General features: G+C 41.2%; 102 protein-coding genes and 3 pseudogenes (1 of these 105 only partly in view). 37 read left to right on the top strand and 68 right to left on the bottom strand.

The window, feature by feature from the left end; genetic code table 11:
* The 14 genes and pseudogenes from ACRWQN_RS06555 to ACRWQN_RS06490 all read right to left on the bottom strand — a co-directional run.
* Positions 1-600 carry the 5' portion of an RluA family pseudouridine synthase gene (locus ACRWQN_RS06555; RefSeq protein WP_434940248.1) on the bottom strand. Its footprint begins 63 nt before the window's first position, so the window shows 600 of its 663 coding nt (coding positions 1-600); the start codon lies at positions 598-600; its stop codon lies beyond the left edge, outside the window.
* Positions 601-682: 82 nt separating this feature from the next.
* Positions 683-2,800 (bottom strand): methyl-accepting chemotaxis protein, encoded by a 2,118-nt coding sequence (locus ACRWQN_RS06550; RefSeq protein WP_434940247.1) that lies wholly within the window; start codon positions 2,798-2,800, stop codon positions 683-685.
* A 186-nt stretch (positions 2,801-2,986) separates the two neighbouring features.
* Positions 2,987-4,264, bottom strand: coding sequence for a 4-aminobutyrate--2-oxoglutarate transaminase (gene gabT / locus ACRWQN_RS06545; RefSeq protein WP_434930304.1), 1,278 nt, complete (start codon positions 4,262-4,264; stop codon positions 2,987-2,989).
* Between the two features lie 11 nt (positions 4,265-4,275).
* A pseudogene (gabD, locus tag ACRWQN_RS06540) lies at positions 4,276-5,725 on the bottom strand (NADP-dependent succinate-semialdehyde dehydrogenase).
* 29 nt (positions 5,726-5,754) lie between these two features.
* Positions 5,755-7,041 carry an NAD(P)/FAD-dependent oxidoreductase gene (locus tag ACRWQN_RS06535; protein ID WP_434928524.1) on the bottom strand — a complete coding sequence of 429 codons (1,287 nt, stop codon included), beginning with the start codon at positions 7,039-7,041 and terminating at the stop codon, positions 5,755-5,757.
* Positions 7,042-7,458: 417 nt separating this feature from the next.
* Positions 7,459-8,278, bottom strand: a pseudogene (locus ACRWQN_RS06530) (ABC transporter permease subunit).
* Positions 8,275-9,171: an ABC transporter permease subunit gene (locus tag ACRWQN_RS06525; protein ID WP_404830062.1), complete on the bottom strand. Its 897-nt coding sequence runs from the start codon at positions 9,169-9,171 to the stop codon at positions 8,275-8,277. The pseudogene ACRWQN_RS06530 and the gene ACRWQN_RS06525 overlap by 4 nt, the downstream one beginning before the upstream one ends.
* Positions 9,171-10,307, bottom strand: a complete 1,137-nt coding sequence (gene potA, locus ACRWQN_RS06520) for a polyamine ABC transporter ATP-binding protein (protein ID WP_434928521.1) — start codon at positions 10,305-10,307, stop codon at positions 9,171-9,173. Before potA ends, ACRWQN_RS06525 begins: the two co-directional genes overlap by 1 nt.
* A gap of 136 nt (positions 10,308-10,443) precedes the next feature.
* Positions 10,444-11,544, bottom strand: coding sequence for a polyamine ABC transporter substrate-binding protein (locus ACRWQN_RS06515; RefSeq protein WP_434928520.1), 1,101 nt, complete (start codon positions 11,542-11,544; stop codon positions 10,444-10,446).
* Between the two features lie 291 nt (positions 11,545-11,835).
* Positions 11,836-12,654, bottom strand: coding sequence for an aminotransferase class III-fold pyridoxal phosphate-dependent enzyme (locus ACRWQN_RS06510; RefSeq protein WP_434940246.1), 819 nt, complete (start codon positions 12,652-12,654; stop codon positions 11,836-11,838).
* Positions 12,630-13,205, bottom strand: a complete 576-nt coding sequence (locus ACRWQN_RS06505; RefSeq protein WP_434930307.1) for an aminotransferase class III-fold pyridoxal phosphate-dependent enzyme — start codon at positions 13,203-13,205, stop codon at positions 12,630-12,632. The genes ACRWQN_RS06510 and ACRWQN_RS06505 overlap by 25 nt, the downstream gene beginning before the upstream one ends.
* A gap of 187 nt (positions 13,206-13,392) precedes the next feature.
* Positions 13,393-14,748: a glutamine synthetase family protein gene (locus tag ACRWQN_RS06500; RefSeq protein WP_226410773.1), complete on the bottom strand. Its 1,356-nt coding sequence runs from the start codon at positions 14,746-14,748 to the stop codon at positions 13,393-13,395.
* A 3-nt stretch (positions 14,749-14,751) separates the two neighbouring features.
* Positions 14,752-15,516 carry a gamma-glutamyl-gamma-aminobutyrate hydrolase family protein gene (locus ACRWQN_RS06495; RefSeq protein WP_434940245.1) on the bottom strand — a complete coding sequence of 255 codons (765 nt, stop codon included), beginning with the start codon at positions 15,514-15,516 and terminating at the stop codon, positions 14,752-14,754.
* Positions 15,517-15,976: 460 nt separating this feature from the next.
* Positions 15,977-16,525 (bottom strand): cupin domain-containing protein, encoded by a 549-nt coding sequence (locus ACRWQN_RS06490; protein WP_434928516.1) that lies wholly within the window; start codon positions 16,523-16,525, stop codon positions 15,977-15,979.
* 209 nt (positions 16,526-16,734) lie between these two features.
* Here ACRWQN_RS06490 and ACRWQN_RS06485 point away from each other — a divergent pair, with 209 nt between their 5' ends.
* Positions 16,735-18,042, top strand: a complete 1,308-nt coding sequence (locus ACRWQN_RS06485; protein ID WP_434940244.1) for an NAD(P)/FAD-dependent oxidoreductase — start codon at positions 16,735-16,737, stop codon at positions 18,040-18,042.
* A 57-nt stretch (positions 18,043-18,099) separates the two neighbouring features.
* On the opposite strand, the gene ACRWQN_RS06480 is transcribed toward ACRWQN_RS06485, so the two are convergent.
* The 4 genes from ACRWQN_RS06480 to ACRWQN_RS06465 all read right to left on the bottom strand — a co-directional run bounded on the left by ACRWQN_RS06480 (position 18,100) and on the right by ACRWQN_RS06465 (position 21,787).
* Complete coding sequence (locus tag ACRWQN_RS06480; RefSeq protein WP_434940243.1) at positions 18,100-18,813, bottom strand: ZIP family metal transporter; 714 nt, start codon at positions 18,811-18,813, stop codon at positions 18,100-18,102.
* A gap of 56 nt (positions 18,814-18,869) precedes the next feature.
* Positions 18,870-19,718 (bottom strand): sulfurtransferase, encoded by an 849-nt coding sequence (locus ACRWQN_RS06475; RefSeq protein ID WP_434940242.1) that lies wholly within the window; start codon positions 19,716-19,718, stop codon positions 18,870-18,872.
* Positions 19,711-20,160 carry a VanZ family protein gene (locus ACRWQN_RS06470; RefSeq protein WP_434928512.1) on the bottom strand — a complete coding sequence of 150 codons (450 nt, stop codon included), beginning with the start codon at positions 20,158-20,160 and terminating at the stop codon, positions 19,711-19,713. The genes ACRWQN_RS06475 and ACRWQN_RS06470 overlap by 8 nt, the downstream gene beginning before the upstream one ends.
* Before the next feature lie 130 nt (positions 20,161-20,290).
* Positions 20,291-21,787, bottom strand: coding sequence for an aldehyde dehydrogenase (locus ACRWQN_RS06465; protein WP_434940241.1), 1,497 nt, complete (start codon positions 21,785-21,787; stop codon positions 20,291-20,293).
* 292 nt (positions 21,788-22,079) lie between these two features.
* Between ACRWQN_RS06465 and ACRWQN_RS06460 the strand changes: the two genes are divergently transcribed.
* The 4 genes from ACRWQN_RS06460 (at position 22,080) to ACRWQN_RS06445 (ending at position 26,368) form a co-directional block, all read left to right on the top strand.
* Positions 22,080-23,429, top strand: coding sequence for an aspartate aminotransferase family protein (locus ACRWQN_RS06460; RefSeq protein WP_434930310.1), 1,350 nt, complete (start codon positions 22,080-22,082; stop codon positions 23,427-23,429).
* A gap of 105 nt (positions 23,430-23,534) precedes the next feature.
* Positions 23,535-25,031: a CoA-acylating methylmalonate-semialdehyde dehydrogenase gene (locus tag ACRWQN_RS06455; protein WP_434940240.1), complete on the top strand. Its 1,497-nt coding sequence runs from the start codon at positions 23,535-23,537 to the stop codon at positions 25,029-25,031.
* A 16-nt stretch (positions 25,032-25,047) separates the two neighbouring features.
* On the top strand, positions 25,048-25,413 hold the full coding sequence (locus ACRWQN_RS06450; protein ID WP_434940239.1) for a cupin domain-containing protein: 366 nt from the start codon (positions 25,048-25,050) through the stop codon (positions 25,411-25,413).
* 232 nt (positions 25,414-25,645) lie between these two features.
* On the top strand, positions 25,646-26,368 hold the full coding sequence (locus ACRWQN_RS06445; RefSeq protein ID WP_434930311.1) for a TorF family putative porin: 723 nt from the start codon (positions 25,646-25,648) through the stop codon (positions 26,366-26,368).
* Positions 26,369-26,450: 82 nt separating this feature from the next.
* Here the strand turns inward: ACRWQN_RS06445 and ACRWQN_RS06440 are convergent, their stop codons facing one another.
* The 3 genes from ACRWQN_RS06440 to ACRWQN_RS06430 form a co-directional block, all read right to left on the bottom strand.
* Positions 26,451-27,749 carry a glutamate-5-semialdehyde dehydrogenase gene (locus ACRWQN_RS06440; protein ID WP_434940238.1) on the bottom strand — a complete coding sequence of 433 codons (1,299 nt, stop codon included), beginning with the start codon at positions 27,747-27,749 and terminating at the stop codon, positions 26,451-26,453.
* Entirely contained in the window at positions 27,739-28,869 is a 1,131-nt protein-coding gene (gene proB, locus ACRWQN_RS06435; protein ID WP_434940237.1) for a glutamate 5-kinase, read from the bottom strand. The genes ACRWQN_RS06440 and proB overlap by 11 nt, the downstream gene beginning before the upstream one ends.
* 180 nt (positions 28,870-29,049) lie before the next feature.
* Entirely contained in the window at positions 29,050-30,339 is a 1,290-nt protein-coding gene (locus ACRWQN_RS06430) for an NCS2 family permease (RefSeq protein WP_226410788.1), read from the bottom strand.
* A gap of 1,087 nt (positions 30,340-31,426) precedes the next feature.
* On the opposite strand from ACRWQN_RS06430, the gene ACRWQN_RS06425 reads away from it, so the two are divergent.
* Entirely contained in the window at positions 31,427-31,576 is a 150-nt protein-coding gene (locus ACRWQN_RS06425) for a hypothetical protein (protein WP_434940236.1), read from the top strand.
* A gap of 94 nt (positions 31,577-31,670) precedes the next feature.
* Here the strand turns inward: ACRWQN_RS06425 and ACRWQN_RS06420 are convergent, their stop codons facing one another.
* The 4 genes from ACRWQN_RS06420 to ACRWQN_RS06405 form a co-directional block, all read right to left on the bottom strand.
* Entirely contained in the window at positions 31,671-32,582 is a 912-nt protein-coding gene (locus ACRWQN_RS06420; protein ID WP_434940235.1) for an AbiJ-NTD4 domain-containing protein, read from the bottom strand.
* A 113-nt stretch (positions 32,583-32,695) separates the two neighbouring features.
* Positions 32,696-33,217 carry a hypothetical protein gene (locus tag ACRWQN_RS06415; RefSeq protein ID WP_434940233.1) on the bottom strand — a complete coding sequence of 174 codons (522 nt, stop codon included), beginning with the start codon at positions 33,215-33,217 and terminating at the stop codon, positions 32,696-32,698.
* Between the two features lie 221 nt (positions 33,218-33,438).
* A complete protein-coding gene (locus ACRWQN_RS06410) occupies positions 33,439-34,413 on the bottom strand; it encodes a TIR domain-containing protein (protein WP_434940231.1) in 975 nt (324 codons plus the stop codon).
* Between the two features lie 1,406 nt (positions 34,414-35,819).
* Complete coding sequence (locus ACRWQN_RS06405; RefSeq protein WP_434940229.1) at positions 35,820-37,349, bottom strand: M17 family metallopeptidase; 1,530 nt, start codon at positions 37,347-37,349, stop codon at positions 35,820-35,822.
* 206 nt (positions 37,350-37,555) lie between these two features.
* Here ACRWQN_RS06405 and ACRWQN_RS06400 point away from each other — a divergent pair, with 206 nt between their 5' ends.
* Positions 37,556-39,016, top strand: coding sequence for an aminoacyl-histidine dipeptidase (locus tag ACRWQN_RS06400; RefSeq protein ID WP_434940227.1), 1,461 nt, complete (start codon positions 37,556-37,558; stop codon positions 39,014-39,016).
* Positions 39,017-39,074: 58 nt separating this feature from the next.
* Here ACRWQN_RS06400 and dinB read toward each other — a convergent pair whose 3' ends face one another.
* The gene (gene dinB, locus ACRWQN_RS06395; protein WP_434940225.1) at positions 39,075-40,148 is read right to left on the bottom strand and encodes a DNA polymerase IV; all 1,074 of its coding nucleotides are present in this window, start codon (positions 40,146-40,148) and stop codon (positions 39,075-39,077) included.
* 190 nt (positions 40,149-40,338) lie between these two features.
* Between dinB and ACRWQN_RS06390 the strand changes: the two genes are divergently transcribed.
* The gene (locus ACRWQN_RS06390) at positions 40,339-40,965 is read left to right on the top strand and encodes an FMN-binding negative transcriptional regulator (RefSeq protein ID WP_434940223.1); all 627 of its coding nucleotides are present in this window, start codon (positions 40,339-40,341) and stop codon (positions 40,963-40,965) included.
* Positions 40,966-41,022: 57 nt separating this feature from the next.
* On the opposite strand, the gene ACRWQN_RS06385 is transcribed toward ACRWQN_RS06390, so the two are convergent.
* The 12 genes from ACRWQN_RS06385 to dnaK form a co-directional block, all read right to left on the bottom strand.
* Positions 41,023-41,427: a GFA family protein gene (locus tag ACRWQN_RS06385; protein WP_434940221.1), complete on the bottom strand. Its 405-nt coding sequence runs from the start codon at positions 41,425-41,427 to the stop codon at positions 41,023-41,025.
* Between the two features lie 134 nt (positions 41,428-41,561).
* Positions 41,562-41,873: a Fis family transcriptional regulator gene (locus ACRWQN_RS06380; RefSeq protein ID WP_434940219.1), complete on the bottom strand. Its 312-nt coding sequence runs from the start codon at positions 41,871-41,873 to the stop codon at positions 41,562-41,564.
* A 176-nt stretch (positions 41,874-42,049) separates the two neighbouring features.
* Positions 42,050-42,517, bottom strand: coding sequence for a bacterioferritin (gene bfr / locus ACRWQN_RS06375; RefSeq protein WP_434940217.1), 468 nt, complete (start codon positions 42,515-42,517; stop codon positions 42,050-42,052).
* A 12-nt stretch (positions 42,518-42,529) separates the two neighbouring features.
* Positions 42,530-43,000, bottom strand: a complete 471-nt coding sequence (bfr, locus tag ACRWQN_RS06370; RefSeq protein WP_434940215.1) for a bacterioferritin — start codon at positions 42,998-43,000, stop codon at positions 42,530-42,532.
* A 209-nt stretch (positions 43,001-43,209) separates the two neighbouring features.
* On the bottom strand, positions 43,210-46,431 hold the full coding sequence (gene carB, locus ACRWQN_RS06365) for a carbamoyl-phosphate synthase large subunit (protein WP_434930324.1): 3,222 nt from the start codon (positions 46,429-46,431) through the stop codon (positions 43,210-43,212).
* A 23-nt stretch (positions 46,432-46,454) separates the two neighbouring features.
* Positions 46,455-47,612 (bottom strand): glutamine-hydrolyzing carbamoyl-phosphate synthase small subunit, encoded by a 1,158-nt coding sequence (gene carA, locus ACRWQN_RS06360; RefSeq protein ID WP_434940605.1) that lies wholly within the window; start codon positions 47,610-47,612, stop codon positions 46,455-46,457.
* A gap of 174 nt (positions 47,613-47,786) precedes the next feature.
* Entirely contained in the window at positions 47,787-48,602 is an 816-nt protein-coding gene (gene dapB, locus ACRWQN_RS06355) for a 4-hydroxy-tetrahydrodipicolinate reductase (RefSeq protein ID WP_434928491.1), read from the bottom strand.
* A gap of 112 nt (positions 48,603-48,714) precedes the next feature.
* On the bottom strand, positions 48,715-49,332 hold the full coding sequence (locus ACRWQN_RS06350; protein WP_226410806.1) for an FKBP-type peptidyl-prolyl cis-trans isomerase: 618 nt from the start codon (positions 49,330-49,332) through the stop codon (positions 48,715-48,717).
* Positions 49,333-49,421: 89 nt separating this feature from the next.
* Entirely contained in the window at positions 49,422-50,228 is an 807-nt protein-coding gene (locus tag ACRWQN_RS06345) for a M48 family metallopeptidase (protein ID WP_434930326.1), read from the bottom strand.
* Between the two features lie 184 nt (positions 50,229-50,412).
* Complete coding sequence (locus ACRWQN_RS06340) at positions 50,413-51,672, bottom strand: DEAD/DEAH box helicase (protein ID WP_434940214.1); 1,260 nt, start codon at positions 51,670-51,672, stop codon at positions 50,413-50,415.
* A 179-nt stretch (positions 51,673-51,851) separates the two neighbouring features.
* Positions 51,852-52,982, bottom strand: coding sequence for a molecular chaperone DnaJ (gene dnaJ / locus ACRWQN_RS06335; RefSeq protein WP_434928489.1), 1,131 nt, complete (start codon positions 52,980-52,982; stop codon positions 51,852-51,854).
* Positions 52,983-53,106: 124 nt separating this feature from the next.
* Complete coding sequence (gene dnaK, locus ACRWQN_RS06330; RefSeq protein ID WP_434928488.1) at positions 53,107-55,026, bottom strand: molecular chaperone DnaK; 1,920 nt, start codon at positions 55,024-55,026, stop codon at positions 53,107-53,109.
* A 594-nt stretch (positions 55,027-55,620) separates the two neighbouring features.
* Here dnaK and ACRWQN_RS06325 point away from each other — a divergent pair.
* Positions 55,621-55,935: a hypothetical protein gene (locus tag ACRWQN_RS06325; RefSeq protein ID WP_434928487.1), complete on the top strand. Its 315-nt coding sequence runs from the start codon at positions 55,621-55,623 to the stop codon at positions 55,933-55,935.
* An 84-nt stretch (positions 55,936-56,019) separates the two neighbouring features.
* Here the strand turns inward: ACRWQN_RS06325 and ACRWQN_RS06320 are convergent, their stop codons facing one another.
* On the bottom strand, positions 56,020-56,190 hold the full coding sequence (locus tag ACRWQN_RS06320; protein ID WP_434928486.1) for a hypothetical protein: 171 nt from the start codon (positions 56,188-56,190) through the stop codon (positions 56,020-56,022).
* A 259-nt stretch (positions 56,191-56,449) separates the two neighbouring features.
* Here ACRWQN_RS06320 and ACRWQN_RS06315 point away from each other — a divergent pair, with 259 nt between their 5' ends.
* Positions 56,450-56,794 (top strand): DUF3634 family protein, encoded by a 345-nt coding sequence (locus tag ACRWQN_RS06315; RefSeq protein ID WP_226410813.1) that lies wholly within the window; start codon positions 56,450-56,452, stop codon positions 56,792-56,794.
* 147 nt (positions 56,795-56,941) lie between these two features.
* Here ACRWQN_RS06315 and ACRWQN_RS06310 read toward each other — a convergent pair whose 3' ends face one another.
* The 10 genes from ACRWQN_RS06310 to ACRWQN_RS06265 all read right to left on the bottom strand — a co-directional run bounded on the left by ACRWQN_RS06310 (position 56,942) and on the right by ACRWQN_RS06265 (position 66,402).
* A complete protein-coding gene (locus ACRWQN_RS06310) occupies positions 56,942-57,526 on the bottom strand; it encodes a DUF3833 domain-containing protein (protein WP_434940212.1) in 585 nt (194 codons plus the stop codon).
* Positions 57,523-58,173, bottom strand: a complete 651-nt coding sequence (locus tag ACRWQN_RS06305) for a chalcone isomerase family protein (RefSeq protein ID WP_434928484.1) — start codon at positions 58,171-58,173, stop codon at positions 57,523-57,525. Before ACRWQN_RS06305 ends, ACRWQN_RS06310 begins: the two co-directional genes overlap by 4 nt.
* A 32-nt stretch (positions 58,174-58,205) precedes the next feature.
* The gene (locus tag ACRWQN_RS06300) at positions 58,206-58,757 is read right to left on the bottom strand and encodes a DUF2878 domain-containing protein (protein ID WP_434940210.1); all 552 of its coding nucleotides are present in this window, start codon (positions 58,755-58,757) and stop codon (positions 58,206-58,208) included.
* Positions 58,758-58,812: 55 nt separating this feature from the next.
* Entirely contained in the window at positions 58,813-60,051 is a 1,239-nt protein-coding gene (locus tag ACRWQN_RS06295) for a class I SAM-dependent methyltransferase (protein WP_434930333.1), read from the bottom strand.
* Positions 60,052-60,153: 102 nt separating this feature from the next.
* Complete coding sequence (locus ACRWQN_RS06290) at positions 60,154-60,972, bottom strand: DUF1365 domain-containing protein (RefSeq protein WP_434940209.1); 819 nt, start codon at positions 60,970-60,972, stop codon at positions 60,154-60,156.
* Entirely contained in the window at positions 60,969-62,237 is a 1,269-nt protein-coding gene (locus ACRWQN_RS06285; RefSeq protein WP_434928480.1) for an NAD(P)/FAD-dependent oxidoreductase, read from the bottom strand. Before ACRWQN_RS06285 ends, ACRWQN_RS06290 begins: the two co-directional genes overlap by 4 nt.
* A gap of 66 nt (positions 62,238-62,303) precedes the next feature.
* A complete protein-coding gene (locus ACRWQN_RS06280; protein WP_434928479.1) occupies positions 62,304-63,071 on the bottom strand; it encodes an SDR family NAD(P)-dependent oxidoreductase in 768 nt (255 codons plus the stop codon).
* 4 nt (positions 63,072-63,075) lie between these two features.
* Entirely contained in the window at positions 63,076-63,549 is a 474-nt protein-coding gene (locus ACRWQN_RS06275) for a nuclear transport factor 2 family protein (RefSeq protein WP_226410821.1), read from the bottom strand.
* Between the two features lie 235 nt (positions 63,550-63,784).
* Complete coding sequence (locus ACRWQN_RS06270) at positions 63,785-65,167, bottom strand: ammonia-forming cytochrome c nitrite reductase subunit c552 (protein ID WP_434940207.1); 1,383 nt, start codon at positions 65,165-65,167, stop codon at positions 63,785-63,787.
* Between the two features lie 23 nt (positions 65,168-65,190).
* Complete coding sequence (locus ACRWQN_RS06265; RefSeq protein ID WP_434928477.1) at positions 65,191-66,402, bottom strand: NnrS family protein; 1,212 nt, start codon at positions 66,400-66,402, stop codon at positions 65,191-65,193.
* A 469-nt stretch (positions 66,403-66,871) separates the two neighbouring features.
* Between ACRWQN_RS06265 and ACRWQN_RS06260 the strand changes: the two genes are divergently transcribed.
* Positions 66,872-67,573 (top strand): haloacid dehalogenase type II, encoded by a 702-nt coding sequence (locus ACRWQN_RS06260; RefSeq protein WP_434928476.1) that lies wholly within the window; start codon positions 66,872-66,874, stop codon positions 67,571-67,573.
* A 314-nt stretch (positions 67,574-67,887) separates the two neighbouring features.
* Here ACRWQN_RS06260 and phrB read toward each other — a convergent pair whose 3' ends face one another.
* The 3 genes and pseudogenes from phrB to ACRWQN_RS06245 all read right to left on the bottom strand — a co-directional run bounded on the left by phrB (position 67,888) and on the right by ACRWQN_RS06245 (position 71,465).
* A complete protein-coding gene (phrB, locus tag ACRWQN_RS06255) occupies positions 67,888-69,357 on the bottom strand; it encodes a deoxyribodipyrimidine photo-lyase (RefSeq protein ID WP_434940205.1) in 1,470 nt (489 codons plus the stop codon).
* A 42-nt stretch (positions 69,358-69,399) separates the two neighbouring features.
* Positions 69,400-70,362, bottom strand: a complete 963-nt coding sequence (locus tag ACRWQN_RS06250) for a YbgA family protein (RefSeq protein ID WP_434928474.1) — start codon at positions 70,360-70,362, stop codon at positions 69,400-69,402.
* Between the two features lie 178 nt (positions 70,363-70,540).
* Positions 70,541-71,465 (bottom strand): annotated as a pseudogene (locus tag ACRWQN_RS06245) (DUF368 domain-containing protein).
* Positions 71,466-71,603: 138 nt separating this feature from the next.
* On the opposite strand from ACRWQN_RS06245, the gene ACRWQN_RS06240 reads away from it, so the two are divergent.
* The 6 genes from ACRWQN_RS06240 (at position 71,604) to ACRWQN_RS06215 (ending at position 76,351) form a co-directional block, all read left to right on the top strand.
* Positions 71,604-72,083 carry a hotdog fold domain-containing protein gene (locus tag ACRWQN_RS06240; RefSeq protein ID WP_434928472.1) on the top strand — a complete coding sequence of 160 codons (480 nt, stop codon included), beginning with the start codon at positions 71,604-71,606 and terminating at the stop codon, positions 72,081-72,083.
* Between the two features lie 85 nt (positions 72,084-72,168).
* Positions 72,169-73,380: a DUF418 domain-containing protein gene (locus ACRWQN_RS06235; RefSeq protein ID WP_434940203.1), complete on the top strand. Its 1,212-nt coding sequence runs from the start codon at positions 72,169-72,171 to the stop codon at positions 73,378-73,380.
* Positions 73,381-73,437: 57 nt separating this feature from the next.
* Positions 73,438-74,094 (top strand): YceI family protein, encoded by a 657-nt coding sequence (locus ACRWQN_RS06230; protein WP_434940202.1) that lies wholly within the window; start codon positions 73,438-73,440, stop codon positions 74,092-74,094.
* Positions 74,091-74,474, top strand: coding sequence for a DUF1294 domain-containing protein (locus tag ACRWQN_RS06225; RefSeq protein WP_434940200.1), 384 nt, complete (start codon positions 74,091-74,093; stop codon positions 74,472-74,474). Before ACRWQN_RS06230 ends, ACRWQN_RS06225 begins: the two co-directional genes overlap by 4 nt.
* A 110-nt stretch (positions 74,475-74,584) precedes the next feature.
* Complete coding sequence (locus tag ACRWQN_RS06220; RefSeq protein WP_434930345.1) at positions 74,585-75,055, top strand: FKBP-type peptidyl-prolyl cis-trans isomerase; 471 nt, start codon at positions 74,585-74,587, stop codon at positions 75,053-75,055.
* A gap of 303 nt (positions 75,056-75,358) precedes the next feature.
* A complete protein-coding gene (locus ACRWQN_RS06215; protein ID WP_434940199.1) occupies positions 75,359-76,351 on the top strand; it encodes a catalase family peroxidase in 993 nt (330 codons plus the stop codon).
* A 118-nt stretch (positions 76,352-76,469) separates the two neighbouring features.
* Here the strand turns inward: ACRWQN_RS06215 and ACRWQN_RS06210 are convergent, their stop codons facing one another.
* Positions 76,470-77,690, bottom strand: a complete 1,221-nt coding sequence (locus tag ACRWQN_RS06210) for a M24 family metallopeptidase (protein WP_434940197.1) — start codon at positions 77,688-77,690, stop codon at positions 76,470-76,472.
* Positions 77,691-77,892: 202 nt separating this feature from the next.
* Between ACRWQN_RS06210 and ACRWQN_RS06205 the strand changes: the two genes are divergently transcribed.
* Both ACRWQN_RS06205 and ACRWQN_RS06200 read left to right on the top strand, forming a co-directional pair.
* Positions 77,893-79,686, top strand: coding sequence for an aminopeptidase P family protein (locus ACRWQN_RS06205; protein ID WP_434940196.1), 1,794 nt, complete (start codon positions 77,893-77,895; stop codon positions 79,684-79,686).
* A gap of 274 nt (positions 79,687-79,960) precedes the next feature.
* A complete protein-coding gene (locus tag ACRWQN_RS06200; protein ID WP_434940194.1) occupies positions 79,961-81,262 on the top strand; it encodes a DEAD/DEAH box helicase in 1,302 nt (433 codons plus the stop codon).
* A 120-nt stretch (positions 81,263-81,382) separates the two neighbouring features.
* On the opposite strand, the gene ACRWQN_RS06195 is transcribed toward ACRWQN_RS06200, so the two are convergent.
* The gene (locus ACRWQN_RS06195; RefSeq protein WP_434940193.1) at positions 81,383-81,772 is read right to left on the bottom strand and encodes a nuclear transport factor 2 family protein; all 390 of its coding nucleotides are present in this window, start codon (positions 81,770-81,772) and stop codon (positions 81,383-81,385) included.
* Between the two features lie 36 nt (positions 81,773-81,808).
* Complete coding sequence (locus tag ACRWQN_RS06190) at positions 81,809-82,027, bottom strand: DUF6500 family protein (RefSeq protein ID WP_434940191.1); 219 nt, start codon at positions 82,025-82,027, stop codon at positions 81,809-81,811.
* A 101-nt stretch (positions 82,028-82,128) separates the two neighbouring features.
* Between ACRWQN_RS06190 and ACRWQN_RS06185 the strand changes: the two genes are divergently transcribed.
* The 5 genes from ACRWQN_RS06185 (at position 82,129) to ACRWQN_RS06165 (ending at position 88,812) form a co-directional block, all read left to right on the top strand.
* Complete coding sequence (locus ACRWQN_RS06185; RefSeq protein WP_434940189.1) at positions 82,129-82,758, top strand: peroxiredoxin-like family protein; 630 nt, start codon at positions 82,129-82,131, stop codon at positions 82,756-82,758.
* Positions 82,759-82,900: 142 nt separating this feature from the next.
* Positions 82,901-84,946 carry a sensor histidine kinase gene (locus ACRWQN_RS06180; protein WP_434940187.1) on the top strand — a complete coding sequence of 682 codons (2,046 nt, stop codon included), beginning with the start codon at positions 82,901-82,903 and terminating at the stop codon, positions 84,944-84,946.
* Positions 84,946-87,255 (top strand): bifunctional diguanylate cyclase/phosphodiesterase, encoded by a 2,310-nt coding sequence (locus ACRWQN_RS06175; RefSeq protein ID WP_434940186.1) that lies wholly within the window; start codon positions 84,946-84,948, stop codon positions 87,253-87,255. Before ACRWQN_RS06180 ends, ACRWQN_RS06175 begins: the two co-directional genes overlap by 1 nt.
* Positions 87,256-87,352: 97 nt before the next feature.
* Entirely contained in the window at positions 87,353-87,985 is a 633-nt protein-coding gene (locus ACRWQN_RS06170; RefSeq protein ID WP_434940183.1) for a DUF2913 family protein, read from the top strand.
* A gap of 143 nt (positions 87,986-88,128) precedes the next feature.
* Complete coding sequence (locus tag ACRWQN_RS06165; RefSeq protein WP_434940604.1) at positions 88,129-88,812, top strand: substrate-binding periplasmic protein; 684 nt, start codon at positions 88,129-88,131, stop codon at positions 88,810-88,812.
* A 16-nt stretch (positions 88,813-88,828) separates the two neighbouring features.
* On the opposite strand, the gene ACRWQN_RS06160 is transcribed toward ACRWQN_RS06165, so the two are convergent.
* Positions 88,829-89,401, bottom strand: coding sequence for a DsrE family protein (locus ACRWQN_RS06160; protein ID WP_434940182.1), 573 nt, complete (start codon positions 89,399-89,401; stop codon positions 88,829-88,831).
* 84 nt (positions 89,402-89,485) lie between these two features.
* Here ACRWQN_RS06160 and ACRWQN_RS06155 point away from each other — a divergent pair, with 84 nt between their 5' ends.
* The 5 genes from ACRWQN_RS06155 to ACRWQN_RS06135 all read left to right on the top strand — a co-directional run bounded on the left by ACRWQN_RS06155 (position 89,486) and on the right by ACRWQN_RS06135 (position 91,955).
* Positions 89,486-89,986: a GNAT family N-acetyltransferase gene (locus ACRWQN_RS06155; RefSeq protein ID WP_434928460.1), complete on the top strand. Its 501-nt coding sequence runs from the start codon at positions 89,486-89,488 to the stop codon at positions 89,984-89,986.
* Complete coding sequence (locus tag ACRWQN_RS06150; protein ID WP_434928459.1) at positions 89,987-90,334, top strand: DMT family protein; 348 nt, start codon at positions 89,987-89,989, stop codon at positions 90,332-90,334.
* Positions 90,335-90,351: 17 nt separating this feature from the next.
* Entirely contained in the window at positions 90,352-90,603 is a 252-nt protein-coding gene (locus tag ACRWQN_RS06145) for a DUF2960 domain-containing protein (RefSeq protein ID WP_434940180.1), read from the top strand.
* Between the two features lie 14 nt (positions 90,604-90,617).
* Positions 90,618-91,127, top strand: coding sequence for an RDD family protein (locus ACRWQN_RS06140; RefSeq protein ID WP_434928458.1), 510 nt, complete (start codon positions 90,618-90,620; stop codon positions 91,125-91,127).
* Between the two features lie 132 nt (positions 91,128-91,259).
* Positions 91,260-91,955 carry an aspartate/glutamate racemase family protein gene (locus tag ACRWQN_RS06135; RefSeq protein WP_434940179.1) on the top strand — a complete coding sequence of 232 codons (696 nt, stop codon included), beginning with the start codon at positions 91,260-91,262 and terminating at the stop codon, positions 91,953-91,955.
* A gap of 114 nt (positions 91,956-92,069) precedes the next feature.
* On the opposite strand, the gene lptG is transcribed toward ACRWQN_RS06135, so the two are convergent.
* Together lptG and lptF are read right to left on the bottom strand one after the other, a co-directional pair.
* On the bottom strand, positions 92,070-93,128 hold the full coding sequence (gene lptG, locus ACRWQN_RS06130; protein WP_434930356.1) for an LPS export ABC transporter permease LptG: 1,059 nt from the start codon (positions 93,126-93,128) through the stop codon (positions 92,070-92,072).
* A complete protein-coding gene (lptF, locus tag ACRWQN_RS06125; protein WP_434928455.1) occupies positions 93,125-94,240 on the bottom strand; it encodes an LPS export ABC transporter permease LptF in 1,116 nt (371 codons plus the stop codon). The genes lptG and lptF overlap by 4 nt, the downstream gene beginning before the upstream one ends.
* Before the next feature lie 274 nt (positions 94,241-94,514).
* Between lptF and pepA the strand changes: the two genes are divergently transcribed.
* The 5 genes from pepA to ACRWQN_RS06100 all read left to right on the top strand — a co-directional run bounded on the left by pepA (position 94,515) and on the right by ACRWQN_RS06100 (position 101,942).
* A complete protein-coding gene (gene pepA / locus ACRWQN_RS06120) occupies positions 94,515-96,023 on the top strand; it encodes a leucyl aminopeptidase (RefSeq protein ID WP_434940177.1) in 1,509 nt (502 codons plus the stop codon).
* Positions 96,024-96,172: 149 nt separating this feature from the next.
* Positions 96,173-96,622, top strand: a complete 450-nt coding sequence (locus ACRWQN_RS06115) for a DNA polymerase III subunit chi (protein WP_434930358.1) — start codon at positions 96,173-96,175, stop codon at positions 96,620-96,622.
* Positions 96,623-96,654: 32 nt separating this feature from the next.
* Positions 96,655-99,567: a valine--tRNA ligase gene (locus ACRWQN_RS06110; protein ID WP_434940175.1), complete on the top strand. Its 2,913-nt coding sequence runs from the start codon at positions 96,655-96,657 to the stop codon at positions 99,565-99,567.
* Between the two features lie 353 nt (positions 99,568-99,920).
* Entirely contained in the window at positions 99,921-100,259 is a 339-nt protein-coding gene (locus ACRWQN_RS06105) for a PBPRA1643 family SWIM/SEC-C metal-binding motif protein (RefSeq protein ID WP_226410853.1), read from the top strand.
* Between the two features lie 150 nt (positions 100,260-100,409).
* The gene (locus ACRWQN_RS06100; RefSeq protein WP_434928451.1) at positions 100,410-101,942 is read left to right on the top strand and encodes an MFS transporter; all 1,533 of its coding nucleotides are present in this window, start codon (positions 100,410-100,412) and stop codon (positions 101,940-101,942) included.
* 221 nt (positions 101,943-102,163) lie between these two features.
* On the opposite strand, the gene ACRWQN_RS06095 is transcribed toward ACRWQN_RS06100, so the two are convergent.
* The 3 genes from ACRWQN_RS06095 to ACRWQN_RS06085 form a co-directional block, all read right to left on the bottom strand.
* Positions 102,164-104,476 carry an OmcA/MtrC family decaheme c-type cytochrome gene (locus tag ACRWQN_RS06095; RefSeq protein WP_434940174.1) on the bottom strand — a complete coding sequence of 771 codons (2,313 nt, stop codon included), beginning with the start codon at positions 104,474-104,476 and terminating at the stop codon, positions 102,164-102,166.
* A gap of 331 nt (positions 104,477-104,807) precedes the next feature.
* Entirely contained in the window at positions 104,808-105,785 is a 978-nt protein-coding gene (locus ACRWQN_RS06090; protein ID WP_434940173.1) for a LysR family transcriptional regulator, read from the bottom strand.
* A gap of 96 nt (positions 105,786-105,881) precedes the next feature.
* Positions 105,882-106,589: a 16S rRNA pseudouridine(516) synthase gene (locus tag ACRWQN_RS06085; protein WP_434940171.1), complete on the bottom strand. Its 708-nt coding sequence runs from the start codon at positions 106,587-106,589 to the stop codon at positions 105,882-105,884.
* 77 nt (positions 106,590-106,666) lie between these two features.
* Here ACRWQN_RS06085 and glnD point away from each other — a divergent pair, with 77 nt between their 5' ends.
* The 3 genes from glnD (at position 106,667) to ACRWQN_RS06070 (ending at position 110,415) form a co-directional block, all read left to right on the top strand.
* Entirely contained in the window at positions 106,667-109,315 is a 2,649-nt protein-coding gene (gene glnD / locus ACRWQN_RS06080) for a [protein-PII] uridylyltransferase (protein ID WP_434940170.1), read from the top strand.
* A 172-nt stretch (positions 109,316-109,487) separates the two neighbouring features.
* On the top strand, positions 109,488-109,988 hold the full coding sequence (locus ACRWQN_RS06075; protein ID WP_226410859.1) for a YcxB family protein: 501 nt from the start codon (positions 109,488-109,490) through the stop codon (positions 109,986-109,988).
* 103 nt (positions 109,989-110,091) lie between these two features.
* Positions 110,092-110,415 carry a hypothetical protein gene (locus ACRWQN_RS06070; RefSeq protein WP_434940168.1) on the top strand — a complete coding sequence of 108 codons (324 nt, stop codon included), beginning with the start codon at positions 110,092-110,094 and terminating at the stop codon, positions 110,413-110,415.
* Positions 110,416-110,483: 68 nt separating this feature from the next.
* Here ACRWQN_RS06070 and ACRWQN_RS06065 read toward each other — a convergent pair whose 3' ends face one another.
* From ACRWQN_RS06065 to ACRWQN_RS06035, 7 genes are all read right to left on the bottom strand, one after another.
* A complete protein-coding gene (locus ACRWQN_RS06065) occupies positions 110,484-111,293 on the bottom strand; it encodes a CsgG/HfaB family protein (RefSeq protein WP_434940167.1) in 810 nt (269 codons plus the stop codon).
* A 4-nt stretch (positions 111,294-111,297) separates the two neighbouring features.
* Positions 111,298-111,687: a curli assembly protein CsgF gene (locus ACRWQN_RS06060; protein ID WP_434940603.1), complete on the bottom strand. Its 390-nt coding sequence runs from the start codon at positions 111,685-111,687 to the stop codon at positions 111,298-111,300.
* A gap of 20 nt (positions 111,688-111,707) precedes the next feature.
* Positions 111,708-112,058 (bottom strand): curli production assembly/transport protein CsgE, encoded by a 351-nt coding sequence (locus tag ACRWQN_RS06055; protein WP_434940166.1) that lies wholly within the window; start codon positions 112,056-112,058, stop codon positions 111,708-111,710.
* A 336-nt stretch (positions 112,059-112,394) separates the two neighbouring features.
* Positions 112,395-112,778, bottom strand: a complete 384-nt coding sequence (locus tag ACRWQN_RS06050) for an MAPEG family protein (protein WP_434940165.1) — start codon at positions 112,776-112,778, stop codon at positions 112,395-112,397.
* Between the two features lie 683 nt (positions 112,779-113,461).
* Positions 113,462-113,836: a hypothetical protein gene (locus ACRWQN_RS06045; RefSeq protein ID WP_434940164.1), complete on the bottom strand. Its 375-nt coding sequence runs from the start codon at positions 113,834-113,836 to the stop codon at positions 113,462-113,464.
* Entirely contained in the window at positions 113,833-114,444 is a 612-nt protein-coding gene (locus ACRWQN_RS06040) for a hypothetical protein (RefSeq protein WP_434940162.1), read from the bottom strand. Before ACRWQN_RS06040 ends, ACRWQN_RS06045 begins: the two co-directional genes overlap by 4 nt.
* A 163-nt stretch (positions 114,445-114,607) precedes the next feature.
* Positions 114,608-115,219: a hypothetical protein gene (locus ACRWQN_RS06035; protein WP_434940161.1), complete on the bottom strand. Its 612-nt coding sequence runs from the start codon at positions 115,217-115,219 to the stop codon at positions 114,608-114,610.
* Between the last annotated feature and the right edge of the window lie 124 nt (positions 115,220-115,343).

Here is a 115,343-nt window from a genome sequence, read left to right as displayed (position 1 = left end):
CGAGGTAGCATGTAACATTAGCCTACTAGCCAAAGATTGTGATTGACCAATAGGGTAGAGATCGCAGCCAATAATTGGATGCCCTATTTGCTGACTGTGTATGCGCAGTTGATGGGTTCGACCTGTTATTGGTGTAAAAGTCACTTTTGTCACTTGCAGACCACCAGTTATGTGCTCAGAGTCAATAACTTGATAGCGACTATGGGCCGCTTTACCCTTCGCACTGCAAATTTTCATTAATGGAAAATCATCTTTGGCGATCGGTAGTTTAATTTCCCCTTGATGACTTGGCATCTCACCCAATAATATCGCTGTATAGGTTTTCTCGACTAAACCGTTTTGAAATTGCTGAGTTAACAGTCCATTTATCTGCTTATTTAATGCCACCAGCATGACACCTGAGGTACCAAAATCCAAACGATGCACCAAAGTACAACCTGGATAGTCTTTCACTAAACGATAGTGAACCGAGTCGATATTAAGCGGATTTTTACCTGATAAACTTAATAGGCCAGAGGGTTTATTAATGATCAATAAGTGCTCATCTTGAAACAATATATCAATATGACCAAGGCAAGGTGGAGCGATAAATTCTATCATTAGATAACCATAAAAAAATAACAACGCAGCATAAACAAAAGGTGGCCATTGGGCCACCTTTTAACTGCAATAGCCTAGAATATTAGGTTCTTAACTTACCTAACTCACTATGCTGCTTTTGAACTAACTCAGCAAGCGAATGACTGCTTTGCTGCGCCTCATCTGCTAGCTGTGATAATTCTGCAGCTGAATCAGATATACCTGTAATATTGCGGCTCACTTCTTCTGTGACCATACTTTGCTCTTCTGCTGCAGTGGCAATATGAGTCACCTGTGAAGACACCTCATTAATTTGAACCACTATGGCATTAAGCGATGATAATGCCATTTCAGTTTGCTCAACGGCTAACTGAGCGCCTTTAGCCCCCTTATCGATAATTTTTGAAGCGTTGACCACTTCTGATTGAAGTGCATCAATCAATTTAGTGATTTGATTAGTTGAGTTTTGAGTTTTAGATGCTAATGCTCTGACCTCATCGGCTACAACGGCAAAACCTCGCCCTTGCTCACCCGCCCTTGCTGCCTCAATAGCCGCATTTAACGCCAGTAAATTGGTTTGATCTGCAATAGAGCTAATCACCTCTAAAATCCCGCTAATGTTGCCACTGCTTTGAGAAACTAACTCTACGGCCTTTTGTGCTTGAGCAGATTCTATAGACATGTCATTTACATAACCCATGGCTTGAGTTAAACGCTTCTCGCCTTCTTTGACATTTTTGGTCATCGATTCTGTTTCATGCGCAGTTTGTTCAGAGGCTTTGGCCACTTCTAATGCTGCGGCACTCATCTGGTTTACTGCCGTTACAACACTGTCAATTTCCGCATATTGGCGATTTACACTCTCACGGGTTAACTGAGCAATCTTGGCTGATTTTTGACTTTCTGATTGCGAACGATCGGCCAAACCTTTAAGACCAATAATCAAATCCCTCAATTTGGTAATAAATAAGTTAAAACCTTTGGCTAGTGCAATCAGCTCAGCATGGGAATCTACATGAATAGATTGAGTTAAATCTCCTTCTGCACTGCCTAAATTCTCTACCCTTTGCTGGATCATATTCAGTGGTGAAATAATGCTGCGGATAACAATACTAATCACACCGATTGCGACTACTGACACAATTACGCCTAAAACTAACAATAAACTGCCTAATGAAGTCGCCATGTCATCCATGGCTGTATCCATTTTAGTGATAGCAGCAAAGGCTTGTTCTTTTGGCACTTCAATAACCAATGACCAGGTGGCATTGGCGAGTGGAATTAAAATGGGGAATGCCACTGCTATGATGTCATCATCACTATAAATTTTATTATTTTTATGCAGTTCCATTAATTCAGACGCTTTTTGAGGAGAGACTGATTCAGCAAAAGGCCGAGCCATTTTATTATAATGACTTGCTGCAACCACAAGTCCTCGCTCACTTAATAAGGTGACTTTTGCAGTACCTTGATAAAGGCTTTGAGATAATTTATCAATAAGCTTTTGAAATATAGGTAAATTAACATCTACTCCAACCATACCTTTAAATTGATTATTCACTACAACAGGAACGGTAAGTGAAGTCATTAACGCATTATTACCTGGAGATATCTCATACAGGTAAGGTTCCATCAAACAAGGCTTTTTAGTATCTTTAACACACAGATACCATTCTGCTTCCCTGATCCCAAATTCATTTAATGTCGCGACATACTTTTCGGCAGCATCTTCAACTTGCTGATGCTCAACCGTGCCATCATCATTGCGAGTGTAATAAAGTTCTAAGCTACCATTGTCAGGAACGCTATGACTAAAGCCATTTAAATATTCACTATCACGTCCATCATAACCATTGGATTCAAATTGAGCATACATAGATGATATTTGAGCATTTTTGCGTAAATTAGCTATCAGCAAGTCTGCCAACTTTGAACGGGCAAGGGGATCCTGAACAGACGTATATTCAACCATTCCAGAAAAAGAATAAGGGATACGGTAAGCCTCATTTATAAACCCAGCAATTTGTTGACCATATTCAGCGGCCCTAGCGGATAGCTTTTGATTTATTTCTTGTTGTAACGTGGTATCCATCTCTTGCGCTAAAATTTTATTTTTGTCGCTTAATCCCCACCATAAGCTTAGTGATAATGTCAGCACGATAAGCAAAAACAACCCTGATGTGATCCAAAGTAATTTCGTTTTGACAGGCAATGCCTTCATATTGTTACTCCACTTTCTTATTATGTCTTTATAGGTATGTCAAAAATTTCACATACGACTTTAAGTTTAGTCGAGATTCAAATAATAGGACGAAAAAATAGTAAAAATACCGATAAAAGCTAATAAAAAGCCCTATTTCTCAATAGGGCTCACTTTGTACTTAAACTATTGGGACGTTAATTATATTTAGCCATTAAAAACAACGTTAAAGACTTCATCCATAATCGCTAAACCCGCATCAACTTGTGCATCAGGCGCCGTTAAAGGCACTAATACTCGCAGGACATTTCCGTAGGTGCCGCAAGATAGTAAAATTAATCCGCGGTTACGCGCTTCCAATAGCACTTTGGGACAGTATTGTGGTGCGGGCTGACCATTTTCCATCAATTCAATGGCAATCATCGCACCTAAGCCACGCACTTCAGCAATTTGGTTGTACTTACTTTGCATAGTGGTTATTGAGGCTTTAATGTGTTTGCCTAAAGTGTTGGCTCGCTCAAGTAGCTTTTCTTGCTCAAATACTTCAATCACCGCCAAAGCTGCTGCACAAGCCAGTGGACTGCCACCATAAGTACCGCCTAAGCCACCGGCAGTAATAGCGTCCATCACTTCAGCGCGGCCAGTGATACCTGATAGCGGGAAACCACCCGCTATCGATTTAGCAAAAGTGGTAATGTCAGCGGCTACGCCCATTTGCTCCATGGCAAAAAAGGTTCCGGTACGACCAGCACCAGTTTGCACTTCATCAGCAATAAGCATTATGCCGTGGGTATCGCACAATTCACGTAAACGCTTCATAAAGCTTGGCGTGGCGGCATAAAAGCCACCCTCACCTTGTACAGGCTCTAAAATAATGGCGGCAATGTCACTCGGCTCAGCATCATTTTTAAAAATACGCTCAATTGAAGCCATTGCGGCATCTTCAGACACACCATGTAACTCACACGGAAACTCAGCCCTAAACACGTTAGCAGACATCAGTCCCATGCCTTTGCTGTAAGGGGCTACTTTACCGGTCAATGCCAATGCCGCGATGGTACGGCCATGATAACCTGAGGTAAAAGCAATAACGCCTGCACGCTTTGTGTAAGCGCGGGCAACTTTAACCGCGTTTTCGACCGCTTCAGAGCCGCTAGTAAACAACGCTGTTTTTTTAGCAAAGTCACCTGGTACTAACTGATTTAATTTCTCACACACTTCTACGTAGCTTTCATACGCTAGCACCATAAAACAAGTATGGGAAAAATCATCTAACTGCGCTTGAACCGCAGCTTTTACTTTTGGATGTAAGTGGCCAGTGTTAAGCACCGCAATACCGCCTGCAAAATCGATATATTCACGCCCTTCAACATCCCAAACGGTAGCATTTTCAGCGCGCTCTATGAAAAGCGGATGAATTTGACTTACGCCTTGCGCAACAGCTGCCTGGCGGCGAGCCATTAATTGTTCATTTGTTTTATTCATTGCCTATACCCTTACACAGACATACAGATATATTTCATTTCGAGGTATTCCTCGATGCCAAATTTTGACCCTTCACGGCCTAAACCTGAAGATTTTATTCCGCCAAATGGCGCAACTTCTGTCGAAATAAGTCCAGTATTAACACCAACCATGCCGTACTCTAGTGCTTCTGCCACTTTATAAACCAATGAAATATCACGGCCATAAAAATAGGCTGCTAAACCAAACTCAGTATCGTTGGCCTGATTAATTACATCGTCTACACTATCAAACTTGAAGATTGGCGCTAAAGGACCAAAGGTTTCTTCGCGGGCAACTAACATGGTTTTATTGACATCACGCACTATGGTGGGCTCAAAAAAAGAAACCGCCTAATGCGTGGGGGTTGCCACCAGTAACCACACGGGCACCTTTTGCTAACGCATCATCTAAATGACTTTGCACTTTTGCTACAGAATTGGCATTAATCAGTGGTCCAATGGTGACACCTTGTTCAGTGCCATGACCTACTTTCAATTTGGCGACAGCATCGGCAAACTTTTGGATGAAAGTGTCATACACTCCCGCTTGCACATAGATACGGTTAGCACACACACAGGTTTGGCCAGCATTGCGATATTTAGCAATCATTGCACCTTCGACTGCGGCATCTATGTCGGCATCATCAAACACAATAAATGGCGCATTACCGCCTAATTCTAATGATAACTTTTTAAGCGTAGGCGCACATTGCGCCATAAGCTTGATGCCAACCCCAGTTGAACCTGTAAATGATAATTTTCGCACAATAGGGCTTTCACACAGGGTATTGCCAATTTCAATAGCATTGCCTGTCACCACACTAAATACCCCAGCAGGAATACAGGCACGGCGGCTTAGTTCAGCTAATGCTAATGCCGTAAAGGGAGTTTGCTCCGCAGGTTTAACTACCATAGTACAACCAGCAGCTAATGCCGGTGCTGCCTTTCGGGTAATCATAGCAGCGGGGAAATTCCAAGGCGTAATTGCCGCAGTTACACCCACAGGTTGCTTGATAACTGTCAGTCTTTTATCAGCTTGATGGCCAGGAATAGTATCACCATAAATGCGCTTAGCTTCTTCAGCAAACCATTCAATAAATGACGCTGCATAAGTAACTTCGCCTTTTGCTTCGGCTAACGGCTTGCCCTGCTCGGTTGTCATCAGCAACGCAAGATCATCAGCGTTCTCAATTAATAACTCAAACCAACGACGCAATTTGCTGCTGCGCTCTTTAGCCGTTAGTGCACGCCAGGCAGGTAATGCTTTATTTGCCGCATCGATGGCAGCCGATGTCTCGGCCGCGCCCATTACAGGTACATGGCCGATAATGTCTTGATTGGCCGGGTTTGCTATCGCAATGGTATCACCAGAGTTTGCACTGACCCATTGGCCATCGATATAGCATTGCTGTTGTAATAAACTTGGGTCATTCAATACCATGATGTTCTCCTTAATCTAAATAGCAAAACTTATACGCCAAACTTATCGCGCATAGTGTAATACCACGCACCAATAGCACTAAAAGGCACTCTTAAGGCGTGTCCACCAGGGAACGGATAATGAGGTAATGCCGCAAATGCATCAAAGCGAGTAGCTTGGCCATTTAGCATTTCTGCGATCAATTTTCCCGCAAGATGTGTGTATGTAACACCATGGCCGCTACAACCTTGAGAGTAATAAATATTGTGGCCAATACGGCCAACTTGTGGCAAACGCGACAAGGTCATTAAGAAATTACCTGTCCAAGCATAATCAATTTTAATCCCTTTAAGTTGTGGGAATGTTTTCAGCAGCTTAGGTTCTATAAGCGCTTTGATATTGGCGGGATCACGCGCGCCATATACCACACCACCACCGAATATTAGACGTTTATCTCCGGTTAAACGGTAGTAGTCGAGTAAATAGTTACAATCTTCGACACAATAATCCTGCGGTAAAATACTGGCAGCCATCTCATCAGATAAAGGCGCTGTAGTCACTACTTGAGTACCACATGGCATAGACTTAGCGTGTAATTCAGGCAGCAACTTACCTAAATAGGCATTACCAGCAACAACTACGAACTTACATTTAACTTGACCTTGCGCTGTATGCACAACCGGTGATGCACCATCGTCAATATTAATAACAGCAGAGTCTTCAAAAATTAATCCACCTAAAGATTCAACCGCACGGGCTTCACCTAATGCTAAATTCAAAGGGTGAATATGGCCGCCACTTTTATCTAATAAGCCGCCAACGTATAGGTCCGAATCAACCACTTTACGAATAGCATCATGATCTAAAATTTCAAGTTGTTGATTATGTCCATGGGCTTCCCACAAGTCTTTTTGTGACCGTAAATGGCCCATTTGTTTTTTATTCATAGCCGCGAAAACGCCACCATTCTTTAAATCACAATCAATATTATATTTGGCAATGCGTTCACGAATGATACGCCCGCCTTCAAATGCCATTTCACCAAAAAGTTTGCCTTGCTCTTTGCCTACTACTTTTTCAATACTGTCTATGTCACGGCTAAAAGAGTTAACAATTTGACCGCCGTTTCGGCCAGATGCACCCCAGCCAATTCTGGCGGCCTCAAGGATAACTACCCTCATGCCACTTTCTAAAAGATGAAGCCCCGCTGATAAGCCTGTATAACCTGCGCCAACAATACAAACATCTGTTTCTATAACAGATTCTAGACGAGGGCGTTCAACTTTATCGTTGGCCGATGCGGCGTAATATGAACTAGTATGAGGTGTAGCAGACATAGCACTTCCTTTATATGTACATTGCAAAATATAACTGTCTCATCCTACACCTAGGTCATCATAAAAACTAGCCGAAAAGGTATAATTATTTACAGTTTGTTGAAAATATTAAACACTCTAAAACCATAATCCTGCACTATTATTAGCATGACTAATAGGTATGAATACAGCTTATTTTGAAGAGTTTGGGTTATCTAAATTTGGGTTATTTACATTTTGGTATCTCAGCCATGGTGGTCTAGTTAAACCGACAAGTGATCCACAAAAAAGCCCATCAAAGATCAATTACTCGAGAGCCAATTAAAGACGTTTAATCCAGATTAAGACTCGAGTGATGACTTATTATAGATAATAAAAAAGCGCGTTGATGAATCGAAATATCATCATGACGCGCTTCTGTTATTTCAAGGTAATACCCTATGACTCCATCGCTTTTTGCGCTTTCTTTTCTGCCCGTCGAGTAAAGTACCAGGACAAGAATGCAACAAGAGACACAGCAAAAATAATGATGGTCGCTAACGCATTAATCTTAGGCGACACCCCTAAGCGCACTGATGAAAACACCACCATAGGCAAGGTTGTAGAACCCGGACCAGAAGCAAAGCTGGCTATCACTAAGTCATCTAATGACAAACTAAATGATAATAACCAACCAGCAATTAACGCTGGCGATATCATAGGAACCGTAATCAAGAAGAAGGTTTTTAGTGGCGTAGCCCCTAAATCCATCGCGGCTTCTTCAATTGATCTGTCTAGCTCGCGCAATCTTGACGACACCACAACGGCTACGTAAGCGGCACAAAATGTTGAGTGTGCAATCCACACTGTTAGCATTCCGCGTTCAGTTGGCCAACCAAAAGTATCAGCCATTTGCACAAACAGTAGCAGTAAAGATAAACCGGTAATGACTTCAGGCATAACCAATGGTGCGGTGATCATGTTAGATAAGGTTAATTTAGCCCATGAGCAGACGAAAACGTGTCATGACAAACGCCGCCATAGTGCCAATAATGACCGCCATAGTTGCACTGTAAAATGCGATACGTAAACTCACCCACACGGCACTTAAAATCTGCTCATCTTGAAACAGTTCACCGTACCATTTTGGTGAAAACCCACTCCAGACTGTGACCAGTTTTGATTCATTAAAAGAATAAATAACCAAAATAAGCATCGGGGCATACAAAAAAAGTAAACCGAACCACAACATGATTTTAGAGAAACTTAAGTTTTTCATGCATCGTTCTCCATATCACGTGACTGATAGCGATGGAACAAGGTAATTGGCACAATTAACAGTGCTAACATGACAATAGCCAAAGATGAAGCCACAGGCCAATCACGGTTATTAAAGAACTCTTGCCACAATACTTTACCAATCATCAATGAATCAGGGCCACCGAGTAGCTCAGGAATAACAAACTCACCGACAGCAGGAATGAACACTAGCATTGAGCCAGCTACCACTCCCCCCATTGATAAAGGCAGCGTAATTTTCCAGAAGGTATTGAGACTACTAGAACCTAAATCAGATGCGGCTTCAATTAAGCTCATATCCAGTTTCACTAAAGTGGCATATAAGGGCAAAATCATAAATGGCAGGTAGCCATAAATAATACCAATATACACGGCAAAGTTAGTATTGAGCATTTGAATAGGCTCAGAAATGACCCCAAGCCAGATTAAGAAGTTATTCACTAAGCCAGTGTTACTTAAAATACCCATCCAGGCATAAATACGGATCAAAAATGATGTCCATGATGGCAGCATCACTAACAGTAATAACACAGGTTGAAATCGTGTTGGCGCTCTAGCAATGGCATAAGCCATAGGGAAGCCTAATAACAAACAACCTAAGGTGGCAATGAGTGCCATTTTAAGTGAGGTTAAATAGGCAACGTAGTACATTGAATCCTGTAGCAATAGTAAATAGTTACCAAAATTCAAAAAGATAGATAATGTTTCATCGATAAAACTAAAGGTTGCCTCGTAGGGAGGAATAGCAATCGCAGCAGTTGAAAAACTCAGCTTCAACACAATGGCGAAAGGCAGTGCAAAGAACATCAATAACCATAGGTAAGGTATACCCATGGTCAAATGTCGGCCTTTTAGGCGTTTAAATGGATTCATCATGATTGCAATACAACCCCGCTGGTGTCTTCCCAACTGATAAAGACTTCTTCTTCCCATGTTGGGTGATCCGATCGGCGTTCACGGTTAATCATTGAGCACTGAACAATTTGCTTGTTTCTTAGCTTAATATAAAAGACTGAAACGCCACCTAAATAGGCAATATCATGTACTACGCCTCTGGCCCAGTTATACTCACCTTCAGGCTGTTCACGGGTAATGATGGTTTTTTCAGGGCGCACAGCAAGCATCACAGTCTTATTATCTAAACTGGTAGAAATACCGTGTCCAATATAAAAAGGTTGTTTTAAAGTGTGTGATTTAATAATGGCGTGATCGGCTTCATCGGCAATAATATCGCCTTTAAATAAATTTACTGTGCCAATAAACTCAGCAACCATACGGCTATTCGGCGCCTCATAAATGTCTGTTGGGCTGCCAGTTTGTGCAATCCAGCCTTCATTCATAATAGAAATACGCCCTGCCATCGTCATGGCCTCTTCTTGATCGTGAGTTACCATGACACAGGTCACGCCTACGGCTTCAAGAATATCGACCACTTCTAACTGCATTTGAGTACGCAGCTTTTTATCCAATGCGCCCATAGGCTCATCAAGTAGTAATAGTTTAGGTCTTTTAGCTAATGAACGAGCCAAGGCGACACGTTGACGCTGACCACCCGATAATTGGTGTGGTTTACGCTTAGCATATGTTTCCATGTGCACCAACTTGAGCATTTCCTCAACGCGTTGAGCAATATCAGCTTTGGGCATTTTGTCTTGTTTTAAGCCAAAGGCAATATTTTGTTCTACCGTCATATGTGGAAATAATGCATAGGATTGGAACATCATATTGATAGGGCGTTCATAGGGAGGCATGTCGGTAATATCGACACCGTCCAGAAAAATGCGACCTTCAGTCGGCTTTTCAAACCCGGCCAATATACGTAATAGAGTTGATTTTCCTGAGCCTGAGCCACCTAATAATGCGAAAATTTCACCTTGATTAATGGTCAGTGACACATTGTCGACTGCGCGGACATCATCAAATAGTTTACTAATTCGATCAATTTTAAGGAGTACTTTATCTTGCGTCTTTGTGGTTGGTTTATTAGTGACGCCCGAGGTGTTTTCCATGATACTGCTCCGCCTAGTTGGAGTATGTGTTCTGTAACATTGATTATTATTTGGGGTTACAAAGAACATTAAAATCTGATTGATGAAAGGGCTAAGTATTTAGGGCAAGTTACCTTGCCCTAATATGTTGATCTGACTACTGACCAGATTTCACTTTAGTCCAAGCACGTGTCACAACTCGTTGAATTTTCATTGGGCGAATATCACCAATGTACAGCTTGTCGATTACGCTTTGTGGTGGATAAATTGCTGGATCATTTTTGATTGCATCATCAACTAGCGCCTGTGCAGGAGTATTAGGGTTAGCATAAGCAACATAGTTACTGATAGGTGCTATTACCTCAGGACGCAATAAATAGTTAATTAACTTATGGGCGTTATCAACGTTTGTGGCATCTTGTGGAATCGCTAACATATCAAACCAAAGGTTGGCACCTTCTTTAGGAATAGAATAACCGATTTTATTGCCATTACCCGCTTCATCTGCTCGAGCTGCAGCTTGGAATACATCGCCAGAGAAACCATATGCGACACAAATATCGCCATTAGCGAGATCTGAAATATAACGCGATGAATGGAAATAGGTGATATACGGACGAACTTTGGCAAGAACTTCAGCGGCTTTTTCATAATCAGCGGCATTTTTACTGTTCGGATCTAAACCAAGATAAATGAGTGCTTGCGGCAGCATGTCGTCAGCAGAATCTAGCATTGAAAAACCACATGATGCGATTTTTTCTGCGTATTTAGGATTAAAAATAAGCTCTAATGAATCAAATGGCGCATCTTCACCTAACACAGCTTTAACTTTATCGATGTTATAGCCAATACCATTAGTGCCCCATAAGTAAGGTACGGCATGTTCATTAGCAGGATCGGCTTTCTCAAGCTGCTTCATTAAGTCCGGTTTTAAGTTGGCATAGTTAGTCAACTTAGTACGATCTAGCTTTTGAAAGGCACCCGCTTTGATTTGCTTAGCCAAAAAGTGATTAGATGGAACCACTATGTCATAACCACTGCGACCAGACAGCAATTTAGCTTCTAAAACTTCGTTACTGTCGAACACGTCATATATAACGCGAATGCCAGTTTCTTTTTCAAAGTTTGCTAAGGTATCTTCTGCGATATAGTCAGACCAATTGTACATCTTGACAACTTCTTCAGCATGCAGCGAAGTGCTGGCAAATACCGACGCTGAAATAAGCGCTATGGTAGACAGTTTGTTAAGTAGCTTCATATGTTCTCCCTTACTTGGATAATGGTCAGGACTGTGCTGACAGTTATTCGCTTTTAAAGCGTTATTATCATTCCCTTATAAAAAGGAAATTATCCAATGCTACATCATATTTCTGCATCGGTAACATCACAGCAAAATGCAAATGCTATAATTTTTTTGGATTCTATCAAAAACCTTTTTAATTACTAGATAGTAACAATCTAATTGCTTAAAAAACCACTAATTACTCATAAACATGCAACAAGCTTTATTAAGCGTGCAAAGGTACTTTTAAAGTCAATATCATTTCTATCAATATGCTTTACTGGCTAAACATTTAGTATAGGTGTCATTTAGGGCCATTAAAGCCTTATCAACCAACTCATCGATCTCTGCCTTGGTAATAACCAGTGGCGGAGAAATAATCATAGTATCGCCCACTGACCGCATCACCAAACCATGCTCGATACAAAAATCTCGACACCAAGTTCCCACACCAATCTTGGCTGAAAAACGCTGGCGTTTCGCTTTATCTTGCACTAGCTCAATCGCAGCAACCAAACCTAAGCCTCTTACCTCACCCACTAATGGATGCTCATCTAATTGTTGTAAGCGTTGTTGAAAATACGGTGCCGTTTCTGTAGCCACTTTTTCAACTAATTTTTCTCGTTTGATAATATTGATATTTTCTAATGCAGCAGCCGCAGCAACCGGATGACCTGAGTAGGTAAAACCGTGGGTAAATTCACCACATTGCTGTTTAATCACATCCGCGACACGGTCTGCAATTATTACGCCACCCATAGGCACGTAACCAGATGTCATGCCTTTTGCTATTGAAATAAAATCAGGTTGTAGGTCAAAGTATTCAGCGGCAAACCAATGCCCCGTTCTGCCAAAACCACTAATCACTTCATCCAAAATAAGTAACAAGTCATATTTAGCTAAAATACGTTTAATTTCAGGCCAGTATGTGGATGGAGGAATAATTACGCCACCAGCACCTTGAAAAGGTTCGGCAATAAATGCCGCAACATTATCTTCACCTAGCTCTAATATTTTAGTTTCTAGTGCTTGGGCAGCTTGTAGACCAAATGCTTCGGGCGTTAAGTCCCCCCTTCGGCATACCAATAGGGTTGTGCGATATGCACTACTTTGGGGATAGGTAAATCACCTTGTTCGTGCATGCCAGACATACCGCCTAAACTTGCACCCGCTACTGTAGAACCATGGTAAGCATTGTGTCTGCTGATAATGGTTTTTTTATTGGGTTGACCTTTTAAGTCCCAATAGCGTCGCACCATGCGTAAGTTTGTGTCGTTTGATTCAGATCCCGAACCGGTAAAGAACACACTATTCATGTGTTTAGGGGCAAGTTCGGCAATGGTTTTTGCTAACTCAATAGCGGGTGGGTGAGTACATTGGAAAAAACTGTTGTAGAAAGGAAGTTTTTGCATCTGCTGACAAGCGGCATCGACAATTGATTGTCGGCCATAACCCACATTTACACACCAAAGCCCTGCCATTGCGTCTAATAATTTATGACCTTGGACATCCCATATATAGACACCTTCGGCGCGCTCAATCACACGAGTGCCTTTCTCGCCAAGGGCTTTAGAGTCTGTAAATGGATGAATAAAATGTGCTTTATCTGCTTGCTGTAAAGAGGCTAAATTTGTCATACATGTTCCTTTAAGCTGGCAAAAATGACAACTTACCAGTCCTGACTGCAGTTATGTAATCATCTGAAAATATTATTAACTCTTCGACTGACGTAATGAGCCACTCAGCTTTTAAAAGCTGGAATGGCTAGCTAACTTATCAAACTGAATAGCGAAGTGATTCACTCCGCTATTCAACTGTTATTAACTAAACCGTTAATAACAGGAACTCACGCTCCCAAGAGCTCACTACGCGGCGGAAGTTTTCAAGTTCAGCTTGCTTAACCGCCACAAAACCTGTGGTGAAAGACTGACCTAAATATTCAATACACGCTTCACTTTCTTGCATTGCAATCAAGGCTTCTTCTAGGGTCAGCGGTAAACAGTATTCGTTACTGGTGCGACTTTCATTTGAACGACCTGTCACAGGATTTGAAGGACGTAAGCCTTTTTCCATACCAATGAAACCAGCCAATAAACTCGCTGCAATGGTTAAGTAACAGTTTGCATCAGCACCTGGAATACGGTTTTCAATACGACGGTTCTCTGGTGATGATTCTGGAATACGTAGACCACATGTGCGGTTCTCTACGCCCCACTCTAGGTTTACAGGTGCAGAAGTACCCGGAAGGAAACGACGGAAAGAGTTAACACTTGGTGCCATTAATGGTAATAATTCAGGAATATAGGTTTGTAAGCCGGCAATATAATTTAAAAACAACTGACTTTGAGTACCATCTTCTTTAGTAAAAATGTTTTTACCGGTTTTTTTATCAATCACACTTTGGTGGATGTGCATCGCACTGCCTGGCTCATCAGTAACCGGCATAGCCATAAAAGTAGCACACACATTATGCTTTAATGCCGCTTCTTTAAGTGTACGTTTAAATATAAATACTTGATCGGCTAACGATAATGGATTGCCATGGCTGAAGTTAATCTCCATCTGCGCAGGACCATCTTCATGGATTAGGGTATCAATATCTAAACCTTGAAGCTCACACCAATCGTACATATCTTCAAACAGTGGATCGAATTCATTTGCGGCGTCGATTGAAAATGATTGACGACCAGCTTCAGGACGGCCAGAGCGACCAATAGGGGGCTTAAGCGGTAAGTCATGGTCATCACTACGTTGAGTTAAATAAAACTCCATTTCTGGTGCAATAACGGGTTCCCAACCTTTATCTTCATAAAGTTTAAGTACTTTTTTAAGCACATTACGTGGTGATAATTCAATTGGATTACCCATACGATCATAACAATCGTGAATAACTTGCGCGGTAGCTTCTACAGTCCAAGGTAGCATGAATACTGCATTCTCATCCGGCACACACACAAAATCGATATCGGCTTTATCAAGTAATGAATAGAAAATACCGTCATCGATAAAATCACCCGTCACCGTTTGCAGCAATACGCTTTCAGGTAAACGCATGCCTTTCTCATCAATAAACTTATCTACTGGGGCAATTTTGCCTCGAGCGATACCTGTCATGTCACTGATCACACATTCAACTTCGGTAATTTTTCTATCTTTTAGGAACGTAATTAACTTATCCATTGGTTATTTCTCTCGTTTAGCTGCATGCAAACGGCACGCTTTGCCGAATGCATCAAAAATTGATGAATAAAACTGATTATCTTGCACTTTCCATTCTGGGTGCCATTGCACACCTAACGCAAAAGCCTTAGCACCTTTCACAGAAAATGCTTCAACTAACCCGTCTGGCGAATGCGCCTCTGGTATTAATCCCGAGCCTAATCTGTCGACGCCTTGAGTATGCACTGAATTCACTTCAGCCTGTTCACTGCCCCACGCTTGATGGAGTAAACCACCAGGCACTATATCAATAGCATGTGACAAGCCATACTGCACATCTACTGGAGCCGTTTTATCTTCTCTGTGTTCAATAAATTGGCCAACTTCATGCAGTTTTTGGTGCAAGCTGCCACCATAAACCACATTCATCTCTTGAAAACCACGACAAATTCCGAATACAGGCACACCCGCATCTATGGCTGCTTTGATTAGGGGTAATGTAGTCGCATCGCGCTTAGGATCATGGTGAGTGCCTTCTGCACTAGCAGGGCCTTGAAAATGATGTGGCTCCACATTAGATGGTGAACCGGTAAATAAAATACCATCCAGGCGAGAAAGTAATTCTGCGGTGGGTACGGCTAAACCCAAAGAGGGGATAACTAAAGGAAAGCCTTTCGCACCGTTAACGACACTGAGTAGGTATTTTTCACCCACAATATTAAATGGGTGTAATCCTATTTGTTGATTACATGCCACTACCCCAATCATTGGGACTTTTGACAAAGACATATCACACCTACACTGTTGAACTGCAAATATGCAGCATTTCTTTCAAACACTTGGAAAGTATTGATCATTAAACACTCAAAACTGTGATATTTCCACAATATATAATCTATTTAATTAACTAATAATTTGTGTTCGTTTTTTCACACACTACACTTAATTTTAACACTAGGCAATAGCAATAATACAACTGGATAAATTTTTATAGTTCCAGCATCACCTAATCAAGCAAGCGCAGTAAAAATAGGAATAAACAGTTGTAAACCAGAATAAAAATATCTTGGTACAATCAATTTCAATATGGAATTGGAGGCTTTTTAAAAACAAAGTTTCATATAGAGAACAATATTATGCTTAATATTATTTACATTGTAGGATTAGATTGCAGCGTATTTATAGCCCAAAAACAGACTTAAGAGGTTTGCAAAGTAATGCGCACTACTTTGCAATCAGTCAGAAAATACTAAAAATCACCCGGCGTGGTTGCACTGACCAAGCGGCATGGCTCTTCGAAGGGATTCGCGAACTTATGTGGCAGTTCACTATTAAAGTAATAGCTATCGCCTTTATGCAGCACAAAGGTCTCATCGGCAACGGTAAGTTCAATTTTACCTTCTAGAATATAAGCCCCTTCTTCACCACGATGTTGTAGCATCTCATCGCCTGTACTTGTTTTGGGTGGATAAGTTTCATACATCAGTGACATTGCACGATTTGGAAAGTCTCTACCAATAAGCTTATAAACTAAATCACCGGTACCAATATCGAGTAACTCTTCAGAGCGATAAACGACTTTTTGCTCACCGACAGTGCCCTCCTCAATAGAAAAGAACTCAACCAATGACATAGGGATCCCAGCGAGAACCTTCTTTAAGGAGCTAATAGAAGGACTAACACTGTTTTTTTCAATCATTGAAATAGTACTATTGGTCACGCCTGCACGCTTAGCTAACTCGCGCTGGGAAAGACCGCGCATTTTCCGAACAGCTTTTAAGCTTGCCCCTATATCCAATTTCTGACTCCTGAAAATAATAGCCGTTTCGAATGACACTAGATGACATCGAATATGTCACAGCAATTTATCATTGTATTTACTAACGTGAAAGGAATTGTATTCTAGCTTAATTCAGTGTTAAATAAAATGCACAATCTGTCGATTAAAAATTACCGATAGATAGACCCTACGACTCATTAATCATTAGCCTTTAAATTGGAGACGCTATGTCACAGCCCTCACCGATCCATAGCGATAAATACCCAGATTCTTTTTACTTCCACAGTGCGAAAGAACTATTCGATTATCCACAACTAACAGAATCTATCACTGTCGATGTTTGTATTGTTGGTGGGGGGTTTACGGGTATAAATACCGCGATAGAACTGGCTCAAAAAGGCTTTAGCGTGGCGGTTTTAGAAGCGAAACGCATCGGTTGGGGAGCGTCAGGGCGCAACGGCGGAGAGCTAATTCGTGGTATTGGCCATGATGCCAGCCAATTTAACAATGTCATCGGCACTGAGGGCGTCAACGCCATCACGCAAATGGGCTTTGAAGCAGTTGAAATTGTTAAGCAACGCGTACAACAGCACAACATCCAATGTGACTTACAAATGGGTTATTGTGACTTAGCCGTAAAACCTCGGCACATGCATGAGTTAGAGCAAGAGTTTACCGACTTAAAACAAGCGGGCTATCAGCATGATATTCAATTACTTGATAAAGCACACATCAGTGACGTTATCCAATCTGATTTCTATCAAGGTGCTTTAGTCGACATGGGCAGCGGCCACTTACACCCGCTGAACTTAGTGCTGGGTGAAGCAAGAGTTGCCCGTGAATTGGGGGTACAGATTTTTGAGTACAGCCCAGCAGAACATATATACAAAGGCGATAAACCAGTGGTTAAAACCGCTAAAGGTGAAGTTAATTGTCAATTTTTAGTGCTGGCCGGTAATGCGTACATTGGTCATAAACTGAATGATTATGTCGGCGGAAAGGTACTTCCCGCAGGCAGTTACTTACTGGCAACAGAGCCATTAACTGCAGCGCAATGCCAAGCTATTATTCCACAGAATATGGCATTTGCAGATATGCGCGTAGCCTTAGACTACTTTCATTTATCCGCTGATAATCGATTATTGTTTGGCGGTTTATGCACTTACTCAGGAAAAGATCCTAGCAATATTGAAGCAGCACTGCGGCCCAATTTAGAACATGTATTCCCGCAACTTAAAGGGGTTAAAATTGATTACCAGTGGGGGGGAATGATTGGTATTGGTGCTAACAGAATGCCTCAAATAGGGCGTTTGCCTGATGCTAAAAATATTTTCTATGCCCAGGCTTATTCAGGACATGGCGTCAATGCTACTCATATGGCAGCAAAACTCATCGCCGAAGCTATCACGGAGCAAGCCGAACGGTTTGATATTTTTGATAAGATAAAACACATGACATTCCCAGGCGGGCCACATTTTCGCTCACCTATGTTAGCTGCGGGTATGCTATATCATCGCTTTAAAGATATTTTCTAATATGAATTAGGGCTGTTGATTTATCCTAATCAACAGCCCATAACCTAGCATAGACGGCTATTGCGTCATGATATAACCGACCATACCCAACCCAAAACCAAGTACTGCTCCGCAGGGTGGAAACCAATGCTGCTCTAACTTTACTTGGGGAGCAATATCTTGAAATACTGAATACAGAATACCGCCTGAGGCAAATATCATTATTGCGCCAATAACCTCAGGTTGGTCCGCTAACCAAACATAACCAATAATGCCTGCAATAGGCCCAAACAAAGCAATTAGTGCAAAAATGCCTATCAATAACCTAGGCTTAAAACGACTATGTTGGTTTAACTCTCGATAAGCATTAAACCCTTCTGGTAAATTTTGTAATCCAATTAATGCTGCTAATAAAAAGGCCGTTTTACTGCCGGTAGCCAATGCAGTGCCTAAAGCAATAGATTCAGGAATAAAATCCGCCAGCATGGCACTTAATTGACTGGCTGGGGTATTGATTTTAACCAGTAAAATATCTAACAACATGAACGCTAAAGCGCCTAGCCCAAAAAACAGAACTGCCAATGGGAGTGATAATACCTCAACACTTTCAGGCACTAACACCAAACCGACTGCAGACAACAGTGCACCGCCACCAAAGGCCATCACGCCGTGGCGAAACTCCTGTTGCAACCAATCAGACCGAATATGCTCCATCTGAGCGATAACCGCACCAAGTGGCATAGCCAAACCGGCTAGCAAAGTAACACCCACCACGATCAATACATCAGACATAGCCTTCACTTCTTTATGACATTGTTTTTACTAACTTTATATAAAATGCTTGTGTATTACGCTACGGGTAAATGGTCACTTGCCCCCCATTCAGCCCACGAGCCGTCATACAATATCGACTGTTGATGACCTGCCACCGTAGATGCAAGTATCAAAATACAAGCCGTAATACCTGAACCGCAGCTAAAAATACGCTGCTGGGCGTGATTTTCATCAAGCTGATTAAAAATCATTTGCAGCTCTGTCGAAGGCTTTAATTTTATTCCATCAAGCACCTGCGCAAAAGGCAGATTGACCGAATAAGGTATATGACCACTTCTTACATCCGCCCTAGGCTCTGGCGCAGTGCCATTGAAACGAGACGCTGCCCTGGCATCAAACACCAGCGAGCCACTTTGAGCCACGGGGTACTCACTAACAATAGCCAGCAAGCTAGCAGAGTCACACACTAACTCAGTGTGTTGCTGAGCTTTTACATTACCGACTAAGCTGGCGGTTAAGTACTGATTGGCTGTCGGTAGGTTTTCAGCCATCCATTGTGGTAAGCCACCATCAAGCACAAATACCTTATCAAACCCCATCACCTTAAAAGTCCACCAGGCCCGCGGCGAAGAATAAATTCCTTGGTTATCATAAATCACCACGGTACTGTCCTGATTAATGCCTAACTTACGTGCTGCGTGGGTGAATTGTTCAGCGGTTGGCATAGCATGGGACATCTGTGAGTCGTGATTAAAGAAGTCTTGCTCTAGCCCCATATTAATCGCATTCGGTATGCACGTTAACCTGTCATAGATTAACGGCTCTTTACCTAATACCACCGCCATACTGGCATCAAGCAAAATAACGTTTTTATCATCTAGATGCTCAACTAACCAGGCTGTTGAAACAGTTGAATTACTCATTATTTTCTCCTTGATACAAAGATTGCACATATTTATGCGTTAACCAGGTAAAGTAGCTAAATACCATTATGCCTACGCCATCAGCCGCTAAATCGGCTATGTCTAATGTCCGACGGGGAATAAAACCCTGACTTATTTCCTCCACCAGCACGAATAATGCGACTAAGCAGCTGCCAAGATAAAGCGATAACGAACCTAATCGAATGGTCTTAAATTGTAAGGTGAGATTGGCTAGATAGGTTAATACCCCAAATAGTAAACAATGACCAACTTTATCGCCATAGGGAATATGTTTGACGATGTCGAAGAAAATACTGCTGCCACCAGTGTTAGCTAAGTATATGACCCAAATAATGAATCCTAAAAATGTAGCCATGGTTATAGTAGCTAAAAGATAAAAACGTTGTTTAAGCATTAGCGTCACTTCCTGTGTGTTGTTCAATGCCATCCTAATATACTTTTAAGATATTCTTACGATACTTTTTGATGAATTTCACTTAATAAAAAAGCCCTATGACTGATTATCATAGGGCTTTGTCGCAACTAAGTTTGCTCAGGACTTATCACGTTGATTATAAAACAATCCAAGTTGCTTTGATTTCAGTATATTTATCAAATGCGTGTAATGACTTATCGCGGCCATTACCCGACTGTTTATAACCGCCAAATGGCGCGGTCATATCACCACCATCATAATGGTTAATCCACACCATACCGCTACGTAATGCTTTGGCGGTTTTATGCGCTTTAGAAAGATTCGATGTCCATACACCCGCGGCTAAACCATAAATGGTGTCATTGGCAATTTCAATCGCTTGTTCCATGCCGTCAAACTCAATCACTGACAGCACAGGCCCAAAAATCTCTTCACTGGCAATCGTCATTTTATTATTTACACCAGAAAAAATAGTCGGCTGCACATACACGCCGCCCGTTTCTGCCATAACCTGCTTACCACCTTGCACTAAGGTGGCACCTTCATCTTCACCCGCTTTAATGTAATCCAACACATTGTTCATTTGCTGTTCATCAACCATGGCGCCAGTAACGGTTTCAGGATCTAACGGATGACCAGGCTGCCAAGATTTTAACTCTTCGGCGATCAATTTTATCAGTTCATCTTTAATACCTGACTCAACCAATAAACGCGATCCCGCGGTACATACTTCACCTTGGTTAAAGGCAATGGCCGATGCAGCAGCTTGTGCTGCGGCTTTTAAATCCGGCGCATCATTAAATACTATGTTAGGACTTTTGCCACCCGCCTCTAACCAAACGCGTTTCATGTTTGATTGCCCTGCGTAAATCATCAGTTGTTTAGCAATTTTAGTTGAACCTGTGAACACCAAAGTATCAACATCCATATGTAAAGCTAATGCTGTACCAACAGTGTGTCCTAAGCCTGGCAACACGTTTAACACGCCTTTAGGAATACCTGCATCTAACGCTAGTTGTGCCATTCTTATTGCTGTTAACGGAGATTTTTCTGAGGGCTTTAATATGACGCTGTTGCCCGTTGCTAACGCAGGGCCTAGTTTCCAGCACGCCATAATCATTGGGAAATTCCAAGGCACAATCGCCGCTACGACACCAACAGGTTCACGGGTAATCATGCCTATTTCATTATGTGCTGTGGGGGCAATTTCATCATAAATTTTGTCGATGGCTTCACCACACCAGCGGATCGCACGGGCAGCTCCCGCAACATCAACCGATTTAGCAAACTGAATTGGCTTACCCATATCTAAGGTTTCTAACAGCGCTAACTCATCAGCATTTTGCTCTAATAAGTCGGCAAAACGGATCATAATGGCTTTACGTTTTACTGGCGCTAATTGTGACCATGTACCGGCTTCAAAAACAGCTTTGCCATTAGCAACCGCTTTATTCGCGTCAATATAATCACAACTAGCCACTTTAGCTAACAATCGACCATCAATTGGGCTAATACAATCAAATGTTTCATCTGAATGCGCTGCTTGGTACTCACCATTAATCATGGCTTTGCCATTAATAGTGATACTTTTTGCGAGTTGTTCCCATTCGCTACGATTTGTTGGAGAGCTCATTGTTACCTCGTCATCCTATATATGCATGTTTAGCTAAATTACATAAAAAAGTTGCCAAACAACCTAACTTTAATTACACGCTGTAATCGATGCTTCAAATTATGCTTAACCGCAAAAGATTTCAATATATTTTACAAAAATGTCCAATTTACTTTAATTTTTTACTAAAAACGCTTCCGTGTTCGTTATATTTGATATACCGTAGCAAATATTGACCACCTGTAGATTTATTGATCATATACAAAGGCCTCCTAATGAGTCATATGGAGTGCTCAAGCACAAGGATTTAGTAATGCAACAAACGTCGCCTCAATCAATGAATGCTCAAACATCAACACCAGAAATGGCCAACTACTGGATGCCTTTTACTGCCAATAAGCAGTTTAAAGCCAATCCAAGAATATTGACTCATGCTGAAGGAATGTATTACACCGACGATCATGGTCAAGCCATACTCGATGGTACTGCGGGGTTATGGTGTTGCAACGCCGGTCACGGGCGCAAAAAAATATCCGAAGCGGTCAGCAAACAAATAACTCAAATGGATTACGCCCCCTCATTTCAGGTAAGTCATCCTTTGGCATTTGAACTGGCGAACAAAATTGCAGAGTTAAGTCCTGTTGGGCTAGATAAAGTCTTTTTTACTAATTCAGGTTCTGAGTCAGTAGATACCGCTTTAAAAATGGCTTTGTGTTATCACCGCGCAAATGGCCAGCCTTCACGCACTCGCTTTATCGGCCGAGAACTCGGCTATCACGGTGTCGGTTTTGGCGGTATTTCTGTTGGTGGTATTGGTAATAATCGTAAGACCTTTAGTGGTCAGTTATTGCAAGGTGTAGATCACCTGCCCCATACCTTAGACATCCACAATAATGCGTTTTCTCGAGGTCTGCCTAAACATGGTATCGAAAAAGCGGAAGTTTTAGAGCAACTTGTCACTTTACACGGTGCAGAAAATATTGCCGCAGTGATTGTTGAGCCGATGTCTGGATCGGCTGGGGTTATTTTACCGCCAGAGGGTTATTTAAAACGTCTACGAGAAATTACTCAAAAGCACGGCATTCTATTAATTTTTGATGAAGTAATCACCGGATTTGGCCGACTAGGGGCTGCTTTTGCCAGTCAATTTTGGCAGGTCACACCCGACATCATTACTACTGCTAAAGCTATTAATAACGGCGCGATTCCAATGGGTGCTGTCATTGTCAGTAACACCCTTCATGACACTTGCATGCAAGGTCCTGATAATATGATCGAATTTTTCCATGGTTATACCTATTCAGGCCATCCTGTTGCGGCGGCATCCGCTTTAGCAACACTAGATATTTACCAACAAGAAAATCTTTTTCAGCGCGCTAAAGACTTAAGCCAGTATTTTGAAGATGCGGTACACAGCTTAAAAGGCCTGCCTAATATTATCGACATACGCAATATTGGGCTCGTCGCTGGGATCCAGTTTTCCCCCAGTGAGAAAGGCATAGGGAAGCGCGGTTATGAAATTTTTGATCGCTGTTTTAGACAAGGCACGTTAATCAGGGCAACGGGCGATATCTTAGCCTTATCACCTCCTTTAATTGTCGAAAAATCTCAAATTGATGACATGGTAAACAGCCTGACTGATGCGATACATGCGGTTGGTTAGTTAAATTTAACACTAGCAATCCATGCGCTATCAACAAAAAATGCTAATTCAGTAACTTATTTAAATTCAATATTCACTTTAATCTATTAATGTAAAAGGTTTTTTATGCTCACTCTATCTCATTATGTCAATGGCAAGCACACACAAGCAAGCAAACGCCAACAGCCGATTTTTGAACCTGCCAATGGTGAATTACGTGGCCATGTATCATTAGCGTGTGAGCAAGAAGTCAGCGATGCCATTCAAATAGCAAAACAGGCGTATCAAACCTGGTCACAGGTTACCCCGCTCAATCGCGCCCGGGTATTGTTCAAGTTCAAAGCGTTAATGGAGCAAAACATTGACGAACTGGCCGAGTTAATTACCCGTGAACATGGCAAAGTGTTAGATGATGCTAAAGGCGAATTAGTCCGCGGATTAGAAGTCGTCGAATTTGCCTGTGGTATTCCGCATTTACTCAAAGGCGAACATACCCAACAAGTGGGTGGCGGCGTTGACGCTTGGACAGTTAACCAGTCTTTAGGTGTGGTTGCCGGTATTGCGCCGTTTAACTTTCCCGTGATGGTACCGATGTGGATGTTCCCTATTGCTATTGCTTGCGGTAATACTTTCATCATGAAACCATCTGAGAAAGATCCAAGTTCCGTGCTGCGTATGGCTGAATTACTTACCGAAGCAGGCTTACCTGATGGGGTATTTAACGTAGTAAATGGCGATAAAGAAGCCGTTGATACCCTACTGACTCATCCAGATGTTCAAGCCGTAAGTTTTGTCGGCTCGACCCCAATCGCCGAATATATTTACAGCACAGCATCAGCCCACGGTAAACGCGTACAAGCCCTTGGCGGCGCTAAAAACCATATGCTATTAATGCCAGATGCTGATTTAGACCAAGCGGTTAAAGCCCTTATGGGGGCTGCTTATGGCAGTGCGGGGGAACGCTGCATGGCCATTTCAGTCGTGTTAGCGGTTGGCAATAGCGGCGACAAATTAGTTGAAGCCCTGCTCCCTCAAATTGAAAAGCTAAAAATTGGTAACGGTTTAACGCCTGAAATGGATATGGGGCCATTAATTTCAGCTCAGCACCTACAAAAAGTACGCGACTATGTTGAACAAGGCGTTGCTGAAGGGGCAACACTGATTGCCGATGGCAGAAGTTTATCGGTAAAAGATCAGCAACAGGGTTACTTTTTAGGTGCGTGCTTGTTCGATAACGTCACCCCAGAGATGACCATATATCAACAAGAAATTTTTGGCCCTGTTTTAGCGATTGTTCGCGTAAAAGATTATGCGCAGGCGCTTAATCTGATTAACAAACACGAGTTTGCTAATGGCACCGCCATCTTTACTCAAAACGGTGAAGTTGCAAGACACTTCTGCCACCATGTTGAAGTCGGTATGGTTGGGGTTAACGTGCCTATTCCTGTGCCAATGGCATTTCATAGTTTTGGTGGCTGGAAGCGTTCACTGTTTGGCCCTCTGCATATGCATGGACCTGATGGAGTTCGTTTTTACACTAAACGTAAAGCCATTACCGCAAGATGGCCAAAAGCCGCTGTGGTTAGTGAAGGTTCGGCCTTTATTATGCCAACGATGAACTAAGAATTGGTGAGTTTAAATGACTAAATTGATTAACGATATACAAAGCTTTGCGACCTCTTCGGCAGGAATAGATAAATATCATCTTGCTGATGAAAAAAGACTGCAAGGCAACCCATTACAGAGCGTGCAAAACCATTATGCCAGTCCTTGTTCGCAATTCAATGTTGGCATATGGCAAAGTGAAGCTGGATGTTGGAATGTGCAATATACCGAACATGAATACTGTGACATTCTTGAAGGCACTAGCGTAATTACTGATGCTAATGGCGCCAAATTGACGGTTACTGTCGGCGATAAGTTTGTTATTCCAGCAGGTTTCATTGGGACTTGGGAGGTGATTGGACATTGTAAAAAAGTGTATGTCATCTTTGAAGCACAATAAGCACCAATTCAGGGCTAGCATAGCTAACTCTGTAAAATATATCTTGCAAAAAATGTTAAAATGATTCACAAATAATACCCGACTACGGTCATAAAAATACCAGACTAAGATGATGATTTACCTGTAACACCTGCCACGGAGTATAAAACCAAAACATGTGTTTTTGGTAAAGTTAGCACCACCAGTTTTGCCCTACAAAACTGAGTATATAACTATAAATGGAGAAGATATCGTGTCTAAAACATTCACAAAAACAAGACTAGCGCTATTGGCCGGCCTTACCCTTTCTGCTTCCGTGCTTTCAGGTTCTGTAATGGCTGAATTTTCAGGTGAAGTGTCACTTACAAATGACTATCGCTTTCGCGGCGTATCTCAAACTGCTGGCGATCCAGCACTGCAAGCAGGCGTAGATTGGAGTGCTGAAAACGGCTTTTTTGTAGGCGCATGGGCAAGTAACGTCGACTTTGATGAAGAAGGTTATAATGGCCCTGATATCGAGTTAGATATCTATGCCGGTTACTACGGTGAAATTGATGACAATACTAGCTGGGACGTCACGCTTTACCGTTACAACTATCCAGGTGATAGTGAACTCGACTATTTAGAAGCCACTGTAGGTGTAGATTTTAGCGGTTTTAGAGCAGCTTATTGGTATACCAATGATTACGGTGGCAGTGATTTAGACTTACATTACATGGAGCTAAACTACGGCTGGGAATTCACTGAAAACTGGAGCTTAGATGCTCATTACGGTTATAACTTTGGTGATGCTTTAGATGATGGCGAAGGTTTTGATAGCTACTCTGATTACTCTGTCGGCGTATCGACTGAAGTGGCAGGGTTTGGACTGTCACTGGCTTATTTAATGACAGATCTAGACGGCGATTATGCTGTTGATGATGGTATATTCAAAACTAAAGACACTTTCCTTGCGTCTGTAAGCTACGCATTCTAGAACAGAACAACTGCTTTATAAAAAAGCTTACTCAATTGAGTAAGCTTTTTTTCATCTATACTTTATACCGAACTGAAGTGAGTTATTTACGGCTGGTATAATCGCCCCACGCTAGCCACTTATACGTAGTTAACGCATCTAACGCCATAGGCCCACGGGCATGCAGTTTTTGGGTACTGACCGCTACTTCGGCGCCTAAACCGAATTGTGAACCATCGGTAAAACGAGTGCTAGCATTAACATACACAGCGGCTGAATCAACTTGATTCATAAAGTAACTGGCAGCATGAATATCGTCGGTTAAAATGGCTTCAGAATGGCCACTTGAATATTGACGAATATGGCTAATGGCCCCATCAATATTATCAACGACTCGAATACCCAAGGTTAATGATAACCACTCAGTTGAAAACGACTCATCATCAGCGGCGCTGACATCAAAACCTAACCCCTCTAAATAGCCTTGAGCTTGATCGCAAGCGTAAAACCTCACCCCAAGACTGTGTAAATGGGCTGCTATTTTAGGCACAAAATCACTGGCAATCGCTTGGTCAACTAATAAGGTATCAAGGGCGTTACACACGGTTGGCCGTTGCACTTTCGCGTTAGCGATAACATCTATAGCACGACTTAAATCAGCACTTTTATCTACCAATAAATGACAAATACCAATACCGCCAAGAATAACTGGAATACTTGACTGCTCAGCGCATAAACGCTGTAAAGTATGACCACCGCGAGGAATGATCATATCGACATATTTATCTAGGCGCAGTAGGCCGCTAACAATGGCCCGCTCTGGCGAATCAATTAGCTGAACCGCGCCTTCAGGCAAGTTCAAGCTAGTTAATGCACCGCGGATCACTTCACTCAATACTTTATTTGATTCAATGGTTTCTTTACCACCACGTAAAATAACCGCATTACCGGTTTTTAAAGCAAGCACAGCAATATCGACAGTCACATTAGGACGGGCTTCATAAATGACTCCCACCACACCTAAAGGTACACTGCGCTGAGTCAGTCGCAATCCATTATCAAGCAACTGACTTGCAGCTTCTTTTCCTATTGGGTCGGCTAACGCAATCACATTATCAATATCGCCAATAATGCCCGCTAAGCGACCTTCATCAAGCATTAAGCGATCGATCATCGCATCAGTTAAACCATTAGCTTTAGCGGCGATAACATCTTTAGCATTGGCGGCTAAAATAACCTCTGCATGCTCAGCTAAGCTTTGGCTAATGGTTTGTAAAAGGTGATTTTTTTGTTTAGCCGATAAAGTGGCCAGGATAAAACTGGCGGCTTTAGCTTGCTGACCTAAATTAACCAGATACTCATTAACTTGATCTTGTTTTACTGACGCTTGATTAGCTGACATGTACTGTTTCCTTGTTTTCTAATACCACCATATCATTGCGATGAACCGCGGCATCACCATAGTCATAACCTAAAATAGCTTCGATCTCGTTTGAATGCTTACCGCAAATTTTACGTAAATCGGCGGCGCAATATCGACTGAGCCCTTTACCCAGTACTTTTGCCTGAGCATTAACAATTAACACGGTTGCGCCACGCTCAAAATCACCTTCAATACGAGCAATGCCTTTAGACAATAAGCTGCGACCACTTTCAATAACAGCAGTAGCAGCGCCCTGATCAATATACAGTTTCCCCTGGCTAGCCGGGCCGGCCAAAATCCATTGTTTACGGCTTTCAAGTGGCGTATCTATGGCACTAAAATGTGTCCCTACAGACTCTCGCAATGCCACTTTATTGATCACATCAGGATGATGGCCTGAAGCGATAACCACCTCAATTCCCGCACGTCTGGCAATATCAGCAGCTTCAAGTTTTGTTGCCATACCGCCTGTGCCTAAACCGGAAACCGAACCGCCCGCTAACAAACGTAAACTGTCGTCAATATTGACCACCTGTTTGATTAACTGTGCATCGGGGTTAGTACGTGGGTCGGCATCAAACAGGCCTTTTTGATCGGTCAGCAAAATCAATAAATCAGCATCGCAAAGTAATGCGGCGCGCGCCGATAAATTATCATTATCGCCGACCTTAATCTCATTGGTTGCTACGGCATCATTTTCATTAATGATCGGAATAATATTGTTATCGAGTAACGCATTTAAGGTATCGCGGGCATTCAAATAGCGTTCGCGGTCTTGCAGATCGGCCCGTGTCAGCAGCAATTGCCCCACGTGTAAACCGTACAAACTAAACAGTTGTGACCAGGCGAGAATTAACTGGCTTTGCCCTACCGCGGCAAGCAGTTGTTTATGCGCCATGGTATCGGGCAAAATGGGGTATTGCAGATGTTCACGTCCCGCAGCAATAGCGCCTGAAGTGCATAACACCACTTCAACTCCTGATTTCATTAAATAAGCCATTTGTCTGGCCAACTCAACCATATGTGCTTTATCTAATTTTTTGCTGCCAGAAGTCAGTACACTGGTGCCTAACTTCACTACCACGCGGCGATAACCCATTTAAGCTTCTCTCAAATTTGATTGATAAATAGTACGAGCTATTTTTATACCCAATTCGCTACAAAATTCCTAGATAAAGCTGCATTTGAATCGGCTTAAATGAATTTAATTCGAGATAAGCAATAAAAAAGGGCTATGCATTGCATAACCCTTAATTAATATGGCTCGACTTACGCGACACTAACCGTAAATAAACTTCACCAGAAATAAAATGGCTATAAATATCACACCGGCATTTAAGTCTTTAAATCGACCTGTTAATAGCTTTATCACTAAATAAGAGATAAACCCAAAACCAATAGCATTCGCAATAGAGAACGTCAGCGGCATTAATAAACAGGTTACCACTACCGGAGCTGCTTCAGTTAAGTCATCCCAATCAACATTAACAAGACCAGACATCATCAAAATAGCGACATAAAATAACGCACCAGATGTAGCGTAGGCTGGCACCATACCCGCTAATGGCGAAATAAATAATGCCGCTAAAAATAAAATGCCGACGACCACAGCGGTTAAGCCTGTACGACCACCGGCACTCACACCCGCAGTACTTTCAATATAACTAGTAGTAGTAGAAGTACCTAACATGGCACCGGTAATGGTGGCAACACTGTCCGCCGTTAAGGCGCGTTTTACTCGTGGTAAACGGCCTTTGTCATCTAAAAAACCACCCCGTTGAGCCACAGCAACCAAGGTGCCTGAGGTATCGAATAAATCGACAAACAAGAAGGCAAAAATCACTGAAATCATGCTAATTTCTAAGACGCTAGAAATATCCATTTTCATGAATGTCGGCATAATAGAAGGAGGTACAGACACTAAGCCATTGTATTGCACATCACCAAATAGCAAACCTAATACGGTGACTGTCATAATGCTGAGAATAACCGCCGCTTTCCAGCCGCGGTGAACCATAGCAATGATCAGAAAGAACCCAAGTGATGCCATCACAGCCGGAAACGAAGTAATATCGCCCATAGTCACTAAGGTAGCAGGGCTTGCCACCACAATACCGGCACTTTTTAAGCCGATTAACGCTAAAAATAACCCAATACCCGCGGCAATACCAAACCGTAACGACATTGGAATACTGTTAACAATCCACTCACGAATTTTGACTAGAGACAACACCAAGAAACAGACACCTGACATAAACACAGCGCCTAGTGCGGTTTCCCAACTGTATCCCATCTCACCGACCACAGTGTAAGTGAAGAACGCATTTAGCCCCATCCCCGGTGCTAACGCGATTGGGTAATTTGCTAACAACCCCATGATTAAACAACCAATCGCAGCAGCTAAACAGGTTGCGACGAATACCGCGCCATGATCCATCCCTGCATCAGCAAGCATCATAGGGTTAACAAAGATAATATAAGCCATAGTTAAAAACGTAGTCAGTCCGGCAACTACTTCTTGTTTTAACGAGGTATTGTTTTGTTTTAGTTTAAATAGTTTTTCTAACATGGAACCATGTTCCTTGGGTGAGGGTTAATTAATATTGTTATTATTTTTGAGCAGCTCCGATAAATGACCCCGAATGCTCAAAAGAGGGAGATTATATCCCCTAACATGCCATAAAATCACACTTTGGTGGTAAAAACACCTTATAAAGCCTGAAAACAGACTTTTGATGACAGATTAATCGCAATGGTCAATTGTTGACAGAAAGCAGGAGTTAACGGGTTTCAGAACAAAAATGGGTTGGAAGGTATCTTTTTATAACAGTAATTAAAGCCTCATAGACGTTAGATTAACTTCAAGTGCAAATGATCCCGCGAGACGCAGCAAGCACGTCTCTGTGGGCTTAACCAAAACCAATAACCTCCTTGTTAAACAGCCAGTTCAGCATCCATGCCTCTGGCTTAAAAATGTTTCACTTAGTGAAACTTCGCCCTATTTTGGATACTCGCTGTCACATCAGCCCCTGAATTTTTATTTCCTCGATTAAGCTTCATTGATGACTGTAGCAAAAGCTAAATCAGTTCTGGTGTTAACTCTCTTTTGGATAAAAATTGGTACAGAAGGTGTTGTAACACGCTCTTAAAATCAGATTGACTTCAAGTGCAAATGATCCAGCGAGGCGCCGCAAGCACCTCCATGTGGGCTTAACCAAAACATCCATGTTTTGGATACTCGCTGGCTCATCAGCACCTGAATTTTTGTTTCTTCGATTTAGCTTCATTGATGACTGTAGCAAAAGCTAAATCAGAACAAGAGTTAACTCGTTTTTGGACAGAAATGATTTAGAGTCGATAGCCTAAATACCAATCACTACATTATGTTATGTATGTCAACTTGACGACACCCCACACTGGTTGATAAGTTTACTAAATTCACGGTTTATGTATTAGTTCAAATACTGGAAATTTTCACTCCCAAGAAGTTCCCCTTTCGATTGACTTCAATCTTCCGATATATAAAAATGTGTAAATCGGTGCAGTCAGGTTGCCATCGCCGTTGCGACTGCTCGTAAACAAAATAGATGGCAAAGTCTGAACCCCTCTTCCTGACTCTTCATGAGACTGAGAGAAACGTATTTGAGGAGTAGCTTATGGTGAAACAAGATAATGCGGGTTCAGCGTCCTTACCAAAGCTCATCACTGCTTTTGGAGGGTTGTTTGTAATTTTGGTTGCAAGCTTTGAACCCGTCACAGCTTTTGTATGTGCATTGAGTGCGACAGGATTTCTGTCACGCTTGTAGGGTTGGTAAGGTTAACCCGCTCGCTAGCTCGACAGCTAGCGGGTAACCCTCTCTTTCCCTATGCGTTCATTGTGTTTACTTAGACAGCCCAGCTCTACACTAAATTTTTAGCCAGCAATAACATAAAACTTGCAAGTCGAAGAAAAAGATACTCGATATGGTTGCTATCAGTAAGCTTAATCTGGCTTGTCTCTGAGTGACGAATGAAGAATGCGTTTCCTATATTTGTCAGAGCTTTCGCTTCTGCTTCTAGTTCTGCTCGAAACATAGGGTCAGATGAACAGTTATCTAGTAAAATGGCCATCGATTGTTTTTTATTTTTCTCTGGTTCAGTCACTGTCTTTATGCGTTCAAAAGCATCCCATAGCTCTTTTAAAGCTCCATACCTAACTCGCACGTCAGTATTACAAATTTTTCTATTTGCATGTTCAAGTAGGTCATTTAGTTCTTGATCGGAGGTTTTAGGTGTTTGTTGAATAACCGAGCTTAGAGCCCCACTCGTAACCCTTTTAATTTGACCGTCAGTTAGTAGCTCATAAGCCAAACCATTTCGAGCAAAAATGGTATTCACCTTCTCCAAAAATTCAGTTTGTCCAGCTGTACGGTCAAACGAAGCTATATGGTGATGCCCATAGTACGAATGATAACTCCCTAGCGTAGGCTTAGAGACATTTGCGTAGCAAAACTGTACTAAATCTAGCACGTCTAAGTAGTTAGGAATAAAAGGGACTCTTTTAGACATCCAATCATCGGGAATTTCGTCTTTTTCTGTAACAAATGGGTATTCAACTCCCGATAATTCTGCTTTTAGAGCGAAGGAGAACCCTCTCTCATCAGTACCACAGCATCCTTGTCCATCAGGACAAAGCTCTGGAAAGTTTTCTCCAAAACACCCTGTATCGATTAACTTTTGAATGAAAGCAACCAAACCACACCAGACATTGTAGGGAATTTCATTGTTTGTTCTCGACAATGCACCCCGTTCAGAATCACTAAAATATTTCATAATTTCCTATATCAGGTTTTATCAGCGTCTTTTGAGCTGAAGTAATCTACACCGATACCACTTCAAACAACCTTAACCAAAGATCAACGCACGTATATTGAACTAAAACATTTTCAAACTTGTTCTTCAAGGTTGGCAATGCAATTGCGCCACTCCATGATCCTTGGTAGTAAAGGGCTAAAAGCTAATTTTTTGTCATCGATGAGGAACGCTAAGACATTAGTTAGCGCATAATCGTGTGATCCTGAAATATTGAGGACACGTTTTAATGTACTTTCAGCTTGCTTTGGCAATTCATTTTTACCAAACCACTCGGCTTCATGTTTCCACCAGTTTGCTGATGCGTTCACTAAAGAAATGAGTGACACATTGTCGATCACTTTTGGCCCTAGAGAATAAGCCACTGACTTATCGACATTTTTCAGTAGTAATGTATCAACCAAATACTGCTGCATAACAGCAAACCCTAAGCCAACAAAATGTTCTGCTCGGTCATATATACCAGAAGATTCATCCACAAAGCTATCAGCAACCTCTTCCGATATTTGAGCTAACTTAGCATCAAGTAGCTCAAACGTTTCACTTAGGATCGAAAAGTTTAAGTCGATGATATCGCCACTAGATTTCAGAAACAATTTTAGTTAACTCCTTCTCACATAACACTGTTTTGACTATTTTAAGACACCTTGAATATACCGCTGATGCAATGGCGCATATCAATATGCAACAAAGAACCACTCACTGATGAGCCGATTAAATCAATTGGATTCCCGAATGCCTCTTTGGGCTGAGAATTAACATTTTAAATAACAATAGGTATTTCCCCGAAAACACTGCAATTACTCAGATGATTTAGCTAGCTTGCATAGAGGCCAGAAGGATTAAAATTCAACTTAGCTTGATGAAACTCTTTCAAGAGGCTTGTGCGCCAACCAAGCTCAGCACCGATATAGACAACGCCTTGAATGTCATTTTGGATCTCTACACCTTGCTTAACAATGGCTGCTACTTTATGTCTACCGAGCCTTGCAATGAAGTAACCATGTTCAAAAATAACATTTTGTCGAGCACGACCATTCAATTCACTAGCATTTTTGTGCTTACCTAAATCACATGGTGTATACAAAACAACAGCAAAGTCAGCATCACCACATCTTTCAATCTTTTCGATGATAGTATTACCACCACTAGCTTGGTCCATCAGCACAATCGGATCTAAACCTACTTTTCTAATGAAGTTTTCGACTTCTAACCTAAGCACATCATCATGACCATGAACGATAAAGACTCGCTGCTTGCTAGGTAGGTCAAAACTCAACGCCTGAGCAGGTGTTCTAACGGTTTGAGGAGGCTGAGCAACTTGCAATGACTCAGTAGGCAATGCAAAAATGCTCTCTAATTCAGCTTGGCTAACCTGCTTGGCTGGTCGAGTCGTTTTATGCTGTTGCGCAAGTCTAGCACCAGGTTTAATGTCCGCATTATAAGTACCACTGGCCAGCTCATTAACAATCTTTAGGCACTTCTCTCGAAGCTCATCACTATGATTTTGATTGCCGCTATAGCTATTAGCTCTTTGTTCGTCGTAGTTCTCAATTAAACCCAATAGAACATTACCAACAGTCTGATTGTCTTCTAAATCCCAAAAGCCTTTCATTCGATTGCCTTTAGAAGCTGAAGAGTAATTTAGAAAATACTTTTCATCTTCGATATCAATCTCAAATTCTTCAAAAAAGTTGGCAAAGGTTCTGTTTGAAAAGTCTAGGACGTAGCCACCGTCCATCTGAAAATACTTCGTTAATAAAGCTCTGTCTTTACGTGATATTGTTGCCATAAACCCTCCATATGCCACAACTTTACCATAAGGTTAATAAAGCACTGAAAAGAAAATTTAGTCTTGTCTACAGGTCTTAAACTGGGGCATCTACCAGAGGAAATTAGCGGGGTCAGGGTAAACATTTTAAGATAGTTAATAGACGCATGTTATTGAATAGCTTTATCTTCCTTAAATGGCGTGCTCGATAATAGTGCTCAAGTTTACCTAACTCTATCCTTAAGTTTGATACTTTAATCTACTTTATAGCTTTAATTCAATGTTTTAATACAAGTTATATTGGGTAGGTTAAGTCAATTCGTGACTTCAATCTAACTAATTGCCTGCCGCAGGTTCTTATACAGATGATATTTTCGCGTCTTCGATTTAACTTCATTTGTAACAATTCCATAAGAAAAGCTGGGATGTCCGTTTTAAATTGAGGTCATCGAGAAAAGGCCGTGAGCTTGGCATGGATGCCACGCTAGCTTTCGTTGGGCCAGGGACGGCTCATCGGAAGCGTTAGGGCTTTTCGACAATGGCCGAAGCCGGATACAGATGCAGTTTAAAGCTGGATCGATCCCCATCGAAAATCATGCGCTTTTCAGCATTTTTCGTCAGGGGCGGCAGGGTGATCCAAGAGGGTATTTCTGTTGATACCCTCTTGGTCTGGTGTGGGTGAAGCGCCACGACGTTGGTGGCCGCAGGCCATATTTCCAAACAAACTTTGGTGCATAAACAAGTTAGCGTTCAAGATTTTCCTGAACCATTGCATTAAAGCAGACTTATGATGGAAATGGGTTATTGAATGACATAAACGACAGGCAAAAAAAAGCCTACTCATTGAGTAGGCTGACATGGTTCAAGTATCCCGTTGGGGAACGGAAAACTAGTATCACTTGGGGATGTGATAAGGGAATCAATCAAGCTGATCAATTACCCGAGTCAAAACGTCAAAACGACGAAAAAAAGGTGGTGAATAGTCAAACGGAAATAAGTTGAACTATTTTAAAACTTCATGGCGAAAAAACCGCCGCGCAAAGCCTCTGGATTAATCCAAGTGTTTTGCCAAAATATCTTGCCATTGCCTAAATAAGACATAATAAATTCTCCAAATTAAAGTTGTATAAACCTAGTAGTGGTTCTGATCCGTGGAACTAACCTTTCTCAATCCATTGAGACAACTTTCTTTCACTCGATTCCTTGGAGATAACATCCATCCTGGATTTACTAGCATTGACGGTGTCTTGCTTGCCGACGAAGAGAATTATACAAAACTGTAATTTAATTACAAGCTTTATTTGATATAAATCACAAAATACCTTTATTCGGTAATAACATTACCAAATAAAGGTTTTAACAAACACGAAACAAACCATTAACAACAGTTTAATTCATTGTTTTTACTGACAAATAAACCGCAACCACTACCCGATAGCAAACTGTAATAAAGCAACCAAAGGTTGTGCTGTTGGCTTACCGTATAAGGGATCACCTTCAGTCGCGCTGCCGGCAATATCAATATGGGTATAGCTTAAAGGTTGACTGCTTTTTAAATGGTGGCTATCAAGTCCTGATGCTTTCACTAAAAATGCAGCAGGGTATTGATGTCCACGCGCAGTCACTGATGACGGGCCATTATTTGACGATATAACATCTGCCGCGCCATTTTTATCTGCAACCTTATCAAAATCTTCAGGGCGTAAGTATGACACCTCGAAAGGTTCTGCCCATTGCTGACCAATGTGTTGCAATGTTGCTGCTACGCCTTGCTGTTTAGCCACCGCATTTTCAACTAAGGCAGTATAACTACCATAGGCGCGTACAACATGACCGGTTAAGGTCGCTACCGAATATAATGATGGCGCAACCGATTGCGTTGCTTGAATGCGTAAATGCGACAGCAAATCAGCTAATACTAAGCGCCCTTCGGCATCAGTATTACCAATACGGACTCGAACACCTGCATGGCTAGTAATAATCTCATCGGTAACAAACGCTTCACTGCCGATACTGTTACGCACTAAACCCAGCTCGGCGATAACCTTAACGCCCTTAGGCTTTAATATTGATAGGGTTTTCATTAACCCAGCAACAGCTGCTGCGCCGCCTTTATCACGGCTCATGCCCGCCATGCCACCAGCAATTTTAATGTCAGCTCCGCCAGTGTCATATACCACACCTTTACCGGCAAATAGCAATGTTCGCTTAATTTCACCTTCACCGGTGTAAGCCACTTTCACCACCCGTGGATGATGGCGCGCAACATCAAATGAGCTGCGCCCCACTGCGCTTAACAAGGGGTAATCTTTTATTAAGGTCGCTTTATCTTCCACGACGGCAACATCAAGGCCGCTGTCTTTAAAAGACGCCACACAGTAATCAGCAAAGTGAATCGCACTCATGCGCTCAGGCTCAGTACCGCATAAATCACGCGCTAATACTCTGCCCGCTTCTAATGCATTTAACAGTTCACTTTTAGGTGAGCTGGCCATTAAGCCAATAGCGCTTAACGCTGACGTAAGTGAGTTTGCTTCACGGGTTTCAAGTGGTTGCCACAATGCTTGGCCGCAAGCCAGTGCAGCCACTTCAGTGGCAAAGCTAAAACGAGGGTCTTGAGACGATGCCACAATTAATAAAGGCTTAGTTGCTCCAGCATCTTTAGCAATATTGATCCCCTCTTTTGCGGCTTTGGCAAAAATGCGCACATCGGCATAGTCATCATCACCCGTTACTGGGGCAATAATTAATCGACCTCCGGCTAAGCCAGGGGCAAACAGTAATGTGGCTTGCTTGCCTACGCGGTGATCAATTTGCTTAGCATGTTCCGCCAATAAACTAATCTCTTGCTGGGTAACGTCAGTCAGATTGGCAGTGACGACGATGACGGCATCAAAACCTTCACCTTCAAAAATGGCTTGATCGTTATTTACATCTACTATTGGCACTTGAAACATGATTTTCCCTTATGCTTTATTGTCGATTATTCTTGGTGTGTGAACGGTCTGATTGATTTTTAATGTTAGCGTTAACGGTCATTCTAGAGTGAATTTTTATTTACACAATAACGTGTCTACTGCAAAGAAAAACCACGCAGTCACAATGGCAATTGAACAGCCTATGTTAGAATAATGGCATATTTTATCCTGATTGAGGACGTTTCGTGACTGCATTAAATCAATTATATCCACAACCTCTTTGGCAATGGTTCGAACAAATTTGTGCTATTCCCCACCCTTCTAAGCATGAACAAGCGCTATCAAGCCATATTCAACAATGGGCAAAAGGCAAAGGCCTTAGCGTGGTTGAAGATAAAGTGGGCAACCTCATTATTCGTAAACCTGCCACACCCGGTATGGAAGATCGCAAAATTGTTGTCTTGCAAGCTCATATCGATATGGTGCCACAAAAAAATGCCGACAAAGTGCATGACTTTGAAAAAGATCCTATCGAAGCCTATGTTGATGGCGAATGGGTTAAAGCAAAAGGTACAACATTAGGTTCAGATAATGGCATCGGTATGGCTTCGGCTTTAGCCGTGTTAGGTAGCGATGACATTAAGCACGGTCCATTAGAAGTCTTATTGACCATTGATGAAGAAGCCGGCATGACTGGCGCGTTTGGATTAGAAGCCGGTTATTTAGATGCTGAGATTTTGATCAACACCGACTCTGAACAAGAAGGTGAGATTTACATGGGTTGTGCTGGCGGTGTTGACGCCCAGATATCTGTGCCACTTTCATGGCAAGCGCCTGAACTCAGCAATCAATCGTTTAAACTGACCTTGTCAGGCATTAAAGGTGGCCACTCTGGGGTAAATATTCACCTTGGACGTGGTAATGCCAATAAACTGCTGGCTCGTTTTTTGTTTAAATACAGTGATGAATTAGCGTTAGAACTTGTTGATTTTACCGGTGGTTCATTACGTAATGCTATTCCACGTGAAGCGAATATCAGCTTTATGTTACCGGCTGAAAATGTTGATGGGTTAAAAACGGCTATTAGCACATTTCAAGCGGTGGTACGTGAAGAGTTAGCGATTGCCGACCCAAGCATGTTGTTAACCTTAGAAGCCATTGATGCACCAAGCAAAGTGATGGGCGAAGATGCGCAAAACAGCTTAATTGACTTACTACATGCCTGCCCTAATGGGGTAATACGTATGAGTGATGAAGTGGCTGGTGTAACTGAAACCTCATTAAATGTGGGTGTCATTAGCACTGAACAAGAAAGCGTTGAAATTTTATGTTTAATTCGCTCGCTTATCGACTCAGGCCGTGATGAAGTGCAAGGCATGTTAAATGCACTGACCAATCTTGCCGGAGCCAGTATTGAGTTTAGCGGCGCTTACCCTGGTTGGAAGCCGGATAACAGCTCACCGGTTATGGCCATTGTACGTGACACCTACAACGACATTTACAAAAAAGACCCAACCATTATGGTTATCCATGCAGGTCTTGAATGTGGCTTATTTAAAGAGCCTTACCCAACTATGGACATGGTATCTATTGGCCCCACCATTCGTTATCCGCACAGCCCGGATGAAATGGTTAACATTGAAACTGTAGGCCAATACTGGCAGTTATTATTAGCCGTATTAGAACGCATTCCAGCTAAAGCTTAATGCAAGGCTAGGCTTAATGCGATGTAAGGCAAGGCTTTAAGCCATTCAGCATAGAAACTTAAAACTGTAAATCGAGTTGGGCAACCGACTCAGTTTGCAGTTTTTTTTCAGCTGTTTCCGCCAACCCAACACTGACCCCAATTAACCTAATACCACGTTCATTACTTCTGGTCAGTGCTTGTTGTAGCAATTCATAAAATAGCTTTACCGATATTTCATCGCTGCGCTGCTCGATGGTGGTTTGTTTAAAATCGTTGAATTTGATCTTCACCACTTGCTTGTTGATTAATCGATCTTTTGCGCTGCGGCTAACCCGACTATCAAGCTCTTGAATAAGTTGCGGTAATACTTGGTGGCATTGGGCTAGCGTAAAAATATCCTGGGCTAATGTTGTTTCAACACCCACAGATTTACGCACTCGGTTATTGCTGATAGGCCTTGGATCGATGCCATTTGATCGTTCAATTAACACTGCGCCAAACTTACCAAAACTTTCCAGTAACTTTGCCTTAGGATACAGCTGCACATCGGCACAGGTTTCTAACCCTAATACCGACAATTTTTGCGCTGTGACTTTGCCCACACCCGGAATTTTCTTTAACGGTAGCGTGCGTACAAATTCAGGAATTTCATCGGGGGTAATCACATATTGACCATTAGGTTTATTTAAATCAGAGGCAATTTTGGCTAAAAACTTAATCGGCGCGACGCCCGCTGATGCTGTTAATCCGGTTTCTAACTCGATATCTCGGCGAATGGCCTGGGCAATTAAGGTCGCGCTGCCGTGGTATTGCTGACAGTCACTGACATCGAGGAAGGCCTCATCTAATGACAAAGGTTCAATCACATCACTGTAGCGGTTAAATATCTGTCTTATTTGTTGTGAAACATCTTTATAAACCTGCATCCGTCCAGGCACCAAAACTAAATGAGGGCACAGCTTTAACGCTTGATAGCTCGACATAGCTGAGCGCACACCAAACTTACGTGCCGCGTAGTTACAGGTACTGATAACACCACGGCGATCACTACGTCCACCTACAGCAATGGCTTTATCGCGTAATTCAGGAAAATCACGCATCTCAACAGCGGCAAAATAACAGTCCATGTCGATATGAATAATTTTGCGCATTGCTGATGCCATTAAGATTAAAAAGGTAACCTATAATACTGTATGTAAAAACAGTATTCAATGTATCCGCCAGATAAATAAAGCACAGCATTTAGATGAAATGGAATAGAAAATAAGTTGTGTGTTCCGACTAAGTATCTATTATGATAAATCAATTGGTTATAGGTTATTTACACGGATAAGTTAACACATGCATGTACCTGAAAAATGGCAAATGGACAGCTTAAGTGCCATACATCAGTTTATTGCACAACATGGTTTTGCGTCTGTCATATCAGCAAACTTAGCAGCCTCGCATATTCCGCTGATATTGAAAGCAGACGAGGGTGAGCATGGGGTACTTTATGGCCATTTAGCACGTAGCAATCCACATTGGCAGGATATTATAGACAGTTCAGTATTGTGTATTTTTAATGGCCCTCATGCCTATATTTCACCGACTTGGTATCATGCCTCCCCTGCTGTACCCACCTGGAATTACAGCGTGGTACACGCTAAAGGCACGGTTGAGCTCACCGACGATAAAACCACAATGGCGATATTAGAAACCACAATACAAAAATATGAACCGAGTTTATTAACGCCCACCCCTGAAAACCCTGAAGGTTTTATCCCTAAACAATTTCAAGATAAGTTAGCTAAAGGGATTGTCGGGTTTAAAATTGTGATTACTGAGCTACAAGGTAAACAAAAGCTTGGCCAGCATAGAAGCTCGCTCGATCAACTCGGAGTGGTTGCAGGATTATCAAAATCGACAGGCATAGATGAGCAACAGTTGTTGAAGTACATGATCAATCAAAATATTGCGCTAGGTTAACAGTAAGTACTTTCCCTAGCGACTTTTGAGCTAAACAGCATGATTTAGCAGCGCAACTTAACGACCAGGCTCAAAGGCATCGTATCTGGGTAACTGAGCATCTAAAACTTCCCAGTTTGCTTTGGATGAAACAAAGTTGTGCGAAATAGGCCTTTCAATTATGTCAGTATCAAGTATACCGAGTCGGATCCTGTAGCGCTGTGGATCTTGCTCGTTTGAACTGTACACAGGTGAGCCACAATAACTGCAAAAATGTCGATTTCGACCGGGCTTGAATGAAAATATACTTAAGCTATTTTTACCCGATACAATGTCAAAATCAGCCGCATTAATGAAACCATTTGTGGCGAATGCAGTGCCACTATTTTTCCTGCATAAAGAGCAGTGACAATGAATAATATCACTTATTTCGCCCTTTATGGTTATGCTAACCTCGCCACACAAACACTTTCCCTGATACATAATCGCCATCACCTTGTGCTATAAAAAAATTGCTCGTCAAACTAAAAGCTGTCGCCACTAAAGCCAGTAGCCACACCTAATAGCATGTTTAATGGTTATATTTAACCTAATCTAACGTTTGTGAAGACTCATTACTAATACAGTTTTTTATTATGGTTATCTTCACTGTCATATGACACTTGGCGAATATCAACAGCCACCTTAATGCTTAACAGCTTTTTTTGGATAAGTTTACTGAGAGCATCATTTTCAGGTGATGCCATAAAACGGTTGAGGTTATAAGGCGTATCGAAGACACATATAACCTGTAAGCTTTTAGGAAAGTCGCTGTAATTAACAATATGGGTCAACCATTCGAAACCGCTATATTCATTTAGGGCGATTTCACACACCTGGGTTAACACTTGTCGAATTTGATTGTCTATTTTTTTATCGGTTTTACGCATATATCACAGTGACCCAAAATTCAAATAACAGCAGGAAGGTGGAATAAGTTAGCCAGTGTAGCAAAGTTCACTGCTACGATTTAACATAAAAAAGCCCAACCCCTTTCGGGACTGGGCTTTAAAATCAACAAACGCCTCAATTAACAATGTTAATTAACGCATTCTTAGTCGATTAATTACATCTTAGTTTGCAGGTAATTCTGTAAACCAACACGCTCAATTAAGCGTAATTGTTTTTCTAACCAATACATGTGATCAGATTCAGTATCATCCAATAAGACTTCTAAAATCTCACGGGTTTGATAATCGCCTTTCTCTTCACATAATTTGATCACTTTACGTAAATCATCCGCCACTTTGTATTCATACTGTAGGTCGTTATTTAGCATTTCTTGCACATCTTTACCGATGTTTAATGCTTCGCGGCTGGCTACATCTGGCGTACCTTCTAAAAACAGAATGCGCTGCACTAGTTTAGCTGCATGGGCTTTCTCGTCATCAGATTCATGTAATATACGGGTATATAATTCGTCAAATCCCCAATCTTCATACATATGAGCATGCACAAAATATTGGTCCATTGCTGATAACTCACCGGTTAACAAGCTGTTTAATGCGTCAATAACTTCTGAATTGCCTTTCATAATATTGTCCTGTTAATCTTTAATTTGAGATTGAAGATAGTTTTGAATACCGATTTGTACTATCTGTTCTTGCTGAGATTCAATCCAATCTAAATGCTCTTCTTCATCTTCCAGCAGGTCTTCAAGTAAATCGCGGGTAACGTAATCTTGTTCTGTTTCACACAATTTGATCACATCACGTAATGCAGCAATTTGCTCGGTTACCGCTTCTTTATCACAGTCCAACATTTCTTCGGCATCTTCGCCAATACGCAGCTTGTCTAATTGCTGTAAATTCGGTAATCCCTCAAGAAATAATACCCGCTCAATAAGCTTGTCTGCGTGTTTCATGTCTTGAATTGATTTCTTGTATTCTTTTTCGTTGAGCTTCTCTAAACCCCAATGTTTGAACATACGCGCATGTAAAAAGTATTGGTTAATGGCGGTCAGTTCGAAAGTTAATACGCGGTTTAACTGACTAATGACTTTTGGATGACCTTTCATAATGATGTCCTTGATAGCTTAACTTGATCTGGATCAATTTAGGCTAGGATAGTACACCCAGCACGATATTGCAAATTATCCTTTAAATTCATATACATAGTATTGATAACCATTATCATTATAACTAAGGTTTGTAAACCAGATACAAATCGCAGCCATAAAAAAAGCCTTCAAAATGAAGGCTCTTTACAATGTAGGCTAGCTAAATTTTAGCCAGTAATGCGCTTATGTAACTCTTGAATCGAGTTCACATTAGTGCGGTCATCTGCAGCATGCGCTAGACATGTAGCAAATGCAGCATTCAGTGTTGTAGTGTAATTCACTTTATAACGCAGTGCTCCACGACGAATTTGACGTGAGTCTTCAATCGCCTGGCGACCTTCTGTCGTATTAATGATGTAGGTGTACTCATCATTCTTAATACGGTCAAGAATGTGCGGACGACCTTCATGCACCTTGTTCACTAAACGAGGGTTAATTCCCGCTTCACCCAATACCACTGCGGTACCGTGTGTGGCGTCAATCTCATAACCTAGCTCAATTAACTTAGCCGCTAATGCTGCTACACGTTTTTTATCACTGTTACGAACTGATAATAAGGCACGTCCAGACTTAGGTACTTCAGATGTCGCACCTAATTGCGCTTTAGCATAAGCTTCTGCAAAGGTTTCACCCACACCCATAACTTCACCTGTTGAACGCATTTCAGGCCCTAATAAAGGGTCAACGCCAGGGAATTTATTGAAGGGGAGTACCACTTCTTTCACAGAGAAGAATGGTGGAATAACTTCTTTAGTAAAGTTTTGTGACTTTAAGCTTTGACCAGCCATCACACGCGCTGCAATCTTAGCTAATGGCACACCGGTTGCTTTTGACACAAAAGGTACGGTACGCGCTGCACGTGGGTTAACTTCAATCATGTAGATTTCGTTATCTTTCACGGCAAACTGCACGTTCATTAAGCCTATTACACCTAATTCAAATGCAAGCTTTGATACCTGCTCACGCATTTGCGCTTGAATTTCTGCACTTAAGCTATATGGCGGTAATGAACAACCAGAGTCACCAGAGTGAACGCCAGCCTGTTCAATATGCTCCATAATCGCGCCAACAACCACGGTTTCGCCGTCACATACCGCATCAATATCCACTTCAATCGCATCATCTAAGAAGTGATCAAGTAATACTGGTGATGCGTTAGACACTTTAACTGCTTCATTGAAGTAGCGTAGTAAATCTTGCTTGTCGTAAACGATTTCCATCGCACGACCGCCCAATACATAAGATGGACGGACAACCAGCGGATAACCAATAATTTCCGCTTCAATCACAGCACTTTCAACAGTCGTGACTGTCGCGTTTTGTGGCTGCTTCATGTTTAAACGTTGAATTGCTTGTTGGAAACGCTCGCGGTCTTCAGCACGGTCAATCGCATCTGGGCTAGTACCAATAATAGGCACCCCAGCGGCTTCTAATTCACGGGCTAATTTAAGCGGAGTTTGACCACCGTACTGTACGATGACGCCTTTTGGCTTCTCGATACGGACGATTTCTAACACGTCTTCTAAGGTAACAGGTTCAAAGTATAAGCGATCAGATGTATCGTAATCGGTTGATACGGTTTCAGGGTTACAGTTAACCATAATGGTTTCATAACCGTCTTCACGTAATGCTAATGCTGCGTGTACACAACAGTAGTCAAACTCAATACCTTGACCAATGCGGTTTGGACCGCCACCCAAAATCATGATTTTGTCACGATTTGATGGATTGGCTTCACACTCTTCTTCATACGTTGAGTACATGTAAGCAGTGTCGGTTGAGAATTCAGCGGCACAAGTATCTACACGCTTGTATACCGGATGAATGTCATGGCGATGACGTAATTTACGAATTTCGCCTTCACTCACACCAAGTACATCCGCTAAGCGTAAATCAGAGAAACCTTTACGCTTTAATTGGCGTAAGTAGTTTTGCTCTAAACCTGACATACCAAGTTCAGCCACTTTGGCTTCTTGGGCAATCAAATCTTCGATTTGAGCGAGGAACCAGTGATCAACGTTAGTCAGAGTGAAGATATCATTACGGCTTAAACCGGCACGGAATGCATCGGCTATATACCAAATACGATCACAACCAGGCTCTTTTAATTCATGACGTATACGTTGCATCGCTTCTGATGATTGTAAATCTACAATCGGGTCAAAACCGTTACGACCCACTTCAAGACCACGTAATGCTTTTTGCAAAGACTCTTGGAAAGTGCGGCCAATAGCCATTACTTCACCAACAGATTTCATTTGAGTAGTTAGGCGGTCATTTGCACCGGCAAACTTTTCAAAATTAAAGCGTGGAATTTTGGTCACAACATAGTCGATAGCAGGTTCAAACGATGCTGGTGTTTTACCACCAGTAATATCGTTGCTTAGCTCATCAAGCGTAAAACCAACGGCTAATTTAGCCGCGATTTTAGCGATCGGGAAACCGGTTGCTTTAGAGGCTAATGCAGATGAACGGGATACACGCGGGTTCATCTCAATAATGACCATACGGCCAGTGTTAGGACAAATACCAAATTGTACGTTTGACCCACCGGTTTCAACACCAATTTCACGCAATACCGCTATCGAAGCGTTACGCATTAATTGATATTCTTTGTCGGTTAGCGTTTGTGCCGGTGCTACGGTAATTGAATCACCAGTATGAACACCCATCGCATCGAAGTTTTCGATAGTACAGACGATAATACAGTTATCGTTGCGGTCACGAACCACTTCCATTTCATATTCTTTCCAACCAATTAATGATTCATCAATCAATAATTCGTTAGTTGGCGACAAGTCCAAGCCTTGAGAACAAATCTCTTCAAACTCTTCTTTATTGTAGGCAATACCACCGCCGCTGCCACCCATGGTGAAAGACGGACGAATGATACAGGGGAAGCCCACCATATCTAATACGCCATACGCTTCATCCATATTATGGGCAATACCTGCACGCGGGCAGTCTAAACCAATGGATTTCATCGCTTTGTCAAAACGGCTACGGTCTTCAGCTTTATCAATTGCGTCTGCTGTTGCGCCAATCATTTCAACGTTAAATTCTTTTAGTACGCCTTTAGCTTCAAGCTGAAGTGCGCAGTTCAGAGCCGTTTGTCCACCCATAGTCGGTAGAATGGCATCTGGACGCTCTTTGGCAATAATATTGCGTACTACTTCCCAATGAATTGGCTCGATATAAGTTGCATCGGCCATATCTGGGTCGGTCATAATGGTTGCTGGGTTAGAGTTAACCAGAATAACGCGGTAGCCTTCTTCACGAAGAGCTTTACAGGCTTGAGCACCTGAATAATCGAACTCACACGCCTGACCAATTACAATTGGTCCGGCACCTAGGATAAGAATACTTTTTATATCGGTACGTTTTGGCATTGCTTTTCTCTTCTCCTAGATAACTATTTAGCGTGCTGACGATATTGCTCAATAAGTTCGATGAAATGATCGAACAAAGGCGCGGCATCGGTTGGGCCAGGGCTTGCTTCAGGGTGACCCTGGAAGCTAAACGCAGGCTTGTCGGTTAAATGGATACCTTGTAAAGAACCATCAAATAATGACTTATGGGTCACTTTGATATTGGCCGGCAAAGTGGTTTCATCCGCAGCAAAACCATGGTTTTGACTGGTGATCATCACGTTACCTTTTTCGATATTGCTCACAGGGTGGTTTGCACCGTGGTGACCAAATTTCATCTTTAAGGTTTTAGCGCCTGAGGCTAATGCTAATAATTGATGGCCTAAACAAATACCAAATATAGGAATTTCTGTTTTTAAGATTTGTTGAATAGCGTCAATTGCATAGTCACATGGTTCTGGATCGCCCGGACCATTTGATAGAAAGACTCCATCAGGATTCATGGCTAAGACATCGGCAGCGGAGGTTTGCGCTGGCACCACGGTGACATCACAACCTCGGTCAACTAGCATGCGTAAAATGTTACGTTTTACACCGTAATCATAGGCAACAACTTTATATTTCAATTCTTTCTCTGGGGTATCAGAAGGTAAACCACCCTCTAATTTCCAGCTACTGTTTCGCCATTGGTAGGCTTTATCAGTAGTGACTTCTTTGGCTAAATCCATGCCTTTTAAGCCAGGAAATGCTTTTGCTTGTGCAAGCGCTTTTGCTTCGTCCAGGTCACCCACCATAATACAACCGGCTTGGGCACCTTTTTCACGCAGGATACGGGTTAATTTTCGGGTATCGATATCCGCAATACCAACAACATTGTTAGCTTTTAGGTAATCACCTAAAGATTGTTGATTACGGAAGTTACTAGCCATTAACGGTAAATCGCGAATGATAAGACCACAAGCATGAACCGCACTTGATTCTGTGTCTTCATCATTAGTACCGGTATTACCGATATGCGGATACGTTAAAGTGACTATTTGGCGTGAATATGATGGATCCGTTAATATTTCTTGGTATCCGGTCATTGAAGTGTTAAAAACTACTTCACCAACTGTAATACCTGTAGCACCAATTGCAGTGCCAGAAAATACGGTTCCGTCTTCGAGTACGAGTAAGGCAGACTGTGTCAACGCGACCTCCAGAAAAGAGCCAAGCTATTGAAATTATTTTGTTTTATTTTGCACTAAGATACCAATTTCCGCTGTTTTACGAAATTTTGACAAATTTCGCCGATTTTACAGGAGTTCTGTAATTTCGTCCACATATGAAAAAAGGTTTTTCAAAAAAAACCACCATATCGAATGGTGGTTTTTAATTTAATCATTTAGTCCAAGGACCTGCTGCATATCATACAGACCCGGATTTTGATCATATAGCCAGTAAGCCGCACGCATTGCGCCATTGGCGAATGTCATTCGGCTTGATGCTTTATGAGTTATTTCTAAACGCTCACCAATATCAGCAAACATTGCGGTATGTTCACCGACTAGATCACCTGCACGAATCGTTGAGAAACCAATGGTGTCACGTGAACGTTCACCAGTAATACCTTCGCGGCCATAAACGGCGCACTTCTCAAGATCGCGTCCAAGGGTATTGGCGATCACTTCACCCATTTTAAGTGCAGTGCCAGATGGCGCATCTTTCTTAAAACGGTGATGACCTTCAATGATCTCAATATCGGTATAATCACCCATCACTTCTGCAGCAAGCTCTAACAACTTCCACATCAAGTTAACGCCAACTGACATATTAGGCGCAAATACCACTGGGGTTTGCTCTGCATATGCACCAATAAGCTCTTTTTGAGCATGGTTGAATCCAGTTGTACCTAATACAATGGCTTTGCGATTACGAGCACACCAGTCAAGGTGAACAATTGAGGCTTCAGGTGAGGTAAAGTCGATTAGCACATCAAAGTTATCAGCCACACTGTCAAGTGAATCAGTAATGGCAACATCCATTGAACCTACGCCAGCCAGTTCACCGGCATCAACACCAATTAAGGTCGAGCCTGAACGTTCTATTGCCGCGCCAAGACGGATAACTTCTTGATGTTTAGCTGACTCAATTAATGTGCGACCCATACGGCCACTGGCACCCACAACGGCGACTCTTACTTTTGCAGTCATATGTTCTCCCAGTGAAAGCTTAATCAACATCTCACATTTGATATTGAGGCTTAATACAAAAATTTGGCTATATACAAAAACGCCTAAGTCATCTTAGGCGTTTTTATGATTATTAGAGAATGTCTAACAATTCAACTTCAAACACTAATGCAGTGTATGGAGGAATAGATGCACCTGCACCACGCTCGCCATAAGCTAAGTGATGTGGGACAAATAGCTTAAGCTTAGTGCCTACAGGCATAAGTTGTAATGCTTCAGTCCAGCCAGCAATAACGCCAGATACAGGGAATTCAGCAGGTTGACCACGAGTCACTGAACTGTCGAATACTTCACCATTGATGAAAGTACCGTGGTAGTGAGTGCGAACTGTTGAGTCAAACGTTGGCTTTTCGCCTTCGCCTTGAACTAGTACTTCATATTGAAGACCAGATTCAGTTACCGTTACGCCATCACGTTTAGCATTATCAGCTAAAAATGCATCAGCTTCTGCAGTTGCATTTTCTGCAGCAGCTTCTTGTGCAGCTTGTAAACGGCGGCTAATTTCAGTAAAAGCAGTTTGCAAGTCTTCCATAGACACTTGGCTTTCTTTTCCTGAAAACGCATCAGCTAAACCAGCTTGAACAGCAGGGATATCAATTCCTTCAAAAGGATTGGCAGCGAGTTGCTCACCCATTTGACGACCTACACCATAACTTGCATGCTGCTCCATTGTGCTGAACACATCTGACATAATTTCGTTCTCTCATTGATCAAATAAAAATTTGCACGGAGTCTATCACATTTAATTCGTCCATGCTGTGAAAAAGCCTCACAATTGGGCTATTTTGAGCCATTGATTTTACACTCAGCCAAAGACTGTTTTCTAGCTTGAGTATAAAGCGGCATCACTTGAGTTTGTGCCGTTTGTAAGTCTTCAATACGCGTGCTGTGTGAAGGATGCGTTGACAATAGCTCAGGCCCTTGCGCGCCTCCGGCTTTGGCCATGTTTTGCCACAAGGTGATACTTTGTGCTGGGTTGAAGCCTGCTTTAGCCATTAGCTCAAGGCCAACGATATCAGCCTCTGATTCTTGGCTACGGCCAAAGGGTAATATAATGCCTACTTTAGCGCCTAAGCCAAGCCCTGCCATATATAAATCTTTATTGGCAATACCCGATGCACCGATTGCTGCATCAGCAGCCTGCATTCCTAAACCGGTAAGCTGAGCACGGGACACTTGCTCATTACCATGTTGCGCTAATACATGTGCCACTTCGTGCCCCATCACTGTTGCTAGCTGATCTTGATTAGCAGCAACATTTAATAAACCGGTGTACACACCAATATGGCCACCCGGCAATGCAAAAGCATTCACTTGATCAGAGTCAAACAATACCACTTCCCATTGTTGGCTTTGATCCGGTAGTACTGCGGTAATGCGTTTAGCGATGCAATTCACGTAAGCGGTTTTGTTTTTATCTTTACTTATTTTTTGGTCTTGCTTCATGGTTTCAAAAGACTGTGCCCCCATTTGCTGCATTTGAGCATCTGAAAACAGCAAGGTTTGGCTTCTGCCTGTGGGTGATTTTGTACTAACACATCCAACCAATAAAGTTGAAATCGCCGCTGCAAGTATGAGTTGCTTCATATTTTCATCCTTTAAATTAAGCTTTAAATTAAACTAATAATAGCTAGGTCTGTTTTCGCTCTGGTGATGTTAAACCAGCATTGCATAAACGACCATGACGTTAAATAATTGTCCTTGCAACCCATTGTGACTTGCAAATAGCCGCGTGGCATGTCGTTGAGTTTTGGGCCTCAAAAAATATCGCTTATTGTACTGATTTTCTTTTAGAAAAATCGCCAGCCCCTCGTTTACTTGCGGTGCGCCGATTAGCTTTTTTATCTCGAGGAGCACGCTTGCTGGTCGAATTTGTGACTAGGTCTGTCACCGGAAAGTCTGCCAACGTAGTCAATGGTAAAAGGTGACCCGTTAATTGCCGAATAGCCTCTAAACTGACTAATTCTAAGTGACTCACCAAAGACAAGGCCACACCACTTAGCCCAGCCCTTGCGGTGCGGCCAATACGATGAACATACACCTCTGCTTGGTTTGGTAAATCAAAATTGATTACTACGGGCAAAGCATCGATATGAATACCACGCGCCATTACATCCGTAGCCACTAACACACTCAGTTGCTGGGTTTTAAAATCGTTCAATGTTTGGCTGCGTAACGCTTGCTCTTTATCACCGTGAAGTGCTGCTGCGTTAATACCCGCTTTAAGTAATTTTCGACACAAAGCATCGGCATCATCTTTAGCATTAACAAATACCAAAACCTGCGACCAATGGTGCAACTTAATCTGTTCGATCAGTATTTTTGCTTTACTGCCTTTATTGACGTGATAAATCGTTTGGCTAATATCTTCTACCGCGCTATTTAAGGCATTAGCCTCTAAGCGTATTGTTGATGATGACAATACAGTCTTCACCAACTCATCTAACGTTGCAGGCATAGTTGCCGAAAACATTAGCGTTTGCCTTTTAGGCATAAGTGCCAGTAGCGCATTAATATCGGCAATAAAGCCCATATCTAATAATCTGTCGGCTTCATCAAACACGACACATTGTAGCTGTTCAAATTGAATAACACCTTGCTGTGCTAGCGCTAATAATCGCCCCGGTGTAGCAACAATCAATTCTGCAGGGGATGTTAGTCGCTCAACTTGTTGGGTTATATCTTCACCACCGCATAAGGCATCCACTCGTAAGTCGACGGCTTGCGCTAATGGGGTTAAATTTTGACAAACTTGCGCCGCTAACTCTCTAGTCGGTGCAATAATTACGGCTAATATATTGGGTGTTTGCTGACCTAACTTTGATGTGCCACTTTGTAATGCCGCAATACGATGCAATATGGGTAAACCAAAAGCATAGGTTTTACCACTGCCCGTTTGCGCCAATGCCAGTACATCTTTACCGCTCAAAATAGCGGGAATAGCCTGTTTTTGTATTGCACTAGGTTCAATCACCAAGGAAGGTAATGATTTAACGAGTTTAGGATTGAGCGTAAATAATGAAAAACCCATGCGGTATCGCCTAATTTTCTGTGGCTAAAGTTAACATTCGTCGTAATGATAACGCGCTAACAACAAACTCAATACGCATATTGAGTTTCAATAAAAAAAGGCTGTTTACCCAAAGTAAACAGCCTTTAACTTAGAACCCTATTTATCTAACCTACCTTAATAGGGCTCCATAATAACGATTAGCTGTTCAAGTCTTGGAAGAACTTTTTCACACCATCAAAGAAACCTTCAGCTTTAGGGCTATGTTTTTTTGACTCGCCTGTTAAGGTTGCCTCAAACTCACGCAATAACTCTTTTTGCTTATCGTTTAAGTTAACCGGTGTTTCCATCACCACTTTACACAGTAAATCACCTACTGCATGGCTACGTACCGACTTAACCCCTTTACCGCGTAAACGGAACATGCGGCCAGTTTGGGTTTCGGTAGGAATTTTAAGGCTGACTTTACCGTCAAGTGTTGGCACTTCAATCTCACCGCCTAAGGCAGCTTTGCTGAATGAAATAGGCACTTCACAGTAGAGGTTATTTGCATCTCGAGTGAAAATATTGTGTTCACGTACACTGACCTGAACATATAAATCACCCGGAGGAGCACCAAACTCGCCCGCTTCACCCTCACCGGTTAAGCGAATTCTGTCACCAGTATCAACACCTGCAGGGATCTTAACCGACAATGTTTTGCTCTTTTCAACACGGCCTTCACCATGACACTTGCTACAAGGGTCTTTGATGATTTTACCTCGACCTTGACACGTTGGACAGGCCTGTTGAACGGCAAAGAAGCCTTGGCGCATTTGCACCTGGCCTTGACCATGACAAGTGCCACATGTGGTTGCCTTAGTACCAGCTTTTGCTCCGCTGCCATCACATAAGTCACAAGCGGCTAATGTTGGAATGCGCAGTTCTTTGGTTAAGCCACGTACCGCTTCTTCAAGTGATAATTCTAAGTTGTAACGTAAGTCACTACCGCGCGCCGCTTGGCGCTGACCGCCACCACGACGACCTCCGCCAAAGATATCGCCAAATACATCACCGAAAATATCGCCAAAGTCACCTTGTCCACCATGACCGCCGCCGCGATTAGGGTCAACACCAGCATGACCAAATTGATCATAAGCGGCTTTTTTGTCGCTATCGGTTAAAATTTCGTAGGCTTCTTTAACTTCTTTAAAGCTTGCTTCTGCCGCTTTATCGCCTGGATTGCGATCAGGGTGAAATTTCATCGCTAAACGCTTGTAGGCTTTTTTAATTTCACGTTCACTGACATCACGACTGACACCAAGAACCTCGTAAAAATCACGCTTTGACATAGTGTTTTGCTTCTCGAAGGTTTGCTTAAAATTGATTAAGTATGATTGTGCAAACGGGCGTTAGAGGTAAGCCTCAACGCCCGCTTTATACTAACTAGTTGCTTTCGCTATCAAAAGTGACTAGTTATTTTTTGTCGTCTTTCACTTCTTCAAACTCAGCGTCAACAACATCATCAGCAGGGTCTTGTTTACCAGCATCAGTTGCTTGGTCTGCTCCGCCTTGTGCTTGCGCCTTAGCTTGTGCAATTTCCATTAACTTAGCTGAAGCTTCGATAAGCGCTTGTGTTGATTTATCAATCGCTTCTTTATCGTTGCTTTTCACTGCTGCATCAACATCAGCGATTGCTGCTTCAATTTTCTCTTTATCTTCCGCAGGTAAATCATCACCCGCTTCAGTCACTTGTTTCTTAGTTGAATGCACTAAACCATCAGCTTGGTTGCGTGCTTGTACTAATTCTTCAAACTTGGCATCTTCATCAGCGTGAGCTTCTGCATCACGTACCATTTGCTCAACTTCTTCATCAGTTAGACCAGAGTTCGCTTTAATGGTGATGTTTTGTGCTTTACCGGTTTTCTTGTCAGTAGCAGATACTTTTAAGATACCGTCAGCATCAATATCAAATGCCACTTCAATTTGTGGTTGACCACGTGGTGCAGCGCCAATACCGTCTAGGTTAAATTGACCTAAAGACTTGTTGTAGCTAGCTTGCTTACGCTCACCTTGAAGTACGTGAATTGTCACTGCACTTTGGTTGTCATCAGCGGTTGAGAACGTTTGGCTTGCTTTAGTCGGGATAGTGGTGTTCTTCTCGATAAGCTTAGTCATTACGCTACCCATGGTTTCAATACCAAATGATAACGGTGTTACGTCAAGTAGTAGTACGTCTTTCACTTCACCAGAAAGAACACCTGCTTGAATTGCAGCGCCTACAGCAACAGCTTCATCTGGGTTAACGTCTTTACGTGGCTCTTTGCCGAAGAAGTTTGTAACCGCTTCTTGCACTTTAGGCATACGAGTTTGACCACCCACTAAGATAACTTCGTTGATGTCTGATATTGATAAATCAGCATCAGCTAAAGCAACTTTTAGTGGTTCTAAAGTACGTTGGATTAAGTCTTCAACTAATGACTCTAACTTAGCACGAGTGATTTTAACCACTAAATGCTTAGGACCTGTTGCATCTGCTGTGATGTAAGGTAAGTTAACTTCTGTTGTATTCGTGCTAGATAATTCGATTTTCGCTTTTTCAGCAGCTTCTTTAAGACGTTGCATTGCTAATGGATCTTTACGTAGATCTAAGCCCTGATCTTTCTTAAACTCATCCGCAAGGTAATTAATTAAACGGTTGTCAAAGTCTTCACCACCTAAGTGAGTGTCACCATTGGTAGCAAGTACTTCGAAAGTTTGATCGCCATCGTTGCTGTCGATTTCAATGATAGAGATATCAAAAGTACCACCACCTAAATCGTATACTGCAACAACGTTGTCGCCTTGCTTCTTATCAATACCGTAAGCTAATGCAGCCGCTGTTGGCTCGTTGATAATACGTTTAACATCAAGACCCGCTATACGGCCAGCATCTTTAGTCGCTTGACGTTGTGAATCGTTAAAGTAAGCAGGAACAGTAATAACAGCTTCAGTCACTTCTTCACCTAAAAAGTCTTCTGCTGTCTTTTTCATCTTTTTCAAGATTTCTGCAGAAACCTGTGGTGGAGCCATTTTTTTACCACGTTGCTCAACCCATGCATCGCCATTATCTGCTGCGATAATCTTGAAAGGCATGATGTCAACATCGCGTTGAACTTCGTCATCTTTAAAACGACGGCCGATTAAACGCTTAATAGCAAAGAAAGTATTAGCAGGGTTAGTCACTGCTTGGCGTTTTGCAGGCGAGCCTACAATTGTTTCATCATCGGTATAAGCAACGATAGAAGGTGTTGTACGATCGCCTTCTGCGTTTTCAAGTACGCGTGCTTTGCCGCCATCAAGGACTGCCACACATGAATTTGTTGTGCCTAAGTCGATACCAATAATTTTGCCCATGAGGTCCTCCGAAAATTGACGTTATTCGTCAGTAAATTTGTTGTCTGGTATGGATATGGGGGTAAGCCAAACGGTTTTCAAGTATCTATTAACTTAATAGCCTTGACTTATATATCGCCCAAATCTTTCTTAACACTTTATATAGGGGCGCAAATTTCATTTACAAGGGGAAGTGAAAAAATTTATGCCGCTTTGCTAATATTAATGACAACAATATCCACTAATACTCAATAAAACACACAATGCGCGAATAGATATACCAACTGTAATTAAATAGAAAACAGTAAAAATCAGAGAAACAATCTAAACAATAAACAAAACCGCTTACTGCTGTGCTTTTCAGTAAACCTTTAGAATGAAATATTAGGATTTGGCTGTGACTGCGCATCTTTCAACGGCATTTGATTGTTTCTCACTTTCCACCCCACAACTTGGCGTTTTCAGTCGTTATATTCTAGACAAACCTTGTAGTTGAAAAAATGACCAAATATTACTATAACTATATATCAGTAAGGCTAACTTAGCGTTAGCGACTTAATAACTTGATGGGTTGTGTACTGATGTAAATGGACTTTAATACAAGGAGCGATGGCAATGGGACTGCCTAGATGGAATTTATCAAATAAAGCGGAGCGTCGTTTTCGCATAATAGTATTGACTTCAGTTGCACTACTATTGCTCTATGAAAAAATTAATGGCTCAAGCTCAACTCAATATGCTGCTATGTATTTGTGTGTGTTTTCCTTAGTGGGGACTTTTTTGACAAATGCGATTCAGCAACGTTACTTCACTTATGTTACCGAATACGCCCAAGCAATTCGTATTGTCGCACTACTGATGATGCTGTGCTTTTTGGGTATTTGGCTATATATCACTTACCAGGAGCTTAGTCAGGCAAGTATTTCATGATTACCTCTTGATGTGGTTGACCATTAAAATCAATAAAAAAGTCGATGTAAGCATCGACTTAATGCAATACCCACACAGTACAACTCATAACACAGGGGTTTTATTTTGTTGTAACTGTTGTTGAATACTTTTCCAGCCACTCGCTACTGACTCGAGGTTTTCACGGCGTTCAGGGAACCGATTAGCAAGATTACCCATTATAGTAATTTGCAATTCACATAACTCGTTCCAACGCTTAGCATTTGATATCGACATGACATTATCCTTAATAAAATAACAATCCATTTAACTAGTTTGAATTCAACTTACATCTGCCACTAATAAGTTGCATTACATAGTGTAGACTAAAAATACATCAACCGTAACTAAACTGTAACATGAGTTTTTTTCAACCATACGACTCACCCGATGGAATAATTTTGCTACGACTCACGTTTTGATAAAAAAAGATTGCACCGAAACAAATCGGGCGTATCTTTAATATATAAATAACAAAGATTAAAGGACGCACGATATGGTAGAAACGTTATTAAAGATTTTATTTATTGGTGTGTTTTTTTTCATTGCCTACAAGCTGATTTTTTCAGGCAAGAAAGGGTTAACACTATTTGAAATGCACTTTAAGCAAGGTCGATTAAATCGACATAAAGGTAAAATTCCAGAGAAGTTTGAGCGAGAATGCCGCTCCTTTGCCAAAGAACATAAGCTGACCTGTACAATAAGAGCAGAAAGAGATAATCAAGTAAGACTGCATGTCTCTGCCAACATAGGTGATGATCTCACCCAGCAAATTCGCAATGTCTTTCCCTTTGAATACTATGACCGCAAACAGGTTGATAACAGTAAGTTAAAAGGCTAAGCAGATGACACAACCTAGAATAGTGAATAAGCAGACATTGTTGTCTAAATGATTAAAATTCACTATTTTAGGAAAGTGGCACTGAGTTTAGAAAAGTGACACTCTGTGTCAGTGTTGTAACAAAATCAATAGCTTCAATAATTATAGTTACTGCTTTTGAATCACTAATGTGACTGTGCCGACTGTAATACCAAACTTAATGATATCGCTTTTGTTAATAATGGTATTTTTATCCACTAAGAACATCCAATCATCAAATTCAACTTGATATTCACTACCATCCACCATGAGCTTCATATCATAGCGCCATCTAAGTGCGCTGCCATTGGCTTCGCCCGTAGCCACACCTAAAATATCATCTGCACGTCCTTCGAATTGCCCGTTACCTAAGTCGGTTAAATACCAAATCCGTGTTTGCTTTTCACCGTCATCATAAATGAACCATTCTTTAAGCTCACCTTGCTTGCCTTGTGGACTATCTTGCCAACTCCCCTCCATTGTCACAGTGAACTTTCGTGTTACTTTACCGGAAAAGTCTTGCACTATGCCTGAAGCGGTTAATTCACCGTCAAAAAAATCAACCAAATTCAACTCAGGTGTTGTACCTGCATAATCTTCAATTGAAGCGGACGAACAAGAAAACAGGCTAAAACAAACAGTAATAACGGCTAAGGCTTTAACAGATGATTGAGCTTTACCCCAAAATGTATTCAAAAATGAAAGGTTAATCATTGAGTTGCTCCAATTAATTGTTGACGTAATTCAGGCTCAGTTGTGGTTTCAGACAACCAAATACCAATAAAAGCGGCACTAAACTCAGCATCCTCTAGCTGATAGAAAGACTTATCATTAAACAGAAACTCGGCTTGTTTATCATTGTGGATAATAAAGCTAAGTGTGTCGTTCTTTTTAACATCAGGCCAGGAAAGGGTTAAATGCTTTTTTATACGGTTAATCTCAGACTCTGTTAACCCATTAGCTTGCCACTGCTCAGTAGTTGCCTCAATGAGTTCTGCTGCACTTATATCGCGGTGATATTGAATGGCTAATTTAATTGGAAATTGCTGGGGCTGATAAGTGCCATCAACTGAGTATAGTTTGGCTAAGTAAACATCAAACCACAAAACATCTAAATCAGCCTCGCCAACTTGGACAAGAGGCGGCAAAATAAACTGTTTGTCAGCAGATTGTGATTTAAGCAATTGAGTGGTTTGAATTAAATCTGATGCCGCCGTGTGACTTAAACTAGCCTGACTAATGTTAGCGTCGCCTAATGCCTTAACTGCCAAATCTGTAACATTATTGACATCTTCAGCATAAACCATATTCGCTGCGCTCAGTATCAATACAAAATTTGCAAGCTTACTTATACTTGACATATTTACCTACTCTGTACGCGTACATAGCACAGTTATCGTGATAACCGCGCCGCTATATGAAGTGATACGGGAAATAGTACTGACCAGATCACCGCAAGAATAATAGCTGAATGTGTCATCCCCAAAGGCAATATTACGGCATCAAACTTTGCCCCAGCAAGGTAACTTAAACAGCCAGAGACACCACCAATAATAACTTGAACAGGCAGGTTGAATTTATGTGCAAAACCTAAGCTTACATTTAATGTCAGTGAAAAATATCCCCAAAGCAGTAATAACCACCATGGCGTTGATGCAAAAACAAATACACCAGAATAAGTTAACCCAACATCGACAGCTGCGCCAAGTGCTGTAATAACTAGTAGTATAAGTACATCGACGCGTTTTTGATCTGATAATAGAAAATGTAATCCAATCAGCATCAATGATACTAAGATGAACTGGTTTTGATATAAAACTCCCAGCCACCATATCGCTTGAAAGCTAACTGCGTTCAGCAGTATTTTTTTAAAAGCCGTTGTTTTATTAGCTACAACGGGGTCAGCTAAACTGAGCCGTGAAGAGGATGAAACAGATTTTTTCATGACACCCTCATTTATATAATACGTAATCTGAACAAGTTAGCTAACAACAAAAATATTAGCTTTTTCGATAGCCAGGTCTTACCGCGGTTAAATGTACTGTACTGGTGGCGCGCTCTAAGAAACCACCTTCACAGTAGCTTAAGTAAAACTTCCACATTCTAATAAAATCATCACCGTATCCAAGTTTGGTAATGGTACTTTTGGCCATATCAAAATTATCATGCCAATGTTTTAGGGTACGCGCATAATCAAGGCCGATGTCATCTAATGACCAAATAACCATGTCGGTTTTATTGGCTATATGACGGGACATTTCACTTATCGAGGGTAAACAGCCACCAGGGAAAATATAACGCTGGATAAAATCAACACTTTTGCGATAGCTATTGTAGCGCTGATCGGCAATGGTAATGGCTTGAATTAATAAACGCCCTTCAGGTTTAAGCATATGCTGTAGCTTTTCAAAAAAGCCCGGTAAATACTCATGCCCCACAGCTTCAATCATTTCAATTGACACCACGCGATCATACACCCCGGTGAGTTCACGATAGTCCTGTTTTAACAAGGTGACCTTGTCTAATAAGCCTTCACTTTTTACCCGAGATAAAGCGTAATCATATTGCGCATCTGAAATCGTTGTTGTGGTCACTAACACGCCATAATGCTTAGCTGCGTAAATTGCCAGTGCGCCCCATCCAGTGCCTACCTCTAATAAGGTTTGCCCTGGTTTTAAATCTAAACGCTGACATATGGTATCTAGCTTGTGCAATTGCGCCTCAGCTAGACTGGCATCATTTGCTGGATAAATTGCGCTGGAATACATCATTTCTGGGTCTAAAAACTGCTGATACATATCATTACCCAAATCATAATGGGCTAAGATATTGCGTTTTGAACCGGCTTGCGAATTTCGATTAAATATATGCTTAACCCGGTTTAGGCCATTACTTAACCAAGAGAAGTAACGTTCAATATTATCAAGCAAGGCTAAATTTCTGGCAAAAATTTGCACTACTTTCGTTAAATCAGGGCTAGACCAATGACCTTGAATATAAGCTTCACCTGCACCAATTGAGCCACCAAATACTACCTGACGATAAAAACCTGGGTGTAACACTTGCATGGTAGCGTGAATGTCGCTTTCTGGATGACCAAATACATGCGATTGTGACGCATCAACAATCGTTAATTGCCCTTCAGCTAGATGAGCCAGTGCTCGTAATAAAATCTTTTTAGCCAAACTGTCTGATAAACTCGCTTGAGCAATACTTGTACCGGTTGCGGCATTATCCATGCTGGCACTCCATTCTAATTAAAAAATTAGCTTCAAATTTATAATATTAAGGGCTAATACGTACTGAGTACACATTTGGTTTACTTGAACTGCTGATTGTTTTTATGTGGGCACTTGTTTGGTTTGCTTGCCCACAAAAGGAATCCGTTTAATAAATAGTTTTAAAGCTTGCCAATAAATACCCAAGACAATTTTAGCTGTCATGGCTGGGTACCCCAACATAAAGCGCTTAATATTTGGCGCAGTAAATGACATTCTTTTTAAGGCTATTGTGGCATCAAATAGCTTTTCATTAGCACTATTACGATTCTCGATGGTCACTTTAAGGCGTTTCTGCGGCGGTAAAATACGCCATAAATAGTGCATATCTAAGGTCATAAAAGGTGACACATGGAAAACTTTATCAGTGTGAGTGGTGTTCACTAAATCAATTAGATAGCAATGACGTTCATTCCACGGGGTGTTGCTGACTTCAGCCAGCATATATAGTGGAGTCTCATCTTGATAACAAAAGAAAAAATTAACTGGACTGAAGTAAAAGCCAAAATGACGAATTTGGCCACAAAACACCACTCGGTTACAGCTTTGTTGAGCACCTAGCTTTTGTGTTGTGACCAATGTACGCTGCTTTAATGCCTCTATTGCACTGAGCTTGTCAATGTTTAAACCTGAGATAAAGTCCTCACCAAATTGTTGACCAAGGCTTTTAAGATAATCATCGGCTTTAAAGGTGAGTAATGCATTTTTTTCAGCAAACAACTTACTGGTGTTCACCAATGTTGGTAACTCGTCTAAATCTAATGCCATCATAGCTATGTTATAACCAAAGCTATGGCGTTTTGGCACATGGCGTCTATGGCTGATATTGCCATAGTAAATGCCACTGTTTAACGCCATATCGTCAGTTATCATTGCGGTCATAAACTGATCTCAAATTGATTACACACATCAACTGCGCTTCTCACGCCATCCTCATGGAAACCGTTATACCAATAGGCACCCGCAAAGTAAGTATGTCGTTTACCTGATATAAGCTCACGCTTTGATTGCGCTTGCATACTGGCTTCATTGAAAACTGGGTGAGCGTAATTAAATTTACGCAATATTTTACTTTCATCAATCAAGCCAGTTTGATTCAAGGTCACACAAAAAGTCGGTGCTCCCTTGGGCAAACATTGTAAAATATTCATATTGTAGGTAACACTGGCGGGTCTGTCGCCCATAGGCACTTTATCATCACCGTCTAAACGATAGTTCCAACTTGCCCAAGCCGCTTTACGTTTGGGTAGCAAAGTAATATCAGTATGTAGCACCACTTCATTATTTTGGTATTCCATGGCAGACAACACTTCATGCTCATCTTTGCTTGCATCACTGAGCATAGCTAATGCCTGGTCGCTGTGACACGCCAATATAACGTCATCAAATTGCAGCCACTCGCCATTCAATACTTGAACTTTTACGCCTTCATCATTTCGACAAACAGCCGTTACTGGGCTATTTAACAAAATATTATTCTTAAAAGGTTCAATAAGCTTAGGAATATAGCTACGCGAACCACCTTTCAATACCGACCATTGCGGACGGTCACTGATATTAAGCAAGCCATGGTGCTGGAAGAAACGAATAAAAAATCGTAACGCAAAGGCGCGCATATCATTAATACTGGCAGACCAAATGGCTGCACCCATTGGTAGAATATAATGTTCACAGAAAAATGGGCTAAAATTATGTTTATCGAGATATTCACCTAAACTCATTACAGGATAGGTATCTGACTCATAAATGGCTTTGCAATCGTTATTAAAACGTACTATTTCAGCGAGAAAACGATAAAAATCAGCTTTGAAAATGTTACGTCTTTGGGCAAACATACTCCATAGGGTATGACCATTGTATTCAAGCCCAGTGAAAGCATTGTGTACACTAAAGCTCATCTGTGTCGGTAATGACTCAACCCCAAGCTTTGCCATTAACTTTTCAAATCTTGGGTAGGTGCGATCATTAAAAACAATAAAACCAGTGTCAATAGCGTAGCTCTTTTTGTCTACCTCGACATCAACCGTAGCTGTGTGTCCGCCAATATAATCATTGGCTTCAAAAACAGTTACCTTGTGCTTACTGCTGAGTAAATGTGCACAGGTTAAACCCGATATGCCGGTTCCTATCACCGCAATTTTTTTCATTCTTATTCCTATATGTACAAACTTGACGCTTTACTGTTAATTTGGGTATGTATTCAAAAGTGATTTTTATTTAACGGCTTTATCTGCAAGTAACTTGATAAGTGCTTTCTCAGGAAGCAAAGATAAACACTTGAGTATAAAGGTAAACCGCTTAGGAAAATGGATTTCGAACTTGCGCTGTGCCATCCCCTTAAAAATCCGTTCTGCTGCTTGCTCGCTACTGATTTGCATCGGCATAGCAAAATCATTTTTGGCGGTAAGCGGTGTGTCAACAAAACCAGGACAAATTACACTTACTCCAATATCAACACTGGGTTTAGCCGCCAAATCTAACCTTAAACTGCGGCCTAAATAACTTATTGCGGCTTTAGAAGCACCGTATGCCTCTGCCCTTGGAAAAGGTAAATAAGTTGCACTGGAGCTCATTAATCCTAATTGGCCGCCTTTTGTGAGCTGAGGTAAAAATGCGCTAATGCAATGTCCAACCGCAATCAGATTGGTAGTTATGACTCGACTAAAAAGCATGGCATCAAACTCAATAACATCGTCAATATACTCACAGGTTCCAGCATTTAAGATAACTTGGGTAAGCTGAAGCTGCTTATCTGCCAGGTACTGTTTCAGCGCAATACCTGCCTGATTAACTTGTTCAGGTTGTGTAATATCAAATGTTAAAAAATGACCCACATTTAAGCCCGCTAATACGGTTTCATTTCTACCACATGCGATGACATGGAAACCTTTAGCTGCGTAAAACTTAGCACTTGCTAAACCAATGCCCGATGTTGCTCCAGTTATCAGAACCGCTGATGATGAGGATTGATGATGGCTCATATTATTACCCCATTCTATTGTTTAATATGCGAATAACACCGCCAAGCATTGGCACATGCTGATAGAGCATCTGACCAGCATCAAAGTAATCTCTATGATAAAAAATAGTGTCGTTAAATTTTAATAGACTCATACCATCCACTTTAATGGTTTGCCCTTTATTCAGTTTAGGGTGAGCATAGCTCATAGTCCAAAACAAAGATGCTTGCTGCTGGCAATCACTGACTATTATATGGGTTATGTCAAAATGTATATGGCTTACATTTTCGTATAAATTAGCAAAGTACTTGGTGAGTTGCTTTAATCCATTAACTTGATGCAAAGGGTCTTGAAATTGTATTTCGGCTGCATAAATTTCAGATAAGCGTTGCAAATTATTTTTATTCAACACCTGATAAAGCTCAATAAAGTGCTTAATAATCGCAGGTGACTGAGTAGCCGACACTGGCAATTCAGTCACTGTGGACGCTTCTGACATATAACACTCCGTTTGTATAACTAACATACTTACCATAAAGCCTACTGAATAAAAGCACAATGACTTTAGTGACAATCAGTTAGCGGGGAATTACTGTAAAAAAAGTTGCAGTAAAGAGATGATTTAGACAGTGAATGTTACGTTTGGGAGTGGATAATAGATCAGTAAAAAAGCACTTAAGTCTCCTTAAGCGCTTTTATAGTCAAACTCAGTATATATAGAATTAGCGAAGTAACTACTCATATCCATGAAGAGCGACCGGTTGCCAATGTTTATCCACTTGTTGTTTGATAAAACTATCTTTGGCTTTTTGCGCCTCATCTTTATTAAATCCGATAGCGGCATGGGCTTTTTCTTTGGTGCTAATATCAGGGTAATCCACTTTATTAATGCCAAATTTTTGTAACACTACTGCTAATAACGTGCGGGATAAAGTGACTTGTTCAATCGCCTTATCAAGCAATGCATTCCCCTCTTCAGGGTTGTGAGCATACAAACCATGGGATGCCATGGCAAAGTCCCAGCGCCACTGGCCATGACGAATATTCATTATAGGATCATTCATTAGATCCCACGTAGCTCCCGCATCCCACGCAGCTTTTGCCTCAAAATGGGCTTTCACTAGCAAGCCTTCAACTTCACGTGCCTTGGCATTAATCAGTTGTTTATTTTTTAACAGGGTTTGTGTGATGGCTTTCTGGCTACTGTGACAAGTTTTACAGGTATGATCAAAATTATTCAGGGCATTACCTACTTTATGATCGGTAAAATCATTGCCTTTATCATCGATTGTCGGTGGCATATGGCAGGTTATACATGTCACCCCTGCTTCAGCATGTTTACTTCGGCTCCAATGTTCAAACTCAGGATGGCGTGCTTTGAGCATAGGCGTTTTTGAAATGGGGTGGATCCATTCATAGAAGCGGCGTGTGTCATAATATTTTTCAATGTCATCGGCGGTGCTACCGAAAATCCACGGAATATTAACCTTATTACTACGCTCAGGCTGAAAGTAGTAAGTGACATGACATTGGCCACACACCTGAGCACCTTTCATACTGGTATTTTGCTTATCAAAAGGCAGTTTAATTTTAGCCATCGCATCCTGCGCGTGTGGCCTTGGCAATGCCAAGTTAGCGCTTCCATCCTCATGACAGTCACTGCAATAAACGACTGACTTTATCTCAGTACCTAAATCAGTAAAATTAGCGCCAGAAAAACCTTCAATACCCATCTCTTCCATTAATCTGGGGGCGTCGGGTGTTTTACAAGTCCAGCAACTGGCTGAAAGCCCTTTCTGGCCTTCTTCTACTGACACACCAGTGCGTAATATATGCGCTACATCCGCTACCGCAAACTGGTGCCCACGGGGGCTATTATATTCTTTAGCAAAAGATGAACCGGCCCAAAGAATAATATTGGCCGGATAAGTAGCCAACATATCTTGTTTTTCTGTTTGCTCAGATGTGGCTAACCAAGTTTGATATTGACTAGGAAATCGAGTTTTATTCTGCTCGTCAACACTGATATCAGCCAAGGCTGTTAAGCTAAATAAAACCGTTATTAAAGTAGTTATCGCGATTTTGGTACCTTTTTTATTAACAATCTTAAATGACATAATTCACTCTTTCATTTGTGATATTAACCTGGACGTCCGTCTAATCTAGGCTTGGTAAGAATCGGGGCATAATGCCAAACAAACATCCCAAAACTAATAAACCAACATGCTCCCGCCAACCATAACCAAGTCGAACTATATTGAGGGAGCCACAATGGCATTACCGCACGAAAAATTGCTGCTAAAGGAATGCCAATAAAGGCAAGCACCATATTTGGACCTTGATAAATATTGCGACTAGTGTGCCCTAGTGACACTCGAGATATCATCGACAAACATAATGATGCAATACCGCCAACCGCAAATAGATGCAATAAAGTGCGATACGCAAACTCATTATTAATTTGCCATGCCATAGCCAACAAAGTTGCCGGCAATGCCCAATATGAAACATGTAAAGACCACAACATAGGCTCTTTAAATGTTTTATGCCCTTTCCAGCGAGACACTCTTACCAATTGCAATATGCCTGCACTGAGTAAAATGCCCTGTTCAATTTCACGGGGGAATAAATGGAACACAGATTGAACGAATAACAATCCCATCACGAGTAATAACGTTATCTCAAGTGCTTGAATGGGATCTGGCTTTGAATGTTGTAATTTCATTGCGGTAAAAAAAGGAATAACTCGACCGCCAACAATAGTTATTACCATCGCAAGCCACCAAATCATTGCCTGCCAAAGTTGAGTCGATAGAGAAAAGTTACGCTCGTATAAAGCATAATAGGTAACCAGATTAACCACTAATGCTACAACCAACATAATAGGGAAGCCGATATTACGCCATTGTTTAGCAGTATAAATACAACGCCATAAAGTTGCTGCGCTGATCCCTAAAAACAAGCTGTCAAACAATGCTGGCAGCCAAAGTGGAATATTGAATGGCAATAACAAGAGTAATCTTGCTGCCAACCAACAACCAAATGTGAGTGCCAGCACACCTCCTTTCATCGTAGGTTGGTTGGTCCAGGCTTGTGCTGCGGTTAATAAAAAACCACACACAATTGCCATAGCAAAGCCAAATAACATCTCATGTGGATGCCACCATAAAGGCACAACATTGGCCCAAAACTCACCATTAAATAAGCTGTACTGCGGTGTAAACCAACCCATCAGCCAGATTGGAATATATAAGGCAGCGACCACAGCACCACCTAAAAAAAATGGCCTAAAACCTAAACGCCAAATTGCAGGAGTGTTATCAGTGTCTGCTGGGTCATCAATATTTAACATTTATTGTCGCCTTAAGGTGTGTGCAAAACATAACATGTATAAAATATAAATCTTTAAATGAATTTTATGCTCATTAACGTGTTTGTTCAATAACAATAGCGACTCATTACCATAAAGCCTTTAAAAGTGTGATCTGGTTGGTGATCTGAATAGATAAGCCTGTTATTTAGATAAGTGATTTAACCACTCATTCAATACGGTAAAATTAGCGATGAATAACAAATGAATAATTAGATAGATTGCTATGACGACTGTGTACCCGATAACGCAGATAATGTTAATATGAACTTTATTTAGTTAACGCGCTCAATCAATTCTAGTGCATAGCCGTCCAGAAATGCTCACTGAACCAGTGTTAGTACACCACGCTTCAACAACAGTTTAATTAACGTTGTGAAAATATACTTAAAAATAAAGACCACTCACATAGAAGTTGTGGGTGACAAACATTGAACCAGGGATATTCAAAATGACAAAAACACTCGCATTTGATGTCTATGGGACTTTGATCGACACTCATGGTGTAGTGGCTTTATTGATCAAAATGTTCAAACAAAAAACATTAGAGCGCGAAACTGAGTCGGTAATTAAACAAGCTTATGCATTTAGCCAAACATGGCGAGATAAGCAACTTGAGTATTCTTTTAGACGCGGTTTAATGCAGCAATATAAAGAGTTCTCGATTTGCACTCGAGATGCACTGGAATACACTTGCCAGTTTCATACGATCCCGCTCACTAACAGTCAAAAATGCCAACTGTTAGAAAGCTATCTGACTTTGCCAGCTTTTGATGACGTCGCGCCAGCTTTACAAACCCTAAAAGAAAAAGGCATTAGCCTGTTTGCGTTCTCTAATGGTGAATACTCTGCGGTCGAGTCGCTATTGAAAAACGCAAATATTTTAGCGTATTTTGAAGGTATTGTGAGCTGTGAAGCAATTATGACCTTTAAGCCTAATCCTGCGGTGTATGAATATTTCATTCAAACCACAAACTCAATGCAGAATGACGTTTGGCTTATATCCAGTAATTCTTTTGATATTCTTGGCGCGGCGGCATCTGGCTTTAAAACCGCTTGGGTGAAACGTTCACCACAAATGATATTTGATCCCTGGGGAGTATCGCCCACCCAAACGATTACTGATTTAGCCCAGTTAGATACAATAATTTAGCTTCAGTAAAATGTTTTCTTTAGTATCAGACGAATCATCACGCATACGCTGCCATCACAAGAAAACTTGCATCGCTAATCTCCTAATAATCTTTGGGATATTTAAGCTTAAGTATGACTTTAATGGGATTGAACTGAGTAGTTAGAGGTGACAAGCTTATTTTTAGATAAAAAAATCGGCATAGCCTAAACTATGCCGACGTTTAATTTAAGGTAAACGTGATGCCATACATTTGCATTTATCTGCGCTTCAATTATCCCCGAGCTCAACTACCCTCGTATCAACTATCCTCGTATCAACTACCCTCGTTTCAACTAACCTCGCTTTAGTGCTGCTAACACTTCAATTGCCCGTTTTCTGGCAGAACTATGTTCAACAATGGGCATAGGATAAACCTTATCTTGCTTTGCGCGATCAGAAAACAAATCTGCCATCAAATTGGCCTGCTGTGCTTTAAGGTGTGGCTCGTGTATGTGTTTCAAACTCCAACCAGCAATTTCGGGCACAAACTGTTTTATAAAGCTAGCATCGGGGTCAAATTTACTGCTTTGGGTCATAGGATTAAACACCCTAAAATAGGGTTGTGCATCACAACCTGTGCCAGCAGACCATTGCCAGCCACCATTGTTAGCGGCCAAATCACCGTCTATTAATTGCTGCCTGAAATACTGCTCGCCCCAGCGCCAATCAATTAATAAATGCTTAGTTAGAAAGCTGGCAACGACCATGCGTAATCGATTATGCATCCAACCAGTTTGATTTAACTGACGCATTGCCGCATCAACAATGGGATAACCTGTTTGCCCTTTGCACCAAGCATCAAACTCGGTCTTATCGTTACGCCATTGTATGTGTTTACCTAAATCGTTGAAGTTTTGGCCGCGAGATAATTTAGGAAATGCCACCAGCAAATGGCGATAAAACTCACGCCAAATAAGTTCGTTAAGCCAGGTTTTTGCAGGGCTTGCATCATTTATCAGTGCATCAGGATAATGAAACAAAATCGCCGTAATACATTGCCGAGCGCTAATCACGCCAATGGCTAAATAAGGCGATAAACGACTGGTTCCCTCTATGGCAGGAAAGTCGCGCTTTTGTTGGTAATCGCTAATATCTTGCGCAATAAACTGCTGCAACAACTCTCTTGCACTATCTTCTCCTGCGGCCCACTGCTGACTACTAACAGGATTGGGGTAATGCGATTGAATATTGAACTTGATGGCATCTGATGTGCCAATAGGCGCATTAAAAATTGCTGCTGGCAGAGGTTTAATTAACTTACCCGCGGCTATTTTTTTCCACGCTTTTGAAAATGGGGTAAAAACCTTATACATGGTGCCAGACAGAGTCGTTACGGTTCCGGCTGTAAGCAAACAATCCTGCTCAATTAATGCTAAAGGAATACCCGCTGCGATTAATTTTATATCGCGCTGACGTTCATTATATTCAGGTTCATTAGCAGCAAATATTTTACCAATTTGATGCTCGGCACAATATTGTTGTAACCATGGCAATATATCGTCAAAACAGCTCAAATGAACAACATCTAAAGCAATACCAATACTGGCTAAACTTTGCCTAAGCAAGTTAACATGTCGTTCAATAAAGTCTATTTGAATGGCGGCGACATCATGTTCAGCCCACTGGGCAGGTGTGACAAAGTACACAGCCTTAACGTGTGAATTTTGCTGTAGGGCAAACTCACACGCTTGACTCAGTGCAGAATGATCATGAATACGTAAATCTTGTCTAAACCACACAAGACTGTTTACTGCTAATGGCATTGGCTACCTTACTTGTTTGTCATCTCGTTAAAAGTGAATGTCTTAATAGGCATAACGTAGCTTTAACGTTTCAGGATGCGGATTTAGATAGATTTGCTCCGCAATATAAGGCACTTCAAACTCTTTCAAATAGTGATTAATTAACGTAATAGGTACCAGTAAAGGCAATAAACCCTCACGATATTTCATTATAGATTCAGTTAACTCTTCTTTTTGGCGCGCATTTAAATGCTTTTTAAAATAACCCTGAATATGTTGCAAGGTGCTGGTGTGATTTTTACGGGTAGCCTTGACCTTTAAAGCGGTCATAAAACCAGTAAAATAGGTATCAGCGGTTTGTTCTAAATCTTTAATATCGGCTAAGACAGGGCCTAACTCACGGTACCATTTAGGGCTGTGAGCCATAAGCAGATATTTGTAACGGGAATGAAACTGAATTAACTTATGCTTTGTTAAGCCCGAGGCTAACATTTTACGCCAATCATCATAGGCATATACGCGGGTAAAGAAGTTTTCGCGAATGATCATGTCATTTAAACGGCCTTCTTCTTCAACAGGCAGCAATGGGTATTTATCCATTAATGCTTTAGCAAACACCCCTACGCCACTTTTAGTGCTGTTATTGGTGCCAATTTTATACTCTAAAACACGCTCCATACCGCAAGTCGGTGACTTAGCACATAAGACATATCCACCTAAGTAACCTAACTCAGCCACTTTATTTTGACTAAACTCAGTTAATTTAGCAGTGACATCAAGGCTACCGTCTGCACTTTGAATATACAGAAGATCGCCATCAAGTACTTGGCGAATACTTTTTCTTGGTGCACCCATACCAATCGCCATTTCAGGACAAATGCTGGTGTATTCAAAAAAGGGTTCAATTTCTTTTGCGCAGTAATAAGAATTTTTATGGCCACCGTCGAATCGAACTTCATTACCGAGCAAACAACTGCTGATACCAATTTGAATTTTTTCTGGCATAAAGGTCTCTGATTTATCCATGAGAACGCACTCCTGTGGCGGTTAAAATAAAAGTAGTGCTGTGTAATTTAGCAGCTTTTACGAATCTTAGTTAAAAGTAGTTCATTTTTAACAAAAAAAAACAGAACTAAGGTCCTGTTTAATTAAGTTTATATCAATACTAGCGCTACATTTACTGCATACATAGCATTTTATAGCGTTAACCTTTAGTATGTTTGGCACCAAAAAACTCTAGCGACCATACTAATCCAATGCCAAATAAAGCAGCGACAATCGCTAGGCCCTAACTGATGAGCTTCGCCTGTTATAGCTTGGAAATCAAATGGAGTGAGGTTTTGCTCAAGTAACGGTACTTGTTGTCCGCTAGAATTTTCTCGCCAAGTAACCACCTCTTTCCAGGGCCAAATTTTACCTAATGTACCTAACATGAGTCCGATAAGAAACATCAAAGTGGCATCATGAAACTTGCGCAGTAAAGCAGAAAGCACATGACTGAAGCTTAACAGACCTAGCACACATCCCATGGCAAAACAGGCTAAATAAGCAATATCAAACCCTTTTACTGCTGCTAATACCGCAGGATAGATGCCGATAAGAAGCAAAATAAAACTACCTGAGATGCCCGGTAAAATCATTGCACAAATCGCAATAGCGCCAGCAAAAAAGAAGTTGATATAGCTCGCTTCTATCGCAACAGGATTTAATACCGTAATCCCCCAGGCAAACAACACACCCAGCGCAAATAACGCTATCCGCTGTAGATTAAACTGACTAACTTGTTTAAGCATATGAAAAACAGAAAACAATATCAGCCCAAAAAAGAATGACCAAACCGGAATAGGATGAGCCACAATTAACCATGAGATTAACTTTGCAAAGGCAAAAATACTGGTCAAAATACCACCAAACACACACACCAAAAATGGGCCATTGATATGTAAAAAGGCTGCTTTAAGCCCCTGTTGGCGCACAATTCCAAATAATGTAGGGTTAATTTTCCTAATGCCATCAAGCAAAGGGTCTAAAATACCTGTGATAAAGGCTATGGTTCCGCCTGAAACACCAGGAACGACATCAGCAGCGCCCATTGCCATGCCTTTTAAATACGTTATAAATAACTTCAAAATTAACCCTAACCCATGATCTAAACTGAATAATATTGCTGGCGATTATACCCACTTGCGATGAGGCAAACTACTAGCAGAGTATGAACATTAATGCTAATCTCATCCGACCAGACAAATAATCACCCGAAATGGATTATGAATAACAACAAACCTAACAAAGTCATGGCATTATATCAAAAGGTAACCAGCTACCCTTTTGGTCACGCTCTATTTTCTAAAATGGTGTCCCGTATGGCACCGTATTTCGGTACCATCCATCCGCACATTACATCGTTAAAAGAACATAGATGTGAGTGTTTGATCAAAAAACGTAAAAGTGTCCAAAACCATATTGGTACGGTTCACGTTATCGCGATTTGTAACGGTATGGAAATGGCAATGGGCACTATGGCTGAAGCCTCTATCCCTAAACACTTACGCTGGATCCCTAAAGGTATGTCGGTAGAGTATACCGCCAAAGCGGGCACTGACATTTTATGTGTGGCAGAAGTACAACCTGAGCAATGGCAAGTTGGCGATATGTTAGTCGATGTAAAAGCTTACGACACTAATGGTGTGGTGGTTGTTCAAGGCCATATTAAATTATGGATTTCAGAAAAGCCGCAGAAAGTATAAGCTAAGTTCACCAATGGACTAAATCTTTAGAATGATAAAACCATTACACTTTAATAATGGTTTTATCATCAATTATGGATGATACATGCTTATAAACCGTAAAATCGACCAAGCTTTAGCACCTTCAAATGATAATGGCATTTCCCGACACCAAACTCTTCTAACATACGGGCGGATCGCCAATTTAGATGCCATAAGGGGTTTTGCCTTACTAGGTATTTTGTTCCTCAACATCTATTTTATGGCGAATAACTTTTACGGTTATGCCCCACATCTACCAGAAATAGCATCCGATTTAACGATAGAGATTGTTAGTAACTTTTTATTAGAAGGCCGCTTTATCAGCTTGTTTTCGATGTTGTTTGGCGCAGGCCTATGGTTGCAATATCAAAAAACGACTAGCCTTGGTAATAAAAGTGATGGTGACGAAAGTGAGCACGGTAAAAATCGCATAACACGCCGACTTTACTTATTAATCGGACTCGGGACTATTCACGGGGTATTTTTATTTTCCGGTGATATTTTACTAAGCTATGGTTTATGTGGCTTAGTGGTGTGTCGATACTTCACCCTTGGGCCAAAACAATTATTAGCCAAGTCGGCGAAATTCATGTTGATTGCCATGGCGGTCATAGCACTTATTTCGATTACCCTTGAAGATGAACAATTCTATCGTGGTTCAGACTATTTTATTGAACAACTCGCGCTATGGACTGGCAGCTATGCGGACCAAGTCGTGATGCAAGCTTACATGATCGGTTATATGTTACTGATTATTCCCATTTCGATTCTCTGGTACGGCGCAAGTTTAATGCTAATAGGGATAACCTTAATGAAGCAAGGTTATTTTGAGCGCGGATTCAGCCATAAGCAACTGGGGCTATTTGCCTGTATAGGCATCGCTTTTGCTAGCATTGACAGTCTATTAAGCCTGTCAGACTCTGCTGTGCTAAAAGAGGTTTCTGGTATATTTATGATGCTTGGCGCCATTCCAACAGCACTAATTTACTGGCATATCATTGTAAAAGTTTGTCAAAACAATCCGTTAAAATTAACCCTATTACAAAATATTGGCCGACTGTCGTTAAGTTTTTATATTCTACAATCTCTTTTAGGCGTATTGCTATTACGACATTGGATGCCACAATGGCAAATGGAGTTTGATCGTATCGACTACATGCTTCTAGCCATAGTATTAGGTCTATTACAACTATTTTTAGCCGCTGTGTATTTACGTTTTTTCTCCCAGGGGCCGCTAGAGTATTTAATGACGAAATTAACTCGGCGCTGTCAATAATGTCGCTTCAACACATCGCGTAATGCCCCCAGATAAGCAAAAGACTTAGGAGTAATTTTGAAGCATTTAACCCATTATTTTCAGTATATTCGTATGATATTGATTAGCGTAAGCCTAATAGGGCTTTCAGGATGTATTAGCTGGGTCACCCCAGCGGTAACACCTCAGTTAACTGAGTTACAAGCGGGTGAATACACTTTAGACCCCAATCATGCTGCGCTACTGTTTAAAATTCAGCACTTAGGTCTGTCTACCTATGTGGGACGTTTTAATCAATTTGATGCCCGACTGAGTTTTGATCCTAACAACATGCCAGCTGCACAATTAGAAGCTACAGTGCAAATTGATTCATTAGATATTAATAATCAGAAACTTGAAAAAACACTGCAAAATAGCAGCTGGTTTGATAGTGAACAGTTTCCACAAGCTTATTTTAAAAGCAAAAAAGTCACCCCTATTGATGTAATAAATACCGATTCTAACATCAACAATCAGTTTGAGTTCCATGGCCTGTTAACCCTACACGGTGTGACTAAACCGGTTACATTTAACGCTACTTTTCATGGTGGCGCCGATAACTGGATGACAGGAAAATACACCCTAGGTTTTAGTGCGATAGGCACAATTAAGCGCTCCGACTTTGGTATGAGCAGTTACATCCCCATTGTGGGCGATGAAATTCAATTAGAAATTTATGCGGAGTTTTTAAAATGATGATATTTGCCGTTATCATGCTAGGAATATGGATAGCGTTATTGGCTGTGGGATATAGTTTTTATGCCCTATCGCCATGGGTTATTGGCGCGTTTATGGGCTTAAATCTACTGAGTTTTATTATCACCTGGTACGACAAACGTATTGCCACACATAATCAACAGCAATCCTCTTCATTAAATCAACGCAGTCGAATAAGTGAAAAAACCTTATACATTTATGCCCTACTCGGTGGCTGGCCTGCGGCAATAATAGCCCAACAGCACTTTCGTCATAAAACTCAAAAGAATGCTTTCAAATATCGATTTTGGTTGTCGATTATTGCTAATATTTTGCTCACTATCGGCATCAGTTACTTGTACCTGCTATACATTATTTAATGTCATTGGGTTTATTTAACTTGGCGCAAAAAGCCTTCATTGTGACCTCAATATAAACTAGGTTACACTATAACAATACTTTCCATTATTGATAATAAAGAGAATTTTTCATGCGCATGATCATTGCCGTAGCCGTAATCGCTTTAGTTATTTTTTACTTTTTCAACCAAATGACTAACCAAAAAGCCGCTAAAGAAAACATTGCTAAAGGCAGTACCTTTTTAGCTGAAAATGCCAAGCGCGAGGGCGTAATACAAACTTTATCAGGCTTACAGTATGAAGTGATCACTAAAAGTGACAACACCGAACACCCAACCGCCAAAAGCAATGTAACAGTGCATTACCATGGCACCTTGATTGATGGTACGGTTTTCGACAGCTCAGTTGAGCGCGGACAAACAATTGCCTTTCCACTGAATCAGGTCATTAAAGGTTGGACCGAAGGCGTTCAGCTAATGACAATTGGTGATAAATTCCGTTTTTATATTCCAAGTCAATTGGCTTATGGCAATCGTACTAGCGGCAAAATTGTTGGCGGGTCAGTGTTGATTTTTGATGTTGAGTTATTTGAAATAAATTAATTTAGTTCACTTTGTTACTTTACCTGAACGCCTCATTTTTTGAGGCGTTTTTGTTCTGATAAACTCAACTCAAATAATTAAGCTGTTTCACCTCACTATGGCACTGCATTTGAGCATTAACATTGTAAATACAGCTATAGTGGTTATCTAAAATAATATTTCACCCAATAGGTGAAAGAAATCGCTCCTTTATCCTGTCTTTAGTATTTATCTGAACCTTAGGTTCACAAAACTCGCTTTTTCCGCTTAGGTTTAAAGCACTTATTTATTGTCATGAGCAACACAAACTTATCGAGGTCCTCAATGTTACTGAATAAAATCCCCCTACTGATTAAAGCCAGCTTAATTATTTCTCTTCCGTTAATTACCTCACCAGCAACAGCCTCAGAAAAAACCATTGCTGAACTGGTAGATGCTGTAAATGGTACGCCTGATACGGTAAGTCGTGATGCGGGTAAAAAAGTGAAGTTACGTAACCATGCAAAGGGATTTTGTACCTCAGGAGTGTTTAAGCCTAACCCAGCAATCAATGACACTTTAACTATTCCATTTTTAAATCAAGCTGAAATAGACATCATTGCACGCTTCTCCTTAGGTGGCACTAACGCCCATGCTACAGATAAAACTGCGGGGCGCTTTATGTCACTTAAAATTGATGGTGATAAAGAAAGCTTAAACTTTGTCACCTCTAATGCTGAAGTGTTTTTCGCCAGTAATCTAGATGATTTTTTTACCTTCCAAACCAAAGTCAAACAGGGACCGGAAGGTAAGCAATGGCTTATTGATAATAAACCTCACGCTAAAGCTTTTTTTGATTATGTAAAGCAACTTACCCCAACCGCAAGCTATGCTAATAATCGCTATTTTGGGGTTAATAGTTTTCTATTTACATCAAAAGATGGCCAATCAATTCCAGGTCGTTGGATTTTCGAACCAGTTGAAGGGGTAATTGGCGCATCAACAACACAGCTGGCTAAGCTGAGTGATGATTTTTTACAGGACGAGTTAAAAAATCGCGTTGAAAATAAACCGGCAAAATGGGACTTATTTATTCAACTTGCAGAAGCAGAAGATAAAATTAATGACCCAACCATTGTATGGCCACAATCACGTCAACGACTGCTGGTCGGCCAAGTGATTATCAATGGCAGTAATGACAGTGCTAACGCTACCTTGGATTGTGCTAAAGGGATTTTTAACCCGCTATTATTGCCAAAAGGTATTGCGCCTTCGAACGATCCTATTTTAAACGCCCGCACACCGGCTTATATTGAGTCTTTTATCAGACGTAATTAATCCGTTAACTCAATAGCGCTTGCGTATACCTACATACAAGCTATACGCAAGCGCTGTTAAGGTTATTCGATGATGCTTACAAAGCTAATGAACTCAAAAAACATGTTTAAGCTAATCTTTACCCAAGATAAAAAGGATCATCTATTGATTTTGCTGGCAGGGTAAACCACTTTGCCCCTGCTGTTGTCATATAAAAATGGTCTTCATGACGCACGCCAAACTCACCCGGCACACATAGCATAGGCTCGTTACTAAAACACATGCCTTCAACTAATGGTGTGCGATCGCTTTTAACTAAATATGGCCATTCATGAATATCTAAACCAATCCCATGACCAGTGCGATGCGGTAGACCTGGAACGGCATAACCCGGTCCAAAACCTGCTTGCTCTAATATTTGTCTCGCCGCAGTATCCACATCACCACAGGGTAAATCAATTTTAGCGATATTAAACGCCGCTAACTGCGCTTGTTGTTCCAATTGCCATAATTCACGTTGGCGCTTGCTTGGCTCACCATACACATAAGTGCGCGTGATATCTGAGTTATAACCTTCTAATTGGCAACCGGTATCAATCAGCACAGTATCATTTTTGTCTAGCGCTTTAGGCGACTTAACCCCGTGCGGGTAAGCGGTATCTTCACCAAATAACACAATACAAAAATATGACCCGCGCTTGGCTCCCACTTTACGATGCGCGCTATCAATAAAGGCGCTCACTTCGTCTGTGGTAATACCTTCATATAACATACTCGCGGCGGCTTTGTGCACTTCAATCGTCATGTTCATGGCTTGTTGAATAAGCGCTAACTCGGCCGGAGACTTAATCATACGACAACCCGCAGTAACTGATTTAGCATCAACTAAAGTTAACTGTGGTGCGGCTTTCGCAATACCATTACTGATAAAATAGGAAGTCGACTCATCAATAGCGAGTTTGGCATGACTGGCCTCTATTCCCATTGCTACTAGAGTGCCAACGAGCAACACATATGGACTTTCATCTTCGTGCCAAGTATTCACAGTCCCGTCAACCAGCATATAGCCTTTGATGGTATCAAGTTCAAACGCAGGAGCAATATACTGCACCTCACCTTTAGCGGGTAAAATAGCGCCCACCATTCGCTCACTGGCAAACCAGCGCATACCGGTAAAGTAATAAAGGTTGGTACCAGCATTAAGATAAACCGCATCGATGCCTTGTTGCTGCATCAATTGCTGCGCTTTGGTGATACGCGCTTCAAATTCAGCTAAGGCTATTGGCTCAACATCCTGAGTCATATTTTTTAAGCCTTCAAGGGCTTGCTGTGGACTAACGCCACCGATACCGATTGTCATGTAAAACTCCAAATTAGTGGGTTATGCTTGATTGCTTCAGCAAAAAGAATAGCCGATAACGCGCGTTGAAATTGTATACAATATAAAGTTACAATTGACTAGGTCAAGTTAAAGTACAGTTCACTTGCAACTTATCATCCGAGCTTGAGATAATCAGGCCACGTTCCTCACTCGCCAACCCTTTTTTTGGAGTCGCCTTTTTATGTCTCAATCATCTGTTATTGCAGAGCGTGTTAGCGCCATTCGCCAGCAGCTTATTATCGAAAATATTGATGCTTTTATTATTCCTCGCGCAGATGAATATTTAGGTGAATACGTTCCAGCCAGAAATGAGCGACTACATTGGGCGACAGGCTTTACCGGATCTGCCGGCATGGCCATAGTGCTAAAAGACACCGCAGCCATTTTTACTGATGGCCGTTATACAGTGCAAGTGCCTCAGCAAGTAGATGGCACACTGTTTCAGTATTTAAGTTTAACTGACGACCCACAAATTGACTGGTTAATCGACACGCTTGGTGCAGGCAGCAAAGTCGGCATCGATAGCCGTTTGCATACCTTAGCCTGGTACCAAAATGCTAAGTCTGAATTTAATAAAGCCGATATTGAATTAATCGATGTGCAGCAAAATCCGATTGATGTGCATTGGCATCATCGCCCTCAGCTGCCAACGTCACCTTTTACCTTGTTCAGCCATGAAGGTGCAGGTCGCAATAGCTTAGACAAACGCCAACAAATAGGCGCGTTAGTGAAAAAACAAGGTGCGGATGTCGCATTAATCGCCGCACTAGATTCATTTTGTTGGTTGCTGAATATTCGAGGTAACGATGTGCCACGCTTGCCGGTTATTTTAGGCTGCGCCCTATTAGCGACCAATGGTGACATGACCTTGTTCACTGACTTAGCTAAAGTGCCAGCTGGTTTTACAGAGCATGTGGGCACAGGTGTCACCGTAAAAGATGAAGCTGAATTAGTTACAGCATTAGCTGCGTTGACTGGGGTTAAATTATTAGCTGATCCTAACTCAGCTAACGCATTTTCACAGCTTCAAGCTCAAGCGGCTGGCGCAAAATTAATTGTCGGACTGGATCCTGTAGCTCTGCCTAAAGCACAAAAAAATTCCGCAGAACTTGCTGGTATAAAAGCCTGCCATATTCGTGATGGGGTGGCCGTGTCACGCTTTCTAGCCTGGTTAGACAGTCAAGTTGAACAAGGTATTATGCATGATGAAGCCGCTCTTGCTGAGCAATTAGAAAGCTATCGATTACAAGACCCACAATATCGCGAGCCTAGTTTCGATACCATTTCGGCAACGGGTGCTAACGCGGCTATGTGCCACTATAACCACAATAATGGCACGCCAAGCACTATGGAGATGAATAGTATTTACTTAGTGGATTCTGGCGCACAATACTTAGACGGCACCACAGATGTCACCCGTACAATAGCCATTGGTAATGTGACCGATGAACAGCGAAAAATGGTCACTTTAGTATTAAAAGGCCATATCGCCTTAGACACGGCTCGTTTTCCTAAAGGCACTTCAGGTGTGCAACTCGATGCATTTGCACGCCAGTATTTATGGCAACATGGTTTTGATTATGATCACGGTACAGGTCATGGTGTGGGTCACTTTCTAAGTGTTCATGAGGGCCCACAACGCATTGGCAAAAACGTCAACGGCGTCGCGTTATTACCGGGAATGGTGTTATCCAATGAACCGGGCTATTACCGTACAAATGGCTTTGGTATTCGTATAGAAAACTTAGTGGTAGTGCAACACTGTGAAGCACTAAAAGGCAGTGAGCGTGAAATGTATGAATTTGATGCCATCACGCTTATTCCTATGGATGCACGTTTGATTGATAAATCACTACTCTCAACAAGTGAAATTAATTGGTTTAATCAATATCACGCCAAAGTACGCAAAACACTGACACCTCTTATGCAAGGTGATGATTTAATTTGGTTAAATAAAGTTACCGAGGCTATTTAAGCGCTTATTGCTACAATGTATAAACGGCGATCATCAACAGTTCGCCGTTTATATTGGATAAAGTGTAAGAACTATACAAACTCTGTCGAAAAGTTTGTTATAATCCGCGCCCGTCAAAACACGTACGTTTGATACGCCAACATGCCTAACATTACTGATAATATCAGGCATTAATTGTGCGTAACTTATCCAAAAACATACGCTGTAATATACAAATATTGTAAAACCCCGCCGAATAAACTGTCGGCTTGATGCTTAATTAGGAACTGAAACCATGAAATTTGAATCTTTTAGCTTCGCACCTGAAATTTTACGCGCGATCGCTGAATGCGGTTATCAGACAATGACACCTGTTCAGCGCCAAGCCATTCCCGCTATTCGCCGTGGTTCAGACGTCTTAGCCAGTGCCCAAACGGGTACAGGTAAAACAGCTGCATTCGCCTTACCTATTTTGCAAAAAATGATGGAAAAGCCTAGAGCTGCGATAGCCTCTAATACTCGCGTGCTGATATTAACCCCAACACGCGAATTAGCAGCACAGGTTGCCGACAATGTTGCCGCTTACGGTAAACACATGAACATAAATGTATTAACCATTTATGGTGGCGTCAAGATGGAAAGCCAAGCTGCAAAACTGAAGCGCGGCACCGATGTTATCGTTGCCACGCCAGGTCGATTACTCGAGCACATTTTGTCGTGTAACTTAAGCTTATCTCACGTGGATTTTTTAGTGTTAGATGAAGCTGACCGTATGCTTGATATGGGCTTTAGTGCTGATATTGAAAAAATCTTGCAAGCGGTAAATAAGAATCGCCAGAATTTACTGTTTTCTGCAACCTTCTCTAACGCAGTAAAAAAACTAGCAAATGACATGCTAAACAAGCCTGTCATTATTTCTGCTAACGATCAAAATAGTACTGCGGATACCATTAGCCAAGTGGTTTATCCGGTTGAACAGCGCCGTAAACGCGAATTATTGTCTGAATTAATTGGCACGAAAAACTGGCATAAAGTATTAGTATTTAGTGCGACGCGAGCAGATACCGAGCAATTAGTGAAAGAGTTAAACCTTGATGGTATTCCGACCGCTGTGGTTCATGGAGAGAAATCTCAAGGTACACGTCGTCGTGCTTTACGTGAGTTTATGGAAGGTAAAATACGTGTATTAGTGTCAACAGAAGTCGCTGCGCGTGGTTTAGATATTCCTGACTTACAGTATGTGGTCAATTATGACCTGCCTTTCTTGCCTGAAGATTATGTGCATCGTATTGGTCGTACTGGTCGTGCGGGTAAGTCCGGGGTAGCTATCTCGTTTGTTAGCCGCGAAGAAGAACGTACACTTAATGATATTGAAAAGTTAATTGGTCAAAAAATTCGCCGTATTACAGTACCTGGCTATGAAGTTAGCAATCGTGAACTGCTACTTAAACAAATTCAAAAGCGTCGCAGTTTTGGTAAAAGTAAACAACGTGATGATAGTGCAAGCGCGCAAATGATTGCCGAAAAAAGCATGCAAGGCCGCCGTGTATCCGTTGGTCAATCTAAAGATGCTGTAAAGTATAAAAAGATTAAGTAACCATTCAACCATCGGGTGAGCCATCACCTAATATCACAAAGCGTAGGTAATTAACCTGCGCTTTTTTGTGACCGCAATAAATGAATTAATAAAGGCATTCATAATTAACAAGTTAAATCATTAGCCCATAAATGTCACACGTCTAATCAGTCCGGCTTCAACTTCATAAGCCGCAATCACTTTCACACTTCTATCAATGCAATTGACATCTTCACTAGCCGACTCTGCCAACTCGTGATCAACTAAATACTGTCCTTGGACAATGCGTTTTATAGAGGTGGCACAAAGGTATTTTAAACTGGCAAATTTAGCACCGTATTGTTCAATTAACTTTGCTTTACCTTGGTATTGTCGTCCGCCCGACAAAGTAAATATTTCGATATCATCATGATAGGTTGCAGCAAATGCGACAATATCTCTGGCGTTATACGCTTGCAGTTGCTGGTCAACTACCACAATAGTGATCAATTCTTGTTCGGTAAAACTCTGACCTGTAAATGATTGTTGCATAGCTACCTCTGATAAAAAGTTTTTAACACAGCTAAATTATTCACCCGCCTGAACCATAGCCAAAATCTTTACCGCCTTTTCAAAATGATCTAGTTGATGGGTTTGGATCCACCAGGTCGCCGCTTCCATTAATAATTCAGGATTATCATTTTTATTGGCAAAGAATGCATAAAAAGATAACCCGACATTAGTGCCTTTTTGGCCAATTTTTTTAAGGCAAACAGCCATAATCGTTTCTCTTAATGTGTGCCGCATTAACTACTCCTAATATTTATTTTACATCTACTGAAATAAACTAGCAGATACTCGGGTCTAGTTGGTCAACTGAATGCTATTTTACCTACTTAGGAACCTTTATGATCAATAAACTCGTGCTCGCTGCAACACTGGCCGTTGCCAGCTTAACCGCTATAGCAAAACCAATCGCGTTAGATGAAAACAGCATTAGCCCACTGCTTAATGGCCATGAAATACCTGATGTCACATTAACAACTGTTGAAGGCAAAGCCATTAATTTAAAAGAGCTGGTTAGTCAAAAAAATACCATGTTCTTTTTCTACCGCGGTGGATGGTGTCCATTTTGTAATGTACAAATGGGGCAGCTACAAGCTATTGAGCCTAAGTTAATTGAAATGGGTATTCAGCTAGTAGGAATATCACCCGACTCGCCTGAAAAACTGCAAGCTTCAATGACAAAAAACAAACTTAACTACTTGCTCCTGTCAGATGAGAAAATGGCAGCTGCACAGGCGTTTGGCTTAGCGTTTTACACCAGCGATAAAGTCACCAACTTGTACCACGCAAAACTGGGCGTATCGAACACTCTTCATAAAACTCCTGCGGGTGAAGCGCGTTTAGTGTTACCAGTACCTGCCATCTATCTAAGCGATAAAACAGGTTTGATTCAATTTATGTATGCAAACCCTAATTATAAAGTCCGTGCAGCGCCTGAACTCATTTTAATGGCAGCCAGTTTAGTTGAATAAGCTCATTATTTAGCACCCACTTCCACGCTCCACTTTGGGTATAACAGCAATGCTGCTTATACCCTTTTTTTGATTGTTTTTTTATTCGCATTTAATTATCTTTTGCTACACTTAAGTCATTAAATATACAAGAAATGTGATTATGGCTCGCAAATCTATTTTAACCCGGCTGAATAAAGTGTTTGCCTCAATAACAATACTGGTCATTCTTATTGCCAGTATTTTTGCTTACACCAGTCAAAAAATGCATATCACCAGTGACGCTATTTTGGACGCTGACTTGCCGTTAGAATTAGCTGTTGAGTCAATGAATACTACGCTAAAAGCAATGCAGACCAATGCCGCACTGTATTTGTTAGGGTATGAAGATCAAAAAATACAGTATCAGCAAAACTTTAACGCACTACAAAACATTCAACAGCAAATTACTGAAAAAAATTTACTTAGCTCCACAGAACAAATCGCTACATTTAATCGCATATACCACCTTAGCAATACGTTAAACCAGCAATATTTAACGCTGATATTTAATGCCTACCGACCCGCGGATGAAAATAAAGCAAAGAGTATCGCGACTGATTTATTGATTAATACTGCGACCCCACTTGAAAAGATTATCCGCATGCGGGCCAATGATGAAATCAAAGGTTCTCAAGAAAACTCTGATGAAGATGAGTTACGCTATGATGACATTCCCGCTATTCAATATTATTTGCAAATGGTCGATGAAGCGGGTGATATGCAGAGCGCATTTGCAAGATATCTATTAAATGATCAATATGCTAAACAAGAGTTTGATGATAAAGCAGCTAATTTTTTACAATGGCTGCAATTATTGGAGCCATTAGAACAAGATGAAGATGAATTAAAAGACATTATTTACATCAAACAGTTATTCCAACAGCTAGTCAATGACGGGCATCGTTTATTCCAACTCTATAACCCTCAGGTTTTAGCTTCTGCTACAGATGCTTTTCATAATATGAAAAGTAACCAAATCGTAGAAATTGAACAGCAAATGGCTGTATTAATAAAAACGACTTCAAACCAGGTTATTCGTCAGTTAGAAGACTTAAAAAATACTAATATGAATAGTATTATTCTATTGGCTATTTTCGCTGCCATAACCATCATACTGCTCATTTCATTAAGCTTTTATGCAAAAAAAACTATCTACTTGCCGATTGCCAATTTAGCTCAATCTGTTGATGCATTACGTCTTGGTGAGCGGAATATTCAATTTAAACATAATGATGATGAACTGGGAGATGTGTTTACCAATGTGGCCAAATTCCAACATGATTTACGCCAGCTTGATGTACTACAACAGAATAAAACTGCTTATAAGCGACAGTTAGAGCTTGAAAGAGACAAACTTCAGCAAGCTATTGAACACTTGACGCAAGCGCAAAAAAAACTGATTAATAGTGAAAAAATGGCTTCGCTTGGTGCACTTGTCGCCGGGATAGCCCATGAGATAAATACTCCAATAGGTATAGCCGTCACCATCAGTTCTACCTTTGATTCACGTGTAAGGGAATTTGTTAATCAAGCAAAAACTGGGCTACTTAACCTGTCTGATTTAGAGGTCTTTGAGCAGGAAAGCCTAGAAGGCCTAAGTATTATGCAACGAGCATTGGATAGGGCTGCAGAATTAATTCATAGCTTTAAGCAGGTGGCCATAGATCAATCAAGTGAAAAACGGCGTGAATTTTTACTCGATGAAATGCTAGATGAAGTGTTTAATACTTTAAAGCATCAAATAAAACGTTCGCCTTACAATATCCGTATTGATTGCCCGCCAGATATACTGTTGAATAGTTTTCCAGGACCTTTTGGGCAAGTTATCACTAACTTATTTAATAATGCTATTTTGCATGGATTTAATGGTGCCGATACCGGTGAGATTAACGTTAAAGTGACCCATGAAAAAAACAATAAGGTAAAAATTAAATTTAGTGATAACGGTGTCGGTATTCCAATCGCTAACATTGATAAAATATTTGATCCCTTCTTCACCACAAAATTAGGCCAGGGAGGGTCAGGACTTGGAATGAACATTGTTTATAACATCGTTAATACTATTTTAGGCGGTGATATTAGTGTGCATAGTCGAAATGGAACCACGTTTACAATTACGATACCTATTGTTGCGCCGAAGGAATTACCACACAAGGAGAGTGAGTGATGTCTGATTTTTTCTTGAAAATCATCAATGATAAATCTTTAAAAATCAGTGATTCGCCCTCCAATGGCATGGAAAAAACCAACACCTCAGCTGCAAATGTTGAGCCTTGGATTATTGGTATTATTGATGATGAACCATCAATGCATGAAGTCACTAAATTAGCGTTATCTCGGGTAGAAATACTCGGTCGCCCGCTGACTTTTGTGAGCGCTTTTAGTGCTGATGAAGGTTACGAACTTATCAGAAACCATCCTAACATGGCGCTAGTATTACTCGATGTAGTGATGGAAACCGAAGACGCAGGTTTAAAATTAGTAAAGCGTATTCGGCAAGAACTTAAAAATAAGTTCTTGCAAATCATTCTTCGCACTGGGCAGCCGGGGTTTGCCCCCGAAGAGAAAGTCATTATTGACTATGAAATAAACGCTTATAAGACTAAAAGTGAACTCACTAGAGCAAAGCTATTTACTGTATTAGCGGCAGGTATTCGCAGTTATCGACAAATCACCGCATTAGAAAAAAGTCGACAAGGCTTGCGTGCGGTTATTGATGCCTCTTCAAATTTACTGCAAGAACGTTCTGTTTTCGATTTTTCTAGCGGAGTGTTGAATCAAATTGGTGCACTGTTCGACATTGAGGCCGAAAGTATTTTTTGCGTCTCTCAGCGACCACAAAATGGTCCATCAGCCATTATCAGCAGCCAAAGCGATGATTATATTGTGGTTGCAGCCAGCCATAAATATCAACCTTTGTTTGGTAAAGGGCTAACTAAGCTTGATAAAACAGACCGTGCTATTCAATCGGTTTATCAGGTACTTGAACAAAAATCCCATTTATTTAACGATGAATTCAGTTGCCTCTATTTATCAACGCCTTCACTTTGGGAAGGTGTGATTGTGGCAGAAAAAGCTGAAAAACTAAAAGATGTCGACCAAGAATTACTGCAAGTTTTTTGCATGAATGTCGCAGTAGGATTAGAAAATGCCAAATTTTTTAACTATTTAAATAAAGCCGCATACTTAGATGAAGTGACTGGATTATATAGTCGTGCAGGGTTTATTGATCACGCAAAAGCTTTTCATCAGCTGCATGGGGACAATATTTGTCTATATTTACTGGATGTAGACTACTTCCATAATATTATAGAAAGTTTAGGATATGAGTTTGGTAACAAAATCCTAAAACGTATTTCTAGCCATTTAATATCTTCTTACGGTGAGGACGTGCTAATTGCTCGGTTACATTCTGACGTGTTTGCATTGTTATTACCCAATGGCCTAATTAAACCACAAGACATAGCACTAAGAAGCTCCTTTCCGTTTAACATTGATGAGCACTCTATTAGGCTAGGTATGACGGTTGGCGCAGCACAGCTCAGCAAAGAGTTGATACTTGAGGGGCTGTACCAAACGATTAATAATAATGGTAAACGTACATTTGATGCGGCGTTATTATTACGTCATGCCGAAATAGCGCTTAAAGTAGCCAAAGAAAATCGTCGCGGTTCCGGTCAGCTATTTGATCAACATTATGAAGTAGATTCACATAAAAGAATGAATCTGCTTAACGATCTTCGCCAGGCTATTACTCAGCAGGAACTGTTCTTAGTGCTGCAACCTAAAGTGCATACTACCAACGAAAATATTATTGGTTATGAGGCACTATTACGCTGGAATCATCCACTGAAAGGTCCCATTCCACCGAATGCATTTATTCCCGCAGTGGAAAAGTCAGGCTTATATTATGATGTAGACTTATATGTTGCTAAAGCGGCCTGCCAGTTGCTTAATGATTACCCACAAATAACTCACCCTATTTCGATTAACCTATCAGCAAACTCGCTGAAGCATGAAACCTTTGTTGATGAATTGTATGCGATTTTTGAACAAGCCAATATAAGCTTAAGTCGAGTTGAATTAGAAATCACTGAAAATGCTTTAATCCATTCCGATTCCGCGATTAAAGAATTAGATAAACTGGCAGAGTATGGGTTTACTATTTGTTTAGATGATTTTGGAGCTGGATATTCGTCATTAGGTTATTTACTCCGCCTGCCACTGCATACGATTAAAATTGATCGTGCTTTTGTGTCGCATTTAGTCGGTAACATTAATGCACAAATAGTCTTAGAAGGCATTATTCATATGGGGATTAAACTGGGTAAAGATATGGTCGTAGAAGGTATTGAAACAGAACAACAGCTGGCATTGGTAAAAAAAATGGGCGCTGACGTAATTCAAGGCTTCTATTTTTTCAAACCTTTATCCATTGAACAAATTCTCAATTTATCAGACCAATATCAGATATAAAAATGTCAGAATAGCTTAAGTCCAAGTACACTATACATTAACGACAAGATCACTCTGTATTAACGATATAGCATTTACACTGGAACATTGAAACAGCATGACTGAAACCTATAACTCAGCAGTACTTAATTTGGCTGTCACTGGCATACATGATTTAACCGAATCGAATAAACAACACAAGGGTGTTCGCACTCCGGCACAAGAAAGCCACTTTTTATGCAGTTGGATGGTCGATTCTCTCAAAACAAAACGCTTTTCAAAACTGGTTGCTGAAGATTTAACTCAATGGATCCGTCTTGGTAGAAGCCAAGGTGCTGGCGCCCAGCTAAAGCAACTACTCGAACGCATCGTTCTACAATATCAAGATGCTAAAACCGCTAAACTGGGTGAGGCATTAGATGCATTGCTAGCCGATTTTAGCCAAAAAAGCTGGTTAGTCGTGACCGACACGCCATTATCAAGCAAATTAAAATTAGACGGCGATGGCCAATCAAGTGTGGTGGTTTGTGCTGAGCAGATGAAAAATCATCGCAAAGACGCTGAGTTGTTAAAACCAATTGCATTGTATGTCAGGGGTGATGAAAATGTGCTTGCAGCAATAGCACTACAGCATGGCCTATTAATTAGCCAGGCAAATAAAAAAACCACTTTAATTAAACACCACAAAACCTATCTAATCATCCCACAAAACCAACATCTTAGCTTGTGTTTGCTTGCAAGGTTAAAGTAGTCACATTTTGTAATAAAAAAGGTTGAATAATTGCTTCAAGCTGATATATCTATTAACGGGTTGTTTTCAAAAAAGGATAATTCTTGAAGCCTTTACTTTGTACCTTGTCATTAACATTTTGTTTAATCATTTCCAGTCCGGCTATGGCTAACACAGTGTTGAAATACAATGTGAGCGGCTCTAGCAGCTGGGTACCTTATTACGTACCTAATCAGTCAGAACATCCAGGAATTCTTGGTGAACTAGTACCTCAGCTTTTAATTCAGGCTAAAATAGATAGTGAGAAACAAAATTATCCGCCAAAGCGCACAAACCAAGCATTAGATAGCGGCCTACTCGATTTTGATCTAGTCAGCCCTAGCTGGTTCCCAAATGAAGATATGGGAGACAAATTTGTTACCTCTGATCCTATTATTAACATTCAAGAAAATATCATTACCCTGAAAGAAAATGCTGTCGCATGGCAAAATATCGACAGCATTAAAGGTCAAGTCATTGGTACAGTGAGAGGTTATTTGTACCACGATGATGCCTTCTTTACGCGATTCGACTTTACCTCTGAGCGAGAGCTGATCAAAGCACTGCACAAAAAACGCATTAACGCGGCTATATCAGGTGATTTGCCTGCTTTATATTGGAGTAAGCAACTTAATCTTCCCATCACACTAGCAGCGGTTCATTCAGATGGTGTATTAGTTATGCGTCTTAGAAAAGAGCATAAAGATTTATTGCCAAGGATCAATGCGGCTATCGCCATTTTAAAAGACAATGGCACAATTAAAACGATCACCGACAAATACACCCTCCACGCGATATTAAGTGAATAAACTTAGCCAAATAACACTAAAAAGGATTCAGGCTATATCCTTGCTGCGCTAATACGGCATGTGCCGTTAACGCAGATAATGCCATCTCAACATTTGGCAATAAATCATCCTGACCAATACCATAATATGCCGCGGTTTGGCCGCATACATAAAATTTCACTTGGTATTTACTCAGTTCAGCAATTAATGGCTTATTCGCATTGGGCGTATTTTTATGGGTTTGCTGGTACATCGCATTGTTGGTCATATCCATCGCGGCTTTACCATGTACAACTAAAGCTAACTCTATATCCTCAGGTTTAACGCCAACGGCCACATGCATATTGATAAATCGAGCCAAAGTATCAATCTGTCTATTCACCTCACCAGCGTTTGCTGGTGAACCGAGGTCAAATGCGACTTTAAATTTCATATTTTGTGGGATAACTAATTGACTATCAACCTCTGCAATTTTACCAAACTCTTTAATTACAGTGCCGGGTTTAAAAGCGGCTAATCCTGATGTGGCATAGCTGATTTGGCTAAATGGCAGTAGCATTAAAAGCACAAGGCTGCTAAATATTTTCACTCGGTTAGATGTTTGGTACATAAAATCTCCTGCGGTTGCAAAAGTTGCTCATCCGTTGTTATCACAGATATACTCATTGCTGATTTATTGGTTGAAAGCGTGATCATGAAGATAAGACAAATTACCCCCAAAGATTGGCCTGCCATTATGACTATTCAAGCCAACTGTTACCATGACGTAAATCCTGAGCCATTGGAAGTCATGCAAAGTAAATGGCATTTATCACCACTGAGTTGCTTAGTATTAGAGCATAATGATCACATTGTAGCTTATATACTTTGCCACCCTTGGCCAAAGGGCGATGCCCCCAAGTTAAATACCATATTAACAGCAACACATGACACTCAATCCTTATACATACATGACATGGCAGTATCACCCTCTGCACAGGGGTTAGGTGTAGCCAAACAGCTCGTTAACCACACCATACACGCGTCTGCTGAACAAGGCTTTTCTGGCATCGGTTTAGTTGCTATTCAAGGGGCGAGTGAGTTTTGGCAGCGCTATGGCTTTAAACCTTTTAATGATGTTAACCCTGCATTATTAACGTCACTAGCCAGTTATAGCGACGATGCTTGTTATATGTTCTTTCAGGGCAATAACTAGATGAATCCGACGTTAACAACAATAGGCCTTTTGTGTCTGAGTAATATTTTTATGACGTTTGCTTGGTATGGTCATCTGAAAACCATGAATAGTAAACCTTGGATAATTGCTGCCTTAGTCAGTTGGGGAATAGCCTTATTCGAATATTTATTACAAGTTCCGGCAAATCGTATTGGTTATACCGTAATGAACGTGGGACAATTAAAGATTCTGCAAGAAGTGATTACTTTAAGCTTATTTGTTCCCTTTGCGGTGTTCTATCTCAAAGAACCACTCAAGCTAGATTATCTTTGGGCAGGTTTATGCATTCTCGGTGCAGTATATTTTATTTTTAGAAGCGACATATGATCGCGTGAGGATTGTGAATGGCACGCCAAGTGATTTATACCTTTAAAGGCAAAACCAAAACTATTGCGTTTAGTTATGACAAACACCATGACCTTTATGAAGCAGCGGCAGAAGCCGAAGGGATCGATTTAACCCGTTTTCTGGCGATGGAACAACAAGTGGCTTTGACCTCTAAAAAAGGTGCTAAAGCGGAAAAAGAATTTCGTCAAACTGAATTTACACGCTTTGGTTTTACTAGCATTAAATTTGTTCGTGAAGAAGAAGTATAAGAAGGCTAATTGATATGTTAAATGCAGAACACGCCAATTTTCCCCGTGCAAGTTTTGTACGACGTTTAGGGGCAATGATTTATGACGCCTTGCTTGCTGTCGCGGTATATATGATTGCTGGCGCCATAGGCTTTGGGGTTTTCTACGGTTTATATACCACTGGAATAATTTCATTAGGTGGCTATGAACATATATCAGATACACTGAATAACACCCCTGTTTATCAAGGTATTTACCAGCTATGGTTGGCCTTATGTGTGGGTGGCTTTTATGCACTATTTTGGAGTAAAGGCGGCCAAACTCTTGGCATGAGAGCCTGGCGTTTGAAAGTGCAACATCCTAACGGCCAAAACCTGAGTTTTATTACTGCTTGCGCCCGTGTTGTTTGGTCAATATTAGGACTAGGCAACCTATTTATTTTATTGAATAGCGACAAATTAGCCTTACAAGATAAAATGACTCGGTCTGAAATAGTCATATTATCTGTTGAAGCGAATCAAATGCGCAACTGGCATGGTGCTTAACGCTATCCTGATATAGTGCTAATTCTATCTGTATTATTAAATACGCGCTTCGGCGCGTTTTTAGTTTTACACCTACTGTAATTGTCATTGTACTAGGCTTAATACTGATACCTGACCATAAGGACATATCAAATGAAAACAATAGGGTTAATTGGCGGCATGAGCTGGGAAAGCACTCAAAGCTATTATCAAGTGATTAATCAGTCGATTAAGCAGAGTTTAGGCGGATTACATTCAGCAAAAGTGATTCTTTTTAGTGTTGATTTTGCTGAAATTGCCGCCCTACAAGCCCAGGGTGACTGGCAAAGTGCTGGAGAAATCCTTGCTGACGCAGCACATAAATTATCACTTATTGGTGCCGATGCCATTGTAGTATGCACCAATACCATGCACAAAGTAGCCCCACAAATTGAGGCTGGTATTAATATCCCTCTGTTGCATATTAGTGATGCTACTGGTCAAAAATTAGTGAACGATAAGATAACTAAAGTGGGCTTATTGGGCACTAAATTCACTATGGAACAAGCTTTCTATAAAACACGGTTAACCGACCACTTCCCCATTGAGCTTATCATCCCGGATCAACAAGACAGAGAAACGATTCATCGCATTATTTATCAAGAATTGTGTTTAGGGAAAGTATTGCCTGAGTCTAGAAAGGCATACCTGCATATTATCGATAAATTGGCACAGCAAGGGGCGCAAGCAATTATTCTAGGCTGCACAGAAATAGGCTTACTGGTTAAACAAACAGATACATCTATACCGCTTTACGATACCGCCCTGATCCATGCAGAAGCTGCAGTTGAATTTATGCTGAGAAAATAAAGCGACATAGATGAATTGAATCACTATATTATTCGATTGTACTCAGCTAATCAAAAAACTAAAAAGGCCACATTAAGTGACCTTTTTAGTTTGTTATCATAAGCTGAGGGTAATTTACTTCCTGATATAGTAAAAGGCCAAACTGGTAAATAAAATACTTGGAGTAACAGCACCGACCACAGCAGGAAGATCATACACCATACTCATAGGACCAAATATCTGATTACTGATGTAAAAACTAAATCCCGCCACCACACCGAGTAATACCCTAGCCCCCATGGTCACTGTACGCAAAGGACCAAATACAAATGACAAGGCAACCAGCATCATCACTGCAACGGTTATGGGCTGCATTATCTTGCGCCACAACGCCAATTCATATCGGCTAGGGTCTTGTTGATTCACTTCCAAATACTCTAAATATCCCAGCAGCCCTTGAATAGACAACGCTTCGGGTTTAACCGATACCACCCCAAGTTTGTCAGGGGTTAAGGTTGAACGCCATTGCTCTGTTGGCGTTTCAACCAACTCAATGCGGTCCTCAGACAAATGAGTGGTTGTCACTTCAGTTAGCTGCCATTCATCTTGTTTAAAATCAGCATGTTTAGCCTGGGTTAATTGTACTAATTTTGACTGTTCATCAAACTTATATAAGGTAATATTATTAAGCTTATTAATATCTTGTACTTCACCGATATTGACAAATAAATCACCGTCTTTGGCCCAAATACCTCGATCTGATTTAATTAAACTACCGCCGGATATTTTCGTTGCCTGTAGCTCTTTAGCAGATTGCTCTGCCACTGGCGCGCCCCACTCGCCTAAAGCCATAACCATTATCATCAAAGGAATAGCCGTTTTCATCGCTGACATAGTGATTTGTAAACGCGACATGCCTGATGCTTGCATAACAACAAGCTCAGAATTAGACGCTAGCATTCCCATACCAATGAGTGCGCCAAGCAATACCGCCATAGGGAAAAACATTTCAATATCGCGCGGCACTAAATACAGCACATAAACACCGGCATCCATCATGCTATAACTACCACGGCCCACAAGCCTAAGCTGATCAACCCATTTAATAATCCCTGACAGCCCTGTTAAAACTAACAAACACAGTGCTGAGGTAGTTAAAATTATCCGTGAAATATATAAATCAATTATGTTCATGCGCTCACCTGCTTATTACGTTTAAACAGGCTTAAAAATCTGACACTGGCCGGCCTTTCTTTGCTGAGTAACAATATACCCATTACAAGGGCGCAACCATGTATCCACCACATGCCTAAATACAATGGAATAACTTCATCTTGCAGCGCTTTACGTCCAGCCACCATTAACCCAAAATAACCTAAATACAGTAAAATAGCGGGGAACATTTTAGCGAACTTGCCCTGACGAACATTGACTCTTGCCAAAGGCACTGCGATTAATGTCAGTAGCGGAATAGATAGCGGAATAGCCAAACGCCACTGGAACTCAGCAACGGCTTCTGGGCCAGGAGTGTCGAGTAATTCATTAATGGGCATAGCAGAAAGCTTACGGCTGCGCTCATCCACCTCTTGCTCTTTTATTTCCATTTTATAGCCGCCAAACTCAATGATTTGATAATTCATTGCATTGGGGCTGCCCTGATAGCGTAAACCACTTTCAAGCTTTAACTGCTGGCTACCAAACTCATCCTCAATCACTTTACCTTGCTGTGCCACAACGATATTGGTTAGCCCCTGCTCATCGCCAACTTCCGGTAACTGAGCGACAAAAACCTTACCTAATTGATTGTCTTTACTAATTGTTTCAACAAAGAGTACCGCACGGCCATTAGGACTGGTTTGAAAACGCCCTTGAGTTAATGCTGCTAGCCCGGCCTCAGATTGAGCTTGTTCAAGCACTTGGTTTTGCCTTTCTTCCGCCCACGGGGACACATAAATAGCCAAATAAGCAGTAAATATCATATTAACTATGGCTAAAATCATTGTGACTCTGGTGACATATAACTCACTTACACCCACACCGTGTAACACTACCATTTCATTTTCGGCATACATTCGCCCATGGGCAAGCAATATTCCCAAAAAGAAACTTAACGGCAAAATTAACACGGTTAATTGAGGCAGATTTAGCCCTAAGAGGGTTAATACCAAAGAAGCTGGGAACTCGCCGTCAGAGGCATCCCCTAAAACACGAACAAATTGTTGGCTAATAAAAATAGTTAACAGCACTGTCAGTACGGCTAATTGTGCTTTTAAAACTTCACCAATCAAGTATCTAAATACAATCACAAATAGGATCCAAGGGCTAAACGTATCTTTTTACTGGAATCAGAGGCACTTTCATGTAAACTGTTTACTTTTAGCAGTTTTGATAGTTTTCTGACCAGCTCGTAAGGTGCAACACAGCTAGAGTTCAGGCAAATTAAGTCGTATTTTTATAACGCTTATTTTGTCTAAATACCAGTCGCTTACCACCTTTAAATTTGATCTGTGGCCTGTAAGCCTTAATATGAACATTATCTTATAAATATAAAAATTTGTCTTTAAGAATCTAGGAGTGCTCATGGAGTTTAGCGTAAAGAGTGGTAGCCCCGAAAAACAACGTTCTGCATGTATTGTTGTGGGTGTATACGAACCTCGCCGTCTATCTGGCATTGCAGAGCAGTTGGATAAAATTAGTGAAGGTTATATTAGTAACCTTCTTCGTCGTGGCGACCTTGAAGGTAAGCCAGGACAAATGTTATTACTTCACCATGTCCCGAACGTGTTGAGTGAGCGTGTATTATTAGTGGGTTGTGGCAAAGAGCGCGAGTTAGATGAGCGTCAATACAAACAAATTATCACTAAAACTATTAATACCTTAAACGAAACAGGCTCAATGGAAGCAGTATGCTTTTTAACTGAGCTGCACGTTAAAGGCCGTGATACCTACTGGAAAGTACGTCAAGCGGTAGAAACCACGCAAGCAAGTTTATATAGCTTCGATGCGCTTAAAACCCGTAAAGGCGAGACTCGTCGTCCACTGCGTAAAATGGTCTTTAATGTGCCGACACGCAAAGAACTGACCATAGGCGAGCGCGCTGTAGAACATGGAATGGCGGTGTCTGCTGGTATGCATTTGTGTCGTGACGTGGCAAATATGCCACCTAACATCTGTAATCCAGCTTACCTTGCATCCCAAGCCCGTCAAATGGCTGAAACCTATGAAACATTAAAGGTATCAACTGTTGGCGAAGAACAAATGGCTAAGTTAGGGATGAATTCATACTTAGCGGTAGGCCGTGCCAGCGCCAACGAATCTATAATGACCATTATGGAATATCACGGCGCGGTAGATAGCACTCAAAAACCGATTGTACTTGTTGGCAAAGGCTTAACCTTTGACTCAGGTGGTATTTCATTAAAGCCAGGCGAAGCTATGGACGAAATGAAATACGACATGGGCGGCGCAGCAGGTGTTATTGGTGCAATGAAAGCATTGTGTGAAATGAAGTTGCCCATCAATGTGATTGGTGTACTCGCTGGCTGTGAAAACATGGTTTCAGGTAGTGCATATCGTCCAGGCGATATTCTCACCACAATGTCAGGCCAAACCGTTGAAGTGTTAAACACCGATGCTGAAGGTCGCTTAGTGCTATGTGATGTATTAACTTATGTTGAACGTTTTGACCCTGAATTAGTGATCGATACAGCCACTCTTACTGGTGCCTGTGTTGTTGCATTAGGCAAACACGCTTCAGGTTTATTCAGCTCACATAACCCACTTGCACATGAAATGTTAAATGCAGGTGAGCAAAGTGGTGACCGCGCATGGCGCATGCCGCTTTGGGATGAGTATCAAGACTTACTAGACAGTCCTTTTGCTGATATGACTAACTTAGGTGGTCGTCCAGCGGGCGCAATATCTGCTGCGTGTTTCTTATCGCGCTTTACCAAGAAGTACAATTGGGCCCATTTAGATGTGGCCGGTACAGCTTGGAACAGCGGCGCAAATAAAGGCTCAACAGGTCGTCCGGTACCGATTTTGACTCAGTTCTTGATTAATCGTTCAGGTATTGATATCAACGAATAAGTTGGTTTTAATATCGGTTAATATTGAAAAGGTGAAGAAGCAATTCTTCACCTTTTTTGTTATTAACACCATAGCGTTTAGCCATTAACCTCAATAACATTTTAGTGTAAACTCACCACTATCTTAACCTCTGCTAACAGCATCGAATTATGACTCAAGCATTGTTTTATTTAATGCCAGAAAATAGCCAGCAAACAAGTGCTTTAGATGCGCTTTATTTGGCTGCTTGTAGGTTAGCCGAACAACACTATAGACAGCAAAAACAAGTTTATATTCATTGCCAAGACAAACAACAAGCCTATGCAATTGATGAATTATTGTGGCAATTTGAGCCAAGCAGTTTTGTGCCTCATAATTTGAAAGGTGAAGGCCCTGTGACGGGTTCTCCCGTTGAAATTGGTTTTGATACCCTAGGACCCAATAAAAGTCGTCAAGTTCTGATTAATCTTGCAGACCAAGCCCCCCAATTTGCTGTAAACTTACCGCATATTATCGATTTTGTGGCTAATGATGACACACTAAAAAGCATAGCAAGAAAACGCTATCGTGATTATCAAACGCTTGGGTGCCAAGTGACTACCCAAGCATTAGCCGAATAAACACTAAATTTAGATTGAGATAAAACGCCCCCATGGAAAAAACATACGATCCTAAGTCTATCGAACAAACGCTTTACCAAAATTGGGAAGAGCAAGGTTACTTCAAGCCACACGGTGATGAATCACAAGGCAATTACTGCATTATGATCCCACCGCCTAATGTGACAGGTAGCCTGCACATGGGTCATGCATTCCAAGACACTATTATGGATACCCTGACCCGCTACCAACGCATGAAAGGTAAAAATACCTTATGGCAAGTGGGTACAGACCACGCCGGTATTGCCACCCAAATGCTGGTTGAGCGTAAACTTGAAGCTGAAGAAGGTAAAACTCGTCACGACTTAGGCCGTGATGCATTTATCGATAAAGTATGGGACTGGAAAGAACAGTCTGGCGGCACGATTACCAAGCAACTTCGCCGTATGGGCGCATCGGTTGATTGGGACCGCGAACGTTTCACTATGGATGAAGGCCTGTCTAAAGCCGTCCAAGAAGTGTTTGTTCGCCTGTATGATGACGAACTAATCTATCGTGGTAAACGTTTAGTAAACTGGGATCCAAAGCTTCATACCGCTATTTCAGACTTAGAAGTGGAAAACAAAGAAAAACAAGGCCATATGTGGCACTTCCGTTATCCATTAGCAGAAGGCGCATTAACCAGCGATGGTAAAGATTATTTAGAAGTAGCAACAACACGCCCTGAAACCATGTTAGGCGACAGCGCAGTGGCTGTGCATCCAGATGATGAACGTTATCAATCATTGATCGGTAAGTTTATTCACCTGCCAATTGTTAATCGTTTAATTCCGATTGTGGCCGACGACTATGTTGATATGGCATTTGGTACTGGTTGTGTAAAAATCACCCCAGCCCATGACTTTAATGACTATGAAGTCGGTAAGCGTCACGCCCTGCCTATGTACAACATTTTCACCTTAGATGCAGCAGTTCGCGCTTTTGTTGAAGTGATTAACACCGATGGCACCCCAAACAAAGACATCGAAATGGCGCTGCCAGAGCGTTACGTGGGTCTTGACCGTTTTAAGGCCCGTGATGCTATCGTGGCTGAATTTGACACGTTAGGTTTACTTGGCAAAATCGACCCACACGGCTTGAAAGTACCCTATGGCGATCGCTCAGGCGTGGTGATTGAGCCATTACTGACCGACCAATGGTATGTGGCTGTTCAGTCAATGGCAAAAACAGCCATTGAAGCAGTTGAAACTGGCGAAATTAAGTTTGTGCCGCAGCAATACGAGAACATGTATTTCTCGTGGATGCGCGACATTAACGATTGGTGTATTTCACGTCAGTTGTGGTGGGGACACCGTATCCCAGCTTGGTATGATGAAAACGGTAAAGTGTACGTTGGCCGTAACGAAGCCGAAGTGCGTGCTAAGCACAAACTTGCCGACTCTGCCGTACTGCGCCAAGACGATGACGTACTCGACACTTGGTTTAGCTCGGCTTTATGGACATTCTCAACCTTAGGTTGGCCTGACAATTTAGAAGATTTAAAAACCTTCCACCCAACGGATGTGTTGGTCACAGGTTTTGACATCATTTTCTTCTGGGTTGCCCGCATGATCATGATGACCATGCATTTCATCAAAGATGAAAACGGCAAACCACAAGTGCCTTTTAAAACCGTTTACGTTACTGGTCTTATCCGTGATGAAGTCGGCAATAAAATGTCTAAATCAAAAGGTAACGTGCTTGACCCATTAGACATGATCGACGGTATCGAGCTTGAAACCTTAGTTGAAAAGCGTACTGGCAACATGATGCAGCCGCAACTAGCGGCAAAAATTGAAAAGAGTACCCGCAAAGAGTTTAGCGAAGGCATTGAAGCCCACGGCACAGATGCTCTGCGCTTTACTTTAGCAGCCATGGCCTCAACGGGTCGTGACATCAATTGGGACATGAAGCGTCTTGATGGTTACCGCAGTTTCTGTAACAAGTTATGGAACGCATCACGTTACGTGTTAATGAACACTGAAGTGCAAACCGATCCTGAAAGCAATGAAGCGGGCGAGCCGTTAGATTGCGGTCAATTATTAGTTGATGGCAAACCAGGCGCTATGGAGTTGTCATTAGCCGATCGTTGGATCATTGGTTTATTTAACCAAACGGTCAAAACCGTTGAAGATCACATGGCAGCTTACCGTTTCGACTTAGCCGCGAATACTTTATACGAGTTCACCTGGAACCAATTCTGTGACTGGTATTTAGAATTAACTAAGCCTGTGATGCAAAATGGCACTGAAGCGCAAATGCGCGGCACTCGTCACACTTTGGTTAATGTGCTTGAAAAAATGCAGCGCCTAATGCATCCCTTTATGCCATACATTACCGAAACGATTTGGCAGCGCGTTAAACCACTTGCCGGCGTAACCGGTGACACGATCATGCTAGCGCCGTTCCCAACGTATCAAGCAGATCAAGTTGATGCAACGGCAATGGCTGACCTTGAATGGGTTAAGCAAGTAATTGTTGCTGTACGTAATATTCGTGCAGAATTAAATATCGCCCCTTCTAAGCCGCTTAATGCATTACTGCGTGGCGTAAGCTATGAAGATCGTATTCGTCTTGAAGCTAACCAAACATTCTTTGCAAGTTTGGCTAAACTTGAAACAATGACGATTCTTCTAGAGGGTGAAACCGCGCCTATGTCGAGCACTCAGTTAGTCGGCAATATGGAGTTATTAATTCCAATGGCTGGCTTAATCGATGTCGGTGCCGAAATCGCCCGTATCGATAAGCAACTTGAAAAACTCGGTCAGGAAATTAGCCGTATTGAAGGCAAATTATCCAATGAAGGTTTTGTGGCTAAAGCCCCTCCTGCGGTTATCGATAAAGAGCGTGAAAAGCTAACAGGCTTAAGTCGTGATATCGACAAGCTCAATGAACAGAAAATTGAGCTCGCTAAAATAGAAGCTTAATTAAGTAATAACATTGCTACAAAAACCAGCGATGCGTCGCTGGTTTTTTATTTAACGATTATTTAACCTCAACTCTGGTTAAGAGATGGGCTTAATAAGCTAAATTCAACAGATTTAGTTTATTTTGTAGCAAACTTGTCGTTTGTTTTGAAAACAAGGCGCATTAACACGTCAATAGCTGGCCTATTGCACGTTAATGAAACGCAGTTAGCAAGACAAAGGGCTGTTTGGTAAGCGTTTATTATCCCGAGCTGAGGTTATTTAGTACTAAACTAAAACTTTAATATCTCATTTTGCGTTTTTGCTGTATAAGCTTGCGCCAATATCATCATTCTATTTAATGGGTCACCACCATGTCTGATAAGTACTTTTTCAAAGGGCGTAGAACGCCAAAGCCAGCCTATGGCGAAAGTGGCTATAACACTAAACGCGCGACTAAACCGGGTACAGAGATTTCACCTTTACTTTTATCAGTACAAACTGAAGCACGTAAAGTGGAAGTTGCTGCCATTGTTGCCGAGCAACAGTTGTTTGCTAACATCACGGTTGATGCCGACAAAGCTGAAAATATTATTGAGTTAACTGGCTTACTTAATAAACCTAAAGCGGTTAGTTTTGAGGCTAAGCCAAATAGAAATGACGTTTGTTCATGTGGCAGTGGTAAAAAATATAAGAAGTGTTGTGGCGCTTAATCAATAGCACAATTGCATACTTATTAGCGACAAACTGAAGCGGATCACATGATCCGCTTTTTTATTGCCTTTGGAATTTATCCAGAACTTAGGTAGAGTGTCTGTCGTTAACAATCTAACGGTGTAAAACATAAAATAAAAGGGTGACTTATGAGCACTAATTCACACTCAGGCAATGACCTAAGTGAAGTAAAACAATTGGGAATGTGGGCTTCTATCACTAGCCTTGGCTATATTTTCTGGCTTGTGGGCGGCATGGAACTTGTCGAACGCATTGCCTATTATGGCGTCAAAGCCAGTGCTGGCTTATATGCTAAATCGCCGGTTTCTGAAGGTGGTTTAGGGATAGACCTTCACGACTACGGGATCATTCTTGCGGTTTGGGCAATGCTACAAACGTTTATACCTGTGATCACTGGCGGGATTTCAGATCGCGTCGGCTATAAAGAAACTATTTTTGCCTCAACAATTATCAAAATCATGGGCTACCTCACCATGGCATTGTTCCCTGATTTTTGGGGCTTTATGTTTGGTGCAATGTTGTTAGCCGCCGGTACAGGGGTATTCAAACCCGGTATTCAAGGCACCTTAGTGTTGTCGACCAAACGAGAAAATACCTCTATGGCCTGGGGCATATTTTACCAAGTGGTTAATATTGGTGGCTTCCTTGGACCATTAGTTGCTGTGCACATGCGTCAATTATCTTGGGACAACGTGTTCTATGCCTGTGCGGCAATTATCTCATTAAACTTTTTATTCTTATTAGCCTATAAAGAGCCTGGCAAAGAGGAGCGAATCGAACGAGCACGCAAAGTAAAGTCGGGTGAAATCCATCAAGAAGCACTGTGGAAAGATGCGCTACATGAGCTTAAAAAACCAGTGGTAATATACTATATGCTCGTGTTTGCCGGTTTCTGGTTTTTATATAATTCATTATTTGATGTATTACCTATCCATATTGCCGAATGGGTTGATACCAGCATTATTGTCACCTCACTGTTTGGCCCAGAAGGCACTAGTAACGGTATTCTACAGTTCTGGTTAGGCTTAAATAATGAAGGCACCAAGGTGATGCCCGAAGGTATGCTGAACTTAAATGCAGGCATGATTATGACTACCTGCTTTTTAGTCGCCGCTTTTACCGCTAAGTACCGTATCACCACAGCAATGCTGGTGGGCTGTATTCTCAGTATCCTAGCAATCATGTTGGTGGGTGTATTTAACGCTGCATGGATGATTGTACTGGCCATTGTGATGTTTTCTTTTGGCGAAATGATGATTAGCCCAAAGAAAAATGAGTTTATGGGTAACATTGCCCCAGAAGGTAAAAAAGCCATGTACTTAGGCTTTGTGATGCTACCGCAAGGGATTGGTTGGACATTAGAAGGCTATTTTGCCCCTAAGCTTTATCAAATCTACGCGTCAAAGGAAATTATCTCACGTAATGAGTTAATAACTAGAGGCATGAGTCAAACAGATGTAGATGCAATTCCACAAGGTGAAGCATTCATGCGCTTAGTTGATTTTACCGGCATAGAAGCCCAACCGCTTACGCACATGTTATATGAGGCGAATAACATAGGTATGGCTTGGTATATTATCGGTGCAATTGGCATTATCTCTGCCGTAGGTATTTTTATTTATGGTAAGTGGTTGCTAAAAATGCAGCATAATCAAGCATAAAAATGTTAAATAGGTAATTTGGGTGGAATCATAATTCCATCAAAAGAATAACCTCATAACACGGTAAATAATAAAGGGAGATGCTAAATGCATCTCCCTTTAGGTTTCTTGAAGTATTCAGTCGCTATTTAGATAGCATGGCAATGATAAAGTCTGATCTCATTACCGACTTATTCACTTCTAAGATTATTTAATAAACCATATTAACTTTATGTTGTGAATTAATGTGCATCTCCCATATGGACCTTATCGATACCATAAGTTTTGCCTTCTGCATGACAAGTTGCACACGACTCCACAGGTAAGTTAGCTGTTGTGGCAGGACGACCTTCCACATATGCTCCATTACTTTCAAAGTGAGCTAAAGCAGAACTTTTGATGTGACAAGAGCGGCAAGATTCAGCAACCGGAGAAACAAATTGCGTTCCTGCTGAATTCACAGCAATTGCACGTTTACCTGACGTTAAACCACCATCAGCGGCAAATATGCTGACATCTTCTTTGTGACATGCTGAACATTGTGTAGCAACTGCAGGGTAACCTTCAGTTTCCATATCCGCATTCAAATGAATTGCTGGGAAACCACGATTGTCATCCCATAGACCACTATGGAAGCGATGTGAAACAGTCATTAAGTCACGGTTGCTATAAGTTAGTCCCTCAACTAAAGCAAAAACGGGGACACCATCAGCATCAACTGCATCCGTTTTGTACTCAACAGTGCCATGGTATGAACCACCCCAAGTATTGTTGTGACAACCCATACATTGGTCAAAACGCTCGTTACCATAGTGTTTTGCAATACCTAACGATGTATGACAAGAGCTGCATTTTGCTTCGTCAGCACTCACCATAGAAGGAACGCTTTGACGAGCAATATTGGCACCTGAACCGTCTGCATTAGCTAAGTTCCAATATGCAGTGTCCATTGTCACGGCAACATACTCAACCGCGAATTGTTCTTCTCCTACTGTATTTTTACACTTAATTAGCTTCGCTTTCTCATCAGCACAAACTGAAAAACGAGGTGTAATGGCAATACTCTTACCAGCCACGTTAAAGTTAGCCACTTTAGTGACGACAAGCTTACCACCAGCAGAAACAACACCGTTTAGATTTAGAGATGTACCCACGAAATAAGTGCCATCGGCGTCAACTGTACCTGTTTTGATTTCGTCATAATTGGCATAAGGACCAAAATCGAAGCCATCGGCAATAGGTTGACCATCGATACTTACATCAAGAGTAATACTCATTTGATCTTGCATAACACCGCTAACATCAACAGCATCTTCTGCATAAGTAATATTACTAACCGCAAACACAATAGAGTCAGTAGCCATTGCACGTACGCCAACATTATGAGCTTCACTTGGGCTTAAGCTACCTGCGCCATGACAACCAGAACATACTGCATCACTTGCTGGCACAATACCCCTATGGTTTACACCGGTGGTTAAGTCAACGTTCACGTGACACGATAAACATGCTTCAGCATAAATATTTTCATTCCACTGCTGGCCATTATCATGACAAGCGGTACATTCATTGAGTTCTGATGGAAAACCGATTTCACCAAACATCTCTTTGGCTTCACCAGTCAGAGAGTCTGCAATATGGTGACCTGCATGGATAGTGTGGATCATAGCATTGAAGTTTACATTGAAGCCTTTTTCAGGATCGTCCTGCCCACCCGCATACGCTGGATTATGACAAGCTACGCAATTTTCAACTTTTTGGTAATTATGATGAGCACCAATATTGGCTATACGCATATCGGTATCAGCATAGCCATCCATTGGGCTGTGACACTTAATACAGGCAGCATTTGATACCGCATCTTTGGATGAAACAGCTAGTTCACCAGTTGCAGGAATGAAGTCTAGTGGGGTCGATAATATTTTATCTGATACAGCAGCCCCATCAGACATGGTCACATCGTAAGCGCGAATAAACACACGAACCAAATCGCCCGCATCGCCACTTGCTAGTACCACAGGCGCATTGCCATCATGCGCCCAAGAACCCGTATAAGTACCAGGATTAGCTTCATCTTCAACTAATGTACAAGCATCGACTAAAGCGCCTCCTCGTGCTGCGGCTTTACCCGTTAAGGTACAATACATGCTACTACCAAAATCATTGGCAAGTGCATGGTTGGTCCATAGCATTGGCGCACCTGTATCAGTAGTATTAGCTGATTGACTCATCACATATAAGGCGACTTTATCAAGCCCCGAATATGGAACGTCCGCTCCACCCACTCCTTTACCTGTTACAGTAAATTTAACATTAAATGGATCAGCACCTACTACGACAATATCTGTAGGAGCCAGTGTTAAGTTAAAGTCATAGGCATTGTCAACTGTTGTAACGACCGAACCCGCTGGTGTACCCGGTGTACCCGGTGTTCCAGGGGTTCCAGGTGTGCCCGGTTCTCCTGCAGCACCATCACTGCCGTCAGAGCCACAACCTGTTACACCCAATGCAGCAATAAACGCCGCAGCAAGTAATGTTCGATTATAATTTTTCATCTTAAATCCCCCGATTTAATGAAATATGCTTTTTTGCATACTTAAACTATAAAAAAAAACCTTACTTTATGCGTGGTATATATACTGGAGATGTGAACAAAAGTTAAAATTTCGTTAAATGAAATTTACAATTTCGTATTTGGGGATTTCAATAATAATAATTCACTATTACTGAATATGTAATTCACTGATAAGAATTGTTAACAACAACTTCACACATATAACTCAAAAAAAGGCATATTTAAATATTTAGATTATAAAACAGCTGCATACAACTTATTAAAGTTAAATAATCACTCTTAGTTAAATACAAACAACAGCGTTTTAACTATCAAACAGTCACAAACAAGTTTTTAATGAGAGTAATTATTATTTGCTTAGATTCTTCTGAATAGCGGCGATATGGGTTATCCCGCTCAAAAAAACTATAAATAGGTAAGCTCATGACTTTTCTCAGTTTAGTAAACTCGCTCATTGGCAATGGTTTAGCACTGATTTGAGGTATATTGTTGGCGATCACCCCTTCCGGTTTAGTTGCCAACGAAACACTCCCCATGGTCATCAAATGCCAATACCAATCGTCAAGATCGCAGACATGATCAATACTGGCAAGATAATGACCTTTTTCTTGGCAATATAATTCCAGTGGATCAATTCGATGGTTAAAACCATGACACTTCAGATACATATAATCAAACTCAGCAATGTCTTCCAGTGTTAACGGGTCAGGACAAAGCCAAATAGGGTGCTCACTTTTAGCAACAACATGTAAGCTATCTATTTTAACAATAGGAGTAAGGTTGAGCGAATGCTGCCCTTGGTCATCAAAACCAATGCCGAAATCTATCTCACCATTATGAATTTTCTCTTCTGTATCACTTTGCCATACATGTAAGCGCAAGGGACCAAAATGATTAAAGAATTTAGATGAGCTTAATGACATTGCTAAACTACTGATAATATTGCTGGAAACTGCCACGTTCAGTAATGGTTTAGCTGGGTTACGATTAGTTTGTTGGGCTACAGTTTCAATTTGCTCTATGGTATCGCTGAGCTGACAAATCGGCTGATAAAGCTGTTCTGCTAAGGGGGTGGGCTTTAAACCTTGCTGACGACGGTAGAACAGCTCATCGTCAAAAGTCTTACGTAATAATGTCAAACAACGGCTTACTTTAGGTGCGGAAACACCTAACTCCTTTGCCGCCAGATTAGCATAACCTGTCTCATAAATGGTTTTAAATACCAGCAGACAAAAAATGTCTAATTCACTCACCTTTTTAATAGCTTGAATGGTCACAAAATTACTCAATTAAAAGTTCATTTAAGTAAACTAGCATGTAACTAAAATGAAAAAATTGATCAAACTCGCGAAATGAACAAGCAGATTTAATCGGAAATAAAAAAGTTAGTTCACTAAGCTAACCTCATCCGCTGATAACGCCCGAAACTCACCGGGTTGAAGTGTATTATCTAACTCAATATGCCCAATAGACTCTCGATGAAGTGCGACAACGGGATTATTAAATCGACCAAACATACGCTTAATTTGATGATACTTACCTTCTTTTAGCTCAACAATGGCTTGGTAGCGAGAGACTATAATTAACGTTGCCGCTTGGGTAGTGATACCTTCATACTCAAACCACATGCCGCCAGCAAAAGCCTCAATATAAGTGTCATCAATTGGGTTAGCCAGGGTGACTAGATATCGCTTAGTCACTTTATTATCGGGTGACATCAATGCTTGTGACCATTTAGCATCATTGGTGATCAATAATAGCCCAGTTGAATTTAAATCTAACCGCCCGGCAATATGCAGCAAATCTTTATCAACACCCTCAAGTAAATCTAACGCAGTTTGATGCTGTTCATCCACCGTTGCACTGACCACACCTTGGGGTTTGTATAGCATCCAATAAGCCCGCTGCCTTTGCTGTAATATTTCACCTTGGCACTCAATCACACTGAACTCGTCAATTTGCGTGTCAGGAGTAATCACTATATCGCCATTAAGCAAGAGTTGCTGGTTAGCAATTAAACTTCGCACTGATTTTTTAGGGATTTGTAGCTGTTTAGCGATAAAGGTATCGATTCTGCCGCGCTTTGAGGCCATGACCTAGACTATTTCAAAGTTGAGTTAACCCCCATAATACCTTACTCTGTCAGTGGGGAAAACAAACAAGGAGTAACATGATTGCGCAACCTGCTAGTACAGAATTACACTCAGGAATGAGTATTAGCGAGCTTAAGCACGCTATTGCATCGTTAGACAAATTTTTAGCAGACAATATCTTACATTGTTCAATTAATGAAACGCTCACTAGCCGCGCGAATTTTTTTGATAATTTGCTTAGCTTACTCTGGTGTGATCATCAATTAGACCCTAACACTATTTCTTTAAATGCAGTTGGAGGCTATGGCCGCCAGACATTACACCCCTTTTCTGATATCGACATTTGCATCATTCACGACAAGCCACTTAATCAACAAGATTCAGCCAAAATAAGTGCATTTCTTACCCAACTATGGGATTTGAATTTAGATTTAGGCCACGGTGTACGCACCTTACAAGACACCTATCAAGCCTGTAGGGACGATGTCACTATTGCCACCAGCTTATTAGAAATTCGTCATATCACTGGCAATAAACAACACGAAACCCAGATACTCACCGCCTTATATGGTGATGAGTTATGGCGCAGCGACACCTTTTTTGAAGCTAAATTAACCGAACAACAACAGCGCCATGCCAAAGCACAGGGCACGGCTTACAGTATTGAACCCAATTTAAAAACCAGTCCTGGTGGCATGCGTGATTTACAAACCTTGACCTGGGTAGCGCGAAAGCATTTTGGTGTTGGCGATATGCTGACATTAAGACGACGCGGATTTTTTACCAATGATGAATATGCCGAATTACTAGAGTGTCAAAACTTTTTATTCAGAATACGCTTTGCATTACATCAAGCTGCTGGGCGTTCTGAAAACCGTTTATTACTTCAATATCAAGCAGAAGTCGCCAAACTAATGGGATTTGGTGAGGGCAGTCCTTTAGGCGAAGGTGGCAATATTGCCATTGAAAAAATGATGCGCCAAATTTTTAGAGCCATGAAACGCATTCGCGAATTAAATCAATTATTAATGGCTTATTTTGCCCGTGAAATATCGCCTAATACACAGTCGCACGTGATTCCAATTAACGACAAATTTGAAATTGTTGATCAGCACATTCACGTACGTGATGAAGACGTGTTTATTGATCGCACCCAAATCATGGCATTATTTTTATTGATAGCGACCCATAACGACCAAATTATTGGGATCAGCCCTGAAACCTTAAGACTACTTCGTCAAGTACGCCGTCGTTTAATGGGCGACTTACAAGACTTTCAAGTGTGCCGTGAAACCTTCAAAAAAATATTTAATCACCCTGAAGGTATGGGGCTGGCCATCACCTTAATGCATCAGCACGGTATTTTAGCGTCATACCTACCCCAATGGCGTGAAGTAGTTGGGCAAATGCAGTTTGATTTATTCCATGCTTATACGGTTGATGAGCATACCCATAAACTGATTAAAAACATCTATCGATATGGCGTTGATCGTCAAAATGGCACTATCGATAATGATCGCAAACTTGCGGCTGATATTTATCAAAAAATGCCCAATAAATCATCTCTGCTGTTTGCAGCATTATTCCATGATTTAGCCAAGGGACGTGGCGGTGATCACAGCATATTAGGTGCGGTAGATGCCAGCTTATTTGCCAAGTTTCATGGTTTAAAGCTGTCCCACGAGCGCTTAATATGCTGGCTAGTTAAACACCATTTGTTAATGTCTATTACCTCACAACGTATGGATATTCACGACCCAGATGTGATTAATCGTTTTGCTAAAGAAGTCGGCAGCCAAACACGCTTGGATGCATTGTATTGCTTAACCATTGCCGATATTCAAGCCACTAATGACGACCTGTGGAATAACTGGAAAGCTGCGCTGTTAAAAGAACTGTATTTTGCTACCCGAAAAGCACTGCATAATGGCTTTGAAAATGTGCAACAACTGCGCGCCATTGTGCGCGACCATAAACAAGATGCAACCCAAATACTGCAAGCTGACGGGGTTGATGTAGACACCATTAAAGCGTTATGGAAACGTTTACCGCTATCATTTTTCAGTCATGCCGAATCCGATGATATTGCGCGCTACAGCAAAGCGTTAAGCAAACATCAGTTACAGCCAGAATACGACAGCCAGTTTGAAACCTTGATATTAATCGATAATGTGACGGTCAAAGGTTGCAGCGACGTGTTTGTCTACAGCAAAGATAGACCGGGATTATTTGTTAAGCTATTTAATGCCTTAGCAACATTAAAAATCTCAGTTAAACAGGCGCAAATATCTAAAACCAAAGACGGTTATGTGGTCGAATCCTTTAAAGTGTTAGATTTTGATGATATGCCCATTTTTAGTGAATCACGTCGAGCACAAGTACTTAAAAAGCTTTATAACGTACTTGACCATGACGCTAAGCTGCCTAAAATACGTCAACCGCGCACCCACAAAAGTTTTGAAAACCAACTCAGTATTGAGTTTTTATACTCGCGCCAATCGACTCGCACAGTACTGAATGTATCAGCGTTAGATACCAGTGAGTTTATGGAACAAATCTCTAGTGCATTTAGAAAACAAGAACTGACCATTCACAGTGCAAATATCAGCACTGTAGGAGAGCGGGCGGATAACGTGTTCCTATTGTCCAACGCGCAGGGTCAACAACTTGATAAAGCAGAGTGTCAGCAACTAACAGAGCTGCTTAATCAAACAGTCGGAGATTAACCGTTATTTACGCCTAAAATTAAAGGTAGTCATTTTTCCGATAATCATATTCCCGATAACCATATTGCCGTTAATAATAGCGGTTATCGGTAATTTCATTTTGCATTAATACCAACCCCGTAAAGTTATGCGATAATCATCCCGTCCAAATTTAATAGAGCTAACACAATATATGACTCAGCCAGCAACCTTTAGCCATGAATTTACCCTCGATAAACGCTATTTTGCCGAAACCTATGATGCGTCGGTCGATCCTTCAATTAAGGCAAAGGACTTTATTAAAACAGCTATTTTCGCGCTGATTGGACTAGGGATTTTGTTGTCCACTAATTTGGGCGATAACGAACTTGCCAATAAAAACATCTATTACTTAGGATATTTTTTCATAGGTCTAAGTGTGGTCGAAGCATTAAGTATCAAGTTCAAACGCACCTGGTGGTTATGGCGTCAAATGATGAGCAAGGCCGCCAATAACAATGCCACGTTAACCTTAAATGAAGAAGGCATACACACACAGTCTGCCTATGTTAACCAAACAATCTTATGGACCGAGGTTTATCGTATAGCCGAAACAGACAGCGGATTTTTAATCACCTTAGCCAAGGCCAAAAGCTACTTAAGCAAGCAAGGCTTACCAGACCATGCATTGGCGTTTTTACGCAGTAAAATATAACCACAAAATATTTATCCCAGGAATGTTTGAACTATAGTCATACCGGTCAACTTGGATTATGATTTATCCATAACGATAAAGTGCTATCTCAATAGGACATAATATGAAGTACCCTGCAATAACCTTGATTTTTTCTGGTTTGATGTTTGTCACCAATGCAGCAATCGCCTTACCACAGCCTTTGGCAAAAGATATTGCTTCTTTAAAAACCGCTTGTGCTGAAATAGCCCAAGAAGACTTGTTACCTGATAACGAAATCGCGCCATTTCTTCTAGATTGTGTCAACGATCAACTTAACGAACGTGGTTATGAGCGAGTAGAACATCTTGAAGGTGTTTCCCAAAATGTTGATAGCCCTGAAGATGATTCCCCTGCTGAGAAATCATTAGTGGAAGTATTAACTGAAGACGAAAATACACAGCAATAATTGCTAAACAAAAAACACCTACGTCCTGTAGGTGTTTTTATTAACAGTTAACTCATTTTTAGCATCGATTAACTCGCTTCAATGCTAGCAGCATTGGTATCTGCGTCTTCAACTGCTTGCCAATATCCTTGATTTATTCCTTTGGCAATCATTTCAGCTACGGCTAACTCAATCGCTTGTAATACACAAAACTGTACTGGCTCATTGGTGGTAAACCCGATCTCAGCCTCTGCTAATCGGTTTAAGCTGGTATAGCGAAACAATCCAGCACGCATCTCCTGTGACAGCACACGTTTAGTGGTCGACACCGACATCATTACTTTACCGCTGTGTACATCAACCGCACGTAAATAAATGGTCACCTGGTCTTCACGGTACATCTCTGAGGCGCCAATGCCATAATATTCAACGCCTGCACCGCCAGTGCTGGTATTGGTTTCATAACTGATAATCCCACCTTCTAACAATAAACGTGCATTAGATAAGCTCGGCATATCATCGCCTTTAGTGCCTTGCTTATTACTAATTTTGCGCTCAGTTAATAAATTTTGTAAGCCTTCGCGCTCAACCGGAGTAAACCATCTAGAATCTAATAAAGTTTGCATCAACATTGACGCCGCCCCTTGGGTGACGGCGGTTGAAAAAGAACTCACATTAGCTTGGGGTTTATATTGTCCGGTTTGATCCCTAAATGAATAAACCGCTACAGGAATAGGAAACTTAGGGCCTGATTGAGCTTGAAGCGCTAACATGGTTTCACTGATAGGGTTAACTTGTGCTTCGGTTAAATTAAGATCCGGTTTAGGGACTAAACTACAACCAGAAACAAAACCTAAAAACAGCGCGACACTCAAAGGTAAAGAGAATAATTTTTTCATCAAATTATACCCCATATGTCGGCATTTCAATTACCGTCACTTCACCTGACAGCAAGTTAGTAATCGTTAACATAACACCATTTCCGGTTGAAACAACTTCTACTCTAAAATCTCCGGTGTCATATATACCATCAGTAATTTCACCATCAGCCACACCACGGGTAATAGTGTTAATAATATTTCGCTCTAACGACTCTTTAAACCGCGTAACAAAATCTTTATCACTAGAGGGTGATTGATTATCATTTTGTGAGTTAGCCTTGTTGAGTAAAAAAGATCCATTTAATGGCGAACCACCAAAACTTGGGTTAACTGGGGTATAAACTAATTCTGTGGCTATAACATTACCCACTAACAATGCACTAAAACTTAGCATCAACAACCGTTTAAACATCCTGTTTCTCATTTTCTGTCCTAAAATCCGTTTGATGGAGCGGCTATTTCATTGGTAAGCGCACTTGCTCTTACCTGGGCAATATAATCAATTGTAATTAATAGCGCCTGCTCAGCACGTTCTTTAATCGGTGCTGCGCGTCGGCCAAAATGGGTTCGATATATTTGTGTGCCGTTGACTTCTAATGTCAACAAAGTCCCCGCTTGAGGGTATACCGTCTCATACAGCGTCACATTGAAACCTTGGGTAAAGGGAAGGTCACGCCAATAACCAGAATAATAAAAACCGAAATCTTTACCAAAGCGAGTTAAGGTACGATCAATCACTAAACCACTGATTTCAATATCGGACTCTTCGGCAGCAACGGGCATAACGAGTAACGTCGACGCACAAAGCAATAAACAGCTAAAGTTCCACTTCGTTATGAGTAAATGTAGAGAGTGACAACAGCGTGTCATTAATGGGTAATCCTTCACCTAATGTATGAAGTGTTACATTAACAATATCGACCACACATCGTCATCCTTAGAGTGATAAAAACGGGGTAAATTAGCTCATATGTCTAGGTAATAAAAAGCAAATTAGTTCTTTTGGCTAGGTCAAATTGATTAAAATAAAAAAGCAGCTCATAAGCTGCTTTAAAAATGGCTATTATCGTTTCCAAACATCACAAAGCCTGTTGAAAAATCTCACTCAGCACATTCAATTTAGAACGCTTGAACAAAAATGCCGATTGATGCACCAATAGCAACGAACCAGGATAATGACCGTAAAGTGCCATAATTTAATAAATACAATGCATGATAAACCACTCGAGCAACCACATGCACTATGGCTAAAATGGCCACAACATCGGTAACGTTATTAGTCACTATTGCGGTTAAAACCGCTATACCAAATACAAGTAATGATTCAAATGCATTTTGATGCCCTGCTATCGCTCTTGCGCCGAAGCCAGTCAGTTTGGCTTGCTGCGCCCTTGGATGGGCATTGTCATATCCGCCCAATTTAGACATAGCCATGGCTACTGGCACTTTCGCTAAATAAGGTAACATCATCGCGATAAATAAACATATGAGTAAAATAGTCATCTCTTTCCCTTTAAGTTTGTTGTTATTTTATTAAAAAATGCACTGTTAAATTGCCAGTAACAACACTGTTTTTAATGTGTATTATCAAAAAGATTTTAACAGTAGCACAACAGCCATTAACCACAACCTTATTCAAAAACACTTTGTAAGATCCCCTGCTCTAGAACGCTCTTAATCCGTACCTAGCTTAAGTCGCTATATAAATAGCACAATATTTTTTATAAATTATCCGAGGACGAATGTCATTTTTTGATAATAAGGTTTGATCACTTTGAAACTCATTTTTGGACAAAAGCAGGGTTGGAAGATTTGTTTTTCTAAAAGTTTGCCCTGACAAGACTAAATTTTAAAACTCAATTTAATTTTCATTGGCGTCAAAGGTTGACTACAAGTGCAGATGATCCAGCGAGACGCCGCAAGCACCTCCATGTGGGCTTAACCAAAACATCCTTGTTTTGGATACTCGCTGACTCATCTGCACCTGAATTATTATCTCTTCGATTTAGCTTCATTGATGGCTGCGGGAAAGAGCTATATAAAAACAGGGGTTAACTCATTTTTGGACAGAAATGATTTAGAAAAGTTAGTGTTTCAATTTACTTTTTATAAAAGTTTACCCTGACGCATTAAATTATTAAATTATCAAATAAAGTTTACAGTGACCCCATATATCCACAGCGTGTTTAGTAAAACATCTCTTTTTCTTCGTGCCACTTAGCAGGCTCTTCATTGTCATACAGAAATACCTCCCAATTATCGCCACCAAAGGTACGTCTAAGCTCACTGACAAACCCAAGCACTATTTCTTGAAACTCCTCAAATTCGAGGAAATCAAGCCCTGATGGGTAAGCAACCGCCCCCCACCACAGCGAGTTGTCAGAGTGTGCTTCTTCAGCGTTGGGCTGGCGCGGCTCAATCATTAACGACTCCATACCATACTCTTGCTCAAAGCGACGATAAGCCTCAGAGTGTTCGTGTTTTGTTTTGATTGCCCACAATTGCGCTAATTGTGGCTCACAGAGATGCCACCGCACCCGATATGTAATATTCATGCTCATGGTTTAGTTGCCTTTACTGTCTTAGCACGAAAACCCTCGGTGCAGCCTTCAGTAATGTGGGCTTGCATCTCAACTAGTAATGCAAAGGATTCCTGTGTCGCTTGGTAAAAATCCTCTTCGCTAAAACACCACAGTTTAGGTGGAATACGCCAGCCAGTTTCATAGTCCAATACTTCGCCCTGACTAACTCGTATTGCATTGTAAATGAGTCCTAATGGCCCACCTGCAAGCATATAGTTTTTATTTGGAACGACAAAAAAACGGACATCAACCCATTGCCGTGCAATGATGGTCAGTAAAATGTCATTTCGAGGGTACTTTTTATCAATTCGCCAAAAACCGCCTTCAATTTTATGGTATTTGACAGGCATGCCGGCGGCTCGAGATACCTCATCCATGATTTCGATTTGTCGCTCCAGAGGCACATAGTGCTCATCTTTAGCAACCTTGCTCTCAATTCTTGGAAATCTGCTAAACAATTCATGAAAGCGCTCACCATGATTAATCGCTAGCGCAGCGTTGAGTACGGGCTGACTCACACGATTAAGAATCCATTGATTTATCTTTTCAGTTGTGAAGTCCTTTGTGAAATCCGTCATGAAATCCATCGATTATCCTTTGATTAGTTGGATTGTTTGGGTCGATTAGTTGGGTCATAGCCTGACGGATCTCCACAAAATAATGAATATAAATATTTTGTTTTGATTGCCCACAATTGCGCTAATTGTGGCTCACAAAGCTGCCACCGCACCCGATATGTAATATTCATGCTCATGGTTTAGTTGCCTTTACTGTCTTAGCACGAAAACCCTCGGTGCAGCCTTCAGTAATGTGGGCTTGCATCTCAACTAGTAATGCAAAGGATTCCTGTGTCGCTTGGTAAAAATCTTCTTCGCTAAAACACCACACTGATGGAGGAACTCGCCAGCCAGTTTCATAGTCCAATACTTCGCCCTGACTAACTCGTATTGCATTGTAAATGAGTCCTAATGGCCCTCCTGCAGGCATATAGTTTTTATTTGGAACGACAAAAAATTCGAAATCAACCCATTGCCGTGCAATGATGGTCAGTAAAATGTCATTTCGAGGGTACTTTTTATCAATTCGCCAAAAACCGCCTTCAATTTTATGGTATTTGACAGGCATGCCGGCGGCTCGAGATACCTCATCCATGATTTCGATTTGTCGCTCCAGAGGCACATAGTGCTCATCTTTAGCAACCTTGCTCTCAATTCTTGGAAATCTGCTAAACAATTCATGAAAGCGCTCACCATGATTAATCGCTAGCGCAGCATTGAGTACGGGCTGACTCACACTAGTAAGAATCCATTGATTTATCTGTTCAGTTGTGAAGTCCTTTGTGAAATCCGTCATGAAATCCATCGATTATCCTTTGATTAGTTGGATTGTTTGGGTCGATTAGTTGGGTCATAGCCTGACGGATCTCCACAAAATAATGAATATAAATAATGAGATAGGTTAAAGGCTGAGGAACATTCATGGAATT

Origin of the sequence: Shewanella sp. HL-SH8, from assembly GCF_051165765.1 — a bacterium.
Classification (GTDB): Bacteria; Pseudomonadota; Gammaproteobacteria; order Enterobacterales; family Shewanellaceae; genus Shewanella; species Shewanella glacialimarina.
This window is presented reverse-complemented; position numbering and strand designations above follow the sequence as displayed.

Excerpts from the sequence above, each read along its gene's own strand:
- ACRWQN_RS06285 (WP_434928480.1), bottom strand. The coding sequence starts at position 62,237 with ATGAAAAAAATTGCGGTGATAGGAACCGGCATATCGGGTTTAACCTGT.
- pepA (WP_434940177.1), top strand. The coding sequence starts at position 94,515 with ATGGAGTTTAGCGTAAAGAGTGGTAGCCCCGAAAAACAACGTTCTGCA.
- ACRWQN_RS06465 (WP_434940241.1), bottom strand. The coding sequence starts at position 21,787 with ATGAGCTCTCCAACAAATCGTAGCGAATGGGAACAACTCGCAAAAAGT.
- ACRWQN_RS06275 (WP_226410821.1), bottom strand. The coding sequence starts at position 63,549 with ATGTCAGAAGCGTCCACAGTGACTGAATTGCCAGTGTCGGCTACTCAG.
- bfr (WP_434940215.1), bottom strand. The coding sequence starts at position 43,000 with ATGAAAGGTCATCCAAAAGTCATTAGTCAGTTAAACCGCGTATTAACT.
- ACRWQN_RS06460 (WP_434930310.1), top strand. The coding sequence starts at position 22,080 with ATGCAACAAACGTCGCCTCAATCAATGAATGCTCAAACATCAACACCA.
- ACRWQN_RS06535 (WP_434928524.1), bottom strand. The coding sequence starts at position 7,041 with ATGTCTGCTACACCTCATACTAGTTCATATTACGCCGCATCGGCCAAC.
- ACRWQN_RS06300 (WP_434940210.1), bottom strand. The coding sequence starts at position 58,757 with ATGAAAAAATCTGTTTCATCCTCTTCACGGCTCAGTTTAGCTGACCCC.
- ACRWQN_RS06425 (WP_434940236.1), top strand. The coding sequence starts at position 31,427 with ATGGTGAAACAAGATAATGCGGGTTCAGCGTCCTTACCAAAGCTCATC.
- ACRWQN_RS06550 (WP_434940247.1), bottom strand. The coding sequence starts at position 2,800 with ATGAAGGCATTGCCTGTCAAAACGAAATTACTTTGGATCACATCAGGG.
- dnaK (WP_434928488.1), bottom strand. The coding sequence starts at position 55,026 with ATGGGCAAAATTATTGGTATCGACTTAGGCACAACAAATTCATGTGTG.
- ACRWQN_RS06170 (WP_434940183.1), top strand. The coding sequence starts at position 87,353 with ATGACTGAAACCTATAACTCAGCAGTACTTAATTTGGCTGTCACTGGC.
- phrB (WP_434940205.1), bottom strand. The coding sequence starts at position 69,357 with ATGCCATTAGCAGTAAACAGTCTTGTGTGGTTTAGACAAGATTTACGT.
- ACRWQN_RS06515 (WP_434928520.1), bottom strand. The coding sequence starts at position 11,544 with ATGAAGCTACTTAACAAACTGTCTACCATAGCGCTTATTTCAGCGTCG.
- ACRWQN_RS06440 (WP_434940238.1), bottom strand. The coding sequence starts at position 27,749 with ATGTCAGCTAATCAAGCGTCAGTAAAACAAGATCAAGTTAATGAGTAT.
- ACRWQN_RS06140 (WP_434928458.1), top strand. The coding sequence starts at position 90,618 with ATGTTAAATGCAGAACACGCCAATTTTCCCCGTGCAAGTTTTGTACGA.
- ACRWQN_RS06050 (WP_434940165.1), bottom strand. The coding sequence starts at position 112,778 with ATGACTATTTTACTCATATGTTTATTTATCGCGATGATGTTACCTTAT.
- ACRWQN_RS06385 (WP_434940221.1), bottom strand. The coding sequence starts at position 41,427 with ATGTATCAGGGAAAGTGTTTGTGTGGCGAGGTTAGCATAACCATAAAG.
- ACRWQN_RS06280 (WP_434928479.1), bottom strand. The coding sequence starts at position 63,071 with ATGAGCCATCATCAATCCTCATCATCAGCGGTTCTGATAACTGGAGCA.
- ACRWQN_RS06150 (WP_434928459.1), top strand. The coding sequence starts at position 89,987 with ATGAATCCGACGTTAACAACAATAGGCCTTTTGTGTCTGAGTAATATT.
- ACRWQN_RS06190 (WP_434940191.1), bottom strand. The coding sequence starts at position 82,027 with ATGCGGCACACATTAAGAGAAACGATTATGGCTGTTTGCCTTAAAAAA.
- ACRWQN_RS06200 (WP_434940194.1), top strand. The coding sequence starts at position 79,961 with ATGAAATTTGAATCTTTTAGCTTCGCACCTGAAATTTTACGCGCGATC.
- ACRWQN_RS06320 (WP_434928486.1), bottom strand. The coding sequence starts at position 56,190 with ATGTCGATATCAAATGCTAAGCGTTGGAACGAGTTATGTGAATTGCAA.
- ACRWQN_RS06175 (WP_434940186.1), top strand. The coding sequence starts at position 84,946 with ATGTCTGATTTTTTCTTGAAAATCATCAATGATAAATCTTTAAAAATC.
- ACRWQN_RS06110 (WP_434940175.1), top strand. The coding sequence starts at position 96,655 with ATGGAAAAAACATACGATCCTAAGTCTATCGAACAAACGCTTTACCAA.
- ACRWQN_RS06380 (WP_434940219.1), bottom strand. The coding sequence starts at position 41,873 with ATGCGTAAAACCGATAAAAAAATAGACAATCAAATTCGACAAGTGTTA.
- ACRWQN_RS06235 (WP_434940203.1), top strand. The coding sequence starts at position 72,169 with ATGCTTATAAACCGTAAAATCGACCAAGCTTTAGCACCTTCAAATGAT.
- gabT (WP_434930304.1), bottom strand. The coding sequence starts at position 4,264 with ATGAATAAAACAAATGAACAATTAATGGCTCGCCGCCAGGCAGCTGTT.
- ACRWQN_RS06295 (WP_434930333.1), bottom strand. The coding sequence starts at position 60,051 with ATGGATAATGCCGCAACCGGTACAAGTATTGCTCAAGCGAGTTTATCA.
- ACRWQN_RS06070 (WP_434940168.1), top strand. The coding sequence starts at position 110,092 with ATGAAGTACCCTGCAATAACCTTGATTTTTTCTGGTTTGATGTTTGTC.
- ACRWQN_RS06475 (WP_434940242.1), bottom strand. The coding sequence starts at position 19,718 with ATGAGTAATTCAACTGTTTCAACAGCCTGGTTAGTTGAGCATCTAGAT.
- ACRWQN_RS06055 (WP_434940166.1), bottom strand. The coding sequence starts at position 112,058 with ATGCCCGTTGCTGCCGAAGAGTCCGATATTGAAATCAGTGGTTTAGTG.
- dinB (WP_434940225.1), bottom strand. The coding sequence starts at position 40,148 with ATGCGCAAAATTATTCATATCGACATGGACTGTTATTTTGCCGCTGTT.
- ACRWQN_RS06345 (WP_434930326.1), bottom strand. The coding sequence starts at position 50,228 with ATGAAGCAACTCATACTTGCAGCGGCGATTTCAACTTTATTGGTTGGA.
- proB (WP_434940237.1), bottom strand. The coding sequence starts at position 28,869 with ATGGGTTATCGCCGCGTGGTAGTGAAGTTAGGCACCAGTGTACTGACT.
- ACRWQN_RS06495 (WP_434940245.1), bottom strand. The coding sequence starts at position 15,516 with ATGTCTTTGTCAAAAGTCCCAATGATTGGGGTAGTGGCATGTAATCAA.
- ACRWQN_RS06105 (WP_226410853.1), top strand. The coding sequence starts at position 99,921 with ATGTCTGATAAGTACTTTTTCAAAGGGCGTAGAACGCCAAAGCCAGCC.
- ACRWQN_RS06270 (WP_434940207.1), bottom strand. The coding sequence starts at position 65,167 with ATGTCATTTAAGATTGTTAATAAAAAAGGTACCAAAATCGCGATAACT.
- ACRWQN_RS06390 (WP_434940223.1), top strand. The coding sequence starts at position 40,339 with ATGCATGTACCTGAAAAATGGCAAATGGACAGCTTAAGTGCCATACAT.
- ACRWQN_RS06455 (WP_434940240.1), top strand. The coding sequence starts at position 23,535 with ATGCTCACTCTATCTCATTATGTCAATGGCAAGCACACACAAGCAAGC.
- ACRWQN_RS06240 (WP_434928472.1), top strand. The coding sequence starts at position 71,604 with ATGAATAACAACAAACCTAACAAAGTCATGGCATTATATCAAAAGGTA.
- lptG (WP_434930356.1), bottom strand. The coding sequence starts at position 93,128 with ATGAACATAATTGATTTATATATTTCACGGATAATTTTAACTACCTCA.
- ACRWQN_RS06410 (WP_434940231.1), bottom strand. The coding sequence starts at position 34,413 with ATGGCAACAATATCACGTAAAGACAGAGCTTTATTAACGAAGTATTTT.
- ACRWQN_RS06185 (WP_434940189.1), top strand. The coding sequence starts at position 82,129 with ATGATCAATAAACTCGTGCTCGCTGCAACACTGGCCGTTGCCAGCTTA.
- dnaJ (WP_434928489.1), bottom strand. The coding sequence starts at position 52,982 with ATGTCAAAGCGTGATTTTTACGAGGTTCTTGGTGTCAGTCGTGATGTC.
- ACRWQN_RS06480 (WP_434940243.1), bottom strand. The coding sequence starts at position 18,813 with ATGTCTGATGTATTGATCGTGGTGGGTGTTACTTTGCTAGCCGGTTTG.
- ACRWQN_RS06085 (WP_434940171.1), bottom strand. The coding sequence starts at position 106,589 with ATGGCCTCAAAGCGCGGCAGAATCGATACCTTTATCGCTAAACAGCTA.
- ACRWQN_RS06195 (WP_434940193.1), bottom strand. The coding sequence starts at position 81,772 with ATGCAACAATCATTTACAGGTCAGAGTTTTACCGAACAAGAATTGATC.
- ACRWQN_RS06060 (WP_434940603.1), bottom strand. The coding sequence starts at position 111,687 with ATGTTTAAACGGTTGTTGATGCTAAGTTTTAGTGCATTGTTAGTGGGT.
- ACRWQN_RS06115 (WP_434930358.1), top strand. The coding sequence starts at position 96,173 with ATGACTCAAGCATTGTTTTATTTAATGCCAGAAAATAGCCAGCAAACA.
- ACRWQN_RS06165 (WP_434940604.1), top strand. The coding sequence starts at position 88,129 with ATGGCTAACACAGTGTTGAAATACAATGTGAGCGGCTCTAGCAGCTGG.
- potA (WP_434928521.1), bottom strand. The coding sequence starts at position 10,307 with ATGGAAAACACCTCGGGCGTCACTAATAAACCAACCACAAAGACGCAA.
- ACRWQN_RS06045 (WP_434940164.1), bottom strand. The coding sequence starts at position 113,836 with ATGAGCATGAATATTACATATCGGGTGCGGTGGCATCTCTGTGAGCCA.
- ACRWQN_RS06265 (WP_434928477.1), bottom strand. The coding sequence starts at position 66,402 with ATGTTAAATATTGATGACCCAGCAGACACTGATAACACTCCTGCAATT.
- ACRWQN_RS06505 (WP_434930307.1), bottom strand. The coding sequence starts at position 13,205 with ATGACAAATTTAGCCTCTTTACAGCAAGCAGATAAAGCACATTTTATT.
- ACRWQN_RS06260 (WP_434928476.1), top strand. The coding sequence starts at position 66,872 with ATGACAAAAACACTCGCATTTGATGTCTATGGGACTTTGATCGACACT.
- ACRWQN_RS06135 (WP_434940179.1), top strand. The coding sequence starts at position 91,260 with ATGAAAACAATAGGGTTAATTGGCGGCATGAGCTGGGAAAGCACTCAA.
- ACRWQN_RS06215 (WP_434940199.1), top strand. The coding sequence starts at position 75,359 with ATGTTACTGAATAAAATCCCCCTACTGATTAAAGCCAGCTTAATTATT.
- ACRWQN_RS06040 (WP_434940162.1), bottom strand. The coding sequence starts at position 114,444 with ATGGATTTCATGACGGATTTCACAAAGGACTTCACAACTGAAAAGATA.
- ACRWQN_RS06430 (WP_226410788.1), bottom strand. The coding sequence starts at position 30,339 with ATGTTAGAAAAACTATTTAAACTAAAACAAAACAATACCTCGTTAAAA.
- ACRWQN_RS06250 (WP_434928474.1), bottom strand. The coding sequence starts at position 70,362 with ATGGATAAATCAGAGACCTTTATGCCAGAAAAAATTCAAATTGGTATC.
- ACRWQN_RS06220 (WP_434930345.1), top strand. The coding sequence starts at position 74,585 with ATGCGCATGATCATTGCCGTAGCCGTAATCGCTTTAGTTATTTTTTAC.
- ACRWQN_RS06145 (WP_434940180.1), top strand. The coding sequence starts at position 90,352 with ATGGCACGCCAAGTGATTTATACCTTTAAAGGCAAAACCAAAACTATT.
- ACRWQN_RS06075 (WP_226410859.1), top strand. The coding sequence starts at position 109,488 with ATGACTCAGCCAGCAACCTTTAGCCATGAATTTACCCTCGATAAACGC.
- ACRWQN_RS06155 (WP_434928460.1), top strand. The coding sequence starts at position 89,486 with ATGAAGATAAGACAAATTACCCCCAAAGATTGGCCTGCCATTATGACT.
- ACRWQN_RS06420 (WP_434940235.1), bottom strand. The coding sequence starts at position 32,582 with ATGAAATATTTTAGTGATTCTGAACGGGGTGCATTGTCGAGAACAAAC.
- ACRWQN_RS06305 (WP_434928484.1), bottom strand. The coding sequence starts at position 58,173 with ATGTCAAGTATAAGTAAGCTTGCAAATTTTGTATTGATACTGAGCGCA.
- ACRWQN_RS06225 (WP_434940200.1), top strand. The coding sequence starts at position 74,091 with ATGATGATATTTGCCGTTATCATGCTAGGAATATGGATAGCGTTATTG.
- ACRWQN_RS06310 (WP_434940212.1), bottom strand. The coding sequence starts at position 57,526 with ATGATTAACCTTTCATTTTTGAATACATTTTGGGGTAAAGCTCAATCA.
- glnD (WP_434940170.1), top strand. The coding sequence starts at position 106,667 with ATGATTGCGCAACCTGCTAGTACAGAATTACACTCAGGAATGAGTATT.
- ACRWQN_RS06035 (WP_434940161.1), bottom strand. The coding sequence starts at position 115,219 with ATGGATTTCATGACGGATTTCACAAAGGACTTCACAACTGAACAGATA.
- ACRWQN_RS06405 (WP_434940229.1), bottom strand. The coding sequence starts at position 37,349 with ATGTTTCAAGTGCCAATAGTAGATGTAAATAACGATCAAGCCATTTTT.
- ACRWQN_RS06180 (WP_434940187.1), top strand. The coding sequence starts at position 82,901 with ATGGCTCGCAAATCTATTTTAACCCGGCTGAATAAAGTGTTTGCCTCA.
- ACRWQN_RS06100 (WP_434928451.1), top strand. The coding sequence starts at position 100,410 with ATGAGCACTAATTCACACTCAGGCAATGACCTAAGTGAAGTAAAACAA.
- ACRWQN_RS06325 (WP_434928487.1), top strand. The coding sequence starts at position 55,621 with ATGGGACTGCCTAGATGGAATTTATCAAATAAAGCGGAGCGTCGTTTT.
- ACRWQN_RS06160 (WP_434940182.1), bottom strand. The coding sequence starts at position 89,401 with ATGTACCAAACATCTAACCGAGTGAAAATATTTAGCAGCCTTGTGCTT.
- ACRWQN_RS06095 (WP_434940174.1), bottom strand. The coding sequence starts at position 104,476 with ATGAAAAATTATAATCGAACATTACTTGCTGCGGCGTTTATTGCTGCA.
- carB (WP_434930324.1), bottom strand. The coding sequence starts at position 46,431 with ATGCCAAAACGTACCGATATAAAAAGTATTCTTATCCTAGGTGCCGGA.
- ACRWQN_RS06290 (WP_434940209.1), bottom strand. The coding sequence starts at position 60,972 with ATGACCGCAATGATAACTGACGATATGGCGTTAAACAGTGGCATTTAC.
- ACRWQN_RS06205 (WP_434940196.1), top strand. The coding sequence starts at position 77,893 with ATGTCTCAATCATCTGTTATTGCAGAGCGTGTTAGCGCCATTCGCCAG.
- ACRWQN_RS06500 (WP_226410773.1), bottom strand. The coding sequence starts at position 14,748 with ATGGATAAGTTAATTACGTTCCTAAAAGATAGAAAAATTACCGAAGTT.
- ACRWQN_RS06525 (WP_404830062.1), bottom strand. The coding sequence starts at position 9,171 with ATGAATCCATTTAAACGCCTAAAAGGCCGACATTTGACCATGGGTATA.
- ACRWQN_RS06210 (WP_434940197.1), bottom strand. The coding sequence starts at position 77,690 with ATGACAATCGGTATCGGTGGCGTTAGTCCACAGCAAGCCCTTGAAGGC.
- dapB (WP_434928491.1), bottom strand. The coding sequence starts at position 48,602 with ATGACTGCAAAAGTAAGAGTCGCCGTTGTGGGTGCCAGTGGCCGTATG.
- bfr (WP_434940217.1), bottom strand. The coding sequence starts at position 42,517 with ATGAAAGGCAATTCAGAAGTTATTGACGCATTAAACAGCTTGTTAACC.
- ACRWQN_RS06350 (WP_226410806.1), bottom strand. The coding sequence starts at position 49,332 with ATGTCAGATGTGTTCAGCACAATGGAGCAGCATGCAAGTTATGGTGTA.
- ACRWQN_RS06485 (WP_434940244.1), top strand. The coding sequence starts at position 16,735 with ATGTCACAGCCCTCACCGATCCATAGCGATAAATACCCAGATTCTTTT.
- ACRWQN_RS06450 (WP_434940239.1), top strand. The coding sequence starts at position 25,048 with ATGACTAAATTGATTAACGATATACAAAGCTTTGCGACCTCTTCGGCA.
- ACRWQN_RS06065 (WP_434940167.1), bottom strand. The coding sequence starts at position 111,293 with ATGAAAAAATTATTCTCTTTACCTTTGAGTGTCGCGCTGTTTTTAGGT.
- ACRWQN_RS06340 (WP_434940214.1), bottom strand. The coding sequence starts at position 51,672 with ATGGGTTTTTCATTATTTACGCTCAATCCTAAACTCGTTAAATCATTA.
- ACRWQN_RS06315 (WP_226410813.1), top strand. The coding sequence starts at position 56,450 with ATGGTAGAAACGTTATTAAAGATTTTATTTATTGGTGTGTTTTTTTTC.